Origin of the sequence: Rahnella aceris (assembly GCF_011684115.1) — a bacterium.
GTDB lineage: Bacteria > Pseudomonadota > Gammaproteobacteria > Enterobacterales > Enterobacteriaceae > Rahnella > Rahnella aceris.
This window is the reverse complement of sequence record NZ_JAADJV010000001.1, coordinates 1,555,301-1,670,643: the sequence shown is the minus strand read 5'-3', so window position 1 is coordinate 1,670,643 and position 115,343 is coordinate 1,555,301. Positions and strand designations below refer to the sequence as shown.

General features: G+C 54.1%; 97 protein-coding genes (1 of these 97 cut by a window edge). 68 read left to right on the top strand and 29 right to left on the bottom strand.

Features of this window, described 5'->3' with window-relative positions:
- Positions 1 to 68 precede the first annotated feature (68 nt).
- The 7 genes from GW591_RS07430 to tcyN all read left to right on the top strand — a co-directional run bounded on the left by GW591_RS07430 (position 69) and on the right by tcyN (position 6,564).
- Entirely contained in the window at positions 69 to 1,349 is a 1,281-nt protein-coding gene (locus GW591_RS07430; protein WP_013575778.1) for a FliC/FljB family flagellin, read from the top strand.
- Positions 1,350 to 1,657: 308 nt separating this feature from the next.
- Positions 1,658 to 2,380: an RNA polymerase sigma factor FliA gene (locus GW591_RS07425; protein ID WP_013575777.1), complete on the top strand. Its 723-nt coding sequence runs from the start codon at positions 1,658 to 1,660 to the stop codon at positions 2,378 to 2,380.
- A gap of 54 nt (positions 2,381 to 2,434) precedes the next feature.
- Positions 2,435 to 2,941, top strand: coding sequence for a flagella biosynthesis regulatory protein FliZ (fliZ, locus tag GW591_RS07420; RefSeq protein ID WP_013575776.1), 507 nt, complete (start codon positions 2,435 to 2,437; stop codon positions 2,939 to 2,941).
- A 188-nt stretch (positions 2,942 to 3,129) separates the two neighbouring features.
- Entirely contained in the window at positions 3,130 to 4,140 is a 1,011-nt protein-coding gene (locus tag GW591_RS07415) for a D-cysteine desulfhydrase (protein WP_166860431.1), read from the top strand.
- 135 nt (positions 4,141 to 4,275) lie between these two features.
- Entirely contained in the window at positions 4,276 to 5,076 is an 801-nt protein-coding gene (tcyJ, locus tag GW591_RS07410) for a cystine ABC transporter substrate-binding protein (RefSeq protein ID WP_015690037.1), read from the top strand.
- Between the two features lie 70 nt (positions 5,077 to 5,146).
- On the top strand, positions 5,147 to 5,815 hold the full coding sequence (gene tcyL / locus GW591_RS07405; RefSeq protein ID WP_013575773.1) for a cystine ABC transporter permease: 669 nt from the start codon (positions 5,147 to 5,149) through the stop codon (positions 5,813 to 5,815).
- Positions 5,812 to 6,564, top strand: coding sequence for an L-cystine ABC transporter ATP-binding protein TcyN (gene tcyN, locus GW591_RS07400; RefSeq protein WP_013575772.1), 753 nt, complete (start codon positions 5,812 to 5,814; stop codon positions 6,562 to 6,564). Before tcyL ends, tcyN begins: the two co-directional genes overlap by 4 nt.
- Before the next feature lie 399 nt (positions 6,565 to 6,963).
- Here the strand turns inward: tcyN and putA are convergent, their stop codons facing one another.
- Positions 6,964 to 10,938, bottom strand: coding sequence for a trifunctional transcriptional regulator/proline dehydrogenase/L-glutamate gamma-semialdehyde dehydrogenase (gene putA, locus GW591_RS07395; RefSeq protein WP_166860429.1), 3,975 nt, complete (start codon positions 10,936 to 10,938; stop codon positions 6,964 to 6,966).
- A gap of 510 nt (positions 10,939 to 11,448) precedes the next feature.
- Between putA and putP the strand changes: the two genes are divergently transcribed.
- The 7 genes from putP to phoH all read left to right on the top strand — a co-directional run bounded on the left by putP (position 11,449) and on the right by phoH (position 19,423).
- Complete coding sequence (putP, locus tag GW591_RS07390) at positions 11,449 to 12,933, top strand: sodium/proline symporter PutP (RefSeq protein WP_013575770.1); 1,485 nt, start codon at positions 11,449 to 11,451, stop codon at positions 12,931 to 12,933.
- A gap of 247 nt (positions 12,934 to 13,180) precedes the next feature.
- Entirely contained in the window at positions 13,181 to 14,032 is an 852-nt protein-coding gene (gene efeU / locus GW591_RS07385; RefSeq protein WP_037034423.1) for an iron uptake transporter permease EfeU, read from the top strand.
- A gap of 44 nt (positions 14,033 to 14,076) precedes the next feature.
- Positions 14,077 to 15,204, top strand: a complete 1,128-nt coding sequence (efeO, locus tag GW591_RS07380) for an iron uptake system protein EfeO (RefSeq protein ID WP_013575768.1) — start codon at positions 14,077 to 14,079, stop codon at positions 15,202 to 15,204.
- A 155-nt stretch (positions 15,205 to 15,359) separates the two neighbouring features.
- Entirely contained in the window at positions 15,360 to 16,655 is a 1,296-nt protein-coding gene (gene efeB, locus GW591_RS07375; protein ID WP_013575767.1) for an iron uptake transporter deferrochelatase/peroxidase subunit, read from the top strand.
- 170 nt (positions 16,656 to 16,825) lie between these two features.
- On the top strand, positions 16,826 to 17,974 hold the full coding sequence (locus GW591_RS07370) for an N-acetylmuramoyl-L-alanine amidase (RefSeq protein WP_119261716.1): 1,149 nt from the start codon (positions 16,826 to 16,828) through the stop codon (positions 17,972 to 17,974).
- 183 nt (positions 17,975 to 18,157) lie between these two features.
- The gene (locus GW591_RS07365; RefSeq protein WP_126124939.1) at positions 18,158 to 18,571 is read left to right on the top strand and encodes a hypothetical protein; all 414 of its coding nucleotides are present in this window, start codon (positions 18,158 to 18,160) and stop codon (positions 18,569 to 18,571) included.
- Positions 18,572 to 18,634: 63 nt separating this feature from the next.
- The gene (gene phoH / locus GW591_RS07360) at positions 18,635 to 19,423 is read left to right on the top strand and encodes a phosphate starvation-inducible protein PhoH (RefSeq protein ID WP_013575764.1); all 789 of its coding nucleotides are present in this window, start codon (positions 18,635 to 18,637) and stop codon (positions 19,421 to 19,423) included.
- Between the two features lie 116 nt (positions 19,424 to 19,539).
- On the opposite strand, the gene chaA is transcribed toward phoH, so the two are convergent.
- Positions 19,540 to 20,640, bottom strand: coding sequence for a sodium-potassium/proton antiporter ChaA (chaA, locus tag GW591_RS07355; RefSeq protein WP_013575763.1), 1,101 nt, complete (start codon positions 20,638 to 20,640; stop codon positions 19,540 to 19,542).
- A 471-nt stretch (positions 20,641 to 21,111) separates the two neighbouring features.
- On the opposite strand from chaA, the gene chaB reads away from it, so the two are divergent.
- The 8 genes from chaB (at position 21,112) to GW591_RS07315 (ending at position 29,437) form a co-directional block, all read left to right on the top strand.
- Positions 21,112 to 21,345 (top strand): putative cation transport regulator ChaB, encoded by a 234-nt coding sequence (gene chaB / locus GW591_RS07350; protein ID WP_013575762.1) that lies wholly within the window; start codon positions 21,112 to 21,114, stop codon positions 21,343 to 21,345.
- A gap of 349 nt (positions 21,346 to 21,694) precedes the next feature.
- Positions 21,695 to 22,384, top strand: a complete 690-nt coding sequence (locus tag GW591_RS07345; protein ID WP_013575761.1) for a gamma-glutamylcyclotransferase — start codon at positions 21,695 to 21,697, stop codon at positions 22,382 to 22,384.
- Between the two features lie 284 nt (positions 22,385 to 22,668).
- A complete protein-coding gene (locus GW591_RS07340) occupies positions 22,669 to 24,237 on the top strand; it encodes an ABC transporter substrate-binding protein (protein ID WP_013575760.1) in 1,569 nt (522 codons plus the stop codon).
- The gene (locus GW591_RS07335; RefSeq protein ID WP_013575759.1) at positions 24,237 to 25,289 is read left to right on the top strand and encodes an ABC transporter permease; all 1,053 of its coding nucleotides are present in this window, start codon (positions 24,237 to 24,239) and stop codon (positions 25,287 to 25,289) included. Before GW591_RS07340 ends, GW591_RS07335 begins: the two co-directional genes overlap by 1 nt.
- A 5-nt stretch (positions 25,290 to 25,294) precedes the next feature.
- Positions 25,295 to 26,173 carry an ABC transporter permease gene (locus GW591_RS07330; RefSeq protein WP_013575758.1) on the top strand — a complete coding sequence of 293 codons (879 nt, stop codon included), beginning with the start codon at positions 25,295 to 25,297 and terminating at the stop codon, positions 26,171 to 26,173.
- A gap of 49 nt (positions 26,174 to 26,222) precedes the next feature.
- Complete coding sequence (locus GW591_RS07325; protein ID WP_223509804.1) at positions 26,223 to 27,047, top strand: ABC transporter ATP-binding protein; 825 nt, start codon at positions 26,223 to 26,225, stop codon at positions 27,045 to 27,047.
- Positions 27,040 to 27,717 carry an ABC transporter ATP-binding protein gene (locus GW591_RS07320; protein WP_121019256.1) on the top strand — a complete coding sequence of 226 codons (678 nt, stop codon included), beginning with the start codon at positions 27,040 to 27,042 and terminating at the stop codon, positions 27,715 to 27,717. The genes GW591_RS07325 and GW591_RS07320 overlap by 8 nt, the downstream gene beginning before the upstream one ends.
- A gap of 142 nt (positions 27,718 to 27,859) precedes the next feature.
- The gene (locus tag GW591_RS07315) at positions 27,860 to 29,437 is read left to right on the top strand and encodes an ABC transporter substrate-binding protein (protein ID WP_015690030.1); all 1,578 of its coding nucleotides are present in this window, start codon (positions 27,860 to 27,862) and stop codon (positions 29,435 to 29,437) included.
- Positions 29,438 to 29,551: 114 nt separating this feature from the next.
- Here the strand turns inward: GW591_RS07315 and GW591_RS07310 are convergent, their stop codons facing one another.
- Both GW591_RS07310 and GW591_RS07305 read right to left on the bottom strand, forming a co-directional pair.
- Complete coding sequence (locus GW591_RS07310; RefSeq protein WP_013575754.1) at positions 29,552 to 29,869, bottom strand: HigA family addiction module antitoxin; 318 nt, start codon at positions 29,867 to 29,869, stop codon at positions 29,552 to 29,554.
- 53 nt (positions 29,870 to 29,922) lie between these two features.
- Entirely contained in the window at positions 29,923 to 30,237 is a 315-nt protein-coding gene (locus tag GW591_RS07305; protein ID WP_013575753.1) for a type II toxin-antitoxin system RelE/ParE family toxin, read from the bottom strand.
- A 173-nt stretch (positions 30,238 to 30,410) separates the two neighbouring features.
- Between GW591_RS07305 and GW591_RS07300 the strand changes: the two genes are divergently transcribed.
- The gene (locus GW591_RS07300) at positions 30,411 to 30,644 is read left to right on the top strand and encodes a hypothetical protein (RefSeq protein WP_013575752.1); all 234 of its coding nucleotides are present in this window, start codon (positions 30,411 to 30,413) and stop codon (positions 30,642 to 30,644) included.
- 6 nt (positions 30,645 to 30,650) lie between these two features.
- Positions 30,651 to 32,354, top strand: coding sequence for a chloride channel protein (locus tag GW591_RS07295; protein WP_013575751.1), 1,704 nt, complete (start codon positions 30,651 to 30,653; stop codon positions 32,352 to 32,354).
- 21 nt (positions 32,355 to 32,375) lie between these two features.
- Here GW591_RS07295 and GW591_RS07290 read toward each other — a convergent pair whose 3' ends face one another.
- Positions 32,376 to 33,395, bottom strand: a complete 1,020-nt coding sequence (locus tag GW591_RS07290; protein ID WP_166860426.1) for a transporter — start codon at positions 33,393 to 33,395, stop codon at positions 32,376 to 32,378.
- 385 nt (positions 33,396 to 33,780) lie between these two features.
- Between GW591_RS07290 and GW591_RS07285 the strand changes: the two genes are divergently transcribed.
- The 19 genes from GW591_RS07285 to GW591_RS07195 all read left to right on the top strand — a co-directional run bounded on the left by GW591_RS07285 (position 33,781) and on the right by GW591_RS07195 (position 57,254).
- The gene (locus GW591_RS07285; RefSeq protein WP_112152550.1) at positions 33,781 to 37,545 is read left to right on the top strand and encodes a nitrate reductase subunit alpha; all 3,765 of its coding nucleotides are present in this window, start codon (positions 33,781 to 33,783) and stop codon (positions 37,543 to 37,545) included.
- Positions 37,542 to 39,077, top strand: coding sequence for a nitrate reductase subunit beta (gene narH / locus GW591_RS07280; protein ID WP_037034411.1), 1,536 nt, complete (start codon positions 37,542 to 37,544; stop codon positions 39,075 to 39,077). The genes GW591_RS07285 and narH overlap by 4 nt, the downstream gene beginning before the upstream one ends.
- Positions 39,077 to 39,799 (top strand): nitrate reductase molybdenum cofactor assembly chaperone, encoded by a 723-nt coding sequence (gene narJ, locus GW591_RS07275; protein WP_126124938.1) that lies wholly within the window; start codon positions 39,077 to 39,079, stop codon positions 39,797 to 39,799. The genes narH and narJ overlap by 1 nt, the downstream gene beginning before the upstream one ends.
- Positions 39,796 to 40,476 (top strand): respiratory nitrate reductase subunit gamma, encoded by a 681-nt coding sequence (gene narI, locus GW591_RS07270; protein ID WP_013575746.1) that lies wholly within the window; start codon positions 39,796 to 39,798, stop codon positions 40,474 to 40,476. The genes narJ and narI overlap by 4 nt, the downstream gene beginning before the upstream one ends.
- A 96-nt stretch (positions 40,477 to 40,572) precedes the next feature.
- Positions 40,573 to 40,812, top strand: coding sequence for a hypothetical protein (locus tag GW591_RS07265; protein ID WP_013575745.1), 240 nt, complete (start codon positions 40,573 to 40,575; stop codon positions 40,810 to 40,812).
- Positions 40,813 to 40,981: 169 nt separating this feature from the next.
- Complete coding sequence (locus GW591_RS07260; protein WP_121019259.1) at positions 40,982 to 41,845, top strand: D-amino-acid transaminase; 864 nt, start codon at positions 40,982 to 40,984, stop codon at positions 41,843 to 41,845.
- Between the two features lie 265 nt (positions 41,846 to 42,110).
- Complete coding sequence (locus GW591_RS07255; protein WP_225444886.1) at positions 42,111 to 42,635, top strand: hypothetical protein; 525 nt, start codon at positions 42,111 to 42,113, stop codon at positions 42,633 to 42,635.
- Positions 42,636 to 42,649: 14 nt separating this feature from the next.
- Positions 42,650 to 42,955 (top strand): hypothetical protein, encoded by a 306-nt coding sequence (locus tag GW591_RS07250; protein WP_013575742.1) that lies wholly within the window; start codon positions 42,650 to 42,652, stop codon positions 42,953 to 42,955.
- Between the two features lie 105 nt (positions 42,956 to 43,060).
- Positions 43,061 to 44,773 (top strand): ABC transporter ATP-binding protein, encoded by a 1,713-nt coding sequence (locus GW591_RS07245; protein WP_166860424.1) that lies wholly within the window; start codon positions 43,061 to 43,063, stop codon positions 44,771 to 44,773.
- 772 nt (positions 44,774 to 45,545) lie between these two features.
- Positions 45,546 to 46,625, top strand: coding sequence for a porin (locus GW591_RS07240; protein WP_013575739.1), 1,080 nt, complete (start codon positions 45,546 to 45,548; stop codon positions 46,623 to 46,625).
- A gap of 285 nt (positions 46,626 to 46,910) precedes the next feature.
- The gene (gene dgcN / locus GW591_RS07235) at positions 46,911 to 47,921 is read left to right on the top strand and encodes an N-acetyltransferase DgcN (protein WP_166860422.1); all 1,011 of its coding nucleotides are present in this window, start codon (positions 46,911 to 46,913) and stop codon (positions 47,919 to 47,921) included.
- Positions 47,921 to 48,886, top strand: a complete 966-nt coding sequence (gene dgcA / locus GW591_RS07230) for an N-acetyl-D-Glu racemase DgcA (protein ID WP_166860420.1) — start codon at positions 47,921 to 47,923, stop codon at positions 48,884 to 48,886. Before dgcN ends, dgcA begins: the two co-directional genes overlap by 1 nt.
- A gap of 30 nt (positions 48,887 to 48,916) precedes the next feature.
- A complete protein-coding gene (locus GW591_RS07225) occupies positions 48,917 to 50,785 on the top strand; it encodes an ABC transporter ATP-binding protein (protein WP_112198689.1) in 1,869 nt (622 codons plus the stop codon).
- A gap of 36 nt (positions 50,786 to 50,821) precedes the next feature.
- The gene (locus tag GW591_RS07220) at positions 50,822 to 52,366 is read left to right on the top strand and encodes a glutathione ABC transporter substrate-binding protein (RefSeq protein ID WP_166860418.1); all 1,545 of its coding nucleotides are present in this window, start codon (positions 50,822 to 50,824) and stop codon (positions 52,364 to 52,366) included.
- Positions 52,367 to 52,507: 141 nt separating this feature from the next.
- Positions 52,508 to 53,428: an ABC transporter permease subunit gene (locus GW591_RS07215; RefSeq protein WP_013575734.1), complete on the top strand. Its 921-nt coding sequence runs from the start codon at positions 52,508 to 52,510 to the stop codon at positions 53,426 to 53,428.
- A gap of 9 nt (positions 53,429 to 53,437) precedes the next feature.
- Positions 53,438 to 54,349 carry an ABC transporter permease subunit gene (locus GW591_RS07210; protein WP_015690020.1) on the top strand — a complete coding sequence of 304 codons (912 nt, stop codon included), beginning with the start codon at positions 53,438 to 53,440 and terminating at the stop codon, positions 54,347 to 54,349.
- A 30-nt stretch (positions 54,350 to 54,379) separates the two neighbouring features.
- Positions 54,380 to 55,444, top strand: a complete 1,065-nt coding sequence (locus GW591_RS07205) for a DmpA family aminopeptidase (RefSeq protein ID WP_126124934.1) — start codon at positions 54,380 to 54,382, stop codon at positions 55,442 to 55,444.
- Positions 55,445 to 55,534: 90 nt separating this feature from the next.
- On the top strand, positions 55,535 to 56,356 hold the full coding sequence (locus GW591_RS07200) for a M55 family metallopeptidase (RefSeq protein ID WP_126124933.1): 822 nt from the start codon (positions 55,535 to 55,537) through the stop codon (positions 56,354 to 56,356).
- A gap of 7 nt (positions 56,357 to 56,363) precedes the next feature.
- A complete protein-coding gene (locus tag GW591_RS07195) occupies positions 56,364 to 57,254 on the top strand; it encodes a LysR family transcriptional regulator (RefSeq protein WP_126124932.1) in 891 nt (296 codons plus the stop codon).
- 179 nt (positions 57,255 to 57,433) lie between these two features.
- On the opposite strand, the gene GW591_RS07190 is transcribed toward GW591_RS07195, so the two are convergent.
- From GW591_RS07190 to GW591_RS07120, 15 genes are all read right to left on the bottom strand, one after another.
- On the bottom strand, positions 57,434 to 58,522 hold the full coding sequence (locus tag GW591_RS07190) for an iron-containing alcohol dehydrogenase family protein (protein WP_166860416.1): 1,089 nt from the start codon (positions 58,520 to 58,522) through the stop codon (positions 57,434 to 57,436).
- A gap of 64 nt (positions 58,523 to 58,586) precedes the next feature.
- Positions 58,587 to 59,441: a MurR/RpiR family transcriptional regulator gene (locus GW591_RS07185; RefSeq protein ID WP_126124930.1), complete on the bottom strand. Its 855-nt coding sequence runs from the start codon at positions 59,439 to 59,441 to the stop codon at positions 58,587 to 58,589.
- A gap of 2 nt (positions 59,442 to 59,443) precedes the next feature.
- Positions 59,444 to 60,763, bottom strand: a complete 1,320-nt coding sequence (locus GW591_RS07180) for an MFS transporter (RefSeq protein WP_013575719.1) — start codon at positions 60,761 to 60,763, stop codon at positions 59,444 to 59,446.
- Between the two features lie 192 nt (positions 60,764 to 60,955).
- Positions 60,956 to 61,294: a hypothetical protein gene (locus GW591_RS07175; protein WP_013575718.1), complete on the bottom strand. Its 339-nt coding sequence runs from the start codon at positions 61,292 to 61,294 to the stop codon at positions 60,956 to 60,958.
- A 105-nt stretch (positions 61,295 to 61,399) separates the two neighbouring features.
- On the bottom strand, positions 61,400 to 62,164 hold the full coding sequence (gene fhuF, locus GW591_RS07170) for a siderophore-iron reductase FhuF (protein WP_013575717.1): 765 nt from the start codon (positions 62,162 to 62,164) through the stop codon (positions 61,400 to 61,402).
- Positions 62,165 to 62,296: 132 nt separating this feature from the next.
- Positions 62,297 to 63,211, bottom strand: a complete 915-nt coding sequence (locus GW591_RS07165) for a dihydrodipicolinate synthase family protein (protein WP_013575716.1) — start codon at positions 63,209 to 63,211, stop codon at positions 62,297 to 62,299.
- Between the two features lie 303 nt (positions 63,212 to 63,514).
- Entirely contained in the window at positions 63,515 to 65,122 is a 1,608-nt protein-coding gene (locus GW591_RS07160) for a gamma-glutamyltransferase family protein (protein WP_015690009.1), read from the bottom strand.
- Positions 65,123 to 65,151: 29 nt separating this feature from the next.
- The gene (locus GW591_RS07155; RefSeq protein ID WP_013575714.1) at positions 65,152 to 66,027 is read right to left on the bottom strand and encodes an ABC transporter permease; all 876 of its coding nucleotides are present in this window, start codon (positions 66,025 to 66,027) and stop codon (positions 65,152 to 65,154) included.
- Position 66,028: 1 nt separating this feature from the next.
- A complete protein-coding gene (locus GW591_RS07150) occupies positions 66,029 to 66,973 on the bottom strand; it encodes an ABC transporter permease (RefSeq protein WP_119261705.1) in 945 nt (314 codons plus the stop codon).
- 17 nt (positions 66,974 to 66,990) lie between these two features.
- Complete coding sequence (locus GW591_RS07145) at positions 66,991 to 68,508, bottom strand: ABC transporter substrate-binding protein (RefSeq protein WP_013575712.1); 1,518 nt, start codon at positions 68,506 to 68,508, stop codon at positions 66,991 to 66,993.
- Positions 68,505 to 69,620 carry an ABC transporter ATP-binding protein gene (locus GW591_RS07140; protein WP_013575711.1) on the bottom strand — a complete coding sequence of 372 codons (1,116 nt, stop codon included), beginning with the start codon at positions 69,618 to 69,620 and terminating at the stop codon, positions 68,505 to 68,507. Before GW591_RS07140 ends, GW591_RS07145 begins: the two co-directional genes overlap by 4 nt.
- Positions 69,617 to 70,639: an ABC transporter ATP-binding protein gene (locus GW591_RS07135; protein ID WP_013575710.1), complete on the bottom strand. Its 1,023-nt coding sequence runs from the start codon at positions 70,637 to 70,639 to the stop codon at positions 69,617 to 69,619. The genes GW591_RS07140 and GW591_RS07135 overlap by 4 nt, the downstream gene beginning before the upstream one ends.
- Positions 70,632 to 71,366, bottom strand: a complete 735-nt coding sequence (locus GW591_RS07130) for a FadR/GntR family transcriptional regulator (RefSeq protein WP_013575709.1) — start codon at positions 71,364 to 71,366, stop codon at positions 70,632 to 70,634. Before GW591_RS07130 ends, GW591_RS07135 begins: the two co-directional genes overlap by 8 nt.
- A gap of 654 nt (positions 71,367 to 72,020) precedes the next feature.
- Positions 72,021 to 74,105: a putative bifunctional diguanylate cyclase/phosphodiesterase gene (locus GW591_RS07125; protein ID WP_013575708.1), complete on the bottom strand. Its 2,085-nt coding sequence runs from the start codon at positions 74,103 to 74,105 to the stop codon at positions 72,021 to 72,023.
- A 424-nt stretch (positions 74,106 to 74,529) separates the two neighbouring features.
- A complete protein-coding gene (locus GW591_RS07120) occupies positions 74,530 to 75,558 on the bottom strand; it encodes a LacI family DNA-binding transcriptional regulator (RefSeq protein WP_166860413.1) in 1,029 nt (342 codons plus the stop codon).
- Between the two features lie 289 nt (positions 75,559 to 75,847).
- On the opposite strand from GW591_RS07120, the gene ascF reads away from it, so the two are divergent.
- The 18 genes from ascF (at position 75,848) to GW591_RS07030 (ending at position 100,282) form a co-directional block, all read left to right on the top strand.
- Positions 75,848 to 77,320: a PTS cellobiose/arbutin/salicin transporter subunit IIBC gene (gene ascF / locus GW591_RS07115; RefSeq protein WP_013575706.1), complete on the top strand. Its 1,473-nt coding sequence runs from the start codon at positions 75,848 to 75,850 to the stop codon at positions 77,318 to 77,320.
- Between the two features lie 20 nt (positions 77,321 to 77,340).
- Positions 77,341 to 78,771 (top strand): 6-phospho-beta-glucosidase, encoded by a 1,431-nt coding sequence (locus tag GW591_RS07110; RefSeq protein ID WP_126124188.1) that lies wholly within the window; start codon positions 77,341 to 77,343, stop codon positions 78,769 to 78,771.
- Positions 78,772 to 79,141: 370 nt separating this feature from the next.
- Positions 79,142 to 80,230, top strand: a complete 1,089-nt coding sequence (locus GW591_RS07105) for a glycoside hydrolase 5 family protein (RefSeq protein WP_112198693.1) — start codon at positions 79,142 to 79,144, stop codon at positions 80,228 to 80,230.
- A 296-nt stretch (positions 80,231 to 80,526) separates the two neighbouring features.
- Positions 80,527 to 81,441: a helix-turn-helix transcriptional regulator gene (locus GW591_RS07100; protein ID WP_112198694.1), complete on the top strand. Its 915-nt coding sequence runs from the start codon at positions 80,527 to 80,529 to the stop codon at positions 81,439 to 81,441.
- A 24-nt stretch (positions 81,442 to 81,465) separates the two neighbouring features.
- Positions 81,466 to 82,560, top strand: a complete 1,095-nt coding sequence (locus GW591_RS07095) for a hypothetical protein (protein WP_013575702.1) — start codon at positions 81,466 to 81,468, stop codon at positions 82,558 to 82,560.
- Positions 82,561 to 82,627: 67 nt separating this feature from the next.
- Positions 82,628 to 84,199 carry a cobalamin adenosyltransferase gene (locus GW591_RS07090; RefSeq protein WP_166860411.1) on the top strand — a complete coding sequence of 524 codons (1,572 nt, stop codon included), beginning with the start codon at positions 82,628 to 82,630 and terminating at the stop codon, positions 84,197 to 84,199.
- Entirely contained in the window at positions 84,196 to 84,462 is a 267-nt protein-coding gene (locus GW591_RS07085; RefSeq protein ID WP_013575700.1) for a YkgJ family cysteine cluster protein, read from the top strand. The genes GW591_RS07090 and GW591_RS07085 overlap by 4 nt, the downstream gene beginning before the upstream one ends.
- Positions 84,463 to 84,562: 100 nt before the next feature.
- On the top strand, positions 84,563 to 85,780 hold the full coding sequence (locus tag GW591_RS07080) for a nitrate regulatory protein (protein ID WP_013575699.1): 1,218 nt from the start codon (positions 84,563 to 84,565) through the stop codon (positions 85,778 to 85,780).
- A 281-nt stretch (positions 85,781 to 86,061) separates the two neighbouring features.
- Positions 86,062 to 87,324 (top strand): CmpA/NrtA family ABC transporter substrate-binding protein, encoded by a 1,263-nt coding sequence (locus tag GW591_RS07075; protein WP_013575698.1) that lies wholly within the window; start codon positions 86,062 to 86,064, stop codon positions 87,322 to 87,324.
- Positions 87,325 to 87,336: 12 nt separating this feature from the next.
- The gene (ntrB, locus tag GW591_RS07070; protein WP_112152400.1) at positions 87,337 to 88,251 is read left to right on the top strand and encodes a nitrate ABC transporter permease; all 915 of its coding nucleotides are present in this window, start codon (positions 87,337 to 87,339) and stop codon (positions 88,249 to 88,251) included.
- A 9-nt stretch (positions 88,252 to 88,260) separates the two neighbouring features.
- Complete coding sequence (locus GW591_RS07065; protein WP_013575696.1) at positions 88,261 to 89,058, top strand: ABC transporter ATP-binding protein; 798 nt, start codon at positions 88,261 to 88,263, stop codon at positions 89,056 to 89,058.
- 22 nt (positions 89,059 to 89,080) lie between these two features.
- A complete protein-coding gene (gene nirB, locus GW591_RS07060) occupies positions 89,081 to 93,256 on the top strand; it encodes a nitrite reductase large subunit NirB (protein ID WP_166860409.1) in 4,176 nt (1,391 codons plus the stop codon).
- Positions 93,253 to 95,925 carry a nitrate reductase gene (locus GW591_RS07055; RefSeq protein WP_166860407.1) on the top strand — a complete coding sequence of 891 codons (2,673 nt, stop codon included), beginning with the start codon at positions 93,253 to 93,255 and terminating at the stop codon, positions 95,923 to 95,925. The genes nirB and GW591_RS07055 overlap by 4 nt, the downstream gene beginning before the upstream one ends.
- Before the next feature lie 26 nt (positions 95,926 to 95,951).
- Positions 95,952 to 96,809, top strand: coding sequence for a uroporphyrinogen-III C-methyltransferase (gene cobA / locus GW591_RS07050; protein WP_404814845.1), 858 nt, complete (start codon positions 95,952 to 95,954; stop codon positions 96,807 to 96,809).
- Between the two features lie 359 nt (positions 96,810 to 97,168).
- On the top strand, positions 97,169 to 97,981 hold the full coding sequence (locus GW591_RS07045; RefSeq protein ID WP_371687420.1) for an ABC transporter substrate-binding protein: 813 nt from the start codon (positions 97,169 to 97,171) through the stop codon (positions 97,979 to 97,981).
- 24 nt (positions 97,982 to 98,005) lie between these two features.
- On the top strand, positions 98,006 to 98,836 hold the full coding sequence (locus GW591_RS07040; protein WP_134705657.1) for an amino acid ABC transporter ATP-binding protein: 831 nt from the start codon (positions 98,006 to 98,008) through the stop codon (positions 98,834 to 98,836).
- Positions 98,833 to 99,606, top strand: a complete 774-nt coding sequence (locus GW591_RS07035) for an amino acid ABC transporter permease (protein ID WP_013575690.1) — start codon at positions 98,833 to 98,835, stop codon at positions 99,604 to 99,606. Before GW591_RS07040 ends, GW591_RS07035 begins: the two co-directional genes overlap by 4 nt.
- A complete protein-coding gene (locus GW591_RS07030) occupies positions 99,596 to 100,282 on the top strand; it encodes an amino acid ABC transporter permease (RefSeq protein WP_166860399.1) in 687 nt (228 codons plus the stop codon). The genes GW591_RS07035 and GW591_RS07030 overlap by 11 nt, the downstream gene beginning before the upstream one ends.
- Before the next feature lie 90 nt (positions 100,283 to 100,372).
- Here GW591_RS07030 and GW591_RS07025 read toward each other — a convergent pair whose 3' ends face one another.
- The 7 genes from GW591_RS07025 to GW591_RS06995 all read right to left on the bottom strand — a co-directional run bounded on the left by GW591_RS07025 (position 100,373) and on the right by GW591_RS06995 (position 107,781).
- The gene (locus tag GW591_RS07025; RefSeq protein WP_013575688.1) at positions 100,373 to 102,622 is read right to left on the bottom strand and encodes an MBL fold metallo-hydrolase; all 2,250 of its coding nucleotides are present in this window, start codon (positions 102,620 to 102,622) and stop codon (positions 100,373 to 100,375) included.
- Positions 102,623 to 102,796: 174 nt separating this feature from the next.
- Positions 102,797 to 103,597 carry an amino acid ABC transporter substrate-binding protein gene (locus tag GW591_RS07020; RefSeq protein ID WP_013575687.1) on the bottom strand — a complete coding sequence of 267 codons (801 nt, stop codon included), beginning with the start codon at positions 103,595 to 103,597 and terminating at the stop codon, positions 102,797 to 102,799.
- Positions 103,598 to 103,612: 15 nt separating this feature from the next.
- Positions 103,613 to 104,281 carry an amino acid ABC transporter permease gene (locus GW591_RS07015; RefSeq protein WP_013575686.1) on the bottom strand — a complete coding sequence of 223 codons (669 nt, stop codon included), beginning with the start codon at positions 104,279 to 104,281 and terminating at the stop codon, positions 103,613 to 103,615.
- A 24-nt stretch (positions 104,282 to 104,305) separates the two neighbouring features.
- On the bottom strand, positions 104,306 to 105,037 hold the full coding sequence (locus GW591_RS07010) for an amino acid ABC transporter ATP-binding protein (RefSeq protein ID WP_013575685.1): 732 nt from the start codon (positions 105,035 to 105,037) through the stop codon (positions 104,306 to 104,308).
- Positions 105,034 to 106,362, bottom strand: coding sequence for an LLM class flavin-dependent oxidoreductase (locus GW591_RS07005; protein ID WP_166860397.1), 1,329 nt, complete (start codon positions 106,360 to 106,362; stop codon positions 105,034 to 105,036). The genes GW591_RS07010 and GW591_RS07005 overlap by 4 nt, the downstream gene beginning before the upstream one ends.
- Positions 106,363 to 106,397: 35 nt before the next feature.
- Complete coding sequence (locus GW591_RS07000) at positions 106,398 to 106,958, bottom strand: GNAT family N-acetyltransferase (RefSeq protein WP_112198456.1); 561 nt, start codon at positions 106,956 to 106,958, stop codon at positions 106,398 to 106,400.
- Positions 106,959 to 107,247: 289 nt separating this feature from the next.
- Positions 107,248 to 107,781, bottom strand: coding sequence for a GNAT family N-acetyltransferase (locus GW591_RS06995; RefSeq protein WP_112198455.1), 534 nt, complete (start codon positions 107,779 to 107,781; stop codon positions 107,248 to 107,250).
- A 175-nt stretch (positions 107,782 to 107,956) separates the two neighbouring features.
- Between GW591_RS06995 and GW591_RS06990 the strand changes: the two genes are divergently transcribed.
- On the top strand, positions 107,957 to 108,163 hold the full coding sequence (locus GW591_RS06990; RefSeq protein WP_166860395.1) for a hypothetical protein: 207 nt from the start codon (positions 107,957 to 107,959) through the stop codon (positions 108,161 to 108,163).
- Between the two features lie 50 nt (positions 108,164 to 108,213).
- Here GW591_RS06990 and GW591_RS06985 read toward each other — a convergent pair whose 3' ends face one another.
- On the bottom strand, positions 108,214 to 108,489 hold the full coding sequence (locus GW591_RS06985; protein WP_223509806.1) for a helix-turn-helix domain-containing protein: 276 nt from the start codon (positions 108,487 to 108,489) through the stop codon (positions 108,214 to 108,216).
- A gap of 532 nt (positions 108,490 to 109,021) precedes the next feature.
- Positions 109,022 to 109,747, bottom strand: a complete 726-nt coding sequence (locus tag GW591_RS06980) for a pirin family protein (protein ID WP_013575680.1) — start codon at positions 109,745 to 109,747, stop codon at positions 109,022 to 109,024.
- 156 nt (positions 109,748 to 109,903) lie between these two features.
- Between GW591_RS06980 and GW591_RS06975 the strand changes: the two genes are divergently transcribed.
- The 6 genes from GW591_RS06975 to GW591_RS06950 all read left to right on the top strand — a co-directional run.
- Complete coding sequence (locus tag GW591_RS06975; protein WP_037035706.1) at positions 109,904 to 110,800, top strand: LysR family transcriptional regulator; 897 nt, start codon at positions 109,904 to 109,906, stop codon at positions 110,798 to 110,800.
- A 147-nt stretch (positions 110,801 to 110,947) separates the two neighbouring features.
- Positions 110,948 to 111,715 carry a phytanoyl-CoA dioxygenase family protein gene (locus GW591_RS06970; protein WP_134705665.1) on the top strand — a complete coding sequence of 256 codons (768 nt, stop codon included), beginning with the start codon at positions 110,948 to 110,950 and terminating at the stop codon, positions 111,713 to 111,715.
- A gap of 163 nt (positions 111,716 to 111,878) precedes the next feature.
- Positions 111,879 to 112,727, top strand: a complete 849-nt coding sequence (locus GW591_RS06965) for an AraC family transcriptional regulator (RefSeq protein ID WP_121019282.1) — start codon at positions 111,879 to 111,881, stop codon at positions 112,725 to 112,727.
- Positions 112,728 to 112,988: 261 nt separating this feature from the next.
- Positions 112,989 to 114,083, top strand: a complete 1,095-nt coding sequence (locus tag GW591_RS06960; RefSeq protein ID WP_013575676.1) for an ABC transporter ATP-binding protein — start codon at positions 112,989 to 112,991, stop codon at positions 114,081 to 114,083.
- 4 nt (positions 114,084 to 114,087) lie between these two features.
- Positions 114,088 to 114,738, top strand: a complete 651-nt coding sequence (locus GW591_RS06955; RefSeq protein ID WP_015689989.1) for an ABC transporter permease — start codon at positions 114,088 to 114,090, stop codon at positions 114,736 to 114,738.
- Positions 114,735 to 115,343, top strand: partial view of an ABC transporter permease gene (locus tag GW591_RS06950; RefSeq protein WP_013575674.1) — the 5' portion only. The gene runs 99 nt beyond the window's last position; 609 of the gene's 708 nt are visible here — the first part of the coding sequence; the start codon lies at positions 114,735 to 114,737; its stop codon lies off the right edge, out of view. Before GW591_RS06955 ends, GW591_RS06950 begins: the two co-directional genes overlap by 4 nt.

Below are 115,343 nucleotides of genomic sequence, written 5' to 3'. Positions count from 1 at the left end.
GTTTGGACGGTGATGAACGCCGTGGGCAATAAGCCCGAACCCTTAACCAGATTTGAAGGAATACACTCATGGCTCAAGTTATCAATACCAACACGCTGTCTCTGATGACTCAGAACAACCTGAACAAATCCCAGTCCGCTCTGAGCACCGCTATCGAGCGTCTGTCCTCCGGTCTGCGTATCAACAGCGCAAAAGACGATGCTGCTGGTCAGGCGATTGCTAACCGCTTCACTTCTAACATCAACGGTCTGACTCAGGCTTCACGTAACGCCAACGACGGTATCTCTGTTGCGCAGACCACTGAAGGTTCACTGAGCGAAATCAACAACAACTTACAACGTATTCGTGAGCTGTCTGTTCAGGCTGCTAACGGCACCAACTCCGATTCCGACCTGACCTCAATCCAGGACGAAATCACTTCCCGTCTGTCTGAAATCGACCGTGTATCTGGTCAGACTCAGTTCAACGGCGTGAACGTACTGGCCTCTAACCAGACGATGAAAATCCAGGTTGGCGCTAACGATGGTCAGACTATCGACATCGACCTGCAGAAAATCGACTCTACCACTCTGGGTCTGAACGGTTTCTCAGTAGCAAGCAACGCACTGAAAACCAGCGATGCAATCACTCAGGTTGGCGCAAGCGGCTCCCTGAAAAACGTTGACCTGTCTGCAGCGGCAACTTCTCTGGGCCTGGACGCAAGCAAACTGTCTCTGAAAAACGTTCAGACAGCAGCTGGCGCAGCGACTGCAACTTACGTTGTTTCTGATGGTACCAGCAACTACGCTGCATCTGTAGATGACGCAACTGGCGCTGTAACACTGAACACCACTGACGTTTCTTACACTGACACTGACAACGGTGTTACTGCAGGTACTCAGACTGGCAAACTGGTTAAAGTTGGCGCAGACGCCACTGGCGCAGCAGTAGGTTACGTTACCGTTCAGGGTAAAGACTACAAAACTGCAGCTGGCGCTATCGTTGACGGCGGCGCTACCGGTACTGCGAACGTTGCAAGCACCATCGGCGACATCGCCAGTGCTGCTAACACCAACGCTTACACTGGCGTTGCGACTTCTGACCCACTGAAAGCAATCGACGCTGCTATCGCTAAAGTTGACACCTTCCGTTCTTCACTGGGTGCGGTTCAGAACCGTTTCGATTCTGCCATCACCAACCTGGACAACACCACGACTAACCTGTCTTCTGCACAGAGCCGTATTCAGGATGCTGACTACGCAACAGAAGTTTCAGCAATGTCTAAAGCACAGATCCTGCAGCAGGCTGGTACTTCAGTATTGTCTAAAGCTAACCAGGTTCCTCAGTCTGTACTGTCCCTGCTGCAATAATTGTCTTAGTCGACAAATTACGCAGTTCGGTTACAAACAGAACAAACCCCGCTCCGGCGGGGTTTTTTTTAACTAAAATTTACCATTCTTAAGGATTAATGCGGGGCATTCGCTGGTATAATTTAAGATAATCTTTATGTTGAGATTGTTTTTTAGTCAATCGTTTGCGGTGTTACCGGCGGACGTCTGCAAACAGAATCTGCGAGACATAATCAAAATAACCGCGTTTTTCAGGCCTTATTCAGCCGATTGATTAGCGATTATCACTGGCACAATGATACTGACCCTAAATTTGCCAGGTTACGACAGTGAGCGATCTGTATACCGCCGACGGCGTGATAGACAAAAATTCTTTGTGGCAGCGCTATGTTCCGCTTGTGCGCCATGAAGCCCTGCGTTTGCAGGTGCGGCTTCCCGCCAGCGTAGAGCTTGATGATCTACTGCAAGCGGGCGGGATCGGCCTGTTAAATGCGGTTGAGCGTTTTGATGCGATGCAGGGGACGGCGTTTACGACGTATGCCGTTCAGCGTATTCGCGGCGCCATGCTCGATGAGTTGCGTAGCCGCGACTGGGTGCCGCGTAGTGTCAGACGTAATGCGCGTGAAGTGTCCCAGGCGATGCATAGCGCAGAACAGAAATTAGGGCGACCGCCGAGTGAAGGAGAGGTGGCGCAGGTGCTGGATATTCCCATTGAGGAATACCGGCAGATATTAATGGATACGAACAGTAGCCAGTTGTTTTCTTATGACGAATGGCGCGAAGAGCACGGCGATACTGCCGAGGCATTGATGGAAGGGCACGAAGAGGCCAACCCGTTACATCATCTGTTGGAGGGTAATTTACGCCACCGGGTGATGGAAGCTATCGATGCGTTACCTGAACGGGAGAAGTTGGTACTTACGCTTTACTACCAGGAAGAGTTGAATTTAAAAGAGATCGGGGCGGTGCTGGACGTCGGGGAATCCCGTGTAAGCCAGCTCCACAGTCAGGCGATTAAGCGTTTGCGAACACGCCTGGCCAACGACCACTGATCCGCTTTTTCCTGGCCGGTTATACATTTTATATCCCTTATCAGGAATAAATTTATGCCAGCGGGAATCAAAACAAGGCCTTTAAGCCGTTATCTTAAAGATTTTAAACACAGTCAGACTCATTGCTCACAGTGTGCAAAAGAACTCGACAGGATGGCACTGGTGTTTCGCGGGCAAATCATCAATAAAGAGGCCATCGCCAAGATGGACCAGCCTATTGATGATGACGTGTGGCACAACCTGTCGCAGGAACTGACCGCACTGTGTCGTTTTTGCAGTGAGATAAGCTGTAACAGCCATTCGTCCTATTTTGACATTATGGCGTTTAAGCAATATCTGTTTGAGCAGACTGAGATGAATCACAGCACGGTGCGCGAGTATGTTGTCCGCCTCCGCCGTCTGGATGAAATCCTCTCTGCAAACAACTATCCTCTGGATAAACTTTCAGGGGACAGTATCCACCAGCGGATCATCAATGATTTGCCGGTGGCGGGTCATGACAACTACCGTATTGCCCTGCGCAAATACGACCAGTATCTGGCCTGGCAGAAATCCGCGTAATCGGATCTCAGACAGACTGACACGCAATGCACAAACAGGCTCCTCCGGGAGCCTGTTTTTTTGTCTTGAATCTGTCCGCAGTTTCTATAAATTCTTTATATACTTACTCAATAACCTGTCTCTAAACTCAAACCAACTTCGACTATAACGACTTCGTGCGGCACCGTGCTGTGCGTCAGGGGAACATCGTGCCTGCTAAAATTTCTTTGCTTAAAACCCGGCTGGAAGCCTTCGATCGGATCGATTTACTGGGCAGCGCCACGCCGCTGGAAAAACTGCATCGTCTTTCCGAATACGCCGGACGTGACATTTACATTAAACGCGATGACATCACGCCGCTGGCGATGGGCGGTAACAAGCTGCGCAAACTGGAATATCTGGCCGCCGCAGCGCTGGCAGAAGGTGCGGATACGCTGGTGACCGCTGGTGCCATTCAGTCAAATCATGTACGCCAGACCGCCGCCGTGGCCGCCAAACTGGGCCTGAAATGCGTTGCGTTGCTGGAAAACCCGATCGGCACCACCGAAGTCAATTATCTGAGCAACGGCAACCGTCTGCTGCTGGATCTGTTCAATGTGGAAGTGGTGATGTGTGACGCGCTTGATGACCCGATGGCGCAGCTTGCAGAACAAGCCGAACGTCTGGAAGCACAAGGTTTTCGTCCCTACGTCGTGCCGGTTGGCGGTTCCAATGCGCTTGGTGCACTCGGCTACGTGCAGTGCGCGCTGGAAATCGCCGAGCAGTCTTCGGCCAGTTTTGTGGATTTCAGTGCCGTGGTGGTGGCATCGGGCAGCGCCGGTACGCACGCTGGTCTGGCCGTCGCTTTGCAACATTTAATGCCAGACACGCAGTTGATTGGTGTGACAGTGTCGCGCAGTGCCGATGCCCAGCGTCCCAAAGTTGAAGCCATTGCCCGGGAAGTGACAACACAATTACAACTGGGTGAGAAAACGCCGTCAATTACCTTGTGGGACGAATATTTTGCGCCACGCTACGGTGAGCCAAATGAAGCCGGAACCGCCGCCGTGAAATTGCTGGCAGAGCAGGAAGCCATGCTGCTGGATCCGGTGTATACCGGCAAAGCGATGGCCGGATTGCTCGACGGTATAGCGCGTGATTTGTTCCCGGATGAAGGCCCGATCCTGTTCATTCATACCGGCGGTGCACCGGCACTGTTTGCGTATCATCCGCAGGTTTAATACTCTAAAATCCGCTTATGCTTTTTTGAGCTAAGATTATGGAATTATATTCCTGATAACTGACGCGGCGGGTGCTACTGTGCGCAAATTCGTAGGGGATATAGCGTTCTATAACTAACTATAACTGAGGTGAATATGGGTTTTTCTACACTGCGTCGTCGTTTACTTCTGGGTGCTGTTGCGGTCACGCTGACAGCAGGCATGGTCAGCAATACTTTTGCTGACGAAGGGTTACTGAAGAAAGTCAAAGATCGCGGCACCTTGATTGTCGGGCTGGAAGGGACTTACCCTCCGTTCAGTTTCCAGGGTGAAGACGGCAAACTGACCGGCTTTGAAGTCGAGTTCGCCGATGCACTGGCGCAGCACATGGGCGTTAAAGCGAAACTGCAACCGACCAAATGGGACGGCATGCTGGCTTCGCTGGAATCCAAGCGTATTGATGTGGTGATCAATCAGGTGACCATTTCGCCTGAGCGTGAGAAAAAATATGACTTCTCTACGCCATACACCGTTTCCGGTATTCAGGCGCTGACTAAAAAAGGTCAGGAAGGCACCATCACTAAACCTGAAGATCTGAAAGGCAAAAAAGTCGGCGTGGGTCTGGGCAGTAACTACGAGCAATGGTTGCGCGAGAATGTGCAGGGCGTGGACATCCGTACTTATGATGATGACCCGACTAAATATCAGGATCTGCGCGTAGGCCGTATCAACGCCATTCTGGTTGACCGTCTGGCAGCACTGGATCTGGTGAAGAAAACCGGTGATACCTTAGCCGTTGCAGGCGCACCGTTCTCCCGTCTGGAATCTGGCGTGGCCATTCGCAAAGACAACCCGGAACTGCTGGCTGCTATCAACAAAGCGATTGCTGAAATGCAGAAAGATGGCTCGCTCGCCAAAATCTCTGAAAAGTGGTTTGGTGCTGACGTCACAAAATAATACCCGTAAAACCGGAGCGTCAGACTGGCGCTCCGGCTCATTACGAACTGATCCATAAGGTTCTTATCGGATGCAAGAAAGTATTCAACTGGTGCTGGATTCAGCACCATTTTTATTGAAAGGAACACTGTTTACGCTCCAGCTCAGTCTGGGCGGAATGGTGTTCGGTCTTATCCTGGGCTTCGTGCTGGCGCTGATGCGCCTTTCGCATTTCTGGCCGCTGTCATGGTTATCGCGTTTTTACGTCTCCGTTTTCCGTGGCACGCCGCTGATCGCCCAATTGTTTATGATCTACTACGGTCTGCCACAGTTTGGCATCGAGCTGGATCCTATCCCGGCAGCCATGATTGGCCTGTCGCTCAATACCGCGGCCTACACCTCCGAAACCCTGCGTGCGGCGATTTCGTCCATCGAAAAAGGGCAGTGGGAAGCGGCGGCCAGTATTGGTATGAATCCGTGGCAGACCATGCGCCGCGTGATTTTGCCGCAGGCCGCCCGCACCGCGCTGCCGCCGCTCGGTAACAGCTTTATCGGCCTGGTAAAAGATACCTCGCTGGCCGCGACCATCCAGGTGCCGGAACTGTTCCGTCAGGCACAGCTTGTGACGTCGCGCACGCTGGAAGTGTTCACCATGTATCTGGCCGCATCGGTTATCTACTGGGTGCTGGCGACTGTTTTATCCTTCCTGCAAAACCGTCTGGAAGACCGCGTTAACCGTCAGGATCAGGAGCCTTCATGAGTACCATTGACGTAAAGCAACTGACAAAAAAATTCCACGGACAAACGGTGTTGCACGGTATCGATTTACAGGTCAACGCCGGCGAAGTGGTAGCGATCATCGGGCCAAGCGGTTCGGGTAAAACCACCTTGCTGCGCAGCATTAACCTGCTGGAAGAGCCGGACGGCGGCACCATAAAAGTCGGCAATATCGAAATTGATGCCAGTAAGCCGCTCAGTAAACAGAAGAATAACGTCCGTGAGCTGCGCAAGCAGGTGGGGTTTGTTTTCCAGAACTTCAACCTGTTCCCGCACCGTTCAGTCCTGGAAAATATCATCGAAGGACCGGTGATTGTGAAGGGCGAGTCAAAAGAAAAAGCCATCGCCACAGCACGTCAGCTTCTGGAAAAAGTCGGGTTAAGCGGCAAAGAAAATGCCTATCCGCGACGTCTCTCCGGTGGCCAGCAGCAACGCGTTGCCATCGCCCGCGCACTGGCGATGAGCCCGGAAGTGATTTTGTTTGATGAACCGACCTCCGCGCTCGATCCGGAACTGGTGGGTGAAGTGCTCAACACTATCCGCGCACTGGCACTTGAGCACCGCACCATGGTGATTGTGACCCACGAAATGAGTTTCGCCCGTGACGTGGCAGACCGCGCTATTTTTATGGATCAGGGGAAAATCGTGGAGCAGGGGCCAGCGAAAGAGCTGTTTTCGAATCCGCAACATGCCAGGACGAAACAGTTCCTGGAGAAGTTCCTGGCCCACTGAGATCAAAACCGTGGGCGTCGGCCCACACCGACTTGGGGGACGGCTTATCGCCGCCGCCCCCCAAGACCCCCCCGGCTCTTTCACTGCGCGCTTCGCTGGAGGCTATGTTTCAGCGAGCGAGGTGACAGCCGCAAAATCCCGCCGCTACGCGGCAAGATTTCCAGCCTGTCGCAGTGTTTCCTGAAACATAGCTTGCGTGCGGATCACTTGTTTGAAAAAGCGAGGGGAGTTCAGAGGGGAAAAGCTTTTCCCCTCTGGTCGGTTTCGGCGCGAAAGGCCACATGATAACCGTTATTGAGAAACCGAAATTTTCTCGATTCAGCCCTTAATGTAACGGGAAATTTTTTCAGGCTTTTTTAAAAGCCGCCACTTGCAGCGGCTTTCCTGCCATCCCAACCTTTATCCGATCGTCATCAGACTCGCATTGCCCCCGGCGGCTGCCGTATTCACACTCAGTGAACGTTCATGCAGCAGGCGTTCCAGCAGAATATTATCCTCGCCGCGTGCAAAGCCCTGTACCGATATAATGGCGCCCGGACGCTGCGCAATGGTCTGACAAAGTTCGCGCAACTGATCCGCATCACCGTGATAAATCACTGCATCAAATACCTGCGCATCGTTCTGCCAGTCTTTGGCGAAATCGACTCGCGCCTGCACTGCTTTTGGCAGGATGCTGAACAAATCACGTTGCAATGGCGCTTCCGGCCAGAGAATGCGGCAACCTGTCGCGGTGACAGCGGCAAGCTGGGTCAGGGCATCTTCCTGATTATCCGCCAGTGCCAGAACGCGCTCACGCGGTAACAGTGCGTAAGTGTTACGCTCGCCGGTTGGTCCCGGCAGTGTGCGCAAGGTGCCGCCCTGACTGGTTTGGGCGAAACGTTCGCAAACTGCGACAAACTCCTCACGGTGTTTCTGCTCCGTTGCCCATTGTTGCAGCGCCCGGTGCGGTGCCAGCAAGGCTTCGCGCACGGAGGTATCGAGCGGCAGTTCGCGATCCTGACGTAACAGGGTTTGCTGGACGGCGTCTTGCGGACGGCTGCTCAGCAGACGATAAAGATACAGCGGGCCACCGGCTTTCGGACCGGTGCCGGACAAGCCTTCGCCGCCAAAAGGTTGCACACCCACGACAGCACCCACCATATTGCGGTTCACGTACATATTGCCGACGTGTGCCTGCTGCGTAACGCGATGAATGGTTTCGTCGATGCGGGTATGAATACCCAGCGTCAGGCCATAACCGGCGGCATTAATCTGACCGATCAGCTTATCCAGATCCTGGCGGGCATAACGCACCACGTGCAACACCGGCCCGAAGATTTCTTTCTTCATCTCATCGAAGCTTTCCAGCTCGATCAGCGTCGGTTTAACAAAGGTACCGCGGCTCCATTCCTGCTGGTCAGCCGTAAATTCCTGCGCAGCCTGATACACGGTGCGGCCTTTGGTGCGCATCGCATCGATGTGTTTTTCGATACCGGCTTTGGCTTCGGCGTCGATCACCGGCCCGATGTCGGTAGACAAGCGCTCCGGATTGCCCATCCGGCATTCCGCCATCGCACCGCGCAGCATTTGCAGCGTGTGGTCGGCGACGTCGTCCTGAATACACAACACGCGCAGGGCGGAGCAGCGCTGACCGGCGCTGTCGAAAGCCGACGCGACCACATCCGTCACTACCTGTTCGGTCAGGGCGGAGGAATCGACAATCATGGCGTTCAGCCCGCCGGTTTCGGCGATAAGCGGCGTCGGACGCCCCTGCAGATCCAGACGACCGGCGATGTTGCGTTGCAGAATACCCGCGACATCCGTCGAACCGGTAAACAGCACGCCGCGTACACGTTCGTCATTGACCAGTTGCGAACCGACCGTTTCACCCCGGCCCGGCAGCAACTGCAATACGCCTGCCGGAACTCCGGCTTCATGCAGAATGCTGACGGCTAATGCAGCAATCAGCGGCGTCTGTTCTGCCGGTTTTGCCAGCACGCTGTTCCCGGCGGCCAGCGCGGCAGCAATCTGACCGGTAAAGATCGCCAGCGGGAAGTTCCACGGGCTGATACAGACCACCGGCCCCAGCGGACGGTGCGTGTCATTGGCGAAATCTTCGCGGATCTGCCCGGCGTAATAATGCAGGAAGTCCACGGCTTCACGTACTTCGGCAATGGCGTTATTAAAGGTTTTTCCCGCCTCGCGCACCAGCACGCCGAGCAGGTTTTGCAACTGCGCTTCCATCAGTTCTGCAGCGCGTTGCAGGATGGCGGCACGTTCTTCGGGAGGTGTCGCAAACCAGATTGACCCGGCAGCGGTTGAGGCATCCAGCGCGCGGCTGATTTCAGCTTCTGTCGCTTCGCGAACATACCCGACAATATCGGTATTTTCAGACGGGTTGATCACCGGCAGGAATTCGCCGTCGTCCGTTTGCGCATCAATTATCGGCTGCGCTTTGACCGGGTGGCTGGCGCTTTGCAGCAGGGCGCTGGAAAGGGAGGCCAGACGGTGCTCGCTGGACATATCCAGACCGGCAGAATTCACACGTTTTTCGCCATAAAGATTGCGCGGCAGGGCGATTCGCGGATGGGGTAACCCGACCTGACCTTCGCTGGCGGCAAGCGCTTCGACCGCCAGAACCGGATCGGCAACCAGTTCATCGATCGGTAACGTGGCATCGGCAATACGGTTAACAAAGGAGGTGTTCGCGCCGTTTTCCAGCAGACGACGTACCAGGTATGCCAACAGTGTTTCGTGTGTACCGACCGGGGCATAAATGCGGCACGGGCGGTTCAGTTTGCCGTCAGAAATTTTCCCCACCACCTGCTCGTACAGCGGTTCACCCATACCGTGCAGGCACTGGAATTCGTACTGACCGGGATAATAGTTATTACCGGCCAGTTGATAAATCGCCGCCACGGTGTGGGCGTTATGCGTCGCGAACTGAGGATAAATCAGGTTTGGCACGGCCAGCAGTTTACGGGCGCAGGCCAGATAGGAGACATCGGTGTAAACCTTGCGGGTATAAACCGGATAATCTTCCAGACCGTCCATTTGTGCGCGCTTAATTTCGCTGTCCCAGTACGCACCTTTCACCAGACGGACCATCAGACGGCGGCGGCTGCGCTGTGCCAGACTGGTCAGGTAATCAATCACCATCGGGCAGCGTTTCTGATACGCCTGAATCACGAAGCCGATGCCGTTCCAGCCCGCCAGTTCCGGTTCGAAGCAGAGTTTTTCCAGCAAATCGAGAGAGATTTCCAGGCGGTCAGCTTCTTCGGCATCGATGTTGATACCGATGTCGTAACTGCGTGCCAGCAAGGTCAGTGAAAGCAGGCGCGGATACAACTCTTCCATTACACGCTCATATTGCGCACGGCTGTAACGCGGATGCAGGGCGGAAAGCTTGATGGAAATGCCGGGGCCTTCATAAATGCCGCGACCATTGGAGGCTTTGCCGATGGCATTGATCGCCTGCTGATAGGACTGCAAATAGGCCTGCGCGTCTTTCGCGGTGAGCGCGGCTTCACCCAGCATGTCGTAGGAATAGCGGAAACCTTTTTCTTCATGTTTGCGGGCATTGGCCAGCGCTTCGGCGATGGTTTCGCCGGTCACGAATTGCTCTCCCATCAGGCGCATTGCCATGTCCACACCTTTGCGGATTAGCGGTTCGCCGCTTTTGCCGATAATGCGGTTCAGCGATTTTGACAGGCTGGCTTCATTATGCGTCGCCACCAGCTTGCCGGTGAACAGCAAACCCCAGGTCGCGGCGTTAACGAACAGCGACGGGCTGCGGCCCAGATGCGAATGCCAGTTACCGTTGCTGATTTTGTCGCGGATTAACGCATCGCGGGTTGGTTTGTCGGGAATACGCAGCAGCGCTTCCGCCAGACACATCAGCGCCACGCCTTCCTGAGAAGACAGAGAGAACTCCTGCAGCAGGCTTTGCACCATGCCGGCGCGGCCGTTTGCACTCTTTTGGTTCCTGAGTCTGGTGGCAATGTCAGCAGCCAGTTTCAGCGCAGCATCATTGAGCGGGGCAGGCAAACGCGCCTGTTCAAGCAGCATCGACACGGCTTCAGGTTCAGGGCGGCGATAGGCGGCAGTGATGGCAGAACGGCTGACTGACTGTGGCAGGATCTGCTCGGCGAAATCTAGGAACGGCTGATGGGCTTCCTGAACCAGTTGCACAGCGACATCTTCCATACCTTCAGGCGCAGCGCCATTCAGCGCCGGAATTTCCGGCAGCGTATCGCCATTTTCCAGTCGTTCCAGATAGGAAAATATCGCTTGTTTGATCAGCCAGTGCGGCGTGCGGTCAATTTTGTGAGCCGCTTCTTTAAGCCTGTCGCGTGTACCTTCATCCAGCTTCACGCCCATCGTCGTCATACCCATGCGCAAACACTCCATATAAAAAATTTCAGGTGAATTCGTTATTTTATGCTGAGCAATATCTTCTATGTTGCAACCTTGTGCAACCCTGTTAATGCATGAAGTATGCCTGTTGTGATTTGTCTGGCATTTTTAACAATAAAATAACGGCATGGATCTTGCCTGCATTCACCTGAGGAGAATGTCAAAGGTTGCATCAGGTGCAACTTTTGTCAGTGCAAAGTACAACCGGTATTGCGGATAACTGTGATGGAGGGTGAATTTTGTGTATTTGAAATGTTAAAAATATTGAAAAGTGGATCAGGCTAAACCAGTATCCGGCCCGACAGTAATTTTGAACAAAAACCACACAGAGTCAGTGACTACGTAAAAAATATGGAGAGTCTTGCTGCAACCTTACAGGGTTTCAGCCATCATCTCGCCCCGGCAGGTTTTTAGCGGCACTTCTGGTGGAGTGCTTCAGGACAGACAGCTGCCGGACAACATCGCAAAAAATAAGAAGTGGAGAATGGAATGACAATGAACACACCGATGCTGGTGACGTTTTGTGTTTATATTTTCGGGATGATTTTTATTGGGCTCATCGCGTATCTACGAACCAAAAACTTTGATGATTATATTCTGGGCGGACGCAGTTTAGGCAGCGTGGTGACGGCGCTTTCAGCCGGTGCTTCTGACATGAGCGGCTGGCTGTTAATGGGATTGCCGGGGGCGATTTTTATTTCCGGGATTTCGGAAAGCTGGATCGCCATTGGCCTGACCATCGGCGCGTACCTGAACTGGAAACTGGTGGCAGGGCGGCTGCGTGTGCACACTGAAGCCAATAATAATGCGCTGACACTGCCGGATTACTTTACCCATCGTTTTGAAGATTCCAGCAAGCTGCTGCGCATTATCTCCGCGATTGTGATTTTGGTGTTCTTCACCATTTACTGTGCCTCCGGCATCGTGGCCGGTGCGCGTCTGTTTGAAAGCACCTTCGGCATGACGTACCAGACTGCACTTTGGGCTGGTGCGGCGGCGACCATCATTTATACTTTTATCGGCGGTTTTCTGGCAGTCAGCTGGACTGATACCGTGCAGGCCAGCCTGATGATTTTCGCGCTGATCCTGACACCGGTTATCGTCATCCTCGCAGTGGGCGGTATTGATACCTCGATGATGGTAATCAATGCCAAAAACCCTGAATACACCGATATGTTCAAGGGCATGAATCTGGTGGCGATTTTGTCATTGCTGGGCTGGGGACTGGGCTATTTTGGTCAGCCGCATATTCTGGCGCGCTTCATGGCGGCCGATTCTCACCGAACTATCCGCAGCGCGCGCCGTATCAGCATGACATGGATGATTTTGTGTCTGGCGGGCACCATTGCCGTAGGATTCTTCGGGATTGCTTACTTCAGCAATAATCCGGGCGAAGCGGGCAACGTGACGCAAAACGGTGAGCGCGTGTTCATCGAGCTGACGAAAATTCTGTTTAATCCCTGGATTGCCGGTATTTTGCTGTCCGCTATTCTGGCGGCGGTGATGAGTACCCTGAGCTGTCAGTTGCTGGTGTGTTCAAGCGCGATTACCGAAGATTTGTATAAAGCCTTCCTGCGCAAAGGCGCAAGCCAGCGCGAACTGGTGTGGGTAGGGCGTGCGATGGTGCTGGTTGTGGCGCTGGTCGCGATTGCGCTGGCCGCCAATCCGGAAAACCGTGTTCTCGGTTTAGTCAGTTATGCATGGGCCGGTTTTGGCGCAGCATTCGGACCGGTGATCCTGATTTCCGTGATGTGGAAACGTATGACGCGTAACGGTGCACTGGCAGGCATGATCGTCGGTGCCGTGACAGTGATCCTGTGGAAACAATACGGCTGGGCCGAACTGTATGAAATCATTCCCGGCTTTATTTTCGCGTCACTGGCTATCTGGATTGTCAGCCTGGCGGGGCGTAAACCTTCCGCCGCCGTGGAACAGCGCTTCACTGTTGCGGAAGCGGAATATAATACTATTTAACGGTTTTTTACTTTTATGACACTCAGACCGGGGGCATTCAGCCCCCGGTTTTCAGCATTTTCCGCCGGATAATCCCCCCGTCCTGATTTTTCCTGTCTATTTACCGATCACGCTTCAAAAAAAGGATCGGTTACCTCTTGTATTTCTTTTGGCAAGAATGATAATCACTATCGTTTCTTTTTACTTTTCTTTACAGAGACCTTACACATTCTGTTGTTCGTCAGAATTCAGGGCTCGGGAGCTCGTCATGTTCGTTCCGTTTCTCATTATGTTTCGCGAAGGGCTGGAAGCTGCACTGATCGTCAGCCTGATTGCCAGCTATCTCAAACGGACGCAACGCGGGCAGTGGCTCGGTGTGGTCTGGATTGGCGTTTTCATCGCTGCCGCACTCTGTCTGGCGCTCGGTCTTTTCATCAATGCCACGACCGGTGAGTTTCCACAAAAACAGCAGGAGCTGTTTGAAGGTATCGTCGCCGTCGTTGCGGTGTGCATCCTGACTTATATGGTGTTCTGGATGCGCAAAGTGTCGCGTTCTATCAAAGTGCATCTGGAAGGGGCGATTGATCATGCGCTGAATTCCGGCCGCGGTCAGGGCTGGGCACTGGTCGCGATGGTGTTTTTTGCGGTAGCGCGTGAAGGTCTGGAATCGGTGTTTTTCCTGCTGGCGGCCTTCCAGCAGGATGTCGGCATCGAAGCGCCGATCGGCGCAGTGCTCGGGCTTGGCGCGGCCATCGTGCTGGGTTTCCTGATTTACTACGGCGGGGTGAAGCTGCATCTGGCGAAGTTCTTCAAATGGACCAGCCTGTTCATTCTGTTTGTCGCCGCCGGGCTGGCTGCGGGGGCTATTCGCGCTTTCCACGAAGCCGGATTGTGGAACCGTATGCAGGATATTGCTTTTGATCTGAGCGGCACATTATCCACGCACTCTTTATTCGGCACGTTGCTGGAAGGGATGTTTGGCTATCAGGAAGCCCCGACGGTCAGCGAAGTCGCGGTGTACTTCCTGTATCTGATCCCTGCGCTGTTCCTGTTCTTTATGCCACAAGGTAAATCGCCTGTGGCCGCGCCGGCCTCTGCCGGGCAAAAAACACGACGTTGATCCTTAAACCTTTCCATCATCTTGCCTTTGTCACGGAGTTGTACATGACACATTTTCGCCGTAAAGCTTTACAGATTGCACTGTTATCCCTGCCGGCTTTTGCGCTGAGCGCCAATGTGCTGGCTGCTGATGTTCGTCAGGTCAAAATTGCTGTTAACGACAAACAATGTGAACCGATGGCGCTGACCGTGCCCGCCGGTAAAACCCAGTTTGTTATCCATAACAACAGTCAGAAAAACCTGGAATGGGAAATTTTGAAAGGCGTGATGGTGGTGGAAGAACGTGAAAACGTGGCACCGGGTTTCACGCAAAAAATGACGGCTAACCTTGAACCGGGCGAATACGACATGACCTGTGGCTTGCTGAGCAATCCGAAAGGCAAACTGACTGTCACCGCCGAGGGGACAGCCGCTTCCGGTAAGCCTGACGCCATGGCGCTGGTTGGCCCGATTGCGGAATACAAAGTCTATGTGACGCAGCAGGTCGCTGAACTGGTGGCGCATACCAAAGCCTTTACCGACGCAGTGAAGAAGGGTGATCTGGCGAAAGCACAATCCCTTTACGCGTCAACCCGTGTTTACTATGAGCGCATCGAACCGATTGCCGAACTGTTCTCTGATCTGGACGGCAGCATCGACGCCCGTGAAGATGATTTCGAGAAAAAAGCCGAAGATCCTAACTTCACCGGTTTCCACCGTCTGGAGAAAATTCTCTTCGCGGACAAAACCACCAAAGGCACCGAACCCTTTGCTGACAAGCTTTATACCGATACCGTTGATTTGCAAAAACGTATCGCAGACCTGACTTTCCCGCCTAGCAAAGTGGTCGGCGGCGCGGCGGGCCTGATTGAAGAAGTGGCCGCCAGTAAAATCAGCGGCGAAGAAGACCGTTACAGCCGCACTGACCTGTGGGATTTCCGTGCCAACCTTGATGGCGCACAAAAAATCGTCAATCTGCTGCGTCCGTTACTGGTCAAAGCCGATAAACCGTTGCTGGATAAAATCGACGCTAACTTCAAAACCGTCGATGCGCTGCTGGATAAATACAAAACCAAAGACGGTTACGAGAATTATGAAAAACTGTCTGATGCAGACCGTAACGCAATGAAAGGGCCGATCACCACGCTGGCAGAAGACTTGTCCAAACTGCGCGGTGTGCTTGGTTTAGATTAAACTCCTTAGCACCCTCCCCTGCGAAGGGGAGGGTGGGGTGGGGTATTAAAGAAAAATCCAGCAGCCGAAGTATGCATAACCCCCTGTTTTATCATTAAAACCCCCTCCCAACCTCCCCCTTCGCAGGGGGAGGAGCGTTATAACGAGGCATAGCAATGAGTCACAAAAACGATAATCAGAACGACGTTTCTTCTTCCCGCCGCAGTTTGCTGAAAGGTGTGGGATTGTTAGGCGGGGCATTTGCCCTGGGCGGCGCTGCCACGGCGCAGGCTGAGAAAACACCCGGCGCAAAAAAAGAGTACACGCCAGGCACGGTTTCCCCGGACGAACGCTGGGGCAGGCAACCTTATTACGGCGAGCATCAGGCAGGGATTTTAACGCCACAACAGGCGTCGATGATGCTGGTTTCCTTTGACGTGCTGGCCACCAACAAAGCCGATCTGGAGCGTCTTTTCCGTCTCCTTGATTCACGGTTTGCCTTCCTGACCAAGGGTGGCACCGCACCTTCAATGGATCCGAAATTCCCGCCGATGGATTCCGGCGTGATGGGGGCAGAAATCTACCCGGATAACCTGACCATGACGCTGTCGGTGGGGGATTCCCTGTTCGATGAGCGCTTTGGATTAGCGCCGCATAAGCCGCTGAAATTGCAGCGCATGACGCGTTTCCCGAATGATTCACTGGATGCCACACTCTGTCATGGTGATCTGTCACTGCAAATCTGTGCCAACAACAACGATACGGTGGTGCATGCGTTGCGTGACATCATCAAGTACACACCGGATTTACTCAGCGTGCGCTGGCGTCGTGACGGCTTTATTTCGTCCCACGCAGCGCGCAGTCAGGGCAAAGAAACGCCGATTAACCTGCTGGGCTTTAAAGACGGCACGGCGAATCCTGACTCGAAAGACACACCACTGATGGATAAAACCGTCTGGGTCACCGCCGGTCAGGGCGAACCGGCGTGGACGCTTGGCGGCAGTTATCAGGCCACACGTCTGATCCCGTTCAAGGTGGAATCCTGGGACCGTACGCCGTTGCAGGAGCAGCAGTCTATTTTCGGGCGTAACAAAGCCACCGGCGCACCTTTGGGGATGGAAAAGGAGCACGATGTGCCGGATTACGAAAAAGACCCGGAAGGTAAGACCATCCGCCTTGATTCGCATATCCGTCTGGCGAATCCGCGTACCAAAGCCACCGATGAAAACCTGATGCTGCGCCGTGGCTACAGCTATTCGCTTGGCGTGACCCATTCCGGGCAACTGGAAATGGGGCTGATTTTTGTCTGTTATCAGCATGACCTGGAAAAAGGTTTCCTGACCGTGCAGAAACGCCTGAACGGCGAAGCGCTGGAAGAGTATATCCGTCCGAATGGCGGCGGCTTTTTCTTCACGCTGCCGGGGAATAAAGATGAAAGCCACTATCTCGGTCAATCGTTAATCGAAGCGTAATTTAATGCCTCCCCCTGCGAAGGGGGAGAAGCTCAATCCAGAAATCCTTTTTACGCTTCGTTACGCAATTCACCGCCTGTTAATACTCCGCTGCATCCCAAAAAATCTCAGCAATGTCATGATGATAAATCGTCAAACTGATTTATTACGATGCCTGCTCCGAGACTGTTATGACCATCAACCATGCCCGCAGAAAATTACTGATCTTTGGCATCGGACTTTCCCTGACGGCACCACGCCTGTATGCCGCCCAAAAAGCCGTGCGCATTACCATGACATCAGACGCCAGTCAGATTTACCTGACGTTACCGGCAGCGGATAAATACAGCCGGGTGTTTATGCTCAGTGCGCCGGAAAGAGTGGTGATTGATATGCCGATGGCGTCATTTCCACCGGAACTGGAGCATGCGCTGACGGTGGTCAGGCAGAAATTTTCGTGGATAAAAGAGGGGAGGATTGCTCACTTCAGCCCGCAAGTGGCGCGCATTGTGTTGCAGGTAAACGGTAAACCGAAGATTACGCGCAGCACGGAAAACGGTGTGCTGAACGTGACGATATCCGGAGAAAGCCCTGACGCCGAGATTTTGCCCGTCACCACCGCTGCACCTCGGGCAGAGAAACCGCTACTGGTGATGATTGATCCGGGGCATGGCGGAAAGGATCCGGGCGCGATCGGCAACGAAGGCACCTATGAAAAACACGTGGTGCTGCACATCGCCAAACGACTGCAAACCTTGCTTGATCAACAGCACGGTATTCAGGCGGTGCTGACGCGCCAGGATGACGTATTTATTCCGCTGTATCACCGCGTCAGCCTGGCGCATCAGCATGAGGCAGATCTGTTTATCTCAATTCATGCCGACGGTTTTACCAACGATCAGGTCTCCGGTGCGTCGGTTTTCGCGCTGTCTGAACACGGCGCGGGCAGTGCGATGGCGCGCTATTTGTCGCAAAGCGAAAACAGCGCAGATGTGTTGTATGACGACGATTTTAAAACCGACGATCAATACCTTAAAGAAACGCTGTTTGATCTCGACCAGCACGAAACCATTCATCGCAGCCTGAATTTTGGCCATCATCTGACGGCAACTATTAGTAAAGTGCATCACATGCACAGTCCGCATCCTGAACAGGCGGGATTTGCGGTACTGAAATCCCCGCGAATTCCTTCCGCGCTGGTGGAGACATCCTTCATCACCAATAAACAGGAAGAAAAATTACTGGGTGAGCCGGTGTTTCAGGAGAAAATGGCGCATGCGCTGGCGGAAGGCATTAACAGTTACTTCATCAATGAAAAGAAAAATAATCTGCTGGGCTGAGAGAAATTCAGCACGATTAAAGAGGATCTGAAAAAGATCCTCATGATCCTATTGACGTCAGCCACAAACTTTTTTACATTTTGGTAACGCAAATGTTTCAGCTGTCATTATACTGACATTTATAAGCGGTAGTTTTCACGAGGTGTACGGCAGGTGCCGTTAATAACACTGCGGGGAGCGCGAATGGTAAAGTCCATGTTTGGGCTGTTGATCGAAAATAACACACTTCTCTCATTCACTCGTTGTTGTCGCTTAAATGCAAACGAGGGCCAGGCTTCCGACTCTCTAATATTTCAACCTTTACTTTCAGCTTTTTCCTACCGCTTGCTGCAAAAAATATCATCCACTCAACCTCAACCCTGTTCTTTAACTGACCCCGTAAATGTTTACCAAAATGATGTGAATATCACTGGCTTTTATTCTGGAATTTTCATTGTATGGGTCAGCGGTTTGTCATTATTGACACTTTTGACAATGCCTCCTCGTGAACAGAAAACAACCAAAAGACTTTCCGTTAATCCCTTTGGTTTCTTTTCCTCTTCACGTTATTCATTGGCTCCACTTGGTCTAAAAGGAGACCAAAACCTCATTTGTTAGTGAAACATAACCGTGCGGGCATTATGCCTTAGCGTTAAGTGAATCAAACTGTAAGGTGCCACTATGGGAAGACAGAAAGCAGTGATCAAAGCTCGTCGTGAAGCAAAACGTGTTATTCGTAGTGATTCACGTAGTCACCGCCAGCGCGAGGAAGAATCTGTGACGTCATTAGTACAGATGGGCGGTTTGGAATCGATCGGCATGGCTCGCGACTCCCGCGATACGTCCGTCATCGAAGCGCGTACTGAAGCTCAAGGTCATTACTTATCAGCCATAGAGAATAAGCAGTTAATTTTTGCCACCGGTGAAGCCGGTTGTGGCAAAACATTTATCAGCGCTGCGAAAGCGGCAGAGGCATTAATTCACAAAGAAATCGACAGGATTATTGTGACGCGCCCGGTATTGCAAGCCGATGAAGATCTCGGTTTCCTGCCCGGTGATATTTCTGAGAAGTTCGCGCCTTATTTCCGTCCGGTCTACGACATTCTATTACGTCGTCTGGGTTCATCATTCCTGCAATATTGTTTGCGACCGGAAATAGGGAAGGTTGAAATTGCGCCATTCGCTTATATGCGCGGGCGTACTTTCGAAAATGCGGTGGTTATTCTGGACGAAGCGCAGAATGTCACGGCCAGCCAGATGAAAATGTTCCTGACCCGTCTCGGTGAAAATGTGACGGTGATTGTTAACGGTGATATTACCCAGTGCGATTTACCACGCGGCGTAGTATCGGGGCTCAGCGATGCAATGTCTCGCTTCGAAGAAGACGAGATGATTGGCATCATTGAATTTGGCAAAGAGGACTGCGTGCGTTCAGAGCTGTGTAAACGCACTCTCCACGCCTACTCTTAATTCTCCCATCCCTCCCATGAAAAAGGCCGCTCAGTTGAGCGGCCTTTCTTTTGTCATTCTTCATTCAATCAAAATCATTTGGGTTGTATCAGGGCGGCAACCCGAAGGATGAAGATTTAAAGCATAATTAGCATCATGTAGGCGCAGAAGAGGGCCAGATGCGCAGTACCGTTTAATACATTGGTACGGCCGGTGGAGAATGAAATCTGGCACAAGATCAGCACCGCCAGCATCACCACAATATTCGCCGGATCCAGGCCGAAAATCAGATCCTGACCTGTCAGGGTGGCGATGACGGTCACCGCCGGTACGGTCAGTGAAATCGTCGCCAGCACGGAGCCGAAGAACAAATTCATGGCGCGCTGTACCTGATTTTTCAGTACCGCTTTCAGTGCGCCCAGACCTTCCGGTGAAAGGATCAGTAACGCGACCAGGAAGCCGGTGAACTGCGCAGGAGCATTCAGTTCGGTCAGCAGGCTTTCCAGCGGATTGGCGTTGAACTTGGTCACTGCGATAACCAGCACCAGATGGACAATCAGCCAGAGCGTATGCGTCAGGTTACTTTTCGAAGACGGTTTTCCGTGTCCGTCTTCTTCGCCTTCATCTTCATGCTCGTAAATAAACAGGCTCTGGTGGGTTTTGGTCTGGATAAGCAAAAATACGCCGTACATGGCGGCTGAAATCATCGCGACAAACAACGCCTGTAGCGTCGAGAAATTGCCCGCCGGCAACGCGGCAGGCAGCACCAGCACAATCACCGCCAGCGGGAATATCGCCATCAGGTACTGTTTGATACCACCGAGATTCACATATTGTGTCGCAAATTTGCGCCCGCCCAACAGCAGGGCAACGCCAACCAGACCGGCGGTAACAATCATGATGATCGAGAACAACGTGTCACGCATCAGCGCGGGCGCGGCGTCGCCGGTCGCCATCAGGGCCGAAATCAGGCTGACTTCGAGGATGACCACTGAAAGGCTGAGGATCAACGACCCGTAAGGTTCGCCAAGACGATGTGCCAGTACGTCGGCATGACGCACCACGCTGAAGGCGCTGGCGAGGATACCGACCAGCGCGATTAAATTGATACCGACAACCGAGGCAAAGTTACTGCTGTTGCCCCAGAGGATGAGAACGATAAGTGCAGCGATGGGAAAAACCAGGGAGTATTCCTGATGGCGGGTTTTGATTTTTGGATGTTCCTGTGAAGACACCATGATGATTATTCTCCTTATAAACGCTCACGTAATAACAACCGCCTGTCTGTCAGTTGTCAGAAAAATGCCTGGCAGCATAAAGGTCTAACCTGTTAAGTATAGTAGATAAATTAATCTATTAACAGGGTAAAGTCATTGTTAATGCATAAAAAATGACATACCAATTGTTTATCAGGGAATAATCTGAATTAACCAGCAATAAACACCCTAATAATTTGTTTTGTTAAAATATTAAGTCATTTAAAAACAATGTATTATATTGCTATTGTAGTAATATGGCGATTATGCGTCAGTTTATGTAAATCATCAGGATACCCACACAATCTCATGGAGGAAATGTGCAGTCAGCGGCCCGATAACGAGAATAATCTGGCAGCGTCCTTTGAGGGTAGCAGCTAGACTTTATCCTGTGCGCAGACGCCGCACATAAAAAATATCAATGCGATGAACGCTATGAAAAAGGAGACGACTATGCCTTATCAGAACCGCTCAGCGTTGCCTGAATCCGTGCGCAATGTGCTTCCTGCCCATGCGCAGGATATCTATAAGGAAGCGTTTAACAGCGCCTGGGATGAGTATAAAAAACCTAAAGACCGGCAGGGCGATGACTCGCGTGAGGAAACGGCGCATAAAGTTGCCTGGGCCGCTGTGAAACATGGGTATAAAAAAGGAGATGACGATAAGTGGCATCCTAAGAAATCCTGATATGAATGGCAGGTGAGGGCGATCCCGCGCCTGCCAGAAGGTCTGCCCGGCCTCCGGGTTCCCGCTGTTTTTGTTTTATTCCCCCCCTAAATATCAACATTCATGCAATGTTCATAAAATAATCACTTTATTTTCGTTTTGTGATCGCTCTCAACCTTGATTGCAACGAAAGAAACGAATAAGGTTTCATTCAGCAGGGGTATACGAAACTTCCTAATAAATTTGCCCTGCGGCCTGAAGCTCAGGCGAAACTGTCCGATAGCGTTATTAAATGAAACTCACGATAACGGAGAACACAGCGTTAACAGCATGGCATGTTCAAAAGTAAGTCGTACCGAAGGGGGAATGAATGTTAACTCGAGATTTCCTGCGTAACGCAGATTGCAAAACAGCATTCGGCAGCATTGATGAGTCGATGCTACTGACCCCTGAACAGCGCGCAGCCTCTCTGAGCTGCACGCTGGCGCGTCGCCCCGACAACAGCCCGGTCTGGATTTTTGGTTACGGTTCACTGATGTGGAACCCGGTTTTTGACTCGGAAGAGGCGCGACCCGCCACATTGCACGGTTATCATCGTGCCTTCTGTTTACGCCTCACCTCCGGGCGTGGCACCCATGCGCAACCTGGCCGCATGCTGGCGCTGCGGGATGGCGGAAAAACCACCGGTCTGGCGTTCCGTCTGCCGGAAGACACACTTCTCGATGAACTCGAATTGCTGTGGAAGCGTGAAATGCTGACCGGCTGTTATCGTCCGACCTGGTGCGAACTGAATCTCGACGATGGCCGCAAGGTGACGGCGCTGGTGTTCATTATGGATCCCTCGCACCCGCAATATGAGGCCGATACCGATTATCAGGTTATCGCGCCACTGATTGCGCAGGCCAGCGGCCCGCTCGGGACCAATGCACAATATCTGTTTGCCCTGGAAAAAGAGCTGAACAACTACGGCATGCGTGATGACTGCATGAGTGAGCTGGTCAAACAGGTACGAATGCTGTTGTCCGTTTCTCCCGGTTTTGATGTGCCGGGGCTGAGCTAAGCCCCGCATCTGCGCGCTGTGCGGGGCCTTCCGTGCAGCCCGCTTCCCTTAACACCCCCCGGTTTACGTGCTATTCATTCCCACATCCCTTCAGCGGGTATTTCCCTGTGGTTTGTACAGTAACAATCCCCCGCCAGACCGCATTCCGACGCTTTAATAACCAATCAGATAACGTTATGCAAAATTCGCATAACGATAGTATTTATCAGACTTTCTGGTAGGTTGAAGAAACTTTACACTCAACAAAACTTTAGCAATTTCGCTACCTTGGAGAGTCTGACCTGATGAAAGCTTTATTACCGTCCGTCCTGTTTACGGCTATTGCGGCTACTTTCTCTGCGCAGGCTGCCACGCCGCCGGATACTTTGGTTATCGCGCAATCCATTGATGACACCTCCAGTTTTGATCCGGCGCAGGGCTTCGAACTGACCACGGTTCAGGCTTTCAATAATATTTATCAGCGTCTGGTGCAGTCTGACCCGAACAACCCGATCGATTTAAAACCGACGCTGGCGGCCTCCTGGGAAACAGGTAAAGATAACCGCAGCCTGACCTTCACGCTGTCACCGAAAGCCACCTTTGCCAGCGGTAATCCGCTGACAGCCGATGATGTGATTTTCTCGTTATCGCGTGTGGTGAAGCTGAATCTCGAACCTTCGTTCATTCTGACGCAACTGGGCTGGACCGATAAAAACGTCGATACCTTCCTTACTAAAATCGATGATCAGCATGTGAAAGTCAGCTGGACCGCCGATGTCAGCCCGTCATTCGTGTTGAGCCTGCTGTCGGCGCCGGTATCTTCTATCGTTGACAGCAAACTGGTGAAAGCTAACGCCACTGCTGACGACCTGGGGCATCAGTGGCTGAGCAACCATTCTGCCGGTTCCGGCCCGTATCAGATCCGCAACTACATTCCGCATGAAGTGGTGATTCTGTCTGCGAATCCGACTTCGCCGGAAGGCGCGCCGAAGCTGAAAACCATTCTGATCAAAAACGTCCCGGATCCTGCCGCACGCCGCTTGCTGATCGAGCAGGGGGATGCCGATATGGCGCGTAATCTCGGTTCTGACCAGATGGCCGCACTCGCTGGCAAAAAAGGCGTTAAGCCTCTGGCGATCCCGTATGCCTCGCTGTACTTCATGCAGTTCAACGCCAAAGCTTCTCCGGCGTTGGGTAATCCTGCGTTCTGGGAAGCGGCCCGTTACCTGTTCGATTACAACCACATTGCGCACGACCTGATGAAAGATCAGTTCCAGGTGCATCAGGCCTTCCTGCCGGAAGGTTATCTGGGCGCGCTGAATGACACGCCATACACCTATGATCCGGCGAAAGCCAAAGCGATTCTGGCAAAAGCCGGGCTGACCAACGTCAGCTTCACGCTGTCTACCGCCAATCAGCCGCCGTACCTGGACATCGCCCAGGCGTTGCAGGCCAGCTTCGCGCAGGGCGGCGTAACGGTGAAACTGGATCCGGGTTTAAGCTCGCAGATCTCCACCAAAGTGAAATCACACAATTACGATGCGTATATGTCTTCGTGGGGACCGGATTACTTTGACCCGAACACTAACGCTTCGGCGTTTGCTTTCAACCCGGAAGATGGCAGCAAAACGCTGGCATGGCGGGCGAACTGGTCCATTCCGGCGCTCAATAAACTGACGCTGGCCGCGATTGCGGAACCGGATCAGGCCAAACGCGTGGCGGATTACCGTCAGTTGCAACTGGAAGTACAGAAAAACTCACCGTTCGTGATTGGCCTGCAAGCGAAAAGCCTGATTGCCGTACGCGACAACATCAAAGGTTACGTGCAGGGCATCAACCCTGACATGGTCTTCTACAGCAAGGTCACTAAGTAATGACAGACAGTTCAACACCCGCCGGATTCGTCCGGCAGGGTTGGCGCTGGTCAGGCCGTTTGCTGACTGGCGTGATTTCGCTGGCGCTGACGTTACTCGGCCTGCTGGCGTTTACTTTTACGCTTTCCCATCTTGCTCCGATTGACCCGACACTTCAGGTGGCGGGTGATCACGCCAGTGAAGCCACCTATGCGCAGGTGCGTCGTGATTTAGGTCTCGATCAGTCGGTGCCGGTGCAGTTCACCCGTTATCTGGAAAGACTGGCGCACGGCGATATGGGTATCTCCCGCATCACCGCGCAGCCGGTCGCCAGCGATTTGATGCGCACCTTCCCGGCAACGGTCGAACTGGCGACCTGTGCGATCCTGCTTGGCGGCACACTCGGCATTCTGCTGGCGCTGCTGGCGGTGTGGAAACCGGGAAGCTGGCTGGATAACGTTGCGAGAATGGTGTCGCTGCTCGGTTATTCTGTACCGATTTTCTGGCTGAGCCTGCTCGGCCTTTTGCTGTTTTACGCGGTACTGCACTGGGCGGGCGGGCCGGGACGGCTTGATGACCTGTATATGTACACTATGACGCCGCGCACCGGTTTTGTGCTGATTGATACCTGGCTTTCCGGCGACCGTGAAATGTTCTACAACGCCATCAGCCACTTATGGTTGCCGGTAACGGTGCTGGCGATGTTGTCGATGGCGGGCATTACGCGCCTTCTGCGTGCGTCGATGCTCGGCGAAATGAACAAAGAATATGTGATTCTGGCGCGCTCGAAAGGCGCGGGCAGGGTACGTGTATTGCTGTGTCACGTTTTCCCGAATGTGCTCGGCACGCTGATCACCGTGCTGACGCTTTCCTACGCCAGTTTGCTGGAAGGGGCGGTTCTGACGGAAACGGTATTTGCCTGGCCGGGCGTTGGACGTTATCTGACCACCGCGCTGTTCGCCGCGGATACTCCGGCAATTCTTGGCGCTACGCTGCTGATCGGCACCTGTTTTGTGCTGCTTAATGCGCTGGCTGACGCCCTTACTTATCTGCTCGATCCGCGGACCCGGTAGTTTCTATGACTCAAATGATCCCTGAACAACCCACGCAGGTTGAGGCTGAAGCCGAAACATCCGTCTGGAAACCGGCCCGGCGCATCACCACGTTTTCCGTGGGGCTGGTGCTGGTCGCTATTCTGGTACTGACCGCGCTGCTCGCACCATGGCTGGCGCCGTTTGACCCGAACATTCAACACATCGAACTGCGTCTGCTGCCACCATCGGAAACCCACTGGCTGGGCACCGACGGTTTTGGCCGTGATTTGCTCTCGCGTGTGGTATATGGCGCGCGCCCGACGCTGTTGCTGGTGTCACTGATCCTGGTACTGACCATTCCGGTTGGCCTGCTGATCGGTATCAGCGCCGGTTACATTGGCGGCTGGTATGAACGCATTGTGATGCGACTGACCGATATTGTGATGTCCTTGCCCAGTCTGGTCATGGCGCTGGCGCTGGTGGCGATCCTGGGCCCCGGTCTGATGAACGGTGCACTGGCTCTGGCTTTCACCAGCTGGCCGCCGTTTGCACGACAGGCGAGGGCCGAGACACTGGCACTTCGCCGCAGCGATTATCTGGCGGCCGCACGGATGCAGGGCATCGGCGGGTTGCGACTGATGTTCGGCCACATTTTGCCGCTGTGCCTGCCCAGCGCTGTGGTGCGCGCGGCGCTCAGCCTCGGCGGCATCATTCTGGCCTCTGCCGGTCTGGGCTTTCTCGGCATGGGCATTCAGCCACCGACGGCTGAATGGGGCTCGATGGTTGCTGAAGGCAGCAAAGTCATTTTCGATCAGTGGTGGGTCGCCGCTGCACCGGGCGGGGCGATTCTTTTCGCCAGCCTGGCTTTCAATCTGCTGGGCGATGGCCTGCGTGACAAAATGGATCCACGACATGGCAACTGACTTTTTACATAAAGACAAATCAAATAGCGACAAGCTGGTCGCGAAAGATATGACCATTTACCTGCCGGGTGAACGTCCGCTGGAACTGGTAAAATCCCTGTCATTCAGCGTCGGACAGGAACGTGTGGCGCTGGTCGGCGAGTCCGGATCTGGCAAATCCCTGACTGCCCGCGCGCTGATGGGGTTGCTGCCACATCCGTGCAAGCTGCGCGCGTCACAGCTGACGCTGGGTGATAACGATCTGACCACACTCAAAGAACGTGAGTGGAGCACGCTTCGCGGTAACCGCGTATCGATGGTCATGCAGGATCCGAAACATGCGCTGAATCCGACGCAGAAAATCGGCAAACAGGTGGAAGAACCGCTGCGTCTGCACACCCGTCTTGGCCGCAAGGAGCGTCAGGAAAAGGTCACCGAGATGCTGAATGCGGTCGGTCTGCCGAATCCGGCTTTCCTGCAACAGCAGTATCCGCATCAACTTTCCGGCGGGATGGGGCAGCGCGTGATGCTGGCGATTGCACTGATCAACGACCCGCAATGGCTGATTGCCGACGAACCCACTTCCGCGCTGGATTTCGACATGCGTGAGCAGGTTCTGGGGCTGATTGAGCGTTTAGTCGAACAGCGAAATATGGGGCTGATCCTCATCAGTCACGACCTGCAACAGGTCGCCCGCTATTGTGAACGTGTGCTGGTGATGTACAAAGGCGAACTGCTCGATGAGCTTGCAGCCGATCAGCTGGCGAACGCTACACATCCTTATACGCATACACTCTGGTCATGCCGTCCGAGCAAATTTACCCACGGTGAACGCCTGCCGGTGCTGGATCGCGCGCTGCTGGCCTCTTTAAAACAGGAGCCGCGCCATGAGTGAGATTATTGCTGAACTGCATCAGCTGAGCGTGTCGCATCGTCAGGGTTACGAAACCCGCACGGTGGTACATAACGTCAACCTGACTATCAACAAAGGCGAATGCTTCGGGCTGGTCGGGCCGTCCGGTTGCGGTAAATCCTCGCTGCTGTGGGTGCTGGCGGGCCTGAACGGACACTGGGACGGCAGCCTGACGTTGCTTGATCATCAGGTGAAACCCGGTAAACCTTTTACCGGTAGCCTGCGCCGCGACGTGCAGATGGTTTTTCAGGACCCTTATGCCTCGCTGCACCCGAAACACAAGCTGCTGCGCACGCTGGCAGAGCCGCTGAAAATCCTCAATGAACAGGATATTGAACAGAAAATTGCCGAAGGTTTTCGCCAGGTCGGGTTGGATCCGGCGCTGATGAACCGCTATCCGCATCAGCTTTCCGGTGGCCAGCGTCAGCGCGTGGCAATTGTCCGCGCACTCCTGCTTAAACCGAAACTGCTGCTGCTTGATGAACCGACGTCTGCCCTCGATATGTCTGTACAGGCGGAAATTCTCAATTTACTCAACGACCTGAAAGCCAGCAGCGACCTGACCATGATTCTGGTCAGCCACGATGCGGATGTGATTGACCATATGTGTGATCGTGCGGTGCATATGGCGAAGGGTTACGTCTTGACGTAGTCCTTCCCCTTCGCGGGGGAGGGAGCTGGAAAATGCTTAATCTAATTTATTAAATAACAAAGCTTTATTTCATTGTTCGGGCCTTGCCGCTGCACCTCTACACTCGGAAAAACTGTCTTTTCACCTGTGGAGATCGACCTCAATGAAAGTACGTGTTCCTTCCCTGTTATTTCTGCTCATGATGGCGGCAACCCGTGTGGATGCGGCGACACCTGCGGATACGCTGGTGGTAGCCGGTTCGCTCGAAGGTATTATCAGCCTGGATCCGGCGGAGAGTTTTGAAACCGTCAGTTCCGGCAATCTGGTTAACCTGTATCAGCAACTGGTGGTTTCAAACCGTCAGCACCCCGATCAACTCGACCCGGACGCCGCCGCCAGCTGGCAGCCAGGGCCTGACGCGCACAGCCTGATTTTCACCCTTAAGCCGGGGCAGAAGTTTGCCAGCGGCAATCCGCTGACCGCTGACGACGTGATTTATTCCTTTAGTCGCGTGGTCAAACTCAATAAAAGCCCGTCGTTTATTCTCGGCGAACTGGGCTGGACACCAGAAAATGTCGACGGCAATCTGAAAAAACTGTCGGACGATAAAGTGCAACTGAGCTGGCCTGCGGATATCGGCAGTGGTCTGGTGCTGAGCATTTTATCCGCGCCGGTGGCAGGCATTGTTGACAGCAAGCTGTTGAAAGAACATGTCGATCAGAACGATTTCGGCAACAGCTGGCTGCGTTCACGTTCAGCAGGCAGCGGTGCCTTTGAAGTGCGTAACTATGTGCCTCACGAAGCGCTAATCTTCAAACGTAACCCGAATGCCAAACCGCTGGCGAAGCTGGAAAACGTCCTCTTTAAAAATGTCGGTGATCCTTCTACCCGCCGTCTGCTGGTACTTAATGGTGATGCTGACGTGGCATACGATTTAGGCGCGGATCAGTTCAGCTCGCTGCAAAAAGAAAAGGGTGTACATGTCGCCCAGTTCCCGGCGGCGAAAGTCTTCTATCTGGCGTTTAACGTCGGCGATACCACCCAACCGGCGCTGGCGAATCCCGCACTCTGGGAGGCTGCCCGCTGGCTGGTAGATTACCAGGGTATTTCAACCGATCTGCTCAAAGGCCAGTACGGCATTCATCAGACTTTCCTGCCGGACGGTTTAGCCGGTGCCATTGACGATCAGCCGTTCAAATACGACGTCGCGAAAGCCAAAGCCATTCTCAACAAAGGCGGCATTGCACCGGGGACAAAAATCGATTTAATCGTGATTAACCAGCCACCTTATTCCGATATCGCGCAGGCGTTGCAGGCCAGCTTTGCCAAAGCCGATATCAATTTAGTGGTGCATCCGCTGGTGGAAAGCGATGTGCTGACCCGCATGCGCGCGCATAAATTCCAGTCGATCTTCACTTACTGGGGTGCGGATTACCTCGACCCGAACACCAACGCCAGTACCTTTGCCTATAACGTGCCGAACGGCCCGAAAACACTGGCGCAGCGTATTCAGTGGGTGATCCCGGAAATCAGCAAACAAACCCGCGCAGCGGCGGCGGAATCTGACCCGACCAAACGCAAGGCGCTGTATGCAGATTTGCAGCGTGAATTGCAGAAAAACTCACCCTTTGTGGTGGCGTTGCAAAGCAAGTTGCTGGTGGCCATCCGCGATAACGTGAAAGGTGCGAGCCAGAATGTGGCGGGGAGCCAGTTGTATCTGGATACGGTGAGTAAGGAATAAGAGGGGCTTTATCATCCCTTATTCTCAAGTCATGACCCCGGGCCACCGGTCTCGGGGTCGCTCCTGTCAGCAGGGTCTTGATTGCGCCATTGAGGCTTGTCTGCTGCGGAGTTTTCATGACTTTTTCATAAAATCTTTCAGATGGGCGACTTTGTTAATGTCATCCATCAGGCGCGGGTTATTGCGCACTTCCCAAATATCGACATTGGTTTGCAGGTTTAACCAAAACTCGACAGAGGTCTCAAATGTCTTTGCCAGCCGGAAGGCAATATCAACGGTCAGTCTGCGGTTGTTATTCACCAGTGCGCTGATGGTATTGCGGTGAACATTCAGCATGTCGGCGAGATCGTTGATCCGCAGGCCTGCAGGTTCGAGAAATTCGTAAAGTAAAATATCACCAACAGTAGCGGGTTTACGTGTGGTCACAGCCATACGATGTTCCTTCTGGTATGTCTTCATTAACATCAGAGCGAATATGCTCATAATTACCGGTAACTCCTGTAACCGTGGGGATCTAAATACAGGCCATGTGCTTTTCCTTCCCGCCAGTAAAAAATCAGACGGTACTGCTCATTCACCCTGATCGATGAAAATCCCTTTAACGGGGGGGCCAGATCTTCATAGCGATTGCCCGGGGGCCAGAGTAAATCGCGATAATCCATTGCGGCATTGATCATATCCAGCTTCCTTTCCAGAGCAGTTGCCAGCGTCCAGGGTATTTTGCGATGGGGAGTGGCGAAGTGGAAAAAGTCTTCCAGCCATTGATCGCGGAAACTGCTTATCCTGAGCATATCGTTCATGAGATGAACCCATCCTGATTTTTAAGGTGGGGCATCGAAGCCTTGTTGCACTGTGCTTCGGTGCATAAATTAACAGAGTCTTTTGCCGTTGTATAGGGATTGTTCTCCCGGGAACGAACGTGACTTTAATGCTTCATGCATTTAGCGAAAGCGGTTGTTTAGGATTTTGCAGGATGTTTTCCAGAGAATTTGCATCGTCCGACAGAGGGGACGGCATAAGTGCGGCAAAGCGCGCAGAATGTTTACGCTGCATTGGCGGCGTAGTGACCGCACTTTATCAGCGTGGCGGCGGAACAGGCGGGGGACAACAATTTTCGATTTTAAGCCACGCCCCGGGTTGCGTCGGGCTGATGAGCATGATAATGATTTCCATCGGTATTCTGCCTGTCACTGTTTTCGACCACTGAGATCTTATGAGCCTGAAAGCTTTCAACCCTGACGTCCTGCAAAAGAGTGATCTGATTAACCTGCTGATCGCCATTCCCGCCGGGATTATTGCCGCGCTGGTGACAATCGCTTTTCGCGGGGCGATTTCGGGCATTAACGGCCTGATGTTCACCGATGGCAGCGACATCACCAAAGCTTTCAATGAATATCCCAAAATTGTCTGGCCGCTGATCACCACAGCCGGCGGCGTCATTGCCGGTTTTATCCTGATCCTGGCGCTGCGCTACGAAAACAAGCACGGCAAAATGCCTGATTATCTGGATGTTATCGATCAGCGTCTGCCGGGCATTCCGGTGGTCAGTACCGTGCTGCGCGGGCTGTCGTCGCTAGCCAGTATTGCCAGCGGTGGTTCAATCGGTCGCGAAGGGGCAATGGTGCAGTTATCCGCGCTGAGCGGCAGTCTGCTCGGGCGTTTTTCGCGTTTCAAAGGTGTACATCAGTCAGATATTATCGCCATGGCCGCCGCGGGCGGACTGGCGGCGGTGTATCACGCCCCGTTTGCCGGCGCGCTGTTTGTGGCGGAAATCGCCTTTGGTGTGACCGCAGTTCAGCGACTGATCCCGTTGTTTATCTCGGCGTCGGTCGCGGTGCTTACTGTCCGTTCTCTGACCGATTACGCGCCACTGTATCTGTATTCTTCCGCCTCTTTCAGCCCGTCTTTCGGCGCGATTTTCACCGTGCTGATTATCGGCATGGCGACGGGGATTCTCGGGCCGCTATTCATCTCATCAATCGATAAAGTCCGTCAGTGGATGAAACCCATCTCGCATCCCGCGCTGCGCCTGGGGCTCGGCGGGCTGGGCGTCGGGTTGATCGCGATGATGTCGCCGCTGGTGCTGGGTAACGGTTTTGAGGTGATTGATTTAATCCTCAATAACGGCGATTTACAGACGTCGTTACTGGTGCTGCTGATCCTGAAAATTGTCGCCACAGCGATCACCATCGGGTCCGGTGCGGTCGGCGGGTTGTTTACGCCGTCGTTACTGATTGGTGCGGCAGGCGGGGCGCTGGTGTGTACTTTCCTGCAATGGCTGGGGTTCGATCCCGGTCCGGTCGGTTTATATGCCGCGATCGGCATGAGCGCATTGCTGGCGGCGACCAGTCATGCGCCGCTGATGTCGATCATGATGGCGTTTGAAATGACCCTCAACAGTTCGCTGCTGTTCCCGCTGATGCTGGCGACGGCGATTTCTTATGTCGTGGCCTCACGCCTGAAAGTCGGTGGCACGTATCCGGTGCTGACACGTCATAACGCGCGGTTTGCGGCGAAAAATGCCTTTGAATACAGTACGGTGGCGTCACTGATTTCGCCATGTTCGAAAATGTATGTTGATGCCTCGCTGTCTGAAGTGGTCAGCGAAGGGCTGAAACAGCGCACGCGATATGTGTACGTGGTGGACAGGGAGGAGCGTTTTCTCGGCGTAGTGCCGACCAATGTGGTGGCAGCAGGGCTTATCGATGGCAGCGTGAAATCCGGCAGCCCGATTGGCCCGTTTATCGAGCAGGAATTCACGACGATTTTCCAGCAGGCCAGTTACGAACAGGCGTGGGCGATGTTCAGCAATTCGCCGCTTGAACGTTTACCGGTGCTGGAAAACGCTGAATCCCGCCGTCTGCTGGGGGTGATCACCAAAGCCTCGCTGCTGAATAAAGCCAAAGATTTCCTGTAGTTGTTGTGCGGTTCGCGGCCATCAGCCGTCGTCGCGATGCCTTAATGCATACCAGCCCGCCAGCAGGGTAAACACGCCGACAATCATCACCAGCAAAATAAAACCGTGATGATTGCTGGCAAGCGGAATGCCCCCGACGTTCATGCCAAAGAAACCGGCCACAATATTGATCGGCAGCGCCAGCACGGTGATCACGGTCAGCACATACAGCGTGCGGTTGCTTTGCTCCATCTGGCGTGAGGTGATTTCTTCCTGCAATAACCGGATGCGTTCGGTCAGCGCGATAAGGTCATTGAGCACCACAGAAAATTCCTCGGCAAACTGCCGTAAATCCTGGACCACAGCGGGAGCTATCCAGGTAGGAGGGCGGTTCAGCAGGCGGAAAAGCGCAGTCGGTTCCGGTGCCAGTAAACGCTGAAACCGCAGCAGCATCCGGCGCAGACGCCCCAGATCGGCGCGGTTCTTTTTCACGTGATGGCTCAGGAGTCGCTCTTCGATGGTGTCCACGTACTGATTGGCCCGACGCACAATGTGTTCCAGTAAATCTTCCTGTTCTTCTAAAAGATGCACCAGCAGCGCGGTGGGCGTGCTGATGTCCAGGTGCTCCAGTCGTTTGAATAATTGCTCGATCAGCCTGACCGGTTTATGACGTGCCGTGACCACCAGTTGCTGATGGCAACTGAGCCACAGCGTCGAAGCTTCATCACTGGTTTCATCCGGGCGAAAAATCACATCGTTGAGCACCGCCAGCAGCGTGTCATCGAGCCGTTCAATGCGCGTGCTGCGCGAGCCTTCGCGGATTTCCTCGAAAAACACCTCACCGACGCCAAAATGCTTTTTCAGCCATTTTTCTGACATGGCATGATTGAGATTGACGTGGATCCAGACGAATCCTTTGTCGTGGCAAATCTGCTGCCAGGCTTCCTGAACCTGCTGTGAAGAAACACGTTCGGCAGGGCGGTTTGGACGAAAAACGAAGCCGTAAATCATTCCGGTGACTTCATCGTTGAAATTGAGTACGGCGGGTTTTTCTGTCGGCATGTCGGATTTCTGGTGACCAAAGCAGGTGGCACCATTACGCCAGACATCGGCGTAAATACAATAACCTCCCGTCTAATTTCACAATACTGTCACATTCAAACAGCCTTACCCCCAATTTTCCGTCAGATGACGTCACTCCCGCCTTTTTGCTTTCTTTCTGAAATTATGACCAATAAATCATAAAGTTAACCCCGTTTAAATTTGTACCTCTTTGGGAGTATCTGGCGTTATGTAAATAAATACATGACGCGAAGGCGTTGATCGCAATCAAGTAGACGGCTCCCGCGCGTGCATACCCTGAGCCCATATTGAGCAATGTAGTTGTATTCCCCGCCATTCACATAATGACAAAGCGCAAATAAGCCTTTGCACAGGAGAGTTCCGGATGAGCAAGTTTCTTGACCGGTTTCGCTATTTCAAACAGCTAGCTGAACCTTTTGCTGACGGCCACGGCCAGACGCTGAATACCAATCGCGACTGGGAAGACGGTTACCGCAGCCGCTGGCAGCATGACAAAGTGGTCCGTTCCACGCATGGTGTGAACTGCACCGGTTCATGTAGCTGGAAGATTTACGTCAAAAATGGTCTGGTGACCTGGGAAACTCAGCAAACTGATTATCCGCGCACCCGTCCGGACTTGCCAAACCACGAGCCGCGCGGCTGTCCGCGTGGTGCCAGTTATTCCTGGTATCTCTACAGTGCTAACCGCCTGAAATATCCGCTGATGCGCAAAAAGCTGATCCAGTTATGGCGCGAGGCCAAACTGAATTACAGCGATCCGGTCGATGCCTGGGGCTCGATTGTGAATCAACCGGAAAAAGCCAAAGAATACAAAGCGGCACGTGGTCGCGGTGGTTTTGTGCGTTCAAGCTGGCAGGAAGTGAATGAGCTGATCGCCGCTTCCAACGTGTATACCGCCAAAACCTTCGGCCCGGACCGTATTATCGGTTTCTCGCCAATTCCGGCGATGTCGATGGTGTCTTACGCTTCCGGCGCGCGTTATCTTTCTTTGATCGGCGGCGTTTGTCTGAGTTTCTACGACTGGTATTGCGATTTGCCACCGGCTTCTCCGCAGACGTGGGGCGAGCAGACGGATGTCCCTGAATCCGCTGACTGGTACAACTCTTCGTATATTATCGCCTGGGGCTCCAACGTTCCGCAGACCCGTACGCCGGATGCCCACTTCTTTACCGAAGTGCGTTACAAAGGCACCAAAACCGTCGCGATTACGCCGGATTACGCTGAAATCGCCAAGATTTGTGACCAGTGGCTGGCACCGAAACAAGGTACCGACAGCGCGCTGGCGCTGGCAATGGGCCATGTGATCCTCAAATCCTTCCACATCGACAATCCAAGTCAGTATTTCACTGACTACGTGCGCCGCTACACCGATATGCCAATGCTGGTGATGCTTGAACCGCGTGAAGACGGTTCTTATGCTGCAGGCCGTATGTTGCGTGCCTCTGATCTGGTGGACAATCTTGGTCAGGAAAATAACCCGCAGTGGAAAACCATCGCCTTCGACGAAAACACCGGCGAACTGGTCTCGCCGTTAGGTTCGATCGGTTACCGCTGGGGTGAAAAAGGCAAGTGGAATCTGGAATCCCGCGAGGGGCAAGACGGTAAAGACGTCAGCCTGAAGCTGAGCCTGCTTGATGATCATGATGAGGTCGTGAATGTTGGCTATCCGTATTTTGGCGGCGCGGTCAGTGAGCATTTCAACAGCGTGGCGCTGGATGAAATTCTGATGCACAAATTGCCGGTCAAACGCCTGCAACTGGCAGATGGCAGTACCGGTCTGGTGGCCAGTGTTTACGACCTGACACTGGCGAACTACGGCATTGAGCGCGGTCTGAATGACGAAAACTGCGCGCAAGGCTACGACGAAATCAAAGCCTACACGCCAGCCTGGGCAGAAAAAATCACGGGTGTTTCTCAGCAGAACATCGAGCGCATCGCGCACGAATTTGCCGATAACGCCAACAAAACCCATGGCCGTTCGATGATTATCGTCGGTGCCGGGATGAACCACTGGTATCACCTCGACATGAACTACCGCGGCCTGATCAACATGCTGATCTTCTGCGGTTGCGTCGGTCAGAGCGGTGGCGGCTGGGCACACTATGTCGGGCAGGAAAAACTGCGTCCGCAAACCGGCTGGCAGCCGCTGGCGTTTGGTCTGGACTGGCAGCGTCCGCCGCGCCAGATGAACAGCACCTCGTTCTTCTACAACCATTCCAGCCAGTGGCGTTACGAAACCGTCGCGCCGCAGGAGTTGTTGTCGCCGCTGGCGGATAAATCCAAATTCACGGGCAGCATGATCGACTACAACGTGCGCGCCGAGCGTATGGGCTGGCTGCCGTCTGCGCCGCAGCTCAACGTTAACCCGTTGCACATTGCACAACAGGCAAAGGCCGCCGGTTTATCGCCAGCAGATTTTACCGTGGCAGCCCTGAAAGACGGCAGCGTGCGTTTCGCGGCTGAACAGCCGGACAATCCGCAAAACTTCCCGCGCAACCTGTTCGTCTGGCGCTCCAACCTGCTGGGCTCTTCCGGTAAAGGCCACGAGTACATGCTGAAGTATCTGCTGGGCACCGAACACGGTATTCAGGGTGATGATTTAGGCATTCAGGGCGGCGTGATGCCGGAAGAAGTCGAATGGCAGGCGCAGGGCGGCGAAGGCAAACTGGATCTGGTGGTGACGCTTGATTTCCGTATGTCCAGCACCTGTCTGTATTCCGACATCGTGCTGCCAACCGCCACCTGGTACGAAAAAGACGACATGAATACCTCGGATATGCATCCGTTTATTCATCCGCTGTCCGCGGCTGTTGATCCGGCCTGGGATTCAAAAAGTGACTGGGAAATCTACAAAGGTATCGCCAAAGAATTCTCCCGCGTATGCGTCGGCCATCTGGGTGTCGAAACCGATATGGTGACGTTGCCTATCCAGCATGATTCCGCCGCTGAACTGGCGCAGCCGTTTGGTGTGGAAGACTGGAAAAAAGGCGAATGTGAGCTGATCCCGGGGCGCACCGCCCCGCATCTGATGGCCGTTGAACGTGATTATCCGAACACCTATGAGCGTTTCACTTCCGTCGGTCCGTTGCTGGAAAAACTCGGTAACGGCGGTAAAGGCATTAGCTGGAATACCGACAGCGAAGTCGATTTGCTGAAAAAACTGAACTACACCAAAGCGGATGGCGCGGCGAAAGGCCAGCCGATGATCAACACCGCGATTGATGCAGCCGAAGTCATCCTGACGCTGGCACCGGAAACCAACGGTCAGGTGGCGGTGAAAGCCTGGGCAGCGCTGAGCCAGAATACCGGTCGCGACCACACGCATCTGGCGCTGAATAAAGAAGACGAGAAAATCCGCTTCCGCGATATTCAGGCGCAGCCGCGCAAAATTATCTCCAGCCCGACATGGTCTGGTCTGGAAGATGAACACGTTTCTTACAACGCCTGTTACACCAACGTGCACGAGTTGATTCCATGGCGCACGCTGTCCGGCCGTCAGCAGATTTATCAGGATCACGCGTGGATGCGCGCCTTCGGTGAAAGCCTGCTGGTGTACCGTCCGCCAATCGACACCCGCGCGGCGCAACCGTTGCTGAATGCGAAGCCGAACGGTAATCCGGAAATGGCACTGAACTTCCTGACGCCGCACCAGAAATGGGGTATTCACTCCACCTACAGCGACAACCTGCTGATGCTGACCTTAGGTCGCGGCGGTCCGATTGTCTGGCTGAGTGAAGACGATGCGAAACAGTTAGGTATCGAGGACAACGACTGGATCGAAGCGTTTAACGCCAACGGCTCACTGAGCGCCCGTGCGGTGGTCAGCCAGCGTGTACCAGCGGGGATGACCATGATGTATCACGCACAGGAACGCATCGTGAATATTCCGGGATCCGAAATCAGCCAGCAGCGCGGTGGTATTCACAACTCCGTCACCCGCGTTTGCCCGAAACCGACCCATATGATCGGCGGTTATGCGCAACTGGCCTACGGCTTCAACTACTACGGCACGGTCGGTTCTAACCGCGATGAATTTGTGATTGTGCGCAAAATGAACCGCATCGACTGGTTAGACGATGAAGGCAATGACTACGTGCAGGACGCCGTGCAACAGGAGAAAGCCAAATGAAAATTCGTTCACAAGTCGGCATGGTGCTGAATCTCGATAAATGCATTGGCTGCCACACCTGTTCCGTGACCTGTAAAAACGTCTGGACCAGTCGCGAAGGGATGGAATACGCGTGGTTCAATAACGTGGAAACCAAACCGGGTCTGGGTTATCCGCACGACTGGGAAAACCAGGAAAAATGGAAGGGCGGCTGGATCCGCAAAATCAACGGCAAACTGCAGCCGCGCATGGGCAATAAAGCCAACCTGTTGCATAAAATCTTTGCCAACCCGCATATGCCGGAAATCGATGATTATTACGAGCCGTTTGATTTTGATTATCAGCATCTGCATACCGCGAAAGACGGTAAACATCAGCCGGTGGCGCGTCCGCGTTCGCTGCTGACCGGCAAACGCATGAAGAAAATTACCGGCGGCCCGAACTGGGAAGACGATCTGGGCACTGAGTTCAGCAAACGTTCTGCCGACCAGAACTTCGCCAACATGCAGAAAGAGATGTACGGCGAGTTCGAAAACACCTTTATGGCCTACCTGCCACGTCTGTGCGAACACTGTCTGAATCCGGCGTGTGTGGCGACCTGTCCGAGCGGGGCGATCTACAAACGTGGCGAAGACGGCATCGTGCTGATCGACCAGGACAAATGCCGTGGCTGGCGCATGTGCCTGACCGGCTGCCCGTACAAAAAAATCTACTTCAACTGGAAAAGCGGCAAGTCAGAAAAATGTATTTTCTGTTATCCGCGCATCGAAGCGGGCCAGCCAACGGTGTGTTCCGAAACCTGCGTCGGCCGCATCCGCTATCTCGGCGTGGTGTTATATGACGCCGACCGTATCGGCGAAGCCGCGTCAGTTGAGAACGAGAAAGACCTGTACGAAAGCCAGATGAGTATCTTCCTCGATCCGAACGATCCTGAAGTGATGGCGCAGGCCGAAAAAGACGGTATTCCTCTGTCGGTAATGGACGCCGCGCGTCAGTCGCCGGTCTACAAAATGGCGATCGAATGGAAGCTGGCGCTGCCGCTGCATCCTGAATACCGCACGCTGCCGATGGTCTGGTACGTGCCGCCGCTGTCTCCGATTCAGTCTGCCGCCGATGCCGGTGCTTTACCGCACAGCGGCGTGCTGCCGGACGTCGAAAGCCTGCGTATTCCGGTGGAATATCTGGCGAACCTGCTGACCGCAGGGGACACCGCACCGGTGCTGCGCGCCCTGAAACGTATGCTGGCGATGCGTCATTTCAAACGTGCTGAAACGGTTGATGGCGTAACGGACACCAGCGCGCTGGAACAGGTCGGATTGTCTGCGGCACAGGCGGAAGAAATGTACCGCTATCTGGCGATTGCCAACTACGAAGATCGTTTCGTGGTGCCATCCAGCCATCGTGAACAGGCGCGTGAAGCCTTCCCGGAAGCCAAAGGTTGTGGTTTCAGCTTCGGCGACGGCTGCCACGGCAGCGACAGCAAATTCAACCTGTTCAACAGTAAACGCATCGATGCCATCGACATCGGCGCGAAAACCGAAAGGAACCGCTGATGAACAGTTTACGACTGACAGGCTTACTGCTTGATTACCCGTCCGAAGAGTTGTGGCAACACCAGCCTGAACTGCTGGAAGCGGTGGCAGATTCCCCGGAACTGACTCAGGAGCAGCGCCTTGATCTGGCGCTGTATATCACGGCGTTCTGTAAGCAGGATTTGCTGGATGCACAATCGGCGTATACCGGTTTGTTCGATCGTGGTCGCGCCACCTCGCTGCTGTTGTTTGAACATGTGCACGGCGAATCCCGTGACCGTGGTCAGGCGATGGTCGATCTGATGGGGCAATACCGTGAAGCCGGGCTGGAAATCGACAGCCGCGAGCTGCCGGATTACCTGCCACTGTATCTGGAATACCTGACCACGCGTGATGAAAATCAGGCGCGGGAAGGGCTGCGTGATATCGCACCGATTCTGGCGTTACTCAGCGCCCGCATGCAGGAGCGGGACAGTCATTACGCTGAATTGTTTGATCTGCTGCTGGCGCTGTCTGGCAGTGATATCGCGACCGAAACGGTGCGCGAAGGTATCAGACAGGAAGCCCGTGATGACACACCCGCCGCGCTGGATGCGGTATGGGAAGAGGAGCAAATCAAGTTCCTCGGCGAGCAAAGTTGTGCGTCGGGCGATGAGACTGCGCACCAGAAACGTTTCGCTGGTGCGGTCGCACCTCAGTATCTGAACCTTGATGAAATGCCTGCGGGGGAACCACGCAAATGACCGACTTCCTCAACAACTTCTTTTTCAATATCTATCCCTACCTGTGCGGCACGGTATTTCTGGTCGGCAGCTGGTTGCGTTACGACTATGGCCAGTACAGCTGGCGCGCCGGTTCCAGCCAGTTGCTGGAGAAAAAAACGCTGCGTATTGCCTCGCCTTTGTTCCACGTCGGTATTCTCGGTATTTTCGCAGGACATGCCTTCGGTATGCTGACGCCGCACTGGATGTATGAATCCTTTCTGCCGGTGCCGGTGAAACAGCAGATGGCAATGTGGGCGGGGGGGGCCTGTGGCCTGATGACCCTGATCGGCGGCGGCATGCTGGTGTGGCGTCGTCTGAGCAACGAGCGCGTGCGGGCGACCTCCAGTTTTGGTGACATCATGATCATCATTCTGCTGGTGGTTCAATGTGCCCTCGGGCTGAGTACCATTCCGTTCTCCGCGCAGCATATGGACGGCAGTGAAATGATGAAACTGGTCGGCTGGGCGCAGTCCGTGGTGACCTTCCGTGGCGGTGCGGCAGCGCATCTGGATGGCGTGGCGTTTATCTTCCGCGTGCATCTGGTGCTGGGGATGACGCTATTCCTGTTGTTCCCGTTCTGCCGCCTGGTGCATATCTGGAGCGCGCCGGTGGAATATCTCACCCGCCGTTATCAGCTGGTGCGTAATCGTCGCTGATTGACCTGCATGATTGTGATCTGGCAATTTTGACATAAAAACGAAGGGCGCTATTATGCGCCCTTATCTTTATTTTATTGCTCAAGGACGCATCTGATGGCCACCCCAAGACAACCTATGACCGTAGCCCGCCGTTTACTTCGCAACAGCCTGATCTTGCTGGTTATCGGCATTGTTGCCACTATCCACGGTTTAGTGGTCGGCAGCCCTGAAACTCCGCCAGGAGAAATGGCACCGCAACTGATGCTCGGCATCTGGTTTATCTTTATCGGCTGCGTGATGGCGCTGATCAGCTGGTTAGTTATCCGTAACAAAAAGAAAAAAGGCGAACTCTGATCTTTCGCTCCATACCGCATCAGCGCTCATCAGGGCGCTTTTTTTTATGTCTGGTGTGCCGGAAACCTGCGTTGCATCAACATCTGCTGCTCAGTTTTCACGCAATTTATGCTTTCAGTCGTCTTACAGCTAATAAAAATCCTAATCAACGTTGGCCAGGAAAAATAACATGACCAGAACGGTATACCTTAACGGGGAGTTTGTTGCCGAGCATGACGCGAAGGTGTCGGTATTTGATCGCGGTTTCTTATTTGCTGATGCCGTCTATGAAGTCAGCGCCGTACTGAATGGCCGTCTGCTCGACAACGCGGCACATCTGGCGCGGCTTGCACGTTCCTGTCAGGCGCTGAATCTGCGTCTGCCTTGCGCGCTCAGCGATATTGAGACCCTGCAAAAGCGTCTGATTGCTGAAAACCATCTGGTGGAAGGGGCGGTGTATCTGCAAATCAGCCGCGGCAACAGCGGTGACCGTGATTTTGATTTCCCCGGCGAAAGCGTAACGCCAACTTTTCTGATGTTTACCCAGGCGCGGCCGCTGATAGATCACCCCAAATCGAAAAGCGGTATTCGCATGGTCTCCGTTGAGGATATCCGCTGGCAGCGTCGTGACATCAAAACCGTGGGTCTGCTGGCTCCGTGTCTGGCGAAAGAGTATGCCCATCAGCATAATGCCGATGACGCCTTACTGATCGAAAACGGCCTGATCACCGAAGCCAGTTCCAGCAATGCCTGGATCGTAGATGCTGATGGCACGCTGATCACCCGCCCGCTGAGCACGCACATTCTGCATGGCATCACCCGTCAGGCGCTGCTGGAACTGGCGAAGCATCATGATATTCGCTTCGAGGAACGCCCGTTCACGCTCGATGAAGCACAAAATGCGCGGGAGATCTTTATCAGCTCGGCAACGACCTTCATCTGGCCGGTGATCGCACTGGACGGTAAGCCGGTCGGGGACGGAAAACCAGGTGCCGTCGCCGCAAAATTGCGGGCGATTTATGTGAACATGGCGGTGGAAGCGACGAGCCGGTAATTAACGTCAACGGAAGACGGCTCCTCCCCCTGCGAAGGGGGAGGATGGGAGGGAGCGTTACGGTTGTCGCTGTGTACAGACGCGAACGTTTTTAACCTGGAAATAATCTCTCATCGCTTATTTATTTTAATGATAAAAATGACGCCATCATTTATTGAAAATGATTTACCGGTTGATTGCGCCGTTTCTCTCTTGTGACTAATTTTTTGAAGGCAGGGGCAATGGAATAATGCCCACCTTCGGAATTCATCACAGGAGAGGCATTTTGAAATCAATCATTAAATTCAGCGTCGCGATGTTTATTGTCGTGATGACAATGACCGCGTGTTCCACACATCAGTACGACCTGACGTTAGATAATCAAATTACCGAATTCGAAATTAAAGCTGACCGGCAATTTGTGACCTGGACTGCGCAGGCAATGGCTGACAATACGCAACCCGCCGTGCCGGTGGTTGCATGCCAGGCTGCGCCCGTGGTGGCAGGGCAAACACTTTCACTGATTTCTCCCCTTTCTGAACCCGACAGTCAGTTCTTCAATTCCGCGGAAACCGATCTGGCGTTGATTGAATCCCGCACCAAAGCCTTAAATAACAATCCTGCGATTGATCAGCAGATATTCGGCCTGAGAAATATCTTCTATCAGATCAAATATAAAAAGCAGCATTGTTCGCAACAGGATTCTCCGGCGTATATCGCTATTCAGCGTAAACAGGTTTCCGTGATTATGCAGTCAATGCTGACGTATGAGCGGGTATTAAAAAATGGCTCAGGCACATCGCAAAAATAATAAAGGTGAACAGGATGAGTGATATTTTTGATTTAAGAGACCGCGCAATCAATGCGGCAAAAGCTTCACTGGGCGCAAACTGGAATACGGTGGCAAGCAGTGCCGTCCCGCAGATTGAAGCCTTACTTCAGCTGACATGGGAGATTGAAAAGGGCAAAGGCAGTTTCCGTTCGGGGGAGTATGAATCTTTGCTGGCGACTCAAAAATCCACTTTCGTGGCAGTGCTGACCACCTATGAAGCGATCAGCGCAGAGATAGCCTGGCAGGCGCTGAATGCGGTCTTTGACGTGATTTTGAGCGGCGTGCGCAACGTCCTGTAAAAACGATATTGCGGCGGGCGAGTCTAAAATTATCTTTATCGATAACCATTTTCATTTAGACTGACGGACTTGCCCGCCTCCGGGTCGTTTCTATGAGGATGTCTGATGCTCCGCCGTTTCTTCTCTTATTACGCGCCCTATAAAAAACTGTTCTTCCTCGACTTCGGGTGCGCCATTCTGGCCGGATTGCTGGAACTGGGCTTTCCGATGGCGATCAAAACCTTCATCGATAAGTTGCTGCCCGCACACGACTGGGTGCTGATTATCGGCGCGACGGTCGGTCTGTTGCTGATTTATCTGTTCAATACTGCGCTGATGGCGATCGTCAACTACTGGGGACATGCGCTGGGCGTCGGGATTGAAACCGACATGCGTCGCGAAGCGTTCAGCCATCTGCAGAAACTGTCATTCCGTTATTACGACAATACCAAAACCGGTCACATCATTACCCATGTCACCAAGGATCTGGAGGAAGTGGGCGAAGTGGCACACCACGGGCCGGAGGATGTATTTATCGCGGTGATGACCTTTATCGGCGCGTTCATTCTGATGGCGACGGTGCATGTCCAGCTGGCGCTGATGACCATCATTATTGTGCCCGCGATGACCTGGATGGTCAGCCGCTACGGTGCGCAGATGACTGAAACCTGGCGGCGCCTGTTCGGCCAGGTGGGTAATTTTAACGCACGTATAGAAGAAAGCATCGGCGGCATTCGTGTGGTGAAAGCCTTCGCTAACGAAGCGCATGAGCAAAAACTGTTTGCTTCTGACAACGATAATTACCGCACGACGAAACTGAAAGCCTATCAGATCATGACTGCCAGCCTGACGCTGAGCTATCTGAGTACGCGTCTGGTTCAGTTGATCGTGATGGTCGCCGGAACCTGGTACGTGATTAATGATCAGCTGACTTACGGCGGATTCGTGGGGTTCCTGCTGCTGGTGGAAGTGTTTTTCCGTCCGGTGGCAAAAATCAGTTCGGTACTGGAAAGCTATCCGAAAGGGATTGCTGGTTTCAAACGCTTCACGCAGCTTATTGATACCGCGCCGGATATCACGGACCGGCCGGGCGCTCAGGTGGTCAGCCATCTGCGCGGCGATATTCATTATGACAACGTGGTGTTCGGCTATACGTCAGTCAGCAAAATTCTCAATGGCATCACGCTTTCTATTAATGCCGGAGAAACACTGGCATTCGTCGGGCCTTCCGGTGCGGGAAAAACCACCTTGTGTTCGCTGCTGCCCCGTTTTTATGAGCTGGACAGCGGCAGTATCACCATCGATGGCATTGATATCCGCGACATGACGCAGACCTCGTTGCGTCATAACATCGGCATCGTGCAGCAGGATGTGTTCCTGTTTGGCGGGACGATCCGCGAGAACATTGCGTACGGTAAGCTCGGTGCCAGCGAAGCAGAAATCCGCCTGGCTGCCAGCCGCGCACGCCTTGATGACGTCATTGACGCACTGCCGCTGGGCATGGACACGGTGATTGGCGAGCGGGGCGTGAAGCTTTCCGGCGGGCAGAAGCAACGCCTGTCGATTGCGCGGATTTTCCTGAAAAACCCGCCAATCCTGATCCTCGACGAAGCCACGTCTGCACTGGATACTGCCACCGAGCAGGCTATCCAGCAGTCGCTGGCGGAGCTTTCTGAGGGCCGGACCACGCTGGTGATTGCCCATCGTCTGGCGACGATTCAGAACGCTGACCGTATTATCGTGGTCGATAAAGAAGGCATTGTTGAGCAGGGTACGCATGAATCACTGCTGGCTCATCAGGGGCGTTATGCACAACTCCACGCCGCACAGTTCCGTTAATTTTTGTACCCTCTCCTGCAAAGGAGAGGGTTGGAACGGCGAAATAATCGCCACTCAAAAGTAAAGTCTCCCTAAAAATTTCCCTATCCTTCTCAAGTCTGCCCTCTCTTTTAATATTTTCTTTTTAGTAAAAGCCCGTTTTGAATAAAAATGATGCGATTCGGGCAGGTAAAAATATTCACTTTCGTTCAATTCAATCACGCAGGTCATTATTATTTCCTTTAATTTGACTTTATTTTGCTCAATATCTTTAGCGAAAATCCTAATTCGAAAAAAATTGCGTAGTACAAAAATCTTATGGCTGCTTTTTCTATTAATGTGATAATGAACTTACCCTTGTGATAATTACCCTGCTATGCACCATTTAAATGCAACGCGTCTAAATTCCTCCTTAATTCATTAACGATTGTTAACAGATAAAAACCTTTTGATAAAGGTGATCTCGGTTGCAATAACTTTACAATGCGAGACCTGTTTTGCACCAAAAAAATGCACCGCACCGTTATGGTGCAAAACGTTATGCTAAAAGCGCATATAATCAGGGGGTTAGCGGCTTATAACAGAAATATTATGTTACAACTCTTTACGCAAAAAAGACTTAATGAGGCGAACTTTTCCATTTTAACTTTTCGTGCTCAGTGTTAAGGTTCGAATCGTTTTACAGACAGACGTATTTCAAAACATGTACAAATACTCACAGCCCGATATTCCAGATATATAAAAGAAAGCGGGCATGAGAACTCCTTTATAAAAAATCAAGGAAACTTAAATAATGATGAAGCGCAGTGTGTTGGCCTTAGCGGTCTCTTTAATTGCAGTGGGATCTACCGCAAACGCGAGTGAAATCTATAATAAAGACGGTAACAAACTGGACCTGTATGGTCGTGTAACCGCTAAGCATTATTTCTCCGATGATAAAAGTTCTGACGGCGACATGACTTATGCGCGTCTGGGCTTTAAAGGCGAAACTCAAATTAACGACACACTGACCGGTTATGGCCAGTGGGAATATAACATTCAGGCTAACCACGCAGAATCTCAGGGCGACCTGGGCAATAAAACCCGTCTGGGCTTTGCGGGTCTGAAAGTGAAAGATTTCGGTTCTATCGATTTCGGTCGTAACTACGGTGTGGTTTACGACGCACTGGGCTTCACCGATATGCTGCCTGAGTTTGGTGGTGATACTGCTAACAATGACAACTTCATGGTGGGTCGTTCAAGTGGTCTGGCAACTTACCGTAACCAGGACTTCTTCGGTCTGGTTACCGGCCTGAACATCGCCCTGCAATACCAGGGTAAAAACGAAAACGACGGTCGTTCAGCGTCTAAAGGCAACGGCGACGGTTACGGCGCATCCATCGATTATGAAGATATCGCAGGTTCCGGCATCGGTGCAGTTATTGCGGGTTCTTCTTCTGACCGTACTAACGCACAAACCAACGCCACAATCGGTGCTGGCGACAAAGCTTCTGCATGGGCAACTGGCCTGAAATATGACGCTCACCAGATTTATCTGGCAGCGATGTACAACGAAACCCGTAACCAGGCGCCAGTCACCGTGGGCTCCACGAGCGGCTACGCTAACAAAACTCAGGGTTATGAGTTAGTTGCGCAGTATCAGTTCGAAAACGGTCTGCGTCCTTCAATCGGTTACGTGCAGTCTAAAGCGAAAGATGTTGAAGGTGTGGGTGATGCGGACCTGGTTAAATACTTCGAAATCGGTGCGACTTACTACTTCAACAAAAACATGTACACCTATGTTGACTACATGATCAACCAGATCGATGACAACAACAAACTGGGCGTAAGCTCTGACGACATCGTTGCTGTAGCACTGACTTACCGCTTCTAAGTTAGTGAACTAAATTATTACCCCATTCTGTGTCTGAAAAAGGTAATCGCAAAGGCAGAGTTCATTGGCTCTGCCTTTTTTTATACCTGTGATTTCGTGTAATGCCTCCCAGGCCGCCCCCGTTTCTCTTCTCAAATAACCACAATAAATTCATATATCTAACTCTATAGCCTAAGGTTATACCCCAGACCCAAACAAGTATTCGTCAGCCGGTTTCTCCCGTGGAATATTCTCTGCAGTCTGATTAAAACCCCATTCAAAAAAATAGACCCCGGAGAAACTGACATGCAGCAAATTCCAAAGCCGTATCTTTTATTTCTTGGTGATGTGATGGATCCGCTGGCGGCGAAAACAGCGCGCGGTATTCACGTCTGGCGTCCTGAAGCTTGTGTCGGACAAATTCGTCTGGCAACGGATTCTGTGTCCTTAGGGTTGCCGGATCTGGATATCGCCACGGCGAAAGCGCAGGGCGCGAAAACCATGGTGCTGGGCACCGCAAATTCAGGCGGTAAATTACCAGCACACTGGATTGATTCGATCAAAGCGGCCATCAGCGCCGGTCTGAATGTGGCGAACGGTCTGCATCAGGGGCTGAACGACATCCCTGAGCTGGTTGCGCTGGCCGCTGAAAATAATGTGCAACTGTTCGATGTGCGCCACATGCAACCGGCGCTGGATACCGGCACCGGCATGAAACGTAGCGGCAAACGCATTCTGACTGTCGGCACAGATTGCTCGGTCGGCAAAATGTACACCTCGCTGGCGCTTGAAGCGGCCATGCGTGAGCTGGATTTGAACGCTGATTTCCGCGCTACCGGCCAGACCGGTGTGCTGGTGGCCGGTGCCGGTATTGCCATTGATGCGGTGATTGCCGACTTCATTTCCGGTGCTGTCGAAGCGCTTTCCCCGGCGAACGATGACGATCACTGGGACATCATTGAAGGTCAGGGCTCGCTGTATCATCCGTCTTTTGCCGGTGTCAGCATGGGATTGATTCATGGCGCACAGGCACATTTATTAGTGATGTGTCACGAGCTTGGTCGTCCGCACATGCGCCATCTGCCACATCAGTTTATGCCCACGCTGCGCCAGTGTCTCGATACCAATCTGGCGGCAGCCAGCCTGACCAGCCCTGGCGTAAGACTCGCCGGTTTCTCGCTTAACACCTCCTCCGTCAGTGAAGAAGAAGCCAAAATCGCGCTGGCGGAAATCAGCGAAGAATTCGGCGTACCGGCCACCGATCCGGTGCGTTTCGGTATCAAAAATATCGCGCAATGGATCAAGGAAAACACCTGATGATCCAGATGACTTTCCAGTCCGTCGAACTGCCGCTGGCAAAACCATTTGCGATTTCCCGTGGTATCCGCACCGCCGTCACGGTGGTACGTGTTTACCTGACGGACGGTGAATTTACCGCCGTCGGGGAATGCACACCGACCGCACATTATCAGGAATCCCCGCACAGCGTTGGCGAGCAACTGGAACTTATCCGTCCGCAGGTGGAACAGGGACTGAGCCGCGAGGCGCTGCAACAGGCGTTGCCGGTTGGCTCAGCGCGCAATGCCCTCGATTGTGCAATGTGGCGTCTCGATGCGGCAAAACAGGGCAAAGACCTGTGGCAACTGCTTGATATGCCTAAGCCTGTTTCGGTGATTACCGCCGAAACCCTGAGTCTGGATTCGCTGGAAAATATGGCCAATGCCGCCGCCGTGGCAGTTGCCGGTGGCGCGAAGTTGCTGAAAATCAAACTCGACCGCGAGCAGATTATCGAGAAAGTGGCCGCCATCCGCGCCACGGCACCGCAGGCTACGCTGGTGGTGGACGCTAACGAATCCTGGCTGGGTTTGGATCTCGGCAGCCTGTTTCAGGCGCTGCATGAATTCAACGTGGCGATGATCGAACAACCCCTTCCTGCCGGTAATGACAAAGATCTGGTGCGTTGTTTGCATCCTGTTCCTGTCTGCGCCGACGAAAGCTGTCATGAGCGTGCGGATATTGCAGGGCTGCGCGACCGTTACGAGATGATCAATATCAAGCTCGACAAATGTGGTGGCCTGACAGAAGCGCTGGCCATGACCGATGTGGCTCGGCAGTTCAATCTGCGCATTATGGTCGGTTGCATGCTGGGCTCATCCATTGCGATGGAGGCGGCGCTGCCGGTAGCGGTGCAGGCGGAACGTGTCGATCTTGATGGCCCGATCTGGCTGGCGCAGGACGCTGAACCGGCATTGCGCTATGAAAACGGTGAAGTCTGGCTTTAACAGTTCAACTTATAAAGGAGGCGTTTATTGATGACAGTGCCCATTTTGCAGATTAACGATTTGTCGGTGACATTTTCCGGCCGGCAAGGCAAAACGCAGGCGCTGAAAGGCGTTTCCTTCTCTATTAATAAAGGTGAAGTGGTGGCGGTGGTGGGCGAAAGCGGATCCGGTAAGTCCGTCACTTCACTGAGTGTCATGGGTTTGCTGCCGGATTCGGCGCACGTCGATGCGGGAAGTATCGAGTTTTTTGGCCGCAACGGCGAATGTCATACCCTGACGTCGCTGTCGGCAGAATCGCGCCGCAAACTGCGCGGGCAGGAAATGTCGATGATTTTTCAGGAGCCGATGACCTCGCTCAATCCGGTGCTGCGTGTAGGCGATCAGCTTACGGAAGGGCTGCTGGATCACGGCATGGCGAATAAAGCCACGGCGCTGAACAAAGCCCGCGAGCTGCTGAAACAGGTTCGTATTCCTGACGTTGAACGTATCCTTAAATGTTACCCGCATGAACTTTCCGGTGGCATGCGTCAGCGCGTGATGATTGCGCAGGCGCTGGCCTGCGATCCGGCGCTGCTGATTGCCGACGAACCCACGACGGCGCTGGATGTCACGGTACAGGCGCGTATCCTGCAAATTCTGCGCGACCTGCAACAGGGCACCGATATGTCGGTTCTGTTTATCACCCATGACATGGGCGTGGTGGCGGAAATTGCCGATCGGGTGGTGGTGATGTATCAGGGCCAGGTGGTGGAGCAGGGCAGTGTGACGGAAATTTTCGCCAACGCACAGCATCCTTATACCCGCGCCTTGCTGGCCGCCGTACCGAAACTGGGCGACATGCAGGGGCTGAAATGGCCGCGCCGCTTCCCGCTGTTAAGAGATAAAACCGGCCAAAATATTTCGCCAGAAAAGCAATCGGTTGCAGGTGATCATCCTCACATTTCAGCGGGTGATGGCGATCAGAAAACCGCCAACTACGATGCGCCGCCGTTGCTCGATGTGCGCGGGTTGCGTGTCTGTTACCCGATCCGCTCCGGCGTGTTGTCACGCGTGACCAAAGAAGTTCACGCCGTTGAACAAATCGACTTCTCTATCTGGCCGGGCGAAACGCTGGCACTGGTAGGCGAGAGCGGTTGCGGCAAATCCACTACCGGTCGCGCGATTTTGCGGCTGGTGGGCAGCGAATCCGAAAGCATTCACCTCGAAGGTAAAGAAATTACCCTGATGCGCGACACCCCGTTTCAGGCTGTCCGTCGTCAGATCCAGATGGTGTTTCAGGATCCCTACGCCTCGCTCAATCCGCGTCTGACCGTCGGGTTTTCCATTGCCGAACCTTTATTACTGCATGGCCTGAAAAAGTCTCTGGCTGATGCCACGCCGGTGGTCAATCAGCTGCTGAAAAGTGTCGGACTTGAACCTTTCCATGCGCGGCGCTATCCGCACGAATTCTCCGGCGGGCAACGTCAGCGTATTGCCATCGCGCGTGCCATGGCATTGCAGCCACAGGTGATTATTGCCGACGAGGCCGTGTCTGCGCTGGATGTATCGATTCAGGCGCAGGTGGTCAATCTGATGATGGATCTTCAGCGTGATACCGGCGTTGCCTGGCTGTTTATTTCACATGACATGGCGGTGGTGGAGCGGATCGCCAACCGGGTGGCGGTGATGTACAGCGGACAGATTGTCGAGATTGGCCCGCGTGATGCCGTGTTTAGTAATCCTAAACACCCATATACCCAACGCCTGCTCAGTTCGGTACCGGTGGCGGATCCGACGCAACGTGTTTTACGCAATTTTGATGATGTGGAAGTGAAATCGCCGGTGCATCCGGCGGGTGTACAGATAGAAAAACTCAAATATTCCCGCGTCAGTGAACATCACTGGGTTGCACAGGGATAACTCAACATTCTTTTTTGGGACACACAGGAGAACACCATGCATTCGACCTTAGTGCGTAAAAGCCTGCTTGCCGCCGGACTGGCGCTTTGTTTTGCGGCGTCGGCTCAGGCCAAAGATCTGCGTATTTCCATGTATGCCGACGTGACCGGTTTTGACCCGCACGACACCACCGATACCCTGAGTTATTCCATTCAGAGCGGTATTTTTGAACGCCTGTTCCAGTTCGACAGCAAAATGGCCGTTGTGCCGGTGCTGGCGACGGATTACACCAGTAACAGCGATGCGACCGAATTCACCGTTAATCTTCGCCACGATGTGACTTTCCAGGACGGCACGCCGTTCAATGCTGATGCGGTAAAAGCCAACCTGGATCGGCTGGCCAATCCGGCCAATCATCTGAAACGTAACTCGCTGTTCAGCATGATCAAATCCGTTGATGTGGTCAGTCCGTATCAGGTAAAAATCACCCTCAACAAACCGTTTGGTGCGATGATCAACACCCTGGCGCACCCGTCAGCGGTGATGCACAGCCCGGCATCGTTAAAGCAATACCCGAACGAACAGGATCTGAGTGTGCATCCGGTCGGCACTGGTCCGTTTAAGTTTGTGGAATGGCAGCAGGGTAAAGACGTCAAACTGGTGAAATACGACAACTACTGGCAGAAAGGCTGGCCGAAAGTAGATTCCGTCACGCTTTACCCGACGCCGGAAGATTCCACGCAGGTGGCGAAACTGAAGTCCGGCGGCGTGGACGCGGTGTATCCGCTGCCGTCCGATCTGGTGGATACCGTGAAGAGCGATCCGAAGCTGGATATTGCGCAGGATCCGGGCATCTATCTGTATTACATCGCCTTCAATACGCAGAAAAAAGAGTTCTCTGACGTGCGTGTCCGTCAGGCGATTAACTACGCTATTGACCGTAATCTGTGGCTGAAAGTCGGTTTCGCCGGTCTGGGTTCGCCGTCCACCTCGCCGCTGCCGAAAAACGTTCAGTTCTATCAGAAACAAACCACGCCGGATTACAGCTATAACATCGCTAAAGCCAAAGCGCTGATGAAAGAAGCCGGTTATGAGAAGGGCTTCGACGTTGAAATGTGGAGCTCGAACAAAACCGACCGTATCCGCAGTGCGCAGTTCCTGAAACAACAACTTTCACTGATCGGCGTGCGCGTCAAACTGGTGCCGATGGATCCCGGTTCGCTTAACCAGCGTCTGTGGAGCACACCGAAACCGGCGGATGCCAAAGTGGAAATGTACTACGGCGCATGGTCGGCCTCTACCGGCGATGCAGACTGGGCGTTGCGTCCGCTGTTTGCCACCGAATCCTGGATCCCTTCTGCCTATAACGTCTCTTATTACAGCAACAAGCAGGTTGATGCGGCGATCACCGCCGGTCTGCAAACGGCTGATGTGGAAAAACGTAAAGCCGCCTATGCCGATGCGCAAAAACTGCTGTGGGCAGATGCGCCGGTGGCCTATCTCGGCGTGCCGGACAACCTGGTCGGTAAGAGCAAAGACCTTTCCGGCGTCTACATGCTGGCCGACGGCTCACTGATTTTTAATCAGGCACAGTTTAAGTAATTTTTTGCTCCTCCCCCTGCGAAGGGGGAGGCTGGGAGGGGGTTTAGCAGGCAACTTCAGATTCAGAGTTGCCATAAATACCCCACCCCAACCCTCCCCTTCGCAGGGGAGGGAGTTTATTGAATTCAGGGAATCACTTTTATGCTGACCTATTTTATCCGCCGGATACTGGAAATGATCCCCGTTTTACTGGTGGTGTCATTACTGGTTTTCGGCTTTATCAAGCTGCTGCCGGGTGACCCTGCGCGTATTTACGCCGGTCAGGATGCGCCGGTTGAGGCGGTTGAGTCAGCACGGCAACTGCTTGGTCTGAATGATCCGCTGCCTGCGCAATACTGGCACTGGCTGGACGGCATGATTCACGGCGATCTGGGCACCACTTACCGCACGCGTCAGCCGGTGTTAAGTGTGATTGAAAGCGGGTTTATGCCGACATTGCTGCTGGCGCTGGCGGGCTTTGCCTGGTCAGTGGTGCTGGGGCTGGTGATTGGCGTGGTGTCTGCGCTCAAACGTGGAAAATGGCAGGACTGGACGCTGATGAGCATGGCGGTCGGCGGCATTTCCATGCCGCCATTCTGGCTCGGATTGTTGCTTATCCAGTTTGTCGCCATGCCGTTCGGGATATTTGCCGTTAGCGGATTTAATCAGCCCGCTGACATTATCTTACCGGCAATCACCCTGGGTTCCTCGGTGGCGGCAGTCATGGCGCGTTTCACCCGCTCAGCATTTCTCGACGTGGCGCAGGAAGATTATGTGCGCACCGCCAACGCCAAAGGATTACGCGCGCGTCTGGTGACGTGGAAACACATCATGCGTAATGCGCTGATCCCGATTATCACCATGCTTGGCCTGCAATTTGGCTTCCTGCTCGGTGGCTCGATCATTGTCGAAAGCGTGTTCAGCTGGCCGGGGCTGGGCTGGTTACTGATCGAATCCATCAAAACGCAGGATCAGCCGGTGATTCAGGCACTGGTCATGCTGTTCGTGTTTGAATTTATTCTGATAAACCTGCTGGTTGATCTGCTGTACGCGGTGGTCAATCCTGCTATCCGTCTGCGTTAGGAGCTGCTCATGACCGATCCTGTCTCTCCTCCGGGAGAAATCCAACCGGCTGCGGTAGCCTCGCAAAACGATGATATCCGCTCGCCGTGGTACGACTTTTTTCACACCTTTATCCGTCATCCGATGGCACTGGTCTCCGGCGGATTTATCCTGCTGCTGGTGCTTGTTGCGGTGTTCGCGCCGTGGCTGGCACCTTTTGACCCGATGACACCAGACTGGATGGCACTCGGTGTCGGTCCGACGCCGGAACACTGGTTCGGCACCGACGACTTGGGAAGAGATGTCCTCAGCCGCATCATTTATGGTGCGCGTATCTCCCTTTATGTCGGTATTTTTTCGGTCACGCTCGGCATGATTGCCGGTGTGTTACTCGGGCTGCTGGCCGGATATTACGGCCGCTGGCTGGATATGCTGATCATGCGTGGCTCCGACGTGCTGTTCGCTTTTCCGGGCATGTTGCTGGCCATTGCAGTCGTGGCTATTCTCGGTCCGGGGCTGAACAACGTGATCATCGCGGTCGCGGTATTCAGCGTGCCGGTGTTTGCCCGCATCGTGCGCGCTGCTACGTTATCGATTAAACAAAGCGCCTATGTCGAAGCAGTTCGCTGCGTCGGCGCGCCGGACAGGGTGGTGATTTTGCGTCATATCCTGCCGGGCACGCTCTCAAACGTCATCGTCTATTTCACCATGCGTATTGGCACCAGTATCCTGACCGCAGCCAGCCTGAGTTTTATCGGTCTGGGGCCGGAACCGGATGTGCCGGAGTGGGGCAATATTCTGGCGATGAGCCGTAATATGATGATGGCGGGCAAATGGAACGTCAGCGTGTTCCCGGGGCTGGCGATATTCCTCACGGTTCTGGCATTTAATCTGCTCGGCGACGCGCTGCGTGACACGCTGGATCCTAAACTGAAAAAGTAATAGTCACCGAACAGCTGAAACGGAAAACTGATGCATCCGCAACAACATGAAGATGAATTTCAGCAGCAGGCGTTGTCCGCCTTGCTGCAACGCTGGCGCAGGTCGCGCCAGATTTTCCGCCCGCGCTTCCCGTGCGGTGCCACCAATTCACTGACTGATGTGACCGGCGTGACTGTCGGACACAGCACGCTGGCCGCCGGAGATGTGCAGACCGGCGTCACCGCCATCGTGCCGCCGGGCGACGATCTGTATGAAAAGCCGTTGCCCTGTGGCGTGGCGGTGTTAAACGGTTTCGGCAAACCGATGGGGCTGATTCAGGTGATGGAGTTGGGCGAGCTGCAAACGCCGGTACTGCTCAGCAATACCTTCGCCACCGGCACGTTATTTAATGCGCTGGTGAAACGCAGCTGTCAGCAATTTCCGCAGATTGGCCGTCCTGATGCCACCATCAATCCGGTTATCCTCGAGTGCAATGATTTCTATCTTAATGATATTCAGGCGATGGCGGTGAGTGAAGACGACGCGCTGACCGCACTCGACAGCGCGACAAAAACCTTCGCCCGTGGCAGCGTGGGTGCCGGACGTGGCATGAGCAGCTTTGGCTTAAAAGGCGGCATCGGCACCGCCTCGCGCTGGTGCGAAACGCTAAACGCGACATTAGGCGTACTGGTGCTGGCGAACTTCGGCAAACTCTCTGACCTGACGCTTGACGGCGTGCGTGCCGGCGAAGCCATCGCCCAAATCCTTCCGCAACTGGCGCCGCAGGTGGACGCCGGTTCGGTGATTATTGTGATGGCCTGCGATTGCTATCTTGACAGCCGCCAGCTCGGACGCATTGCCAAACGCGCCGGTGCCGGGTTAGGGCGTCTGGGCAGTTACTGGGGGCATGGATCAGGGGATATCGCGCTGGCATTTTCGACGCAACGTGACGGTGTCACATTACCGGATGCCGAACTTGAGCCTTTACTGGCACTGGCGGCAGACGCCACAGAACACGCTATTATTGATGCCTTACTGAGTGCTGAAACCGTTTGCGGATTCGACGGACATTACCGGCCGGGGTTGAGTGAAGTATTAGATAATCTGGCGAACTAGCCTGGCTCCTTCCCCTCTCACGAGGGGAAGGCTGGGATGGGGTGTGGGTTTAGCCTCCGTCTGGTAACCAAACCAAAAAGGGAACGACTGATGAAAGTGTTTATCTCTGCGGACATTGAAGGTATTGCGGGTGTCATGCGTCCTGAGCAGTGCAGCCCGGGGAATTCAGATTACGAGGCCGCCCGTGCACTGATGGAAGGCGAAGTTAACGCCGCCATCGACGGCGCTTTTGCTGGTGGCGCGATGGAAGTGACGGTGGCCGACAGCCACGCGATGATGCAAAACCTGCGCGCCGATAAAATCGACCCGCGAGCCAGGCTGGTACAGGGTAAACCGCGTGGTTTATCGATGGTCGAAGGGCTGCAACAACAGCAATACGACGGCCTGATGTTTGTCGGCTATCACACTGCCGCAGGCGAAAACGGTGTACTGGCGCACACCATCAATGGCCGCGCTTTTTACCGCGTTAAACTCAACGGCAACGTGGTCGGCGAAAGCGACTTATACGCCGCTGCCGGTGCGGAACTCAACGTGCCGTTATGGCTGGTGACCGGCGACGATCACCTCGAAACCTGGATCCGCCGCTATTACCCTGAATCGCAATATGTCTGCGTCAAACGGGCGATTTCCGCCAATGCCGCCGAATCCGACAGCCCGTCGATTGCCTGTGCCAAAATCCGTAAACAGGCGACCATTGCCGTCAGCAAACCTGCGCCGCTCACTGCCGGAAGATTCAGTGCGCCATACCATCTTGAACTGATGACTGCGAAACCGGTCCTGGCAGATTTATTCTGTCTGATCCCCGGCGTTGAGCGTCTCGATGCCGTCACCGTCGGTTATCACAGCCCGACCGTTGCTAATATTATCAGCCTGTTAAGTGCTTTCTCGTACTTAGCCACCTCGCAGAAATAGGGCCGCAATGCGCTTACGCCACATCGAAGTGTTTCAGGCCGTGTTACAGGCGGGCAGCGTCAGCGGCGCGGCGCGCCTGCTGAACGTGTCGCAGCCCAATGTCAGCCGCGTGCTGAATCACGCTGAGCAGCAACTGGGTTTCACGCTGTTTGACCGTACACCGCAGGGGCTGATTGTGACGCCGGAAGGGCGGCGGTTAATGCCGGAAGTCGAAGCGTTATTCAGCCATATTCAGGCCATCGGTGAGCTGGCGGAACAGTTACGTCAGGGCGAAGGCCAGCATGTGCGCATTGGTTCGGCGCACGCCCTCGGACACAGCGTGATGGCGCCGGTGCTGGTGGATTTCCGCCGTCAGACGCCCGGCGGCAGCGTCGAACTGGTGACCGGACATTTCAACACGCTGAGTCAGGACTTGCTGCAATACAAAATGGATTTCGCGCTGGCATTTGGCGAGCAGGCCACGCAGGAACTGGTTGCTGAGTCGATCTATCAGGCCAATATGGTCGCGCTCCTGCCCAAAGATTCCCCGGTCGAAGGGCCGGTAACGCTGGCGTGGCTGTGTGAAAACGATCTGCTGATGTTGCAGCAGCAGGATCCGCTGGGGCAGGTGCTCAACCGCGTCCTGCGCGAAAACGGTCTGATGCCGCACTCGGCGTTGTTCATCAAAACCTACTCGGTGATCGCCGACATGGTGCTGGCAGGCGGCGGTGTCGGCGTGGTCGATACGTTTACCGCCCGGCGGTATGTTGATCAACTGAAGATCGTGGCGGTAGTGGAACCCCTGCCATTTGAGGTGATTTTGCTGAGCCGCCGGGATCAACCGGCGTCGCAGGCCTCGAACCGGCTGAAACAACTGATACGGAGTAAGCTGTGGGATCTCAGAATTCAGGGAGTCTGAGCCTTACTCCCTCCCCTGCGAAGGGGAGGGTTGGGGTGGGGTATTAAAGTAAAATCAAAGAGTTGATGTTAGCTTTACTCTGGTGTCAGCCCTTAAAACCCCCTCCCAGCCTCCCCCTTCGCAGGGGGAGGAGCTGAGTCATGGCCGCTTTAGCCCTATCGTTAAGGGCATCCCAAAATCTAATTAATTTTCGCCCCAAGCCTCTCCACTCTCTCCATGGCGGCCCGAATTTCCGCAAATTCCACTTCCCACGGCATGTTCGCCATATCCGGCGTGCTCAGACTGCGGTCAATAATCACGGCCAGATCCTGCTCCGTCAGCCCTGTCGCGATATGCGCTAACTGTGTTGGTATGGCACTGTCGCGGGCCAGGGCGATGGCGGTCAGCAACTCATCGTCGCTGCGGTTTTCCAGTGCCAGCAGGCACAGGTTGCTGTAACCGACCAGTAAACCATGAGGGATGTGGCGGGTTTTCGGGCAGGCGGTGAAACCTTCGTATAACGCATGGGAAGCGCCGGTGTGTGCGCCGTTGCTCATGACTGAGGTCAGTCCGGCGTAGAGGAAAATGGCATCGAGCACCTGTTCGAGGGCGTTGTTGGCTTTGCCGTCATGCACCGCAAAACAGGCGTCGGCGGCGAAATGTTCGATCAGGGTGTAACACAATTCACTGTTGGTTCTGGCGACACCTGCCAGGCCGGTAAGCTGATTCAGGTCGCTGATGGCACGATATTCGTACCATTTTGCCAGCGTATCGCCGATGCCCGCTGAGAGCCATTGCAGCGGGGCGGTGGCCAGTAAATCAGCGTCGATCACCACCGCAGCGGGGCCACAGGGTAACGGCATCATGTCACGGAATTCACCGTCCTGATGATAACGGAACGCCAGCGAGGTCACCGCCGAACAGGTGCCCGCAATGCTCGGCAGTGTCACCACCGGAATATTGCACGCCACGCCTGCCGCTTTGGCGGTATCCAGCGCTTTTCCGCCACCGGTGGCGATAATCACTTCCACCCCTTGCGTGCGGAACACGTCTGCCAGCCGGTTGATTTCCTCCTGACAACATACGCCGTTGAAGATTTCACTGCCAAGATAACTGACCATCTGCTGCTCGAGCTGATCCGCGACTTTCGCCTCGACGCTGGCAATGGCGCGTTTACCGCCCACTAACATTGCCCGCTGGCCTAAGCGTCCGCACATCGCGCCCAGATGCTTAATGGCGCCGCGCCCGCGCAGTACGCTGGCAGGAAATACCAAACGATGGGTGAACATGCATGCCCTCATAAACTCAGGTGTTTTATGAAGTATAGAAGGCGCGCAGCAGAGCGTAAGAATATCAGCGGCGGCGCTGACGCACGACGTCGTGGGTTTTGCGCAAGGCGTCGCGCGCACCCGGCAGACGCTGCGCGACACCGATAAACAGACAGTCGATGATCAACAACTGGCTGGTCCGGCTGGCCATCGCCGCGGCACGAAAACCCATTTCGCGGCTGCTGGTTCGTAACACGATATCGGCCTTGCGGGCGAGGGCGGCACGGCCATTGGCGGTGATCGCCAGCGTTGTTGCCCCCGCGCCTTTAGCCTGTGTAAGCGCTTCAATGACATCTGCCGTCTGGCCGGAGTGGGAAATCGCCAGCGCGGCATCTGCATTCGTTAACTGACAGGCGCTCACCAGACTTTCGTCGGTGCTGCCAAAAGTCTGGGCGACAACGCCGATGCGCCGCAGCTTCTGGCAGAAATCCTGAGCAACCAGCGCTGAGGCACCGGTGCCGTAAATATCAATCCGGCGTGCCTGTGAAAGGATGCTGACCGCCTGTTCCAGCGTTGCTGCGCTGAGGAGTTGCGTGGTCTCGGTCGCGCCTTTGACCTCGAATTCCAGCAGCTTTTGCAGGATCTGTTTGGGCGAATCATTGTCGCCGATATCCGCCGCCAGGGGCATCTCGATGGGCATCGGACTGGAGGTTTCTGCGGCCAACGCCAGCCGCAGCGCCGGATAGCCGGTAAACCCCAGCCGTTTGCTGGTGCGTACCACCGTGGCGGTGCTGGTTTCAGCGTATTTTGCCAGTTCCGTCACGCCCATTTTCGCCACACCCAGCGGATTGAGCCTGATAATGGTGATGATGCGTTTTTCCGCTGGAGAAAAACTGCCCTGTAATGCGTTCAGACGTGACTGCAGGTCACTGCCATTCATGCTTATTCCTCCAGTTCACGTAAATGATCGTCTTTTCGTAACGTCATCAGCGCAAACAGGCTGACCACGCAGGTGGCGACCACGTAATACGCCGGAATATCCAGATTGCCGGTCTCTTTAATCAGACCGGTTATGATCAAACCGGCACAGCCGGAGAACACGGCGTTCGACAATGAATAGGATAATCCCAGACCGGTATAACGCACGCGGGTCGGGAACATTTCCGCCAGCATCGCCGGGCCGGGACCGGCAATCATGCCAATTGTTGCCCCGGCAATCAGCACTGCAATGCCTTTCACCAGCAGACTGCTTTCAGGGTTTTGCAGCAAATGCAGCAACGGAAAACTCAGCACGATGACGGCAAATACGGCAATCATCATCACTTTTTTACGGCCGATTTTATCGCTCAGCCAGCCGGAAGGCAGAATAGCCAGCGCGAAACCGACGTTCGCCAGCACGGTGGCCACCAGTGCCTGTAAAAACGTGGCGTGCAGGGAGGTTTGCAGATAAGACGGCATCACCACCAGGAAGGTATAACCGCCCGCCGACCAGCCCATCATGCGGCCAATCCCCAGCGCAATAGCTTTGGCAGTGGCGACAGCAGAGGCTTTTTCAGCGGCTGTTTTTTGCGCTTTCGGTTCGGCCTTTTTACTGGCAACAAAGTTGGGTGTTTCATCGAGTTTCAGGCGCAGATACAACGCCACCAGCCCCATCGGCAGCGCCAGCAGGAACGGAATACGCCATCCCCAGTCTTTCATTTGTGCTTCGGGAAGGGTCTGAACCAGCAACGCGACCAGCGCCACGCCGGTCAGCAAGCCCAGCGAAACGGTAAACGACTGCCACGCGCCGTAAATACCGCGTTTGCCTTTCGGTGCGAATTCGGTCATCAGGGAGACCGCGCCACCGAATTCACCGCCCGCAAACAAGCCCTGGAACATGCGCATCAGTGTCAGTAACAGCGGCGCGGCTACACCAATCTGCGCATACGTCGGCAGTAAACCAATGATCGCTGTGGCGAGTGTCATCAGCAGAACGACGGCGATCAGTGTCGGCTTGCGGCCAATGCGGTCACCGATGCGACCAAAAATGATCGCACCAATGGGACGACAGAAAAACGCCAGCGCGAACGACGCATACGTCAGAAGTAACCCGGTCAGGCCGGTCTGGCCTTCCAGCGTGAAAAAGTTACCGGCGATCAGCGTCGCCAGATAACCGTAAACGCCGAATTCATACCATTCGATAAAATTACCGACCGAACCGGCGACGAGCGCGCGGCGTGACTGGCTGGCGGTAGCAGGGGAAATCTGTCCGGTGCGGGTCATCATTAACCTCTTCAGGAAAAGAACATTGTTATAAGAATAGGATGTAAATAATTTTCTAAATTCTGGTGATTATTATGTCAATAATTTTCATGTATTGAACAAAATTAAAGCGGGAAGTGTGGGGTCAGGCAGGTTTTTTGGCATAAAAAAGGCTGCGCCTCGAAAGGAGCAGCCTGTTTAAAAGCGGGGCAGTTACAGCGTGTGGATGTCGATACCGTCACCGATATTACTTTTCTGGTAGTAAGCCCGCGGGACTTCTACCTGATACTGTTTGTCAGCGTAAGCGACTTCCAGAATAAAACGTTCGTTTTCGTAAGATTCCACCGGAATAAACCCGAAGAATCCTTCCGTGACGCTGATCGTCCGGGAAGACGGAATAGCGTAACGATGAACAATCCTTGCTCTGAGCGGTTCTTGCTTGCCAGTTAACGTATTCCATACGCGGTTAACGGGTTGCGCCAGAGAATCAATCACCTCTGAGGCCAGCGAGTTAAGAGCGGAGGGCCAGCTCTTCGGTGTTTTCATAGTCATGATAAATACCTCGTTGGTCTATATAACCCAATTCTTATAATTATCCGCGGCTAAGATCCAATCATTTTTTACGCTAAGTTTATTCAGGTTTTGTAAGTGTTTGATTTATCCGGCGACGGTTTTGCGTCTTTTGCCGGATTTACGTTCTGCTAGCAATAACGGGCAGGAAGGGCACATGGCGTGATCGGCCAGATCGTAGCGCAGACAGCATTGCTTGCGGTATTGCGGACTGTCGGGGTCTGAGGGATCTTCCGCGCGCAGCGGCTGAAATAACGGGTTTTTGCCGCCATAACGCAGCTCGCGCGATTCCATCAGCCGCATACCGTCCGAGATATCGGCATTGACCAGCTCTGCCTGTTTGACGCCCCAGCCGACGCGGATTGCCGCGTTGCTCCAGTAAATGCCCGGCTTTAAACCGGAGAATTCTGCCAGCGCTTCGCAAACCGGACGCAATTGCTGTTCGATCATCACATCGAAACGCGCCATTGGTTCAGCGGATGTCAGCGCTTCGCCTTCGCCGTCGAGATAAATTTGCGCAGGTAAGCCTTCTTCCTGCATGCACAGATAGACATTTTCAGCGGCGATAGGTAACTGCCAGCCATGGCGCAGAGAGACGATCACCCAGCTTGGCAGCAGGGTGGCGAAATACCATTGTGACCACATCGAGATCCGCGCACGGCGTGTGTCGCACTTTGCGGCATCGGCGGCATTGGCATCCAGATAACGTTTGAGCACGCTGGCGCAACCTTCGGCAGTGGTCAGCAGTGACATCGGCACCGCATTGGTCACCAGTGGTGTCATCGGTTTGAAAGTCTCTGCAACCCAGCTGACCGGCGTTTCGCGGAAACTGTCGAGGAGTGTTTGCATCATCAGGTTATGAAAGTCATTCGGCTTGGTAAATCATGGGAATAGAGTAACGAATATTAAAGCGGAATAGTAATGATTTCGATTTAGATTGAGGGTTTTTGCCTCCCGCAGTGAAGGGGAGGCGCAGAGGAAACGTTAGCCGACGACACTGACGCCCGCTTGTTTCAAAATATCACGCACAATCTTTTGTTTGTCATTGCTCAGCGGCAGCGCCGGTTTGAGTGAATACACCGGCATTTCACTGATGACTTGTGAAATGGCGTATTTGATGACGTTGTAGATCGGCGTATCCAGCGTGTACAGCGGAGGCAGGAAGGATAACCGTTGTTGCAGTTCTACTGCAGTGGCGAAATCTTTCTCTTTAAAGGCGCGATAAATTCCGCAGGTGAGTTGCGGGGCGAAGTTGGCGCTGGCGGGGATCGCGCCGTCGCCGCCGAGGATCAGCGTGCCGAACAGATATTCGTCATAACCGGAGAACACGGCGAAATCAGGGCGCTCAGGTTTCACGGCCTGTATCGTTTCGCGAATGTGATTGAGGCTGTCCACGGTATCTTTCAGGCCGACAATGTTCGGGCATTCCAGCGCCAGACGTTTGATCAGGCTGACGGGCAACGGCTGACCCGTCAGTCCCGGATAGTTGTACATGATCACCGGCAAACCCGCGCCTTCAGCAATCGTGCGGTAATGCAGATACAGCGCTTCTTCAGTTATCGGGTTGTAATAAGGATTCACCACCACCACGCCGTCCGCTCCGATACTTTTAGCGTGTTGCGCGAAGGCCAGCGTTTCTGCCGTACCCGGATGCGCTGCGCCGATCAAAACGGGCACGCGCCCGGCAACATGCCTGGTGCAAAACTCAGCCACTTCATGACGCAGCGCCTGAGACATATGCGCGAATTCCCCTGCACTGCCGAGGAAAAACAGGCCGTTCACGCCGCCTTCAATCGTAAAATCAATCAGACGCGCCATCCCCTGACGGTCAAGCTGCTCATTCTCATTCAGGATCGTTGCGACAGGGGGGATCACGCCATGAAACAGTGGACGGCTCATACATTCGTTCTCCATATGAAAGTGGAAAGTACTCAACACCCCATTTATAGAACGCTGTTTCAAATTTTTATAGCGATGGGATCGAATTACATGGATTTAGCGAAGATTTGGAAGGGAAGTCACAAAGGCGGGGGTAACTCCCTCCCCTGCGAAGGGGAGGGTTGGGGTGGGGTATTAAGGTCAAAAACTGATGTTAAGGTTTGTTTAAACAGGGTGTTAGCCCTTAAAACCCCCTCCCGGCCTCCCCCTTCGCAGGGGGAGGAGCAGGGCAAAACCCGCTCGCGGTGCAGAGTGAAACCCGACCTACATCACCAGTGCCTGACCGTCTTTGCGGGATTCAGTACCCGCCAGATAACCGCCTGCCGGATTGGTGACAATCACCTGCGCGCCACCAAACGAGTGGCCGCCGAGCGGGTCTTCCACGATCAGTTCGTGGCCCATTGCGCGCAGCGCTGCCAGCGTGTTGTGATTGAAGGTGGATTCAATCGCCACCTGACGCCCGCCGTTGATCCGCCAGCGCGGCGCATCGATGGCGGCCTGCGGATTTTGTTTATACAGCATCACGCGCAACGCCAGTTGCAGATGTCCCTGTGCCTGCATCGGACCGCCCATCAGGCCGAACGACATCAGCGGTTTACCTGCGGCGTCCTGGGCAAAGGCCGGAATGATGGTATGCAGCGTGCGTTTGTTTGGCGCGACGCAGTTGGCGTGTGTCGGGTCGAGCGTAAATCCGCAGCCACGGTTTTGCATACTCAGACCGGTGCCAGGCACCACGACGCCGGAACCGAAGCCCATGTAATTCGACTGAATGAAAGAGACCATCATGCCGCTGGAATCTGCCGTCGTCAGATACACGGTGCCGCCCGGACGCGGTGCGCCGTAAGTCACGTCGCTGGCTTTGCTGCGGTCAATGAGTTTTGCCCGCTCTGCCAGATAATCATCGTTCAGGAACAGTTGCGGATCGAAGAACATATGGTCGCTGTCGGTGACGTGCTGGTCCAGATCCGCCAGTGCCAGTTTCATCGCTTCAATACACAAATGCGTGGTTTCCACCGAATCCACCGGCTGGCTGCCGATATTCAGCTTGTCGAGAATGCCCAGTGCAATCAGCGTGGCGATACCCTGACCGTTCGGCGGCAACTCATGAACCGAGCCACCGGCAAACGACTGCTGCAGGGTTTCCACCCAGTCGGCCTGGTGATTCGCCAGGTCATCCAGCGTCATTGCGCCGCCGTGGGCCTGACTGTGCGCCACTATTTTTTCCGCCAGTTCGCCGCGATAAAATGCTTCGCCTTCGGTTCTGGCGATCAGTTCAAGTGAGTCAGCCAGTGCCGGATTACGGAAGATTTCACCGATTTTCGGCGCACGACCTTCGGGTGCAAAACATTCCATGAAGCCCGGCTGGTTATGCAGTTTTTTCACCGCGATTTCCCACAGGCGGCCAATCAGCGGCGATACCGGAAATCCGTTGCGGGCATAATCAATCGCCGGTTGCGCCAGCGTGGTCAGCGGCAGGGTGCCGAAGCGTTTTGCCAGCGCCACCCAGCCGGAGACTGCACCCGGCACGGTGACGGCATCCCAGCCGTAGGTCGGTACGGCATCTAACCCTTTGTCCGCGAAATACTCCGGCGTCCACGCTGCCGGTGAACGGCCTGAAGCGTTGAGTCCGTGGGCTTTTTTGCCGTCCCAGACGATCGCGAATGCGTCACTGCCTGCGCCGTTGCCGCTCGGCTCAAGGACGGTGAGTGCGATGGCAGTGGCGATAGCGGCATCGGCAGCGTTTCCGCCCAGCATCAGCATTTTCATGCCTGCCTGAGCCGCCAGCGGCTGCGAGGCACACACCGCATTGGCACCCATCATGGTCGGACGCAGGGTCGGATAAGCCACATTAAAATCGTAATTCTCAGACATGTATTCTTCCTTAAAAAGCTGCAAACGGTTTATTCAGAACGCGGGTCGAGCGCATCACGCAGCCCGTCACCCAGCAAATTGAAACCCTGTACGGTGAGGAAAATCGCCAGACCGGGGAAAATTGACATCCACGGCGACTGCTCAAGGAAGCTGCGCGCAGTGTTAAGCATCGCGCCCCACGAGGCGTCCGGCGGTTGCTGGCCGAGGCCGAGAAACGACAGGCTGGCTTCGGTGATGATCGCCGAGGCAATCGCCAGCGTCGCCTGCACCAGAATGGGCGACAGCACATTCGGCAGCACATAACGCCAGAGGATCCAGCGGTCGGGCAGACCAATCGCCCGCGCCCCTTCAATGTATTCCTCGTTGCGGATACTCATCACCTGCGCACGCGTCAGGCGGGCGAAAATCGGCATGGCGGAAAGCCCGATGGCGATCATTGCATTACCCAGACTTGGGCCGAGAAAAGCACCCAGCGCAATCGCCAGCACCAGAAACGGACACGACAGCAGCGCTTCGACCACGCGGGAGATAATGCTGTCCATCCAGCCCTGCCAGAAACCGGCGATAAGCCCCAGCGGAACGCCGATCACAATGGCGATAATTACCGACACGCAACCGGCCATCAGCGAGGTACGTGCCCCCCAGAACAGGCGCGATAAAATGTCGCGGCCCAGTTCATCGGTGCCCAGCCAGTGCAGGGCGGAAGGCGCTTTGCGTACCGCCATGAAATCGGCTTTGATCGGATCAAACGGCGAAATCCACGGGGCGAGCAACGCCAGCAAGGCGAAGGTGATGACCAGCACCGCGCCAGTCACTGCGCTTTTATTGCGCAGAAATTTGCTGAGTACGCGGTTTGGCTCGCGGGCAGGGAGTGACGTTGTCACGGAAATCACAGAAACGCTCATCTCAGGCTCTCCGCATGCGTGGGTTGACCAGAACGTACAGCACGTCGGCCAGCAGGTTCATCAGCAGAAAACCGACGGCGACCACCATCACCACGCCCTGAACCACGGCGTAATCGCGGTTAAACACTGAATCGACAATCATTTTGCCAAAGCCCGGAATGGTGAAAACCTGCTCGCTGAGCACCGCGCCGCCCAGCAGTTCGCCGAACAGCAAGGTGGTCAGGGTGATAATCGGCACCAGCGCATTACGCAGCGCGTGTTTCATGATCACTTTTTTCGGCAGCAGCCCTTTGGCGCGGGCGGTACGGATGTAATCCGCCTTGAGAACCGCAATCATCGCCGCACGAGTATGGCGCATCAGCGTGGCAGAAAGGCCGGTACCGAGCACCGCCGCAGGCAGCAGCATGGTTTTCAGGTTTTGCAGCGGATCTTCTGAAAACGGCACGTAACCTGACGCAGGAAGCCAGTGGAGTTTCACGGAGAACAACATAATCAGCAGCACACCCAGCCAGAAATGGGGGATCGAAATCCCCGACAGCGCCAGAAAATTGGTGCCGTTATCTATCCAGGTGCCTTTGTTAACGGCCGCCAGCACGCCCATGGTGATGCCGATAATCAGCGCAACAATCATCGCCAGCAGCGACAGTTCCAGCGTCACCGGCAGTTTGCTGGCGATCAGTTGTAATACCGGTTCCTGCGTGCGCAGCGACGTACCGAAATCGCCGCGCAGCGCGTTGCCGACCCAGTGGAAATACTGGCTGTGGATCGGGTCATTCAGATGATATTGCTCGCGTAACTGCGCAATCACTGCCGGATCCCGCTCCTCGCCCGCCATCGCGGTGATCGGGTCGCCCGGCAGTAATTTCTGCAACGAGAACACCATCAGCGTGACCAGAAACAACGTCGGTATGGCTGAAATCAGCCGTTTCACCACCAGTTCTAACATTGTCTTTCCTCAGGCAATTACTTGTTCAGCGCCAGACCCTGCAGCCGGATCAGCCCGTCGGCGTAAGGTACGAAACCGGTCACTTTTTTACTCATGCCGAAAATGCGCGGTTCGAAGTACAGATACACCAGCGGATCGTCGAGGTTTTCCTGCACCACAATCTGCTTGTAGAGGGCTTTACGCTTCTCCACATCGCTGGTCAGACGCGCTTCCTGCAACCACTGATCGACCTGCGGATTGCTGTATTTGCCGTCGTTCAGGCCGCCTTTGGTATTGAGGAACGAGAAGATATTGCCGTCCGGATCCGGGCGCCCTGACCAGCCGGACATGCTCATTTTGAATTCGCCGCGTTGCTGGCGATCGAGCAGCGTGGCGTATTCGGTCATTTGCAGATTCAGGTTGATGCCCGCTTCGCTGACCATCGCCTGCAATACCTGCGCAACCTGCTGAGAAGTCGGGTTGTTGGCGACCAGGAAATCAATGGTCAGCGGTGTTTTCACCCCGGCGGCGGCCAGCAGCGCTTTGGCTTTTTCGATATCGCGTTTTGGCACCGGAATGTCGGCGTGATAAGGGCTGGCAGGCGAGAAGGCTTGATTCGCCGGCGTGTACTGCCCCTGGAACACCACCTGATTCAAAGCGTCGCGGTCAATCGCCAGCGACAGTGCCTGACGCACACGGGCATCTTTCGCCAGCGGCGTATTGGTATTGGCGGTGCCGTTGGCGATATTGATCGTCAGCCCCATGTAACCGAGGCCGGTGGTACTGGCCAGTTGCAGATTACTGTCGGCTTTCACCGTTGCGGTGTCGCTGGCGGCAATACCTTCGGTGATGTCTAGATCACCCGCACGCAGGTTAGCCAGGCGAACCGACGCATCCGGAATAGGCAGGAACACCACTTTATCGAAGTGATACGCGCCTTTGTTCCAGTAATTTTCAAAACGCTTAAGCACGATGCGGTCCTGCTGAACGCGGCTGACAAACTCGTACGGGCCGGAACAGACCGGATGCGCCGCCACATTGCCTTTGGCCGTCGCTTCCGGCGCCATCATGGTGCCCGCGCGGTCAGTCAGTTGCATCAGCAACGCGGCATCTGCGGTTTTCAGATGGAAAACCACGGTGTACGGCGCGGTGACTTCAACGGATTCAATGGAAGAAAGCTCACTTTTGCGCAAAGAACCCGGCAGCGTCAGGTAACGTTCGATATTGTATTTCACCGACTGCGCATCAAATTTCTCGCCATCATGGAAGGTCACGCCTTCGCGCAGATGGAGGGTCAGCGTTTTGCCGTCGTCGCTGTATACCCAGTCCTTCGCCAGACCCGGCACGATTTTAAGATGCTGATCGACATCCACCAGACGCTCACACATGGCGCTGAACACGAAACGCCCGTAATAGGTGCGCGCCGTGGCCGGATCCAGCATGTCAGGATCGCTGCCAAGGCCGATGCGCAGGGTGCTTTCCGCATGGGCGAGGCCCGCAGACGTCAGCAACATTAAGGCGGGAATGCAGGCAGTTAAGCGGGGTGCAAATCTCATGGTCGGGTTCCCTGGGTTGAGGTTGGAGTGGAAAGTGAAAGCCGGGACTGGCTCGCTTGTTCAAACAGCGCACGCCGTAAGGTAAAAGCGGCGGACGGCGGCGGAACCAGCACCGAGGTGCGGTCCCGTTGCAGTTCGCTCCAGCGGTGGCAGGCCACCATGCGGTTGTCACTGACGGTTTCGAGTGGCGGTTCCACCAGACGACATTCGTCGGTGGCGTACGCGCAGCGGGTATGGAAACGGCAGCCGGTGGGCATATTGGCCGGATTGGGCATATCACCCTGCAACAGGGGCACCGGACGTTTTACACCGGGTGTGAGCAGCGGCGCGGAGGCAATCAGCGCCTGGGTATAAGGATGCAGCGGCTGATCAAAAATGTCATCGGTGCGGGCCAGTTCCACGATTTGCCCGAGGTACATCACCGCCACACGGTCGCTCATATGGCGGATCACCGCCAGACCGTGCGCGACCACAATCATCGTCAGACCAAACTGTTGTTTCAGGCTTTCCAGCAGATTCACCACCTGCGCCTGCACTGACACATCCAGCGCCGACACCGGTTCATCCCCCAGCAGCAGTTTCGGCGAGGACGCCAGTGCGCGGGCGATACCGATGCGCTGGCGCTGACCGCCGGAAAACTCATGCGGATAGCGGTTGCTGAATGCGGCGGGCAGGCCGACCGTGGTCAGCAGTTCGCGCACTTTTTCCTGTCTGTCTGCTTTACCACTGACAATGTTGTGCAGCCACAGCGGTTCGCCGACGATTTCTTCCACGGTCATGCGCGGATTGAGTGAGGCAAACGGATCCTGAAAGATGATTTGCAGGTCGCGGCGCAGCTTTTTCATCTGTTCAGCCGAAAACTGTTTCAGGTTTTCGCCTTCATAAAACACATCACCGTCGGAGGCGCTGAGCAACTGCAATAACAGGCGACCCAGGGTTGACTTCCCTGAGCCGGATTCGCCGACAATCGCCAGCGTTTCGCCATGCCAGACGCGCAAAGACACACGATCTACCGCCTGCACGATTTTCGGTTTGCTGAATAGTGACGATGGCCCTTTAAAGACTTTGCTCAGCGCGGCGGCTTCCAGAATGGGGCGGGGAGTGAGGCTCATGCGCAGGCTCCTTCGGCGGATAACACGAAATAGTTTTCCAGCGGCGCAAAGAAACAGGCGACGTGGTGCGGCGACTGATTCAGGGCGCGCAATGGCGGACGCTCCTGGTGGCAGCGTTCGGTGGCGAACGGGCAGCGTGTCGAGAAGCGGCAGCCCTGCGGCATGTCTTTCGGTAACGGCACGGCACCGGGAATGGTGGACAGCGCGCCCTGACGCGGAGCCAGCGACGGCATCGACCCCATCAGCCCGATGGTGTAAGGATGCTGCGGATTATTGAAAATATCGGTCACCAGACCCTGTTCGACGATCTGCCCGGCGTACATCACTGCCACACTGTCGGCGACTTCCGCCACCACACCCAGGTCGTGGGTGATCAGCAACAATGCGCTGCCGGTTTCCTGCTGAATACGGTTGAGCAGGGCGAGGATTTGCGCCTGAATGGTGACGTCCAGCGCGGTGGTCGGTTCGTCGGCAATCAGCAACTGCGGACGGTTGATCAGCGCCATGGCAATCATCACCCGCTGGCGCATACCGCCGGAAAGCTGGTGCGGATAAGCCTCCATCCGCAATTCAGGAGCGGGGATCTGCACCTTTTTCAGGATTTCCAGCGCCTGTTCGCGGGCCGGTTTTTTGCCGACACCCTGATGACGCATGACCGCTTCGGCAAGCTGATCGCCCAGTGTCAGCGCCGGATTGAGCGACGTCATTGGCTCCTGAAAAATCATCGCCAGTTCCTGACCGCGCAGGTCGGCGTACTGACGCTCAGACAGCCCGAGCAGCGAGGTATCATTGAGCCGGATATCGCCCTGCAACACTTTAGCGCTGGCGGGCAATAACCCCATCAGCGCCAGCGACGTCACGCTTTTGCCGCAACCAGATTCGCCCACCAGCGCCAGCGTTTTTCCGGCTTCCAGTTGTAAGGAAATACCGTCGAGCACGGTCGCGGGAGAACCGGAAAATTGCACCCTCAGGTCGTTAATGTGTAACAGCGGCCTGACGGGTCCGGCGGGGTCAGTCATCAGTAAAATCCTCGTCATCATCATGCAGGGTGGAAAGAAATGCCTGTTGCAGCGCCAGAAGGTGCTCGCGCATGACTTTCGCGGCTTCTTTCGGCTGGCGTGCGGCGATGTGTTCTACGATACGTTCATGGTGATCGTCGTAACGGTTCAGGCGCTCCTGATTGCGTGCCGCGTTGCGCACCGCCAGCCAGCTCGGGTCACGGCGGATGGCGTCGACGGCATCAAACAATCCGAGCAACAACCGGTTACCCGCGGCATCGGCAATAGCGCGGTGAAAGGCGCTGTCCCACAGCTCAATCTGATCCGGATCACCGCGCGACATCGTTTTCACTTTGTCCAGTAAACGGCGCATCAGCTGGATTTGTTCCGGCGTAGCGCGCAGTGCGGCGTATTTCGCCAGCCCCGGTTCGATTTGCAGACGGGCTTCCATCACTTCCTGTAAGTTGGATTGTTTCGGTAACGCCTGCAGGCTCAGCGGCTGGGCAGGACCATTCGGCCCGATAAACGTGCCTTTCCCCTGCTTGCGCCACACGCGACCTTCTTCTTCCAGCACATCCAGCGCCCGGCGGATTTCACGGCGGCCGACATCAAACATTTGCATCAGATCACGCTCCGCAGGCAGTGGCTGCGTCTGATCCGGATGCTGTTGTATCAGCTGGCGTAGCTGTTCCAGCGCTGAATTCGATGTGCCGTTAGAAGGGGGTAGCGCCCCGGAGTGCGTTGTCATATGTCAGTTTCCCGCTGGGAATTAAATCGTTAATCAGTCCTTTGCATTTTCTGAACCAATTTTGTAATGGTTCGTGAAAAAGTTTTGCAAACAGGAGAATTTGTTTTTAATTTCAAAAGACTAAAATTTACGCACTTTAGTCAGAGGATCGTTTTAATTTTTTATAAGATATTGATATTCATCTTATATGCACAAGTGTAGTGCGTTAAATTAATGTTAACGGATCGTAATGGTGCGTGATTTTGCGGGATGAGAAGCCGATCAAATAAATGGTATAAGTTGGCTAATGGTTCGCTATTTCGTTGCTTTACCAAAGAAGGAAAGGGTCGGGCGGGGTATTAAGGAATAATTCGCAAGCCGGAGCGGACACGGGCAGTGGTTTCGTCTGCAAGTTTGTGAGTAATGGTGAAGTTTTCGCAGGGGAGCCAGAGAATTCAGTTCAGCCCCCTCCCCTGCGAAGGGGAGGGTTGGGGTGGGGTATTAATGCAAAATCAGATAGTTAAAGTGTACTTTGACCGGGTGTTAACCCTTAAAACCCCCTCTCAGCCTCCCCCTTCGCAGGGGGAGGAGCTAAAACAATCGTCAGAAATAACAGGCTTATATACCGCTGTTCCCCCGATCATCCCCGGCACAAACCGTGTTTAATACCTATCATCAGAGAGGTGCGAACCCGGTTAGTCGTGACTCTGAGGGTTGAGGGCGCCCAAAGAAATACCCCTGGAACAACGTACAACCTTCTTCTTTCAGACGCCGGAACTGCTCGTCGGTTTCCACACCTTCTGCCGTGGTCTGAATGTCCAGACTGCGGCTCATGCCGGTGATGGCACGGATAATTGCCAGCGCTTCGCGGCTGTCGTGCATGTCGTTAATGAATGACCGGTCTATTTTGATTTTGTCGAACGGGAAAGAGCGCAGATAACTCAGCGACGAATACCCGGTGCCGAAATCGTCCAGCGCAATCCGCACACCCAGCGATTTCAGTTTCCGCAATGTGCTGATATTGCCAAGCGTGTTATCGAGCAATACCGATTCCGTGATTTCCACTTCCAGACGTGACGGATCCAGCCCTGAGGCTTCCAGCGCTGATTCCACCACCGACAGCAGCCCGCTGTTTTTGAACTGAATCGGTGAAAGGTTAACGGCAACCGTCTGACTGCCTTTCCAGCTTGCGGCTTCGCGGCAGGCTTCGTGCAACGCAAATGAGCCAAGACTGTGGATCAGCCCCGTTTCTTCGGCAATCGGAATGAAATCGACCGGCATGATCAGCCCGTTTTCCGGATGATGCCAGCGCATGAGCGCCTCGTAACCCATTACGGCATCGTGACGGGCATCGGTGATCGGCTGGTAGTAAAGACGCAACTGATTACAGGTAATGGCGTCGCGTAAGTCCATTTCGACCACCCGGCGTTTGCGCGCGGCGGCATCCATCTCAAGGCGGAAATCTTCATAACGGTTGCGGCCGTTACGTTTGGCTTCATACAGCGCCATGTCCGCACAACGCAGCAATTGATCGGGGGTGTTTTCCGTCGAACCGGCGAGCGCAATACCGATGCTCAGGCCGACGGATAACGAATGGCCATCGATAATGACTGGCGGACGTACTGATTCAATCAGGCGTTTGGAAATCTGGTGCGCGGCAGAAATGTCTTTCAGCCCCGGCAGCACCACGGCAAATTCGTCACCGCCGATGCGTGCCAGCGTGTCGTCATCGCGCAGCGTCATGCGCAGACGTTTGGCTATCGCGCGCAGCAGTTCGTCACCAACCTGGTGGCCGAGCGCGTCATTGACGTTCTTGAAGTTATCGAGATCCAGACACAGCGTGGCGGTGTGGCTGTGAGTATAGCTGTCGCGCTGCAAGGCTTCACTGAGACGCTGGCTGAACAGAATGCGGTTCGGCAGACTGGTGAGATTGTCGTGATGCGCCATGTGGTGAATACGGGCGTGGGCGGCCTGTTGGTCCGTCACGTCATCAGCAATCATCATCACGTAGCTGGTCTGAGGATCGTGCCCGCGGATCACCGAACTGGTGGTCTGTAACGTCCGGTCGCCAATAGCCGTCAGTAATTGCTGCTCGCTGCGGTGCAGGCCTTCTGCGCGCAAACATTCATCCGATTGCTTATTAATAAAGGTGCTCAGTCCGATGCCCATACAATCCTGCGGGCGCTTACCGAGCATTTTGTCGCGGGGAATCCCCAGCAGACGCTCTGCCTGGCGGTTGACCAGCAGAATTTCGCGCGAGACGGCATTCTCGACAATCACCGAGGACGGGATATTGGCGATCACGGTATTGAGGAAATGTGACAGGGACGAGAGCTGCTCGCTGTTGGATTCGGCCAGTTCTTTGGCCTGCAACAGGGCCTTTTCCGTTTCACGACGCTCCGTGACATCACGGGTGATTTTGGCAAATCCGATGATTTCTCCGGCTTCGCGTAAGGCTTCAATAATAATGTGCGCCCAGAAGCGCGAGCCGTCTTTGCGCTGTCGCCAGCCTTCGGATTCGTAACGGCCAGTGGAACGCGCCGTTTCCAGCCCGCGTTGCGGCCAGCCGTTTTGTCTGTCTTCTTCGGTGTAAAAACAGGAAAAGTGCTTACCGACAACTTCTTCAGGCGTATAACCTTTCGCCCGCTGCGCACCGGCATTCCAGTTCGCAATATGGCCATCGGGAGTCAGCATATAAATCGCATAATCTTCTACGCGCTGAACCAGCAATCGATAAAGTACATCAGAATCTTCACTCATATTTTTTGCCTGATAGCTGGCCGTCTCTGCACGGGGTCCGTCCAAATCAGAGTCCGGCTAAATAGTGCGCCTGTTCCCGACGCATTTTTGCTGTGATGTGCCCGTGAAACGTTAGCATAAGAAAATTCTTACTTCGCCAAATTTTGCTTCTAACGTGCTTAAATTTAAGCGTATTTAGCAAAAAGATCGGCCTTAAGTGAAATCTGTTATTTGGGTTTTAACTAACGGGAGTGTTATCGGCAGGTAAGTTCGGGGCTTTAATAAAAAGGCACATAATGTTCATGCGTTACAAGCAGTTAATCAGCATGTAAAAAAGCCGCAACAATGTGCGGCTGAGTCTTTGGCGCTTAAAGATGCTCAGGATTGAAACAACAATCAGGATAAAGCTGAATCCGCTGTGTTTAACGGATAATTTAAACCGCGTTTAGGGAAAGCTGATGGAGGCGCAGGGCCCGTTAATCACCGAATCCCGCAAAATAAGTTCGGACACAAACTTATTCTGTTGGGATAAATAACCGCCATCGAGCATGGAAATAATCTGACTGATGACTTCACTGACCATATCGCTGACCGGATCCTTTACACTCGACAGCGCCGGAATAAGAAACGGCGCGGTCGGGATATTATCAAACCCGATCACCGAAACCTGTGCGGGTACGGCAATACCGGTTTCGTTCAGTTTTTTCATCGCGCCGATCGCCATTTCATCGTTACTGGCGAGAATTGCGCTGAAAGTCTGACCGGTCATCAGCAGGGTTTCCACGGCGGCAGCACCGCTGGCTGGCGACCATTTTCCCTGCGCAATCAGCGATTCCCTGACCGGCAATCCGGCTGCGGCGAGCGCCTCTTTATAACCCGAAAGACGTTCTATCGCCGTCGGGGAATCCAGGGAACCGGTGATAAACGCAATATTATGGTGACCGTGTTCAATCAGGGTCTGCGTGGCATTAAAACCGGAACCTTTGTGGTCGCAGTAAATACAATGGCTCTGGTGTTTGCGCAATTTACGGTTAACCACCATCACCGGTTTTTTATATTTATCGATGATCTCATCCATTTCATCAACGGATAAAAAGCGCGGATAAATAATAATGCCGTCGCAGCGTAAATCATGCAGAAACTGAATGGCTTCCCGTTCTTCTTCGGCGCTGTGTTTGCCATCGACCAGGATCAACTGACGGCCATTGGCGTCGAGTTTTTTTGCCGCCTGAGAAATTAACTCACTGAAATAATTGCCGTTGTACAGCGTGTTGGTCACCACCAGGCCAATGCACATCGACTTGCTGGTCGCCAGATTGCGCGCCAGTAAATTTGGCCGGTATCCCGCTTCCTCAATGGCTTTAAATACCTGATCTTTGGTTTCCTGGCTCACATAACCTTTACCGGAAAGTACACGGGAAACGGTGGCTTTGGAGACGCCCGCTTTATTAGCCACTTCCTGCATTGTCGACATCAGGGCTTCCTGAAAGTGAAAAATGATGCGTCATTCTACACATTTCAGCCGTTTTACGATGTTTTTGGCATAACAGAACGGCAGTGAGAGATCGTCATCACAAAAATAAAACAACGTTGCATTTTTTTATTGAAGTTACAGATGGAACTGAACATTCTCGTATGAAACCGGTTACCTATCGTTTCACAGCCTTTCATAAAAAAGCATAACGTTCATAAAAAGTGGTTTCACAGGAGCCAGGGCTTCTGAAAAACATTCATAACCCTATGAATCTGAGAGAGTTGTACACATGTCTAAAAATTTTGCAGCAATATCACAATCGATTGTGGATGCCATCGGCGGCGCACAGAACGTTGCGGCAGTGACACACTGCATGACGCGCCTGCGCTTTGTGCTGAATGACGAATCTGTTGTTGATGCCGCCACACTGAAAGCCATTACCGGCGTGATGGGCGTGGTGCGCAACGAAAAACAGTGCCAGGTGATCATCGGTAATAACGTTTCTCAGGCGTACGCTGAAGTGCTGAAACTGCTGCCGGAAGGCTTCTCAGCCAGTGACGACAGCGCTGCACCGGCGAAAAATAAAATCACCCTGAAACGTATCGGCTCCGGCATTCTTGATGCGCTGATCGGCACCATGTCGCCGCTGATCCCGGCCATTATCGGTGGTTCAATGGTGAAACTGCTGGCGATGATCCTGGATATGACCGGCGTGTTCGACAAGGGCGCTTCCACGCTGGTGATCCTCAATACCATCGGCGACGGTGCGTTCTTCTTCCTGCCGGTGATGGTGGCGGCGTCGGCAGCGGTGAAATTTAAAACCAATATGTCGCTGGCGATTGCGATTGCCGGGATCCTTGTCCATCCGGCGTTTATCGATTTAATGGCGAAAGCGGCACAGGGGCAGAAAGTCGAATTTATCGGCATTTCCGTCACGGCGGTGAAATACACCTACACCGTTATTCCGGCGCTGTGCATGACCTGGCTGCTGTCTTACATTGAAAAATGGGTCGATCGCATTACACCGGTTGTCACTAAAAACTTCCTCAAACCGATGCTGATTATGCTGATTGCCGCACCGATCGCCATCATGCTGATTGGTCCGCTGGGCATCTGGATCGGTACCGGGATTTCAGCGGTGGTGTACACCGTTCACAGTTATCTGGGCTGGCTTTCTGTCGCCATTATGGGTGCGGCCTGGCCGCTGCTGGTGATGACCGGCATGCACCGCGTATTCACGCCAACCATTATTCAGACCATCGCAGAAACCGGCAAAGAGGGCATGGTGATGCCGTCCGAAATTGGCGCGAACCTGTCACTGGGCGGTTCTTCACTGGCGGTCGCGTGGCGTACCAAAAACCCGGAACTGCGTCAGACTGCGCTGGCCGCAGCGGCTTCAGCGATTGTCGCCGGGATTTCCGAACCCGCCTTGTACGGCGTGGCGCTGCGGCTGAAACGTCCGCTGATCGCCTGCTTAATCAGCGGCTTTATTTGCGGTGGCGTGGCGGGATTAGGCGGACTCGCCAGCCATTCGATGGCGTCGCCGGGGCTGTTTACCAGCGTGCAGTTCTTCGACCCGTCGAATCCGATGAGTATTGTCTGGGTGGTGGGCGTGATGGTCCTCGCGGTGGTGATCTCCTTCTTCACTACCTTGCTGCTCGGATTTGAAGATATTCCGGTGGAAACCGTGGCGCCAAAAAATACAGCGCCGGAATCAACGGCTTCCGCCTCCTTTGCGGTTTCGCAAAGCGCAGTTAAATAAATTAAAGGAGAGGATTTTACATGTCAGCATCAGCATTTCCTGAAGGTTTTTTATGGGGCGGCGCGATTGCCGCAAACCAGGCCGAAGGCGGCAGTTTCGAAGGAGGCAAAGGGCTGACCACGGTAGATATGATCCCGCATGGCGCGCACCGTCTGGCGGTAAAAACCGGTCAGGAAAAACGTTTCTCCCTGAAAGACGACGAGTTTTATCCGGCGCATCAGGCGATTGATTTCTACCATCGGTACAAAGAAGACATCGCGCTGATGGCGGAAATGGGCTTTACCGTGTTCCGCACCTCGATTGCCTGGAGCCGTCTTTATCCCAATGGTGATGAGCAGGTGCCGAACGCAGAAGGTATCGCGTTTTACCGTGACGTATTTGCGGAATGCAAAAAGTACGGCATCGAACCGCTGGTGACGCTGTGCCATTTTGATGTGCCGATGCATCTGGTCATCGAATACGGCTCGTGGCGTAACCGCAAAATGGTGGAGTTTTTCGCCCGCTATGCGCGTACCTGTTTTGAAGCGTTCGACGGGCTGGTGAAATACTGGCTGACCTTCAACGAAATTAACATCCTGCTGCACAGCCCGTTCTCCGGTGCCGGTTTAGTCTTTGAAGAGGGCGAAAATCAGGAGCAGGTGAAATATCAGGCGGCGCACCATGAGCTGGTGGCCAGTGCTTTAGCGACAAAAATTGCCCATGAAGTGAACCCGGAGAATCAGGTCGGTTGTATGCTGGCTGGCGGAAATTTCTATCCGCAAACCTGTAAACCGGCTGATGTCTGGGCGGCCCTGCAAAAAGACCGCGAGAACCTGTTCTTCATCGATGTGCAGGCGCGTGGCGAATATCCGTCATATACCCGCCGCGTCTTTGCCGAAAAGGGCGTTAACGTCGTGACTGAGCCGGGCGATGACGGCATCCTGAAAAACACCGTCGATTTTGTCTCGTTCAGTTACTACGCGTCGCGTTGTGCGTCAGCAGACATGAACGACAACAACAGCAGCGCGGCGAATATTGTTAAATCGCTGAAAAATCCGTACATCGAGGCCAGCGAATGGGGCTGGGGCATCGATCCGCTCGGTCTGCGCATCACCATGAACATGATGTACGACCGCTATCAGAAGCCGTTATTCCTGGTCGAAAACGGCCTCGGCGCGAAAGATGAAATCAACGCGCAGGGCGAAATCAATGACGATTACCGCATCAGCTATCTGCGTGAGCACATCCGCGCGATGGGTGAAGCGATCACCGATGGCGTTCCGCTGATCGGCTACACCTCATGGGGGTGTATCGATCTTGTCTCCGCCTCGACCGGTGAAATGAGCAAGCGCTACGGCTTCGTTTATGTCGACCGCGACGATGCCGGTAATGGCACGCTGGAAAGAAAGAGAAAGAAATCGTTCTGGTGGTACAAGAAAGTGATTGCCAGTAACGGGGGGGATCTGGGCTAATGCCGTAACGGGGAATATCCGCAGACCGGGTATTCCCCGTTACCGGAAGGTATTAATTAATCATTTCATTTACTGAAGTTATTTTCGTCATTATTTATTATAGTTTTAACGTTATTATTTCCTGTAACAAACATGCAATATAATTATCCCATTGCATCCACTCTGCTATTCTTTTTCTCCTTCTCCATTAATTCTATTTTAATTTCACCCTCTGTCACGCGGGGAAATTTGCCTGTTGGCTCAGCAAATTAGGTAAAAAGAGTGTGATCTTAATTGCAGAACCTGAGCATGCAAATTGCAGCTATTGTTCGCAGGTAATAAAAAGCAGCGAATAATATGAGTTAATGCATTTTAACATCAGGAGTGATGAATGAAAAAGCAATGGAGCAGGGAACAGGCGGCTGCGTGGAGTGAGCAACAGGGCTGGATTTGCGGATTTAATTATCTGCCGCGCACGGCGGTTAACTGGACCGAACTGTGGCAGCGTGAAACTTTTGATGCGCCGGTGATTGATCAGGAACTCGGCTGGGCACAGGAAGCGGGTTATAACCAGTTGCGTATCAATCTGCCGTTTATCGTCTGGCAGGCCGATCGCGACGGTTTGCTGGCGCGCATCGATCAGTTTCTCAGTATTGCCCGTCGTCATGACATCAGGGTCATGCTCACGCTGATGGACGATTGCGGATTCTCCGGCGACGAGCCGTTCCTCGGGCCGCAAAAAGCACCGGAACCGGGCAAACATAACAGTCAGGCGGCTGCCAGTCCGGGGCGGGATGTGGTCTGCAACCGCGATATGTGGCCGGAGGTGGAGATTTATGTGCGCGACATCATCCGTCATTTCCGCACCGACGACCGTATTGCCATCTGGGATTTGTACAACGAACCGGGTAACCGTGGCACGTTCGCCACCGGACTGGAAGAAACGATGTATGACGAAAAACTGGAAGGATTTGCGCTGGAACTGATGCATAAGGCGTTTGTCTGGGCGCGCGGGGAAGATCCCGTCCAGCCGCTGACCGTCGGTGCCTGGCATTGTTCACAGGATCCGGACCAGCCGGAAAGCGAGTTTTTCACCCATCCCATCGATGTGGCGGCGGCTGAACTTTCTGACGTCATCAGTTTCCACGCGTATGTCGCCACGCCGAAACTTTTACAGACACTGCGTTTCTGGCAGAAATTCAACCGCCCGATGTTATGTACCGAATGGCTGGCGCGCCATGTCGGCAGCGTTTTTGAGGAGCAACTGCCGCTGTTCAGCGCGTTCAATGCGGGCTGTTATCAGTGGGGATTAGTGCGCGGTAAAACCCAGACCACGCTGCCGTGGCCCTCGGTGCGCAAGGGCAATCACGATTATGCCCATTTATGGTTTCACGATGTGCTCGACGAATACGGCATTCCGTTCCGTCGCGCCGAAATGGATCTGGTCCGCCGTTTAACGCGCATTAAAAGTACAGGTTGATTATTCAGGTTTTGACATGCTGAATTATTATGCTGCTGAAACAGCATTATGTTTCCATGTTACAGGCCGAAATTTGAAAGAAAAGGCGTCCGTTGGCATCCGGGAAACTGCGTGCTGACGGACTTTTTTTTACTTCATTAAGTTGTTCATATTTTTTTGTGATGAATACCCCTAAAAATTTAAGTTTTGTCAAAAACGGGCGATAAAAGAGAAGTACCGAATGGGTGACTGACAAACCCTGTCAGTGAGTTATGGATAATCACCACATCACCTCACTGTAGCTTTAGGATTAAACGATGGCGCGTCGCGTAAAGTGCCGCTCGGCGGAGCGGCTGGTTGATATATTAACGGAGCTACACCTGAATGGCGTTGTTAAACGCAATTCGCTTATGGAGAAATTCTCAATCACTGAACGGACGGTCTATCGTGATTTGAATGCACTGTCGACGGTCATTGAGCACTGTGGCGAAGGTGAATACCGGCTTTCATCCGCTCTGCAATCGACACAAACGGAAAATTTGCATCATTCGCTGGCAAAATTTTTGCAGGCTGACAGTTACTTCCCCGAACGTGGAAGTGATTTTTGGCAGTATCTCGATGCCCGATTGAACGAAAAACATATCAGCATTCGGAATGCCAGCCCTGAACATACGTTAAAGGCCGATCTTCGTCGTCATTTCCCGGCCATCGAGAAAGCCATCAGACAGCGGAATCTCTGTAAACTGACCTATAAAGGTAAAGACCGGGAACTCCACCCGTACCGGCTTATCAATCAGCACAATATCTGGTATTTACAGGCGACAGATAAAGGGAAGCTGAAATCTTTTTCACTGAGTCAGATCGAGTGGCTGGATATTAAAAAAGAAACCTTTATTCCCGATATTACGGTAATGGCTTTACTGGAAAGCAGTCAGGATCCCTGGATTAGCCGGGAAGGCTTTGACGTGAAACTTCATGTGAAAGGACGCCATGCTCATTATTTCAAAAGACGTGACTTACTGCCTGAACAGAAAATGCTTCAGGATGACGGAAATGGTGTTGTCGTGAGTTGCCGGGCTGCGCATGAAAATCAAATATTACCGCTGATACTTTTCTGGTTGCCTGAGATAGAAATTCTTGAACCTTTCTGGCTCAGGGATGCGCTTTTCCGTTTATTAAAAGGCTACCTGTCCTCAGCTGAAAAATCCTTACTGCCCGCAGAGGCAAAATAATTTAAATAACAATGGAGATGTATTATGGCAATTCCTCTAATCATTTTAGGTGCCGCAGCAATTGCAACTGCCGTCGGCGGTAAAAAAGCGTACAAAGGCTATCAGGACAAATCTGAAGCCAATGAGATCCTTGAGGGGGCTAAAAATCGCTATGACAGTCGCAAGAAAGCCTTCGATATCGTCAATGATGACGCTTCCCGCAAACTTGAACGCCTGGGTAAAAAAGAATTAAGAATTGGCGAGGAATTCCGCGAGTTTGACACCATAGCTAAAGAACTTTTGGCAAAAATGGAGCAAGACGGCCATACCCAGTTGCGTCTGGAAATACCACAGCATCGTTTAAACAAGATTGAGAAGCTGGCTATTTCGGCGACCGAATATCTCGGAACTGTTGTGGGGGCCGGAACATCAGGTGCAGCGGCCGGATTCGCTGTTTACAGTGGTGTCGTGGCGTTTGCGGCGGCCTCCACCGGCACACCTATCGCAGCACTCTCAGGTGCAGCAGCCTATAATGCCACGATGGCTGCCATTGGCGGAGGCTCGCTGGCGGCAGGCGGTTGGGGTATGGCCGGTGGGGCGATGGTATTGGGCGGCGCGGTGGTTGCACCCATCCTGATGATCGCCGGCTGGGCTTATGCGGCACATGCGGAGAAAGCACTGGAAAATGCACAGGATGTCGCCCGTCAGGTGAGATCTGCCGTAGATAAAATGAATCTGGCCGAGTCGCATCTTAAAGTGGTGAATAAATATGTTGATTCTATTTATACTTCCTTGTCTCAGCTTCACACCCTTTTTGCGACCTATTTCACCCCGCTGAAAGAAATGCATCAGAAAATTCTCGAGCGTCGTAATAACAATATTCAGGATGCTATTGAAGACTCTGAAGAATGTCTGCGTATGATTGAGAATGGTTACATGCTGGCGGCTATTATGACCGATGTCATTACCACGCCGTTATTTAAACCAGTGACCAATGAAAAAAATGAAGCTGTTATTGAGAACGGTGTCGTGCAATTGCAGACCGATACGGATGGGATCAACGTGCTGAATAAACACGCACTGGATAAGGCGTTGGCTAAATCCGAAGTGGATAGCGCGAAATATACCTTAAAAGCTTAAAACTGACCGGGCCTGCGTGCCCGGTATTTTTCAGAGTGGCTATTTATACAACAGGTGGCATTATCCTATGGCGACGCAGGAAATAGATTGGGGAAAGGAATTACATGAGACTGTGGTGAAAAGTCTCGCAACATCATTTGGCCTTGATTTTCTGCTGCTTAAAGATCAGGACGGCGGTGATGTTAATACGATTCAAAATGTCCGAAAGGGGATTTACGCTACTGAAGAAGAACGCACGCGGTATGAAAACCGTGCAGCCTATGATCCTGATGTCTACCATCAACATGCAAACTATAAAAAAAACAACGCCAGCGTCAGTGCGCAGCGCAAAGCCGGGACATTAACGGACAGCTACACGGGCGAAACGCTAAAGCCCAATGACAAGGTGCATCTTGACCATATTATTGCCGCCAACGAAATTCATCATGATGCAGGTCGGATCTTGTCAGAACTGAACGGAGCCGATCTGGCCAATGATGACAGCAATCTGACGCCGACCGGAGCAACGCTAAACACCTCTAAAAAAGCACAGCCGATGTCGGATTTCGTGAAAAAATTGCAAAAGGAATATCAGGTTAATCAGCAGGAAATCGCGACCTTAAAAAGTCAGCCGGTGCTGACGGAGAAACAGCAGAAGCGTCTGCAAAGTCTGGAAAACAAGTCTAAAGCAGATTTTGAACGGATGCAGAAAGCAGATGAAAAAGCACGGGGGCGTTATGAATCAGAAGTCAACCTCAGCTATTACACCAGCAGCAAATTTGCCCTGAATGTCGCCAGTGCGTCGTTATCAACCGGATTGCGGATGGGAAGCCGTCAGATGCTGGGGCTTATCCTCGCAGAGGTCTGGTTTGAAGTTCACGAACGCATCCCTTCCCTCTATGCCCGCCAGCGTAAACGCTTTGATGCCAGAGAATTCCTGGGTGATATCGGTGAAACATTGGTCGCCGCATGGGAACGGGTAAAAGCAAAATTTCGTGATTTTCTCACGGCCTTTAAAGACGGCGTATTGGGTGGCGTGCTGTCGGCTATCACCACGACGTTGTTTAACATTGTTTTCACTACGAAAAAGATGCTGGTCAGATTGATCCGCGAGATGTGGAATAATCTGGTTCAGGCATTCAAAATCATGGTGTTCAATCCGGATAATCTGCCGCCAGGCCAGCAGGCCAAAGCGGCGAGTCGCGTGATAGCCGCGGGAATTGCCGTCGTAACGGGTGCGCTGATTAATGAATATCTGGCGAGCGTATTTCTGTTCCCGTTCGGCCCTGAACTTGCTGCATTTTGCAGCGCACTGGCGACGGGGATCCTCACGCTGACCATGAATTATTTTCTGGAAAGCAGTGCTCTGATGCAAAAACTATGGGCATTCCTCGACAGATTCAAGGATAAATATCAGAAAGCGGTAGACTATTTCCAGAATGTGAATGCGGAGCTTGATCGTTATATTCTGGAATTAACCCGGATTGAGTTTGCTATGGATGCGGATGAACTTGCCGCATTTACCGGACATTTAGGGTTGATCAATGATGAAATTTGCCGCGGATTGCTGCTGAAAGCAGAGGCGGAGAAACGCAATATCAGCCTGCCTTTTGAGGCCGGAAATGCACAATCCACCCGAAGCTGGCTGAGTTCTTTATGAGTCTGACGCCATCTTTTCCCTGTAATCAGTGCGGTGCCTGTTGCCGCCATGTTCATCGGGCAGAGGAAACGCGCTATCTCGATCGCGGTGACGGTGCCTGCCGTCACTACGATGATACCCGCCGCCAATGTAAGGTTTATGACCAGCGCCCGCTGATATGTCAGGTCGAAAAACAGTTTTTACTGAATTATCAGCAGCAATATAGCTGGCCTGAATTTATAGAACTCAACCAGATAGCCTGCCGCGTACTTGAGACGTTGTAATCATCAATACGCGCGGGGACAGGCTACCTGCACCGGTATTTCATCTCCGGCACACTTCTTGCTTAACCTGATCAACCTCTGTCTGATATCAGGTTCCTCTATGTCCCTTTCTGCCCTTAGTTTCGTACTGGCATCGAAAAAAAGTGAAATCATCTGCCTGCAACAACTGCTGGAGATGGGCAAGCTGGTCGGCGCGGTCAGCCAGCTGATCCATGTGCTGCAACGTGAGCGGGGCACGGCGAACATCTATTTATGTTCGCACGGCGAACTGTGGGCGGAACAACTGAGTGAGCGGGCGTTACAGGTCCAGATGGCGGAACAGGCGGTGGACCAGCAGTTGCTTGCGCGGGATCTTAACGGACAGAGCATGGGCAATGCGCCGCGTCTGTTCAGCCGTATCGCTGCCGTCTTACACAGCCTCAGCACATTGCCGGTGCTGCGCCGTCAGGTGCGGGCGCTGGATATCAGCCAGCCGGAAGCCATGCGTCAGTACAGCGAGGTTATCCGCACGCACCTGGCGCTGGTATTTGAAGCCGCCGATATTTCGGGTGACCCGTCCATTTCACGGGCGTTACTGGCGATGTTTAGCTTTATGCAGGGTAAGGAACTGGCCGGACAGGAGCGTGCATCAGGCGCTGCAGGGTTTGCCGCGCGGCACTTCGATGACGTGACGCATCAGTTGCTTTTAGATCTGATCGAAGGTCAGGAGCGGTGTTTTCAAACCTTCAGGGAATTTGCCGATGTCCGCTGTCTGGCGCTGTGGCAGCAACAACTGAGCGCCGACAGCAGCGAGTTCGAGCGCCTGCGCCGGATTGCCTGCACCCGAACCACCCCGGCAGATGACGGCCCGGATGCTGCGCTGCGCTGGTTTGAGGTGACCACCGTGCGTATTGACGGCATGAAAGTGGTGGAAGATTTACTGGAAGACATTCTGATGGAGTGCTGCCGTGAGCGGATCCGCGAAGCGCAGGCGTCGCTTGCCCTTCAGCAGCAAGATATCGGAGAAATGCCGCAGCAGGAGTCGCATTATTCGGCGCTGATGCCGCCGCAGCTCAGCCGTTGCGTACTGGAGCTGGTCGAGCAGCAATCCCGTCAGTTACAGGCGCTCGATGCCGAACTGGCCGGGCTTCGCGCCACGCTGGCTGAGCGAAAACTGGTGGAACGCGCCAAAGGGTTGCTCATGCAACACCACGGCCTGACCGAACCGCAGGCGCATAAAACTCTGCGTGATATGGCGATGAACCAGAACAAGAAGCTGTCGGAGATTGCCGAAGCGATGCTTGCGGTATCGGCTGTATTAGGGAAGAAAGGCGACTAATCCCTAAGGAGTATCTGCACTGTCCGTGTGCCATTGTGATGTGCACTGCGTGCTGTGGCGGTGCACCAGGCGGTCAGGCGAGTGCGGGAAATGCGCTAACCGGCTGATTTTATTGCGATGCGCGAAGTTGGCATACAAGCTGCATTGTTTTACAACATAAGGACTAAACCAATGGCGGTTTAGTCAGGATTACGGATAAAGGCGTCCGTCAGCGTTCAGGAAACTGAGCGCTGACAGGACGCTTTTTTTTTGCTCATTTTTCAACATTACAGGAAGCCGCAATGACGCAAGACGATAAAAAAACTCCGGGGCAATTCTCCCGCCGCCGCTTTATTGCCGGCAGTGCGGTGCTGGGCGGCAGCATGATGATGCCGGGCTTTATGAACAGCGTCTGGGCGGCCGGTTCAGATGCGCCCGAGAAAAAAGAAATCCGCGTCGGGTTTATTCCGCTGACCGATTGTTCGTCCGTGGTGATGGCGGCAGTGAAAAAGTTTGATGAGAAGTACGGCATCAAAATTATCCCCAGCAAGGAATCAAGCTGGGCGTCGGTACGCGACAAACTGGTGTCCGGTGAACTTGATGCCGCGCATGTGCTTTACGGGCTGGTGTATGGCCTGCAACTGGGCGTGTCCGGCCCGCAGCATGACATGGCGATGTTGATGTCGCTCAACAATAACGGGCAGGCGATCACGCTTTCAAATCAGCTGAAACAGGCCGGTGTCACCGATGCGGCTTCGCTGAAAAAAATGGTCGATGCCAGCGCCAAAGGCACCTACACCTTTGCGCAGACATTCCCCACCGGCACGCATGCCATGTGGCTGTATTACTGGCTGGCGAACGCCGGTATTCACCCGTTTAACGATGTGCGCAACGTGGTCGTACCGCCGCCGCAAATGGTGGTGAACATGAAGATCGGCAACATGAGCGGTTACTGCGTCGGTGAACCCTGGAACCAGCGCGCCATACAGGACGATATCGGTTTCACCGCCGCCACGTCACAGGAGATCTGGCCGGATCATCCGGAAAAAATTCTCGGAACGACGTCAGCCTGGGTCGCGGCCAATCCGAATGCCGCCCGTGCGCTGACCGCCGCCGTGCTTGATGCCTCACGCTGGATTGACACCTCCGATGCCAACCGTACCGAAACCGCGCAGGTCGTCGCCGCACGCGCCTACATCAATACGCCGGTGGCAACGATTCAGGGGCGGATGCTCGGTGATTACGAAAACGGACTGGGCAAAAAGTGGAAAGACACCCACAGCATGCGCTTCTTCAACGACGGCGCAGTCAACTACCCGTATCTCTCCGACGGCATGTGGTTCCTGACCCAGCACAAACGCTGGGGATTGCTGGACAAAGATCCGGACTATCTGGCGGTGGCCAAAAAAATCAACCGCATTGACGTCTACAAACAGGCGGCGACGGCGGTCGGCGGCATCAACCTGCCGTCCGGGGATATGCGCAGCAGCACGCTGATGGACGGGAAAGTCTGGGACGGCAGTAATCCTGCTGAATACGCCAACAGTTTTGCCATGAAACGCTAAGTGAGGTCGCCGATGTCCATGAATTCAAAACCTAATGTTATCGCGCTGACCGAGCCGGTGAGTGCAGAAATTGTACCGATCGCCCCGGTAACGCAGAACGCCGCGCTGCCGGTCCGCGCCGCCAAAACGGCTTATCTCGCCCGGTTGCGCGTGGTGATGCACCGCGTGTTGCAAAAAGCCATTCCGGCATTGCTGGGCGCCATCGTCGTGATCGCACTGTGGCAGATTGCCGCGCTCAGCAGTAAAGGGTTTCCGACGCCGCTGAAAACCTGGGAAGCGGCCAAAGTGATTTTCGCCGATCCGTTTTACATCGCCGGACCGAACGACATGGGCATTGGCTGGAACGTACTGGCATCGCTCAAACGTGTGGCGATGGGCTTCGGGCTGGCGGCACTGATCGGCATTCCTGCCGGATTCCTGATCGGGCGTTTCAGTTTTATCGCCAGCATGCTCAATCCGATCATTTCATTGCTGCGGCCGGTCAGTCCGCTGGCGTGGTTACCCATCGGTTTACTGCTGTTCCAGCGCGCGGAACCCGCCTCGGCGTGGACCATTTTTATCTGCTCGATCTGGCCGATGATCCTCAATACGGCTGAGGGCGTAATGCGTATTCCGCAGGACTATCTCAACGTCGCGCGGGTGCTGAAACTCAGCGAATTCACTGTAATGCGTAAGATCCTGTTTCCGGCGGTACTGCCTTACATCCTCACCGGTGTGCGGCTGTCGATTGGTATCGCCTGGCTGGTGATTGTTGCCGCCGAAATGCTCACCGGCGGTGTCGGGATTGGTTTCTGGATCTGGAACGAATGGAACAACCTCAACGTGGAAAACATCATTATCGCCATCCTGCTGATTGGCGTGGTGGGCATGGTGCTGGAGCAGGGGCTGATGGCCATTGCCCGCCGATTCAGTTACGACAACCGTTAGGAGCCTGAGATGAAAAACGACAAAGCCATTATCCGCGTGCAGAACGTCAGCCAGAGTTTCCCGACCGCGAAAGGGCAGTTTCTGGCGCTCGACAACGTCAGCTTTGATATTGCGCAGGGCGAAACGGTCAGCCTGATTGGTCATTCAGGTTGCGGAAAATCCACCTTACTGAATCTGATTGCCGGGCTGAGTCGCCCGACGGAAGGCGTGTTGCTGTGTGATAACCAGGAAATCACCGGCCCCGGCCCGGAACGCGGCGTGGTGTTTCAGAACCATTCACTGCTGCCGTGGCTGACCACTTTTGAGAACGTGGCGCTGGCGGTGAATCAGGTATTTAAAGGGGTGATGAGTAAAAGTGAAATGCGTGACTGGATTTCGCACAACCTCGACCTGGTGCACATGGGGCATGCGGCTGACAAACGTCCGGGTGAGATTTCCGGCGGAATGAAACAGCGGGTGGGCATCGCCCGTGCGCTGGCGATGAAACCGAAAGTGTTGCTGATGGATGAACCTTTCGGCGCGCTCGATGCGTTAACCCGTGCACATTTGCAGGATGCGGTGATGGAGATTCAGTCGCGCCTGAAAACCACGATTTTGCTGATCACACACGACGTGGACGAAGCGGTATTGCTTTCAGATCGCGTAATGATGATGACCAACGGCCCGGCAGCGAAAGTCGGCGACGTGTTGCAGGTAGAACTGGCGCGTCCGCGCTCACGGCTGGCGCTGGCGAACGATCACCTGTTCCACCAGTACCGTCAGCAGGTGCTGCAGTTCCTGTATGAAAAACACCGGTCAGTTGCCTGATTCAGCAGGCGGGATAAGCACAATGGATAAACCCACCTTGATAGTGATTGGCAACGGAATGGCGGGCGTGCGGCTGGTGGAACGGCTGTGCGAGCGTGCGCCGGAGCGTTACCGCATTGTGATCATCGGCGAAGAAAAACAGCCTGCGTATAACCGCATTCTGCTCACGCCGGTGCTCGCCGGTGAAAAACAGTTCGATGACATCGTGACCCATGATGCGCAGTGGTACAAACGTCACAACGTCACGTTTATCGCCGGTGCGGCGGCGACAGAAATTGACCGCACTGCCCGCAGGGTGCGGGCTGGCGGGCAGATGTTTGACTATCACCATCTGGTGCTCGCCACCGGTTCGCGGCCTTTTATGCTGCCGGTGCCGGGCGCACAACTGCGCGGTATTCACGGTTTCCGTCAGCAGCAGGATGTGGAAAACATCCTCAGCGGAGATTACGCCGGACAACCGGTCGTGGTGGTGGGCGGCGGTGTATTAGGCGTGGAAGCCGCTGCCGCACTGGCGTTGCGGGGTATGCAGGTCAGCCTGTTGCATCGCGGCAACCATCTGATGGACAGCCAGCTCGATGAACATAGTGCAGAACTGCTTCGCGCCAGCCTCGCCACGCGCGGCATTACGACCCTTTTACAGGCGCAGACCGTGGCCTATGCCGGTGACCCCGCCGGGAATGTACGGGCGGTGAGGCTCAGCGACGGGCGTGAAATTCCCGCGCAACGCGTGGTGGTAGCCGCCGGTGTCCGGCCCGAGATTGCCCTGGCGCAGTCCGCCGGACTGGACTGTGATCGCGGCATTCTGGTCAGCGACATGCTGCAAACCTCCGACCCGGCTATTTCGGCCATCGGCGAATGTTGTCAGCAGGGGGAACTGACCGCCGGTCTGGTCGCGCCGTGCTGGCAACAGGCTGAGGCGCTGGCGGCCCGTCTGGCCGGTGCACCGGTGGTCTCTCCGGTGATGCACAGGGTGCCGCTGCGCCTGAAAGTGACCGGCATTGACGTGTTCTGTGCCGGTGAACTGCACGGCGGCGACGGCGCACAAATTCACACGGTATCTGACCCGGTTGACGGTCATTACCGCCGCCTGTTGCTGCGTGATAACCGGCTCACCGGCGTGTTGCTGTGGGGTGATATCAGCGACGGACCGGAATATTTCGCCCGCATCAGCCATCCCGCCAACTGCCAGACGCCATTGAGCATATTCAGCCCCGGCGATGAACCGGCTATTAAATCAGAACAGTTACCCGCCGAGGTAACGAGGAGCACTGCAATGTCGAAACCCGTATTAGTCATGGCCGGACACGGCATGGTTGGTCATCATTTTCTGCAACAACTGGTCGAGCGTGAACTGCATCTGCAATATCAGGTAATTGTGTTTGCGGAAGAAAAATCACCGGCCTACGACCGGGTGCATTTGTCCGAGTTTTTCTCCGGTCGCAGTGCGGAGTCGCTGTCGGTCGTAGAAGAGGGTTTCTTTGCGTCGACCGGCATTGAACTGCGCCTCGGGCACAGCATCGGTCATATCGATACCCGTCACCGTTTTGTGGTCGATCATCAGGGGCGGCAGACGGCTTACGATTTGCTGGTGCTGGCGACCGGTTCTTATCCGTTTGTCCCGCCAATTCCGGGCAACGATGCGCCGGGCTGCCTGGTTTACCGCACGCTGGACGATCTGGCGGCGATTCAGGCCTGCGCTGCCACCGGCAAAACCGGTGTGGTGGTGGGGGGCGGTTTGCTGGGGCTGGAAGCCGCAAACGCCCTGAAACATCTCGGGCTGCAAACGCATGTGGTGGAATTCGCGCCACGTCTGATGGGCGTTCAGCTTGATGAAGGCGGTGCGGCGATGCTGCGCCGTAAAATTGAAGCGCTGGATGTGCAGGTCCATACCGGCAAAGAAACCCGCGCTATCGTGGCCGGAGAAGCCAGTCGTTATCGCATGGAGTTTGCCGACGGCGGTCATCTCGAGACTGATCTGGTGCTGTTCTCCGCCGGTATCCGCCCGCGGGATCAGCTGGCAAAAGAGTGCGGGCTGGAGGTCGGGCCGCGTGGCGGTATCGTGATTAACGATCAGTGTCGTACCTCTGATCCGGCCATTTTTGCTATCGGTGAATGTGCCTTGTGGAACGGGCAGATTTTCGGTCTGGTCGCCCCCGGCTACCAGATGGCGCGCACGCTGGCCGATACGCTTTCCGGCAGCGAGGTGGCGTTTAAAGGCGCGGACATGAGCACCAAACTGAAACTGCTGGGCGTAGAAGTGGCCTCAGTCGGCGATGCGCATGGCCGCACGCCGGGCAGTCAGAGTTATAGCTGGGTCGACGGTCCGGCGGAAGTGTACAAAAAAATCGTGGTCTCGCAGGACGGCAAACGCCTGCTCGGCGCGGTGCTGGTCGGCGACAGCAACGAATACAGCACGCTTTTGCAGATGATGCTTAACGATATGCCGCTGCCCGCCAGTCCGGAAAACCTGATCCTGCCCGCCAGCGCCGGTGCAGCGCCACAAACGCTGGGCGTCGCGGCATTGCCGGACGGTGCGCAAATCTGTTCCTGCCATAACGTCAGCAAATCAGATATCTGTGACGCGGTGAAGGGCGGTTGCGGCGATATGGCGGCGGTCAAAGCCTGCACTAAGGCGGCGACAGGTTGCGGCGGCTGTGCAGCGCTGACCAAACAGGTGATGGAATTCGCACTCACCGAAATGGGCGTTGAAGTGAAAAAAGACGTCTGCGAGCACTTTGCTTATTCCCGTCAGGAAATTTATCACCTGGTGCGCATGGGCAATATCCGCAGCTTTGCCGAACTGATTCAGAAACACGGTCACGGCAGCGGCTGTGAAATCTGCAAGCCGCTGGCGGGATCCATTCTGGCGTCCTGCTGGAACGATTACCTGCTCAAACCGCAGCATTTGCCGTTGCAGGACACCAACGATCGTTATTTCGCCAATATTCAAAAAGACGGTACCTATTCCGTGGTGCCGCGCATTCCGGCTGGTGAAATCACGCCTGACGGGCTGATCGCCATCGGTCTGGTCGCCAAACGCTACAACCTCTACACTAAAATTACCGGCGGGCAACGGGTGGATTTATTCGGCGCCCGCCTCGAACAACTGCCGGAAATCTGGCAGCAACTGGTGGACGCCGGTTTTGAAACCGGTCATGCCTACGGCAAATCGCTGCGCACGGTGAAATCCTGTGTCGGCTCAAGCTGGTGCCGCTACGGTGTACAGGATTCCACCGGCCTGGCGCTGCAACTGGAGAACCGCTACAAGGGGCTGCGCTCCCCGCACAAAATCAAAATGGCGGTCTCGGGTTGTACCCGTGAATGCGCCGAAGCACAAAGCAAAGACGTGGGCGTGATTGCCACCGAAAAGGGCTGGAACCTGTACGTGTGCGGCAACGGCGGCATGAAACCGCGCCACGCTGATTTACTGGCGCAGGACATGAGCACGGAAGATCTGATCCGCACCGTAGACCGCTTTCTTATGTTTTACATCCGTACCGCTGACCGCCTGCAACGTACCAGCACCTGGATGGATAATCTCGAGGGCGGCATGGATTACCTGCGTCAGGTGGTGCTGGAAGACAGTCTGCACATCGGCGCAGAACTGGAAAGTGAGATGAACGCGGTGGTCGGCACGTACCAGTGCGAATGGCAAACCACGCTGGCAGATCCGGACCGGCTGGCGCTGTTCCGTCCGTTCGTCAACAGCAGCGAGCCGGATGAAGCGGTGGTGATGGTGACGGAGCGACAGCAGGTTCGCCCCGCGACGTCGCAGGAACGCGCCGGTATTTCCGTCAGCGCCGTTTCTCAGCCGGTGATGGCGGTGCAGGGCTGGGTGGAGCTGTGCGATCTCAGCGCCATTCCGGCCAATGCCGGTATGGCGGCGCGGCTGGCTAACCGGCAGATTGCGCTGTTCCATTTGCCGGAGCATCCGCAGCAGGTTTTCGCGCTGAGTAACCATGAGCCGGACAGCGACGCTAATGTGCTGGCACGCGGGCTGGTGGGCGATGTGAAAGGCGAGCCGGTGGTGATTTCGCCGCTGTACAAACAACGTTTCCGTTTACACGACGGGCGCAGCCTGGACGACGCGCAACTGGCGCTGAGTGTCTGGCCGGTGAAAGTCGAAAATGGCCGTGTCTGGGTGCAGGAACAGCCGGGGGTGAAAACCGCCGAAACCATTGCGACGGTCAGCGTATGAAAAGACCTCCGGCAACAGCACCGGCGCTGACCACCTGCGCTTACTGCGGCGTGGGATGTGGCGTCAGCATGGAACCGCAGACCGGGGGTTTCAGCGCCCGTGGTGATAAAACGCATCCGGCTAATCACGGACGACTGTGCGTAAAAGGCAGCGCGCTGGGAGAAACGCTGGGGTTGCAGGGGCGGTTGTTACAGCCGGAAATCGACCGCCAGCCGGTAAGCTGGACGCGGGCGCTTGATACGGTCGCGCAGCGGTTACAGGCGGTGATCGACGAACAGGGTCCGCAGGCTGTGGCGTTTTACGGTTCCGGCCAGTTGCTGACTGAAGATTATTATGTCGCCAATAAACTGATGAAAGGCTTTATCGGCGCGGGAAATATGGATACCAATTCGCGGCTGTGCATGGCCTCTGCCGTGGTGGGTTACAAACGCGCGTTCGGGGCCGACGCGGTGCCGTGCAGTTATCAGGATCTGGAACGGGCCGACTGCGTCTTGCTGACCGGTTCGAATACGGCATGGGCACATCCGGTGGTGTATCAGCGGCTGGCGCAGGCCAAAAAGGACCGGCCGGAGATGCGCATTATTGTTATCGATCCGCGCCAGACCGCCACCTGTGATATCGCCGATTTGCACCTGGCGTTACGCCCCGGCAGTGACGCGGCGCTGTTCTGCGGTGCGCTGAACGCGATGGCGGAGAGCGGAAAACTCGACACCGCTTTCCTGCAACACCATACACAGGGGGCTGAAGACGCGTTGCGGGCGGCGCGGGACTGGACAGTGGCGCGTACCGCCGCGTATTGCGGATTACCTGTGGATCAGTTGCTGGCGTTTTATCAGATGTTGGGCGACAGCCAGCGGCTGGTGACGCTGTATTCGATGGGGATCAATCAGTCCGGTTCCGGCGTGGATAAATGCAACGCCATTATTAACCTGCATCTGGCGACCGGCCATATCGGGCGCGAGGGGTGCGGACCGTTTTCAATCACTGGCCAGCCGAACGCGATGGGCGGACGGGAAGTCGGCGGACTGGCGAATCAGCTGGCGTCGCACATGGGCTTTACGCCGGAAGATATCAGCCGCGTGGGGCGGTTCTGGCAGAGTGACAACGTCACACAATCAGCCGGGCTGAACGCCGTGGAGTTGTTCCGCGCGGTGGAAGAAGGCCGGATAAAAGCGGTGTGGATCATGGGCACCAATCCGCTGGTGTCGCTGCCGGATGCCGACCGGGTACGGGCCGGACTGGCGCGCTGCCCGCTGGTGATCGTCTCCGACATTATGCGCGACACCGATACCACCCGTGCCGCGCATATCTGCCTGCCCGCGCTGGGCTGGGGCGAGAAAAACGGTACCGTGACCAATTCTGAACGTTGTATTTCACGCCAGCGGGCGTTTCTGCCTGCACCGGGTGAGGCGAAACCGGACTGGTGGATCCTCAGTCAGGTCGCGCAGCGTTTAGGGTTTGCAGAGGCATTTTCGTATCAACATCCGGCAGAGATTTTCCGCGAACATGCTGCGCTTTCCGGTTTTGAAAATCACGGTTCGCGGGCGTTTGATATCAGCGGGCTGGCGCAGCTTTCGGATGAGGAGTGGGACACCCTGCAGCCTGTGCAGTGGCCGGTGAATGCCGCCAATCCGCAGGGCACGGCGCGGCTGTTTACGGATAACCGGTTCTTTCACCCTGACGGCAAAGCGAAACTGATCGCCATCACGCCAAGGCTGCCGGTAAATTCGCCGAATGCGGCGTATCCGCTGATCATGAATACCGGCAGGGTCCGCGACCAGTGGCACACGATGACGCGCACCGGTAAGTCAGCGCGTCTGATGCAGCACATCAGCGAGCCGTTTTGTCAGTTTCATCCCGATGACGGGCCGCAGATCCAGCCCGGTGATCTGGTACGCGTTGCCTCCTCGCACGGCTGGTTGTTGCTGCGCGCCCAACCCGACAATCTGCAACCGCGCGGCAGCGTGTTTGTGCCGATGCACTGGAACAGCCGGTTCAGCCAGCAGGCGCGGGTCGATGCACTGATTGAAGCGCATGTTGATCCGCTGTCGGGACAGCCGGAAAGCAAACATATGCCGGTCAGCCTGAGCCGCTGGCCTGCCGCGTGGCAGGCCGAACTGTTTGTGCGTGGTGAAAATATTACGCCACCGGTGACCACTTACTGGAGCCTGATCACCCAGCCGGGTGTGACCCACTTTACGCTGGCCGACTCTTCGCTACCGGCAGACTGGATGGCGTGGCTGAAGGAATCTTACGCCACGGACAACCTGCTCTGCCAGACCGCGCAACTGGGCGATGACGGTTTCAGCCTGCTGGCCTGGTCTGACGGCGCGTTACAACTGGCGTTCTATGCCCGCCGCAGGCCGCCGTCACCCGACCGGCAGGCGGTGCTGGCGGCATTCACCACACCGCCGCACACGGCGCAACAGCGTCTGGCGTTGCTGGCAGGCCGTGCAGACCGTGATAAAGCGCCCGCCGGTGCCATCATTTGTAGCTGTTATTCCGTGGGGGAAATCCCGATCACTGAAGCCGTCCACCAGGGATGTCACAGCGTGCAACAGCTTGGCGAAAAACTCAAATGCGGCACAAATTGCGGCTCATGCATTCCTGAACTCAAAAAAATCATTGCCGGTCAGCTCGCCACGCTGACGGCGGGAGACAGCCAATGAACAACATTCCCGAAAGAACATTACAGATGCAGCAGATCGCGCAAATTCTGGCGGGTGCCAACCGGCGTAATCCGGTGTGTCGCGGTGAAGTCTGGCTGGTCGGCGCGGGGCCGGGGGATGTCGAGCTGCTGACCCTGAAAGCGCTGCGCGTGATCCAGCAGGCGGATGTGGTGGTGTTTGACCGGCTGGTGTCTGAGCCGGTGATGGCGCTGATCCCGGACGAGGCGCTGCGCATTGATGCCGGTAAATCGACGCGCAATCACACGCTGGGACAGGAAGAAATTAATCAGTTGCTGGTCAGTCTGGCGCTGGCCGGGCATCGCGTGGTGCGCCTCAAAGGGGGGGATCCGTTTGTGTTCGGTCGCGGCGGCGAGGAGATGGCACATTGCCAGCAGCACGGCGTAATGTGCCACATCGTGCCCGGCATCACAGCGGCGATGGGGTGTGCGGCATCCACGGGTATTCCGCTGACCCACCGCAGTCTGGCGCAGTCAGTGCGGTTTGTGACAGGTCACGGGGCACAGGGGGAGCCGGATGTTGACTGGCGGGCGCTGGCCGAAGCGCGTCAGACGCTGGTGTTTTATATGGGCATTGCCAACAGCGAAACCATCAGCCACCAGCTGATGGCGCATGGCTTACCGGGGACGACCCCGGTGGCAGTCATTGAGCGCGGCACCCGGCCGGAACAGCGGGTGCTGACCGGCAGGCTGGAAACACTGGCAGACATGATCCTTACCGGACAGGTGCAAACGCCTGCGCTGCTGATTGTCGGTGAGGTGGTGGGGATGTACCGGGGAGAGGGGCAACGTCAAGACCGTGGGTTGCCACCCACACCGGCCCAAAGGGTTTTAACCGAACCTCTTTGCAGTCCTGCGTTTTTTTAACTGCGCGCTAACGCTGGCTGGCTATGCTTCAGTTACCGCAGTGACAGGCTGGAAATCTTGCCGCTGCGCGGTGCCTTCTCCCGGTCCTGGAGCCTTTGGTCTCCAGGCCGCTCCGTTCAGCAAGCTTTCTGAATCGGCAGCACGCACAACTCCCCCGCACGATCATCGGAAAAGCTTATGCTTAATTGATCCATCTATATCCTTTTTTGTTAGTGGCATCGACCTCATTCCCTATGCAATTCTCTGACTCACAAAAGAAAAAAAATTAAATCTCCTGCTTTGTAAATTTGGGGCGCAAGCCCTCTGCAGACTATTCATAAGGAAAAACGATGACCGTTATTCAGTTTAATCAACGTCAAATGACAACAAGCAAAATTGCTGCCGGGCTGGTTCTGGCACTCAGCACGCTTTCCACCTTTGCCGCCCATGCGGACCAACTGGCGGATATCAAAAAAGCCGGTGTTGTGAAAGTTGCGACTTTCGATTCCAATCCGCCGTTTGGGTCTGTGGATGCGAAAACGCACGATATTGTCGGCTATGACGTCGATTTCGCCAAAGCGCTGGCGAAAACGCTGGGTGTGAAATTGCAACTGGTACCGACCAATCCGGCCAACCGTATTCCGTTGTTGCAGTCCGGCAAGGCGGATCTGATTGTGGCTGATATCACCATCACGCCGGAACGCGCGAAAGTAATCGACTTCTCCGTGCCTTATTTCGTCACCGGCCAGCAGTTCCTGGTGCCCGCCGGATCGCCGGATAAGCTCGATGCGTATGCCACGGCGCGCATTGGTGCGGTGAAAGGCACCACCGGTGAGCAGGAGTTGCATAATCGCTTCCCGCAATCGCGCGTGCTGTCTTATGACGATATTCCGCTGGCGCTTTCCGCTTTACGTAACGGCAACGTGCAGGCGATTACCCAGGACAGCACCATTCTGGCCGGTTTGCTGGATGGCGCGCCGGACAAGGCGAAATACAAAGTGTTGCCTGAATTGCTGAGCAAGGAAGAGATTGGCGTTGGCGTGAAAAAAGGCGAAACCAGCCTGCTGAAAGTGGTCAACGACGAGCTGCTGAATCTGGAGAAAAACGGCCAGGCGGTCAGCATTTATAACGTCTGGTTCGGCCCGCAGACCAAATCTCCTCAGCCGCGTCTGTTCAAAATCGAAGCCAAATAATCTGTTTTATGCAAGGTAAGGCACATGCCGCAAGACACTTACTCAACCGCAGCAACGTCTGCGGTTTTTTCACATTCATCCGCCGGTAAAACCGCTGCCGTCGAATTTCGTCAGGTCAGTAAATCTTTTGGTCCGCATGAGGTGATCCGCAACATCGATTTGCGTGTGGACAGCGGCGAAGTGGTGGCCGTTTGCGGGCCTTCCGGCTCCGGAAAATCCACCCTGATCCGCCTGATTAATCAGCTTGAATCCGCCTCAGGCGGCGAGATCCTGATCGACAATCTGCCGACGCGAAACCTCAAAGGCGCGGCATTACGCCAGTTACGCACGCATATCGGTTTCGTGTTTCAGCAGTTCAATCTGTATGCCCATCTCACCGCCGAAGACAACGTCAGTCTGGCGCTGATCAAAGTGCATGGCTGGAAGAAAAGTGAAGCGCGGGAAAAGGCGCGGGCGCTGCTGACGCGTGTCGGGCTGGGGGATAAAGCGCGGCATTATCCCGAGCAGCTATCCGGCGGTCAGCAACAGCGCGTGGCAATTGCCCGGGCGCTGGTCACCGATCCGAACATTATTTTATTTGATGAACCGACTTCAGCGCTCGATCCGGAAATGATCGGCGAAGTGCTGCTGGTGATGCAGGAGCTGGCGAAAAGTGGCATCACCATGATTGTGGTGACGCACGAAATGAGTTTTGCCCGTGAAATCGCCGACCGGGTGATTTTCATGGATGGCGGCGAAATTCTCGAACAGGCGCAGCCGGAAGATTTCTTCCTGCGTCCGCAACATCCGCGCGCGCAGCGGTTTTTGCAGAAAGTATTGTTTCCGCTGCATCCGCAGGCAGGAGCAGAGCGATGATCTGGCATCCTGACTGGGCGGGCGTGCTGAGCGGCCAGCCTTTGCAATGGATTATCTCCGGCTTTCTCACCACGCTGTATGTCAGCCTGGCGGGCAGTCTGATCGCTACGTTACTGACTGTGCTGCTGATTGCGCTGCGCCTGAGTACCTCGCGTATTGCACGCGGCGCGGTGGCGGCGTTCGTCTCTGTTTTCCGTAACACGCCGCTGCTGGTGCAACTGCTGTTCTGGTATTTCGCGGCGTATGGCGCGCTGCCGCAAAGCTGGCGTTTTTACATTGGCGACAATCATCCGTGGGCGACGTTTCCGGGCAACATTGCCTGGCTGACGCCGGAATTTTTGTGTGCGGCCTGGGGGCTGGCGCTGTTCACGGCGGCGTTTCTGGTGGAAGAAGTGCAGGCGGGTCTGAATTCCGTGCCCAAAGGCCAGACTGAAGCGGCGATTTCGCAGGGGTTTAGCCGCAAGACATTGCTGCTTTCCATTCTTTTGCCGCAGGCGCTGACCAATGCGTGGCAGCCAGTCACCGGCCAGTATCTGAATCTGATGAAGCTTTCCTCGCTGGCGACCGGCATCGGTTTTTCGGAACTGACGTATCAGGTCAGTCAGATTGAAAGCTATAACGCACACGCCTTCGAAGGGTTTGCGGTCGGGACATTGCTGTATCTGGCGCTCGGGCTGATCCTCGGCGGGCTGATGACGGCGTTTGGTCCGAAACGTCCGCAGCGCAGGCCGCAGGCGGCAATGACGGAGGAAACCCGCGATGGAATTTGACTGGTCTGTTTTGCAGGATAATTTCACTTATCTGCTGTGGGGAAGACTGGCTGACGGTGAGCCGGGCGGGGTGTTGCTCACATTAATTATGGCGGCATCGGCGGGCGTTCTGGCGTTACTGGCCGGGGTTTTGATGGCGGCACTGGCGTGGCGTTTCGGCGGCTGGACGCGAAAAATTCTGTTTATCTGGGCGTTGTTTATCCGTGGGATCCCGCTGATTTTCGTGATTTTTTGGCTGTATTTCCTGCTGCCGGTGGTGTTTGGCGGATCGATCCCCGGTCCGCTGACGGTGATTCTGGCACTGGCCTGGTTTACCTCGGCGGCGGTGATGCATTCGACGCTGGCGGGTCTGGAAGCCTTGCCGCGCGGGCAAACCGAAGCGGGGATCGCGTCAGGCATGAGCTACGGCAAAGTGTTGTTGTTCGTGCTGTTACCGCAGGCGTGGCCGAATCTGCTGCCGTCCTATCTCGGACTGCTGATCTCACTGGTGAAAGACACGTCGCTGGCGTTTATCGTCAACGTGCCGGAACTCACCACGGTGGCCGGACAGGTGAACAACCGGGTGCAAATTTACCCGGCAGAAATCTTCCTGCTGGTCGGACTGATGTATTACCTGCTGTGTGTGACGCTGGCGTATCTGGCGGGGAGGGTAGTAAGAAAAAACAAAACAGCGTGAACGATTAAACAGTTGTAAGTGAAGGATAAGGATATGGATAACCGGGAGCCGTAAATAACCTCCGGTTATCCAAAATGAGTACAATAAAAATCAGCTCTGTTTTTTTATATCCTTACCCCATAACTTCAACCAAGGCGCAGTTTCAAAGTCTTTGGGGTAATTACTTTTTTCTTCCTCCTCGTCTGCAAATAAGTCGCGGAAATTTTTAACAAATCGTTCTAATGAGCTTAAATCTGGTGTGTAACCTCTATGTGAGTAGTTTAGTATTGGAAGCACACTTCCTTTGCTTTGTTCCATTTGCGCCATAAATGCATGAGCGCTTATATAGCCCGTAAGTTTTTCATCTAATCTGTACCAGCTATTTTTTTCATAGAAGTCAGGGCTAACTGCTTTATTATTGTAAAGATATAACGTGGCATAAGAATTTTTAGCGTTAGTTGAGATCGGAAAATGGGGATCCATGTTGTTCACGATACTGGCTGAATAATGCTTTGCAATATCACGTAATAACCTGGGTTTGACATGCCGGATGAATATTTCATAGGGAATGTAGGCCCACGCTGACCAGAATTCCATTAAAACAGAAAATTCTGCACTTTCCAGAATTTCAATATTGTCTATGACATGCAGGCTGCGTGAATCTGGCATTGAAATTTTTAATAAAAAACCAGAATATTCTTTAACCTTATTGAGCAAGTTTTTATATTCTGTATCAGATATTGCTGCAACTAAATCACAGGTGCTTCCATATTTCAAATCTTCGGAGCCCCATATTATACCGTGCACAGCAGCATACTTCAGTACGTATGAAGGGTCGAATGCAAACGCTGTACGTTGTTCTGCTTCGGCCTGATTGTGTATTGCTGACCACTTTACGGCTTCAACATCGTGGTCCAGTCGTTCGCTTTCCGGCCAATCTTTGAGATGATTTTTGCGGTCATTCATTAAGAGTTTTTCTAACCATTCCGCATTTTTTCGCACTTCAGTTTGAGTCCAGCGAACAAAAGATTCATCTGGTTCAATGATCTTTTGCTGCAATACAACGATCGGTGCGGCTCCTCTATGGCAGTTTCCTTGTAAGCAGGCCGCGGTATTAACATCTTCCTGCAATGCTGTCATGCGCACACGCAGCGCCTTTGTTTGATCTTGACTGTTACACGCAAAATGTTCAAAGCATGATTTTTTTAGCGGATTGCTTATATCATTGAAAATAAACTCTTTGGTTCTTGTATTAGGACAAGCCAGTGTTGTTCCCACTGCTCTTAATGCTTCACGAAAGTCTTGACGCGGTAAATTATGCGTGCCTTTTGCACTTACTACGGCAATTCTTGGACGCATCCAGATATAAAACTGATCTAAATCATCCCTGTCTTTAGGTTTATTATCCGAAAGATAAACTCTTCCTCCGTGGTGCGGTGCTTTAAGCACATCAACTCCAAGACCAGCAGGATATTCTGAGCAAATCCAGGACCAGTTTTCCTGATCCCCGGTTAAAACGATGCGTCTGCGTTGACTACCGTCCAGTAATGCATCAATAACAATAACCAGCGAGGTATCGTTTAAAACGGAATTACCAAAAAAATTAGGTTCAGAAGTATTATCACGATATTTCTTTATTCTTTGACCTATGTTGTTTTGATTACGCAGATTGTTATCCTGATTACTCACCGGAGAAAAATTATCTCGTGAGAGCGCATTCATGGTGTCGAATACATTTGCCGCCTCGGAAAATTGCTCCTCCTCTTGCCATGATTCACCCCGTATAAGCCATTCATGGGGCAGTGATTCATGAGCCAGTAATGTTTCAAGTTCTGAATAGGGGGCGCTATAAAGACGTTTTATCATTTTCCGTGCAGGTGAAATAACGGAAACCGTCACATTGCCATTGGTTTGAAAACGATGTTTATAGCCTTCAAGAGGATAGATAACAGGGATCTTTCTTGTATTAGCTTCATTCTCAAGGCCTTTTGCTTTGGAAACAGCGTCTTGCACTCTTGGTGCAAATAACCAGCTAAGCCTTTCAAAAGCCGGTAAACAGGGCAGCCAGAGTTCGCCGATAGTAATGTCTGTTTTTTTTAGCAGTGAGTGAAATCCCCCCTGATGGTCGTGATCAATGTGGCTTAGAACAACCACATCAAGATCCTCACTTCCGTCTTCTTTTTTATGGTCATTCAGGTGATCGGTTAAAGCTTGAGGCAAAGAGACACCACCGTCATATAACAGGCGAAAGGCGACTTTACCATGATGGTGAAGCTCTACCAGATGACAATCACCATGGCCAACCCCAAAGGTTATAATCTCGAAACTGTCTGCTGGCAATGTGGGTATAATCGAGCTCATCACAATTCCCTATAATTTCAATTATTTACTTGTTTTCATGTATCACAGATATTGTTTACATCAAATGCATAAGTGGTGATTATTAATCGATAATACGCACATTCCGGACTGGAATCCAAAACCCCGCCTGTTTCGGGCGGGGTTTTGGAGCGGAAAGCCACGGTAAAAATGCGTTTATTGTCTTTTGCTGACCGAGGTTAATTCCGTATCCACACTCAGATCCCGGTCAAACCATTTTTCGGAAATCTTCTTCAATGTGCCGTCTGCCCGTAATTCACCGAGTGCGACATCCACTTTTTGTTTCAGCGCTTCTCCGCGCGCATCTTTTCTGAATGGCAGGGCGACCTGTTTCAGGCCAAAGGGTTCTCCGACGACTTTCAGCGGCAGATTTTTACGCTTGATTTGCCCGAGCAGGATCACCTGGCCGGAAACATACGCATCGACTTTTCCCTGCGCCACGCTGTTAACCACCACATCCATACCCTCAAAGGTCACCAACCTGATTTCGTTTTTCGGGTCAAATTCTTTCAGGACTTTGCCATAGTTCGAACCGAGATCGGCGGCGACCGTTTTCCCTTTCATGTCCTGTAAACCGTGAATAGTGGTGTTGTTTTTACTGACTGCCAGTTGCGCCGCAGAGTAATAGTAGGGCGCTGAATAATCATATTTCTTGCGCCGCTCCGGCGTGTCAGCAAAATTGCCCACGGTATCCACTTTGCCGGTTTCCAGAGAGCCAAGAACGCCCACCCAGTCGGAGGTTACCCATTCAACTTTGTAGTGGATCTTGCCGGCGACGGCGTTGAGAATATCCGTGCTGAATCCTTTGATGGTGTCGCCCTCTTTAAAATAGTGCGGATAACCGTCCGGTGTCGCGCCCACCCGCAGAACGGGTTGATCATCCGCTTTGACGGCGGGTTTATCGCAGGCAGTCAGTAAAAGGGGAAGGGATAAAATAGACAGTGTTAACAATCGCATATGAAAATTTCCTGTTTAACCGGCATAGGGTTTGCCGAGATGTTTTTCGAGGCGACGTTGTAACTCACTGAAAATGATGGTCAGCGCCCAGTAGACCAGCGCCACAGCGAAATACGCTTCGAAGAATTTCAGCGACTCTGTGGCCACCATTTTTCCTGCAGCCAGCAGTTCGCTCACGCCTAAGGTGAACGCCAGTGAGGAGTTCTTGATCAGGCCGATATAGACGTTGCCGGTAGCCGGAATCGCATTGCGGCAGGCTTGCGGAAACAGGATACGGCTGGAGGCTTTAAACATGCTCAGCCCGGAGGCCAGAGAGGCTTCCAGTTGCCCTTTATCGACGGAGTCGATAGCGGCACGGAAGATTTCCGCCAGATAGGCAGACGTGTTTAAGCTTAAACCGAGGATCACCGCATTCATGGCACTCAGTGAATTCATCGAAGGGATAATTTGCGGCAGACCAAAATAAATAATCAATAACTGTACCAGTACCGGCGTACCACGAAAGAATGAAATATAAAGATGCGCGAAAGCCGCGGGTATTTTACCGGCCCTGAGTAATAAGGCGAAAATAATGCCCAGAACGGTTGCCAGTAGAATGGAAAGAAATGAAATCAGCAAAGTCACGGGAAGATAGACGAGGATCTGCGGAATAACGCCGAGCATATAAGGGAAATCAAAATTCATTGTGAAAAATTCCGTTTACGGCCATCAGGTAAAATCATGTAAAAAAGAACGGGTGCGGTTTCCGGAAACGGTCTGGAATATTTTTGCCGGTTCGCCTTGTTCGATAATATGACCGTGCTCCATGAAAAATATCCGGTCAGAAACATTGCGGGCGAACCCCATTTCATGCGTGACGATCATCATGGTTAAGTCGCGACCGGCCAGCCCTTCAATCAGGTTCAGCACTTCACGGCGCATTTCGGGATCCAGAGAAGACGTGGGCTCATCAAATAAAATCACCTGCGGATCAACGGCCATTGCGCGGGCGATACCGACGCGCTGCTGCTGTCCACCGGAAAGAGTGCCGGGATAGGCTGCCGATTTGTGCGCCAGCCCCACCTGCGCCAGCAATTCCTGACCCCGTTCCCGCGCCTGCGCTTTATTCAGTTTTTGGGTAAAACGTAAGATCTCAGTGATATTTTCCAGTGCGGTTTTATTTTTAAACAAATTGTAGTGCTGAAAAACCATGGATGTCTGGCGGCGAAAATCGCCCGTTTGTTTGCGGGTAAGGGTTGCAGCATTAATGTGTTTATCACCAATCTGCATCAGGCCGGAATCCGGCCTGACCAGCAAATTCAGCGAACGTAACAGGGTGGATTTCCCGGAACCCGAAGGGCCAATAATCGATACCACTTCCCCTTTTTTTACAGTGAAATTAATATCCGACAGAGCAGGGAACTGGTTAAATGATTTATTCAATCCGCTGACCGTTATCATGCGTACTCCCGCACAGAAACAAACTGATTCTCCGGCTCACTTAACCCCAGATTCCCCCGCAGGGTCTGTGCCTCATAGTCCGTCCGGTACAATCCCCGCGCCTGCAAAATTGGGATCACACGGTCGGTGAAATCATCAAACGCCGTCGGGGTGCCGCCCCGGACGATAAAACCGTCGGCCGCACCTGAGGTAAACCAGTGTTCCAGACCGTCGGCGACATCTTCGGCGGTACCGGAGAAGGTCGGTCGTGGTGTCGCGGCTTCCAGTGCGGCCTGACGCAGGGTTAATCCGCGTTCGCGGGCGTTGCGTTTGATCTCATCTGTGGTGCTGCGGAAGCTGTTTTGCCCCAAATCGCCGATGTCCGGGAATGGTGCATCCGGGTCGTATTGCGCAAAATTGTGATGCTCAAAGTAGCGGCCAAGATAATCCAGCGCGCTTTCCAGCGTCACCAGTTGGGCGGTTTCCTGATATCGACGTTCAGCATCGGCAGGCGACTCACCGATAATCACGCTGATGCCCTGAAAGACGCGGATGTCTTCGGCGGCACGGCCGTTTTCCACCAGCTGACGCTGTACATCGAGACGAAATGCGCGGGCCAGTTCGGGGGTTTCCTGACGGGTGTAAATGGCGTCAGCGGCTTCGGCAGCAAAGGCTTTGCCCTGTTCCGACGCCCCGGCCTGAAAGACGATCGGACGGCCCTGCGGGGAGCGTCCGACGTTCAGCGGCCCCTGCACCGAGTAGTATTTGCCGTGATGATTGAGTGTGTGCAGTTTCTCCGGCACAAAGAACTGACCGGTGGCTTTGTTGCGCACAAATGCATCTTCTTCCCAGGAATCCCACAGCCCTTTCACCACGCTGACGTATTCACTGGCGATGCGGTAACGCTCGTCATGTTCCGGGTGCTTATCGCGGGAGAAGTTTTTCGCCGAGCCTTCCAGCGGCGAGGTCACCACGTTCCAGCCCGCCCGGCCACCGCTCAGATGATCGAGGCTGGCGAACTGACGCGCGACGGTAAACGGCTCGCTGTAGGAGGTGGATAAGGTGGCGACCAGTCCGATTTTGCGGGTGACCAGCGACAGGGCAGAAAGCAGGGTAATCGGTTCAAAACGGTTGAGGAAATGCGGAATAGATTTCTCAGTAATATAAAGTCCGTCGGCGACAAATAAGAAATCAAATTTAGCCTGTTCAGCTCGTTGCGCTAATTGCTGGCAGAACTGAATATTAATACTGGCATCAGCAACCGCATCCGGATGACGCCATGCAGACATATTTCCGGATGCGCCCTGAATAATGGCACCCAGGCGTATTTGTTTTTTCTGACTCATTGTTTCATCCTTAAGAATATATTATTCAGCCGCCGTTAAACCAGCGTGCGTAATTCAGCGATGGAGCGCACCAGTGGCGCCTGCTCCTGTGCTTCGAATGCCTGCTGGTTGAGAATTTTGCGCAGATAGACCAGTTCGACACCCAGCGGGTTGGTCGCGGTATGAAATGGCTCATAACCCCGTCGCTGATATAACCCGGTCAGCCACGGATGTTTCACCGCCGTTGCCAGATACACCGCCGGTGATTTCAGCGTGTCACGCAAAAACGTCTCTTCCACGTAGCGGATAATTTCATTGCCAAATCCCTGGCCTTTGGCATGTTCTGCCACCGCAAACCAGTGCACAAACGGCCACGGTGCAAGATGATTTTTTGCCGGTGTCCACAAAAAACGGGTGGTCAGCGTCGCCGTCAGTACGCCGTCGTTTTCCAGCACATAGGTGGTTTCATTGCGGATAACATCCCGCACGTCTTCAACGCTGGCGCGGGTGATGGTGAAATGAATGTTATGTTCCAGCAGCGGCGCGTAAGCCTTTTGCAAAAGGCTGTGCAGCGCCGCTGCTTCAGACTCCTGAGCAAGGCGGATCACGTGGCTCATATCCAGTTCCTGTTGTTCGCAACACATCGTTAACAACGATTATTAAAGTCAGGAACAAACGATGTAAAACAACAATAGTTGCTATGCAGTTGCGGGAGATGGAATAGGGGATGGGGTGGCCGCCCATACGGGCGTTAACTTCAAAGTCAAAACCGTGGGCGTCGGCCCACACCGACTTGGGGGGCGGCCTGCCGCCGCCCCCCAAGATCCCCCGGGCTCTTTCACTAATACCGCCGGACGAGGTTATAAACCGCGCTGACAATCCGTTTCGTCAGCATGGCGGTGAGGCTCATAACAAATTTTCCTGACGTTCCAGCCAGCGGGTGTGGCTTTTTTCATCGAGAACTTTTTTCATGTACAGCGTGGTGTGTCCTTTGCCGATGTCTCTTTCGAAGACCGGCTGAAAACCCAGTTTCAGGTACATGTCACGCAGCCACGGATGGCTGGTGGCGGTGCCAAGCGAGTAAGCCGGGGCTTTCAGTTCGCGGATCAGAATGTTGTCTTCCAGCCAGTCCAGCAGCTTTTTGCCGAGACGCTGACCGGCGTAATCCGGATGCGTGCCTAACCAGCCAATATGCGGCAGGCCTATGAGTCCCGGCATTGCACCCCACGGGAAGCGCAGGGTGACCGAAGCCACCATCCGCTGGTCATCAAAGAGCGCAAACACTGCATGATCGTTGAGATGTTGTGTCACGCTTGCCAGATCGGCGGTGGCAGCATCAAACTGAATCCCGAGTGCTTTGATTGGCGCATAAGCGTCCAGCATCAGCGCCAGATAATCGTGTTTATCATCCAGCGTCAGCCGCCTGAAATGTTGTGTCATAACCCGGATCCCTCAGAAGAAGTCAGATGACCGGACTGCACGGCAAAGCGGATGACCTCATCAACTTTTTGCGCGGCGCGGCCGGTGTAATGAGCCGGATCTCACCAGTGGTCAAGATCCCGTTCAGTAATATTGGCCGCCAGCACCGGATGTGCAAGCAGAACAGTTTTAGAAGATGGCTATTTTTCAAACGCCTGCATGGCACAGTCATAAACCAGATGATGTGCAGTTTGTTTACCGGGTTATTGACCGTCAGACCGCAGGATTGCGTTTGTGTGGCATGGTGGTTGATCCGACAGGGGGGGGGCTGGTGGAAAGCCATAACAGCCTGCCCGAGCCTGACGTTAGCCACGGCTGCGATGTGCCGAATTCAGGGAGTTAGCAGGGAGAGGAAGAAAAAGGGCGTCTTTACAACGCCCGGAGATGTTTATGCTATTCGTCTGACGGGGGTTTCTTACCGGGCGTGCGCAACGGACGTTCAACAAATTGCATTGTGCGCTTATCGAAATACCGGCTTGGCCAGATAATCGAAGGCGGCACGCCGATAGCCTGGCTTATCAGCAATTCCCCCTTTGGCCAGGGGCGGGTAAGCGCATTGGCTAATGTGGTTGAACATAAACCCGCAGCGCGTGAAACCGCAGACAAGGTGGTGCCTTTTTTGCGCAGTGCAGCAATGATGTCAGCGGGGTGCCAGTCCTGATTAATCAGGATTTCTCCCTCATGCTGCTGGATGTACGACGTAGGAAACGGCAGGAAAGTCGGACTATGGGGCAGTTTCATAGGTATTCTCCGATGTGATAGTTAACCACCACCGGAGCTGCGAAACTCGTTTGGTGGTGGCTCAGACAAGGTTCGCAGTACCGGTCACATCGGAAGCCGGCCAGCCCGGAGGCTGCCTTGCCTGAGTCACCATAGGATGTACAAATTACAAGCATCTGTATCTGACAGGTGTACGGAGGCAAATACATAATTATTACATATGTATTTCCGATGTGGTATTCAGGCTGCGAAACCTAGCCGCGTATTTTTGACGCGACGAGGCGAATATAACGTAAGGAAGGGTTATAAACCAACTGGATAACGACATAGATGGGAGATGCTTTCCAGAGAAAACCCTCTGTAAAAGAGGATTACAGCAGGTTTTTTTGTCCGTGAGGACGAAGATAATAAAAGGGCAGGCGCATTGCCGAAAAACCGGTAATACGCCTGCTTAAACACTTTCAATTAGCGTGCCGGACAATCAGCGGGTCGGATGATTGACTTCCACCGGACGCAAATCAAACAGCAAGACTTCTGCCTGGTCGCCGTCCGTGAAGGTGAGTTTATCTTCCTGACGGATACGTGCACCGTCACCGGTTCTGAATTCAATGCCGTTCACTTTGATGCTGCCGCGTGCCACGTGGACATAGGCATAACGGTCAGGGTCAAGGTCGAACGTGGCCTGTTCCGCACCGTCGAAGAAGCCCGCGTAAATCTTCATGTCCTGACGCACGCTCAGTGAGCCGTTGTCACCTGTTGGCGAGATAATCAGGCGGAACTGGCCGCGTTTTTCCGCTTCAGGCACAGAGACCTGCTGGTAACCCGGTTTGGTCCCATTTTCAGATGGCACGATCCAGATTTGCAGGAAATGCACCTTTTCGTCACCGGAGTGGTTGAACTCACTGTGCGTCACACCGGAACCGGCGCTCATGAGCTGCACGTCACCGGGGACAATCACAGAACCGGTACCCATTGAATCTTTATGCTCCAGCGCGCCTTCCAGCACATAAGAGATGATTTCCATGTTGCTGTGCGGATGCGCCCCAAAGCCGCGACCCGGTGCAACCTGATCATCGTTGATGACCAGCAGGTCTGAGAAGCCGACCTGTTTTGGATCCCAGTAACTGGCGAAGGAGAAGGTGTGACGTGAATGCAACCAGCCGTGGTCACCCAATCCGCGTTGTTCAGAGAGACGTTGTTCAATCATGATGTGCTCCTCAGTTTGTCAGGGGGGAAGCGCGTTTGCCCTTCCGATGAACAGAGAATACACGTAAACTAATTTGCTCAACAATGCGGTTGTTTGACTATCACTGTCACGTTTTAGTTGACAATAAATGGCGTGAGAATAAAGGGTGCGGATAAGATGCAGACAGAAGATCTTCGTATTTTTATTGCTGTGGTAAAAGCGGGGAGTTTTACCACGGCGGCTGAACAACTGATGCTTTCTAAACAATACGTCAGTCGCCGCATGGCGTCGCTGGAGGCTGGCTTACATGCGCGGCTGCTCAACCGCAATACCCGCAAACTGTCGGTGACCGAGTCCGGCCAGTTGTTCGCGCAACATGCACAGCGCATCCTCGATGATATCGAAGAGGCCGAACGGGCGGTTTCGCCCAGGCGGCAGGCGCTTCAGGGAACGTACCGCATCAGCATTCCGATGTCGTTTGGTATCAGCCACCTTTCGCCGCTGATTGCCGAGTTTTTAGGTCAGCATCCGGCGATTCAGTTTCAGGTAGAACTGGTCGATCGCTATGTGGATCTGGTGGGTGAAGGTTTCGATATCGCGCTGCGCATTGGTAATCTGGCGGATTCCTCGCTGGTGGCGCGGCGGCTTGGCGAACTGAAGCGGGTGATCTGCTGCAGCCCGGAATATCTTCAGCGTAAGGGGACGCCGGAAACGCCGGAGGATTTGCTCAACCATCATTGCCTGCGTTACGGGCGCGAAGGGCAGACCGGCTGGGAGCTGGAGCTGGAGGGCAAACGTCGTCTGTTTGATGTGCGCGGGCCAATTGTCAGCAATAACGGCGAAGTGCTGCGCGATGCGGCCGTCGCCGGACTCGGGCTGGTATTACTGCCGGAATTTATCGTCGGACCGGCGCTGCAATATGGCGCACTGGTTCGCGTTCTGGATGCATTTCATCCCGGCTCACTCAGCCTGCATGCCATTTATCCGCAGCACCGTCAGCGCAGCGAAGTCACCCGGGTATTTCTCGATTTTTTACAGGAAAGGCTAAAGGCACAACTGCTGGTATCGGCCTGAGATAAGCACCGCAGAGGTGAGCAGACCTGTGTCACACTTTTTGGGCGATCACACATAAATCCAGTGTTTTGTAGGATTTGCATCGTTTTTTCCTATAAAAACTGCCGTACTTTTATGTTACGCAAACGTTAACTGAAGGGGCGGAAAATGAATCATTCATCTGAGCAATATCTTGCAGCGCTGGGCGCAACACAACCATTAACTCCGGCGCAGGCTGACGAGCTGGAGACGCGCGGATACCTTGTTATTCATAATGTTATCGACAAAGACTGGCTGGAAGAGATGCGCGCGGCGTTTGACATGCTGGTGGACAAAGAGGGCGATAATCTCGCCGTCGAACACCATCAGGAAGCCACCGCGACCCGTATCGCCAACATGATCAACAAAGGTACCGTGTGGGAAAAAGTGTGGTCGCATCCGTTGATCCTGTCCGTCTGTCATCATATTTTTGGTGGCGCGTTTAAGGTTTCGAGCCTCAACGGACGCGAAGCGCTGCACCGGGGCGGCCATCAGCCGCTGCATGCTGACTGGAAAAAGCCGCGTCCGGATTTTCCGAAAGTCCATCTGGTCAATGCCATCGTGGCGATTGATGATTTGAGTGCCGCCAACGGCGCACCGCGCATTATTCCCGGCACCCATCACCGCCCGGAATTGCCGGAGGATGTGCTGGCGGATGTTGAATTACCGCATCCTGATGAAGTGGTGTTCGAAGCACCGGCGGGCAGCGTGATGATTTACAACGCTCACGCCTGGCACGGCGGCACCAATAACCGCATCGGCACCCGTCGCCGCGTGCTGCACAGTTTGTATATCGACCGCGCGGATGCACAGCAGCAGGATCAGCGTAAATGGCTGAAGCCGGAAACGGCAAGCCGCCTGACGCCTGCGCAGAAATGGTTGCTCGACGTGCTCTGAATTTCTGTTTTCCCCAGGCCTGGCCTGCCGGTCAGGCTTTTTCATGGCATTTTTACCGGCCTTTATGACGGACATCAGAGGGCGGTCACAGTGTGGCTGGCCGCATCACCGCGTATGTGTTACGTGTATGTTATGATGAAGAGAAAACCTCTGAGAGACTGCCATGCTGCAAGACGTGATAGAAACACTGTTCCGATCGGTGTCCGGCAGTGATGTGTTTGCTGTCAGGTTTCCTGATAATTCCCAGCCGCCGCCTGAACTGGCCTCCGTGGTCAGTTTTCCCCGTATTGAATTTGTCGTTGAAGGCGAAGTCCGCGATCGCAGCATTGCCGCAGGCAAAGGGCTGCTCAGGCAGGGCGATGCGCTGTATATTCCGGGGGGAAAATGGAATCTGATGGTGTGGGACAAGCCCGCGATTGTGCTGAGTGTTCTGTTCAGCAAAGAAAAACTGGGGTTCAGTTTACAGTTTTGGGATGGCGTGACATTTACCGGCACGGATAAACAAAGTGTTTCCCGCCTTGGCCCGCGTGTAGGCTCGTTTCTGTTGCAGGCGATGAATGAAATTGTCTCCAGTCCTGACGACCAGCAAACCGCGCGCTGCGTGGTGGCGGGGCTGTTAAGTCATTGTCAGGAACAGCTCGCTAACAGGGCGAAGATCCTTACCCGCAGCGGGGCGTTGTTTGAGGTAATCAAAAAGTATATTGAAGAGAATGCCTCACTGCCGCTGACGCGCGAAAACGTGGCAAAGCGTTTCCATATCACGCCGAATTATCTGTCTCATTTGTTTCGTAAATCCGGAGATATCGGCTTCAGCGAGTATCTGAATCACGTCCGCCTGGAAAAGGCAAAACTGTTGCTTAAAGGTTATGAACTGAAAATCAAAGAAGTGGCGACCAGCAGCGGCTTCGTTGACAGCAACTATTTCTGCCGGGTTTTCCGCAAAAGCACCGCCCGTTCGCCTTCTGAATATCGCAGTCAGTGGCTGAGTCAGTTGTCTGAGCGAAAGTCGTAAACAGCCTGTAGCCAGAAAGTAAAACATTCCGCACCGCAATGGGGCGGGGTGTTTGTTTCTGGTGCAAAAAAACCGCATCTTCCGTTCACTTTTTACCCCCCGGCACATCCCATCCGCCGTAATCCGTGGCTTTTCACCCGCACAGAGAAGTTGGCATCCTGCTTGCTAGGTTGTACATACAAGTTAGTACATGTCAGGTCTGCAAAATAATCACACGCAGGCGCCTCATGAAAAACACTCCGTAATGTGGCTGGAAACGTAATGATTTCATTTGAGAGCATAAGCAAATTTTACGCAGATGGGACGGTGGCTGTAGACAGGCTGTCGTTCAGTGCGCCGACGGGACAAATTACTATGCTGGTCGGGCCTTCGGGCTGCGGAAAAACCACTTCACTGCGCATGATCAACCGGTTAACCGAGCCGTCTTCAGGCAACATTTTGCTGAACGGACAGCCGACCGCCGGGATGGATCTGGTTAAACTGCGCCGCAAAATAGGCTATGTGATCCAGAACGCTGGGCTGTTTCCGCACAAAACCGTGCAGGATAACATTGCAGTCACGGCGCTGCTCAACGGTGCGACACGCACGGCAGCGCGTAAAAAAGCCCTCGAATTACTTGAAATGGTCGGGCTTTCGCTGACGATGGCGGAGCGCTATCCGTGGCAGTTGTCCGGTGGTCAGCAACAAAGGGTCGGCGTGGCGCGTGCGCTGGCATCGGACCCGGAATTTATGCTGATGGACGAACCTTTCAGCGCCGTTGATCCGGTGGTGCGCGAACAGTTACAGGATGAGTTTTTAAGATTACAACGTGAAATCGGCAAGACCATTATTATGGTCACGCACGATATTGATGAGGCGATGAAATTAGGCGATCAGGTTGCGGTTTTCCGCCCCGGTGGTCGTCTGGCGCAAATCGCCTCACCGGTGAAATTACTTAATGAACCCGGGGATGCGTTTGTCGCTGACTTTATTGGCCGTGACCGCGGATACCGCAAACTTTCGTTCGATATGATCCCTGATAATATCAGCCTGACGAAAGAACCTGTGATCGCGCCAGGTATTTCCGTCAGCGAAGCCCGATCCCTTGCCGGAGAAAGTGCCTGGTTACTGGTGGTTGAAAATGAATGTCCGCTCGGCTGGTATGATGTGACACAAAATAAAACCACCGTGGATCCGGAAGATATTAATCTCGGCAGCACCTTTGCGCCGAAAAATGGCACGCTGCGTCAGTTAATGGATTCGGTATTAAGTTCTCCCTGTCAGCGCGGTATCGTGGTTGATGAACAGCAGCGCTTTATGGGTACGGCAAATATCGAACAGGTGTTTTCACTTTCTCATTCCCGTGCTGTGAGGTAATACCATGCGTTTTGACTGGTTATTTCAGCAGCGGGAAAATATATTAACGCTGCTCGGCTGGCATGTTTACCTGTCTGTTATTCCGGTATTAATCGGGCTGGCACTGGCTATTCCGGTCGGGGGTATTTTGCACCGCTGTGGAAAATTTAAAGACGGCATTCTCAATATATTAGGACTGCTCTATACCATTCCTTCCCTGGCGTTATTTGTTTTATTACCCGGTCTGCTGGGCACGAAAATTCTGGATACCGTGAATGTCGTGGTGGCTCTGACACTTTATGCGTTTGCGCTGCTGATCCGTACCGTGTGCGACGGGCTGGATTCTGTTCCACATGAAACCCATCAGGCCGCTGTCGCCATGGGCTACCGGCCCTTGCAGCGTTTCCTGAGCGTGGAATTACCGCTGGCTGTGCCGGTAATCGCCGCAGGTATGCGGGTAGTGGTGGTATCGAACGTCAGTATTGTGTCGATTTCAGCACTGGTCGGCATGCCGCAGTTGGGGGCGTTATTTACCCAGGGTTTCCAGCTACATTTTCTGACGCCGATTATTGCCGGTATTTTCCTGTGCATTGTGCTGGCGCTGCTGCTGGATAATCTGGTGCTGCGCACCGGCAATAAAATGACCACCTGGCAACCGAAAAGGAATGCGAAATGATTAACTGGTTGCTGGACTCCGGTCACTGGCTCAACGATGACGGCTTGCTGGTGCTGATATTTCAGCATCTGATTTACAGCTTTGAAGCGTTGTTTATTGCGGTGATTATTGCTTTCCCGATTGGATGTTATGTCGGTCATACCGGCAAAGGCGCGATGTTATTAATCGGCAGCGCCAATGCCATGCGCGCATTGCCTTCATTCGGGTTGATCATTTTACTGGTAATTCTGTTCGGGCCGGTATTTGAATCAGACCTGGCTTTTATTGTGCCTTGTCTGATTGTGCTGATCATTCTGGCATTACCGCCCATCATGATGGGGGTATATTCCGGCATCAGGGCGATTAATCCGGCGATTATTGACGCCGCAACCGGCATGGGATATTCACCGCTGAAATTACTGCTGACGGTGGAAATACCCTGTGCAATGGCGCTGATATTATCCGGCATCCGCAGCTCTGCGCTGCAAATTGTGTCTACGGCTACGATTGCTGCGTATGTTTCGCTTGGGGGGTTAGGACGGCTGATTATTGATGGCCGTGCGCAGAACGATTATCCGCAAATGGTTGCGGGTGCTTTTATGGTGGGAATATTAGCGTTACTGGTT

Excerpts from the sequence above, each read along its gene's own strand:
- GW591_RS07430 (WP_013575778.1), top strand. The coding sequence starts at position 69 with ATGGCTCAAGTTATCAATACCAACACGCTGTCTCTGATGACTCAGAAC.
- fliZ (WP_013575776.1), top strand. The coding sequence starts at position 2,435 with ATGCCAGCGGGAATCAAAACAAGGCCTTTAAGCCGTTATCTTAAAGAT.
- tcyJ (WP_015690037.1), top strand. The coding sequence starts at position 4,276 with ATGGGTTTTTCTACACTGCGTCGTCGTTTACTTCTGGGTGCTGTTGCG.
- tcyL (WP_013575773.1), top strand. The coding sequence starts at position 5,147 with ATGCAAGAAAGTATTCAACTGGTGCTGGATTCAGCACCATTTTTATTG.
- tcyN (WP_013575772.1), top strand. The coding sequence starts at position 5,812 with ATGAGTACCATTGACGTAAAGCAACTGACAAAAAAATTCCACGGACAA.
- putA (WP_166860429.1), bottom strand. The coding sequence starts at position 10,938 with ATGGGTATGACGACGATGGGCGTGAAGCTGGATGAAGGTACACGCGAC.
- putP (WP_013575770.1), top strand. The coding sequence starts at position 11,449 with ATGACAATGAACACACCGATGCTGGTGACGTTTTGTGTTTATATTTTC.
- efeU (WP_037034423.1), top strand. The coding sequence starts at position 13,181 with ATGTTCGTTCCGTTTCTCATTATGTTTCGCGAAGGGCTGGAAGCTGCA.
- efeO (WP_013575768.1), top strand. The coding sequence starts at position 14,077 with ATGACACATTTTCGCCGTAAAGCTTTACAGATTGCACTGTTATCCCTG.
- efeB (WP_013575767.1), top strand. The coding sequence starts at position 15,360 with ATGAGTCACAAAAACGATAATCAGAACGACGTTTCTTCTTCCCGCCGC.
- GW591_RS07370 (WP_119261716.1), top strand. The coding sequence starts at position 16,826 with ATGACCATCAACCATGCCCGCAGAAAATTACTGATCTTTGGCATCGGA.
- GW591_RS07365 (WP_126124939.1), top strand. The coding sequence starts at position 18,158 with ATGGTAAAGTCCATGTTTGGGCTGTTGATCGAAAATAACACACTTCTC.
- phoH (WP_013575764.1), top strand. The coding sequence starts at position 18,635 with ATGGGAAGACAGAAAGCAGTGATCAAAGCTCGTCGTGAAGCAAAACGT.
- chaA (WP_013575763.1), bottom strand. The coding sequence starts at position 20,640 with ATGGTGTCTTCACAGGAACATCCAAAAATCAAAACCCGCCATCAGGAA.
- chaB (WP_013575762.1), top strand. The coding sequence starts at position 21,112 with ATGCCTTATCAGAACCGCTCAGCGTTGCCTGAATCCGTGCGCAATGTG.
- GW591_RS07345 (WP_013575761.1), top strand. The coding sequence starts at position 21,695 with ATGTTAACTCGAGATTTCCTGCGTAACGCAGATTGCAAAACAGCATTC.
- GW591_RS07340 (WP_013575760.1), top strand. The coding sequence starts at position 22,669 with ATGAAAGCTTTATTACCGTCCGTCCTGTTTACGGCTATTGCGGCTACT.
- GW591_RS07335 (WP_013575759.1), top strand. The coding sequence starts at position 24,237 with ATGACAGACAGTTCAACACCCGCCGGATTCGTCCGGCAGGGTTGGCGC.
- GW591_RS07330 (WP_013575758.1), top strand. The coding sequence starts at position 25,295 with ATGACTCAAATGATCCCTGAACAACCCACGCAGGTTGAGGCTGAAGCC.
- GW591_RS07325 (WP_223509804.1), top strand. The coding sequence starts at position 26,223 with ATGACCATTTACCTGCCGGGTGAACGTCCGCTGGAACTGGTAAAATCC.
- GW591_RS07320 (WP_121019256.1), top strand. The coding sequence starts at position 27,040 with ATGAGTGAGATTATTGCTGAACTGCATCAGCTGAGCGTGTCGCATCGT.
- GW591_RS07315 (WP_015690030.1), top strand. The coding sequence starts at position 27,860 with ATGAAAGTACGTGTTCCTTCCCTGTTATTTCTGCTCATGATGGCGGCA.
- GW591_RS07310 (WP_013575754.1), bottom strand. The coding sequence starts at position 29,869 with ATGGCTGTGACCACACGTAAACCCGCTACTGTTGGTGATATTTTACTT.
- GW591_RS07305 (WP_013575753.1), bottom strand. The coding sequence starts at position 30,237 with ATGAACGATATGCTCAGGATAAGCAGTTTCCGCGATCAATGGCTGGAA.
- GW591_RS07300 (WP_013575752.1), top strand. The coding sequence starts at position 30,411 with ATGTTTTCCAGAGAATTTGCATCGTCCGACAGAGGGGACGGCATAAGT.
- GW591_RS07295 (WP_013575751.1), top strand. The coding sequence starts at position 30,651 with ATGAGCCTGAAAGCTTTCAACCCTGACGTCCTGCAAAAGAGTGATCTG.
- GW591_RS07290 (WP_166860426.1), bottom strand. The coding sequence starts at position 33,395 with ATGCCGACAGAAAAACCCGCCGTACTCAATTTCAACGATGAAGTCACC.
- GW591_RS07285 (WP_112152550.1), top strand. The coding sequence starts at position 33,781 with ATGAGCAAGTTTCTTGACCGGTTTCGCTATTTCAAACAGCTAGCTGAA.
- narH (WP_037034411.1), top strand. The coding sequence starts at position 37,542 with ATGAAAATTCGTTCACAAGTCGGCATGGTGCTGAATCTCGATAAATGC.
- narJ (WP_126124938.1), top strand. The coding sequence starts at position 39,077 with ATGAACAGTTTACGACTGACAGGCTTACTGCTTGATTACCCGTCCGAA.
- narI (WP_013575746.1), top strand. The coding sequence starts at position 39,796 with ATGACCGACTTCCTCAACAACTTCTTTTTCAATATCTATCCCTACCTG.
- GW591_RS07265 (WP_013575745.1), top strand. The coding sequence starts at position 40,573 with ATGGCCACCCCAAGACAACCTATGACCGTAGCCCGCCGTTTACTTCGC.
- GW591_RS07260 (WP_121019259.1), top strand. The coding sequence starts at position 40,982 with ATGACCAGAACGGTATACCTTAACGGGGAGTTTGTTGCCGAGCATGAC.
- GW591_RS07250 (WP_013575742.1), top strand. The coding sequence starts at position 42,650 with ATGAGTGATATTTTTGATTTAAGAGACCGCGCAATCAATGCGGCAAAA.
- GW591_RS07245 (WP_166860424.1), top strand. The coding sequence starts at position 43,061 with ATGCTCCGCCGTTTCTTCTCTTATTACGCGCCCTATAAAAAACTGTTC.
- GW591_RS07240 (WP_013575739.1), top strand. The coding sequence starts at position 45,546 with ATGATGAAGCGCAGTGTGTTGGCCTTAGCGGTCTCTTTAATTGCAGTG.
- dgcN (WP_166860422.1), top strand. The coding sequence starts at position 46,911 with ATGCAGCAAATTCCAAAGCCGTATCTTTTATTTCTTGGTGATGTGATG.
- dgcA (WP_166860420.1), top strand. The coding sequence starts at position 47,921 with ATGATCCAGATGACTTTCCAGTCCGTCGAACTGCCGCTGGCAAAACCA.
- GW591_RS07225 (WP_112198689.1), top strand. The coding sequence starts at position 48,917 with ATGACAGTGCCCATTTTGCAGATTAACGATTTGTCGGTGACATTTTCC.
- GW591_RS07220 (WP_166860418.1), top strand. The coding sequence starts at position 50,822 with ATGCATTCGACCTTAGTGCGTAAAAGCCTGCTTGCCGCCGGACTGGCG.
- GW591_RS07215 (WP_013575734.1), top strand. The coding sequence starts at position 52,508 with ATGCTGACCTATTTTATCCGCCGGATACTGGAAATGATCCCCGTTTTA.
- GW591_RS07210 (WP_015690020.1), top strand. The coding sequence starts at position 53,438 with ATGACCGATCCTGTCTCTCCTCCGGGAGAAATCCAACCGGCTGCGGTA.
- GW591_RS07205 (WP_126124934.1), top strand. The coding sequence starts at position 54,380 with ATGCATCCGCAACAACATGAAGATGAATTTCAGCAGCAGGCGTTGTCC.
- GW591_RS07200 (WP_126124933.1), top strand. The coding sequence starts at position 55,535 with ATGAAAGTGTTTATCTCTGCGGACATTGAAGGTATTGCGGGTGTCATG.
- GW591_RS07195 (WP_126124932.1), top strand. The coding sequence starts at position 56,364 with ATGCGCTTACGCCACATCGAAGTGTTTCAGGCCGTGTTACAGGCGGGC.
- GW591_RS07190 (WP_166860416.1), bottom strand. The coding sequence starts at position 58,522 with ATGTTCACCCATCGTTTGGTATTTCCTGCCAGCGTACTGCGCGGGCGC.
- GW591_RS07185 (WP_126124930.1), bottom strand. The coding sequence starts at position 59,441 with ATGAATGGCAGTGACCTGCAGTCACGTCTGAACGCATTACAGGGCAGT.
- GW591_RS07180 (WP_013575719.1), bottom strand. The coding sequence starts at position 60,763 with ATGACCCGCACCGGACAGATTTCCCCTGCTACCGCCAGCCAGTCACGC.
- GW591_RS07175 (WP_013575718.1), bottom strand. The coding sequence starts at position 61,294 with ATGACTATGAAAACACCGAAGAGCTGGCCCTCCGCTCTTAACTCGCTG.
- fhuF (WP_013575717.1), bottom strand. The coding sequence starts at position 62,164 with ATGATGCAAACACTCCTCGACAGTTTCCGCGAAACGCCGGTCAGCTGG.
- GW591_RS07165 (WP_013575716.1), bottom strand. The coding sequence starts at position 63,211 with ATGAGCCGTCCACTGTTTCATGGCGTGATCCCCCCTGTCGCAACGATC.
- GW591_RS07160 (WP_015690009.1), bottom strand. The coding sequence starts at position 65,122 with ATGTCTGAGAATTACGATTTTAATGTGGCTTATCCGACCCTGCGTCCG.
- GW591_RS07155 (WP_013575714.1), bottom strand. The coding sequence starts at position 66,027 with ATGAGCGTTTCTGTGATTTCCGTGACAACGTCACTCCCTGCCCGCGAG.
- GW591_RS07150 (WP_119261705.1), bottom strand. The coding sequence starts at position 66,973 with ATGTTAGAACTGGTGGTGAAACGGCTGATTTCAGCCATACCGACGTTG.
- GW591_RS07145 (WP_013575712.1), bottom strand. The coding sequence starts at position 68,508 with ATGAGATTTGCACCCCGCTTAACTGCCTGCATTCCCGCCTTAATGTTG.
- GW591_RS07140 (WP_013575711.1), bottom strand. The coding sequence starts at position 69,620 with ATGAGCCTCACTCCCCGCCCCATTCTGGAAGCCGCCGCGCTGAGCAAA.
- GW591_RS07135 (WP_013575710.1), bottom strand. The coding sequence starts at position 70,639 with ATGACTGACCCCGCCGGACCCGTCAGGCCGCTGTTACACATTAACGAC.
- GW591_RS07130 (WP_013575709.1), bottom strand. The coding sequence starts at position 71,366 with ATGACAACGCACTCCGGGGCGCTACCCCCTTCTAACGGCACATCGAAT.
- GW591_RS07125 (WP_013575708.1), bottom strand. The coding sequence starts at position 74,105 with ATGAGTGAAGATTCTGATGTACTTTATCGATTGCTGGTTCAGCGCGTA.
- GW591_RS07120 (WP_166860413.1), bottom strand. The coding sequence starts at position 75,558 with ATGTCGACAATGCAGGAAGTGGCTAATAAAGCGGGCGTCTCCAAAGCC.
- ascF (WP_013575706.1), top strand. The coding sequence starts at position 75,848 with ATGTCTAAAAATTTTGCAGCAATATCACAATCGATTGTGGATGCCATC.
- GW591_RS07110 (WP_126124188.1), top strand. The coding sequence starts at position 77,341 with ATGTCAGCATCAGCATTTCCTGAAGGTTTTTTATGGGGCGGCGCGATT.
- GW591_RS07105 (WP_112198693.1), top strand. The coding sequence starts at position 79,142 with ATGAAAAAGCAATGGAGCAGGGAACAGGCGGCTGCGTGGAGTGAGCAA.
- GW591_RS07100 (WP_112198694.1), top strand. The coding sequence starts at position 80,527 with ATGGCGCGTCGCGTAAAGTGCCGCTCGGCGGAGCGGCTGGTTGATATA.
- GW591_RS07095 (WP_013575702.1), top strand. The coding sequence starts at position 81,466 with ATGGCAATTCCTCTAATCATTTTAGGTGCCGCAGCAATTGCAACTGCC.
- GW591_RS07090 (WP_166860411.1), top strand. The coding sequence starts at position 82,628 with ATGGCGACGCAGGAAATAGATTGGGGAAAGGAATTACATGAGACTGTG.
- GW591_RS07085 (WP_013575700.1), top strand. The coding sequence starts at position 84,196 with ATGAGTCTGACGCCATCTTTTCCCTGTAATCAGTGCGGTGCCTGTTGC.
- GW591_RS07080 (WP_013575699.1), top strand. The coding sequence starts at position 84,563 with ATGTCCCTTTCTGCCCTTAGTTTCGTACTGGCATCGAAAAAAAGTGAA.
- GW591_RS07075 (WP_013575698.1), top strand. The coding sequence starts at position 86,062 with ATGACGCAAGACGATAAAAAAACTCCGGGGCAATTCTCCCGCCGCCGC.
- ntrB (WP_112152400.1), top strand. The coding sequence starts at position 87,337 with ATGTCCATGAATTCAAAACCTAATGTTATCGCGCTGACCGAGCCGGTG.
- GW591_RS07065 (WP_013575696.1), top strand. The coding sequence starts at position 88,261 with ATGAAAAACGACAAAGCCATTATCCGCGTGCAGAACGTCAGCCAGAGT.
- nirB (WP_166860409.1), top strand. The coding sequence starts at position 89,081 with ATGGATAAACCCACCTTGATAGTGATTGGCAACGGAATGGCGGGCGTG.
- GW591_RS07055 (WP_166860407.1), top strand. The coding sequence starts at position 93,253 with ATGAAAAGACCTCCGGCAACAGCACCGGCGCTGACCACCTGCGCTTAC.
- cobA (WP_404814845.1), top strand. The coding sequence starts at position 95,952 with ATGCAGCAGATCGCGCAAATTCTGGCGGGTGCCAACCGGCGTAATCCG.
- GW591_RS07045 (WP_371687420.1), top strand. The coding sequence starts at position 97,169 with ATGACAACAAGCAAAATTGCTGCCGGGCTGGTTCTGGCACTCAGCACG.
- GW591_RS07040 (WP_134705657.1), top strand. The coding sequence starts at position 98,006 with ATGCCGCAAGACACTTACTCAACCGCAGCAACGTCTGCGGTTTTTTCA.
- GW591_RS07035 (WP_013575690.1), top strand. The coding sequence starts at position 98,833 with ATGATCTGGCATCCTGACTGGGCGGGCGTGCTGAGCGGCCAGCCTTTG.
- GW591_RS07030 (WP_166860399.1), top strand. The coding sequence starts at position 99,596 with ATGGAATTTGACTGGTCTGTTTTGCAGGATAATTTCACTTATCTGCTG.
- GW591_RS07025 (WP_013575688.1), bottom strand. The coding sequence starts at position 102,622 with ATGAGCTCGATTATACCCACATTGCCAGCAGACAGTTTCGAGATTATA.
- GW591_RS07020 (WP_013575687.1), bottom strand. The coding sequence starts at position 103,597 with ATGCGATTGTTAACACTGTCTATTTTATCCCTTCCCCTTTTACTGACT.
- GW591_RS07015 (WP_013575686.1), bottom strand. The coding sequence starts at position 104,281 with ATGAATTTTGATTTCCCTTATATGCTCGGCGTTATTCCGCAGATCCTC.
- GW591_RS07010 (WP_013575685.1), bottom strand. The coding sequence starts at position 105,037 with ATGATAACGGTCAGCGGATTGAATAAATCATTTAACCAGTTCCCTGCT.
- GW591_RS07005 (WP_166860397.1), bottom strand. The coding sequence starts at position 106,362 with ATGAGTCAGAAAAAACAAATACGCCTGGGTGCCATTATTCAGGGCGCA.
- GW591_RS07000 (WP_112198456.1), bottom strand. The coding sequence starts at position 106,958 with ATGAGCCACGTGATCCGCCTTGCTCAGGAGTCTGAAGCAGCGGCGCTG.
- GW591_RS06995 (WP_112198455.1), bottom strand. The coding sequence starts at position 107,781 with ATGACACAACATTTCAGGCGGCTGACGCTGGATGATAAACACGATTAT.
- GW591_RS06990 (WP_166860395.1), top strand. The coding sequence starts at position 107,957 with ATGGCTATTTTTCAAACGCCTGCATGGCACAGTCATAAACCAGATGAT.
- GW591_RS06980 (WP_013575680.1), bottom strand. The coding sequence starts at position 109,747 with ATGATTGAACAACGTCTCTCTGAACAACGCGGATTGGGTGACCACGGC.
- GW591_RS06975 (WP_037035706.1), top strand. The coding sequence starts at position 109,904 with ATGCAGACAGAAGATCTTCGTATTTTTATTGCTGTGGTAAAAGCGGGG.
- GW591_RS06970 (WP_134705665.1), top strand. The coding sequence starts at position 110,948 with ATGAATCATTCATCTGAGCAATATCTTGCAGCGCTGGGCGCAACACAA.
- GW591_RS06965 (WP_121019282.1), top strand. The coding sequence starts at position 111,879 with ATGCTGCAAGACGTGATAGAAACACTGTTCCGATCGGTGTCCGGCAGT.
- GW591_RS06960 (WP_013575676.1), top strand. The coding sequence starts at position 112,989 with ATGATTTCATTTGAGAGCATAAGCAAATTTTACGCAGATGGGACGGTG.
- GW591_RS06955 (WP_015689989.1), top strand. The coding sequence starts at position 114,088 with ATGCGTTTTGACTGGTTATTTCAGCAGCGGGAAAATATATTAACGCTG.